This window comes from Marivirga arenosa (genome assembly GCF_030503895.2).
GTDB classification, from domain to species: domain Bacteria; phylum Bacteroidota; class Bacteroidia; order Cytophagales; family Cyclobacteriaceae; genus Marivirga; species Marivirga arenosa.
This window is the reverse complement of the sequence record NZ_CP129970.2, coordinates 2,962,401-3,077,743: the sequence shown is the minus strand read 5'-3', so window position 1 is coordinate 3,077,743 and position 115,343 is coordinate 2,962,401. Positions and strand designations below refer to the sequence as shown.

Genomic DNA, 115,343 nt, shown 5'->3' with positions numbered 1-115,343 from the left:
CTAGATATAAACGAGGGTATACTTAGACTCGAATTATTAGGTGCTTGCGGAAATTGCCCGATGTCAACAATGACATTAAAAGCTGGAGTTGAGGAAGCTGTTAAAAAAGCAGTACCCGAAATCATATCAGTGGAAGCGATAAATATTACATCAGCTGATGATCCAAATGCAGAGTTACCCCAAACAATGAAATAAATTCGTATTGTTTAACATATGCCAGAAGTATAAAATTAGTTTTTTACTTCTGGCATTATTCTTGGTTTTAAATATCAGTCTATTTAATTTAGAGCAAACTATTTAAACCAAATGCAAAGAAAAAACCTCTCTTATATTGATTTCATTTTTAGGAGTGGTTTATACATTCTCATCACAACATTACCTCTTTTTAGCATTTCGGCTCAAGAAAGATGTGCCGTACCAAAAATACTCGAAGAAAGAGCTCGTAATAACCCTAATTTAAGTACCCAACAATTTGAAAATTGGCTTTCTAGTCAACAAATATTACAGAAAGTTTTATCCCCTCTCAGAACACGGAAAGAAAAAGTTACAGTACCCGTTGTTTTTCACATCATTCATAATGGAGAAGCAATAGGAACAGGAGGTAACTTATCAAAAGAACGTATAGACAGACAGCTGGAAATATTGAATGAAGATTTCAATAGACTTAATGCCGATACAACGGAAACTTTAGATGAATTTAAAGCTTTGGCATCTTCTTTCGATATTGAATTCATTTACGCCAAACAAGACCCTGATGGCTTTGAAACATCCGGAATTGTAAGAATACCAGGAAGCCTAGTTGATTATAGTTATCAAGAAAGATCTATACTAACAGCAGAGAGCTATTGGCCAGCAGAGGATTATTTAAATATATGGGTAGCTGATCTAGCGGGAGGTAGTTTAGGATGGGCTGAATTTCCAATTTCTAATCTTGAAGGTTTGGAGGAAGCCAGTAATAATCGATTAATTGATGGAGTTACCATTGATTATGTATTTTTTGGAGAAAACCCTGATAGCCCAACCTTTGAAAGTAAAGGAAGAACCCTGACACATGAAATGGGACATTTTTTTGGATTAAGGCATATTTGGGGTGATGGCGGCTGTTCTGTAGATGACTTTTGTGAAGATACGCCTACCGCTAGAAATTCAAGCACAGGTTGTAATCTTGGAAAAATTACTTGTGAAAGTTTAGATATGGTACAAAACTTCATGGATTATACTAATGATGCCTGCATGAATATCTTTACTGAAGATCAAAAATCTAGAGTTAGAACGGTTGTAGAAAATAGCCCTAGAAGGTTGAGTCTGACAAGCTCACCTGCATTAGAAGCACCTCCAGTATATGATGTAGATTTAGGCTTATCCGAAGTAAATTCAAGATATACAGGAAGTTGCAGTGGAAATTTCAACCCTCAAATAACGGTAAAGAATCAAGGATTGCTTCCTATTGGCAATTATAGTGTTCAATTATTTGTTAATGATATCTTAGAAGAATCAATTATAGTAGAGGACACACTCAATAGCGGAGAAGAAAAAACCATTTATTTTTCACTATTGAATTTTAATGAAATGGGCGAATATTCAATTTTTTACAATGTTGATTTAATAGGAAGTTTTCTGGATGAAAGAACCGATAACAACCAAAAAATAGAATATTATCAAAGAATACAACAAGCAAGTCTGCCATATGAAAAGTCTTTCAATAACATTACTCCATGGATTATTCGTAATCCAGATGAAGAAGAAAGCTGGCAGATATTTGATGTGGGTCTCGGAGTTCCTTTCTATGGTAATAGACAAAATTTTGGCGAAAGAGAAGATATTATTTCTCCGATCTTTGATTTTACAACTATAAATGTCCCCGAATTAAGTTTCGTATTTTCACAAGTTGGTGATTCTATTCCTAATAATATAAAAATTTATGCTTCCTACGATTGCGGAAGAACGTTTAATGATTTAATTTTTTCCAATTCAATTACCGATTTATCTACAGCCTATCCTACAGATACTGTATTTATACCCGAGCATAGATTAGATTGGGATACCGTAAAAATCGATTTAAATAGATTGAAAGATGAACCCTCAGTTTGCTTTAGCATAGTGGCTGAAAACCGCCTGTCTAACAACTTTTACATTAATGAATTCCGTGTACAGGAATCAAGTAAAAAAAATAGAGAAATTGATATTATAAGATGGGAAGATGTAAACCCTTTAGTCTGTAATGAAACTCTTGAAGGAGTAATAACAGTTAAAAATGTAGGTAGAGAAAATATTGATAGTTATGAGATTCAAATTTTAGAAAACGACAATCTCGTAAATGAATTCACCATGAATAATGAAGTTCTCGTTCCCGGGCAGGAAACCCAAATTAACTTAATCATACCAGTTCCAAGTTCAAATATTAATGAATATGAAATTCAGGTAATTACTCCTTCAAATGATGCAGATATTGTGAATTCACTTTATTTACCATTCTCAAATGACTGTGTTGAGGAATTACCTCCTTTACGCTTAAGTTTAAACGAAAATGGGAGAGATAATTGGTATGAATTCAATCCTGATAAAGATGCAGGCTGGACTTTTAATCCCAATCTGTTAGCAGTAAACAGTAATTCTTCTCAAATTAATACAAAGGGTTCTGAGGATTGGTTAATTAGCCCATTACTTGACGTGAGTAGGGTAAATTATTTAGGATTGATTTTTGATATTTCTTATCGCAAGCCTTTTAGGCAATCAGAAACCTTTGAAATATATATTTCAGATGAAGGAGGTAAATATTTTAAGTCATTAATCTATAGCAAATCCGGAGATTCATTAGCCACCTCTTTAGGTAATGATATAAAGGAGCAACTCATATGGAGAAATGAGTTTGTTGATTTATCTCCCTATGTATTCCGAAATAAAATTAGATTAGCGTTTAAAATAAAACATGATAATGGGCAAGATGTAAATTTAAAAAACATTACATTTTTTGTAGGTCAATCTCCGCCTCCAGCCTATCCGAATACTCTTGAGCCATTTGTTATCTACCCAAATCCAGTACAAAATGAAATTAATTTACATCTGAATCTAGAAATAGCAGAAGAGGCATTTTTTCAAATATTGGATTTAAACGGTAAAGTGATGTTGGAATTCATTGAACCTAAAATTCTCAATCAGTTTATAAGCTTTGATGTATCTCAATTAGCTGCAGGTGTTTACATTCTTAGATTAAATACTGATAGAATATCTGCAACAGAAAGGTTTATCGTAATAAAGTAATCTGAATTCTTCAGTAGATTAATACATTCTGAATTTCATTGGTAAAATTCTTAATAGATATGCTATTTTTACAATTCGAATTTTGATAAACCTGTAGAGTTATCATCAAGTAATATTTTTGAATACAATTGAAAAGTACTAAATGAAGATTGGAATATTTTTCGGAGGACAATCTAGGGAAAGAGAAATCTCCTTTGCGGGTGGAAGAACAGTATATGATAACCTCAATAAATCGATATTTGAAGCAGTGCCCATTTTTGTGGATAGTAAAGGCCATTTCATTTTATTAGATTGGCAATATATTTATAAAGGTACAATTCGAGATTTTTATCCTCCAGTAAAATATTTACCACAATCAGATCTTCCGGTTCAGATATATGCTGAATCATTAGAAAACTTATCCGAAAACGAATGGGGTAAACTAATCAGTGAAGTAGGTAAAAAGTTAGAACCATCTGAATTTAAAGAATATATAGATTTTGCTTTCCTAGCCATGCATGGACCATATGGTGAAGATGGAAATATTCAAGGCATGTTAGAATGGTATGGAATCCCTTATAGTGGTGCAGGAATATTACCATCTTCAATTGGAATAAGTAAAATAGCGCAAAGACAATTATTACAACAAGCTAATTTTGAAAGCCCCAAAAGCATAACATTAAATAAAGCAGATTGGAAAAGCCACGATCATTCTAATATATTTGAGAGCATCAAGAAAGAACTAGGATTACCACTAGTCATAAAAGCTCCGCATCAAGGGTCTTCTATAGGAGTTAGTATTTTAAATGAAGACAATCTTGAGGATTTTGAGAAGCTTATTCAAAAAAGCTTTTTCGAACTTGAAATTCATCATTCCGAATGGTCAAGCTATACTGAAGATGAAAAGATAAAATTCATTGCCAAATTAGTTGATATTAGAGAAGGAATAGGATTGCCAGTAATTCATAATGAATCCATCATTTATACTCCGGATGATTTATTAAATACTTTGAATCAAAAACTTTCTTCAAATTCAGAAAGCATCAAACTTCAAGCTATCGATTCGGAAGATTCTCTTTTGATCGAATCCTTTATAGAAGGAAAAGAATTCTCTTGTATTGTAATTCAAGATGAAAACGGAAAACCTATAGCACTTCCCCCTACTGAAATCAGAAAAGGAAAAGATGTATTTGATTATAGATCGAAATATTTGCCTGGCATAAGTAGGAAAATCACTCCTATCAATGCTCCTCAAGATATTATTGAGAAAATAAGAACTAAATGCGCTAATCTATTTAATGCATTACAGATCGATGTATATGCCAGAATAGATGGATTTATTACTGAAGAAGGTAAAGTATTCTTAAATGATCCGAACACCACTTCAGGTATGTTACCCTCTTCCTTCTTCTTTCATCAAGCTGCGGAAATAGGATTGAATCCTTCTCAATTTTTAAGCTATATTATCAGAACATCTTTAAAAGCTCGATTAAAAACTGGCAAACATCATTTTGAACTTCAGAAGATGGTGAAAAAGCTTGATACTAAATTAGAAGGACTAAAGAATGAAGCTCAGCAGAAAATCAATGTAGGTGTTATTATGGGAGGTTTTTCAACTGAAAGGCATATATCGGTTGAAAGTGGTAGAAATATTTACGAAAAACTAGCTTCTTCAGAAAAGTATTTACCCATTCCTATTTTCTTGAGTGGGGATGAATCCAAGCATATTCTACACATCCTACCCATCAACATTATGTTAAAGGATAATGCTGATGACATAAAAGATAAAATTCAACATTATGAAGTTCACCCTATTATTTCTCAAATAAAATTTGAGTGTCAAGATATAACCGATAAATATGTCTCAGATGGAACAAATGAACTTAAAAAGATTGAATACAGTGATTTAAACAACCTTATTGATGTTGCTTTTATCGCATTACATGGCAGACCAGGTGAAGATGGTGCTGTTCAATCGGAATTAGAGAAATTAAATATCCCATATAATGGATCCGATGTTGAAAGTTCAAAAATCACGATAAATAAATATGATACAAATGAAATTTTGAAGAAAGCAGGAATTTCAGTTGCTGATCATAGATTAGTTTTTGAAGATAAATGGCAATCCAATAAAGAGGCTGAATTAAGTGCTATTGAAGGGCAATTAAACTATCCACTTATTGCGAAACCTGCTGATGATGGTTGTAGCTCTGCAGTGAAGAAAATAAAAAATAGAGCTGAACTAGAAGCTTTTGCTGGCATGATGTTTAGACCTCAAGCTGAATTCATCGAAAGTTTAGCCAAAACATTAAATCTTAAGAAGAACGAGGAATTCCCTCAAAAGAATTTCTTCCTTTTAGAAGAATTAATAGAAAAGAAAGATGCTAAATACTTCCTTGAGATTACAGGAGGCTTATTAACACATTTAAATCATGATGGCTCAGTTAGATATGAAATATTTGAACCATCAGAAGCGTTAGCTGGTGGTGAAGTGTTAAGCCTTGAAGAGAAATTTTTAGCTGGAGAAGGACAAAATATAACTCCTGCTAGGTATACTCCAAAAAGTGAAGAGTATGATAAAGTAGCTGAACAAGTGAAAAACACATTAAAGAAAACCGCTGAAGTGTTAAATATTACGGGTTATGCTCGAATAGATGCTTTTGTTAGAGTTTTTGATGATTTAACAGCAGAAACCATTATTATTGAAGTTAATTCTTTACCTGGCATGACACCTGCCACATGTATTTTTCATCAAACGGCAATCAATGGTTACAAACCATATGACTTTATTGATAAAATACTTTCTTTTGGGACAGAAAAAATGAAAAATCAAACCATTGAAAAATGAAATTAAAAGCTGATTCAGTAAAAGACATATTGATTCATTTAGGAATCATAGTTACCCTAGGCTTAATCATAGTACTCACTTTCTTTTACATTTATTTACCTGTAACTACACATCATGGTGAAAGTATAACGGTACCTCAATTAGAAGGTGTTCATTTGGATGAATTAGATGAATTTCTTCTTGAAAGAGATTTAAGATTTGAGGTAACTGAAGATTCTGGCTATTCAGCTGAATATCCACCATTGACAGTATTAAGTCAAAATCCAAAAGAAGGTAAAAAAGTAAAAGAAAATAGAAAAATTTACGTTTCCTTAAATGCTACTAGTCCACCGAATGTGAAAATGCCAAAATTGGTTGACGGTTCATTAAAAAATGCTCAAATGGTTTTAGAAAGTTATGGTTTATTATTAGGAGATATTACCTATGAGCCTCATGAATTTCAAAATGCTGTTCTGAAACAAAAATTTAATGGGAAAGAAATAGAAGCAGGGTCTGATATTGCTAAAGGCTCAACCATTGATTTGGTAATAGGAAATGGTTTAGGAAGACCTTTTGCTATGCCTGAACTTGTGGGCAATAACAGAGAAGATGCCGAATTTATTATCGTAGGTAGTGGTTTACAAATTGGAAAAGTAAGAACCCGTGAAGATGATGAAAAAGCATCTGGAATCGTACTACAACAATATCCAGAAGCAGGTAGCTCGGTTAGAACTGGTAATCAGGTAGATATTTGGGTTGTAGCACCTAAAAATCAAGAACAATTGTTGACACCGGATAAAATATGAAACCATTATGGCTTCTTAAAATAAAGATTATTTTAATAATTAGTGGTTATTCCATGGTTGCAAGCGCTCAAATCATTGAAAAACCTACAAACTTTAAACGGATAAATCATACAGATTTTAGATCCATAGCTAATCCTGATACAATTACTTTACCCTTTTGGGACGATTTCTCATATGATTTATCGGCTCCAGACAGTTCATTATGGCAATTTGGAGAAAATGTATTTGTCAATAATAGCTATACTTATCTTCCCCCATCATATAATGTCGCAACCTTAGACGGTTTTAATGGTCAGGGCGTAGCTTATGCTGACGATGCTGGTAATAATGGAATTGGTGACAGCCTAGTATCGCAACCCATTGACTTATCAGCTTATTCTGTCAATTCTAATATCAATTTAAGTTTCTTTTGGCAGCAAGGATATGGGGGGTTTGCCCCTGACAATCAGGATTCATTAAAATTAAGCTTTAAAAATGAAGCAGGTGATTGGATTCAAGTAAATGGCTTTGGCGGAACAGGTAATGTAGAACCTACAAAATTCTCACAGCATTTTGAACGAGTGAATGATCAAAGCTTTTTACACTCAGGTTTCCAATTTAAGTTCGAGGTTTCTGGAAATTTAGCAGGTGATTTCGATGTCTGGAATATCGATTATATTTATTTAAACGAAGGAAACACCCCTGTAAGTACTCAGAATAATGCTTATGATTCTTATGAAGACAGGACATTCTCGAGAAAAGCAGAAACCATTTTTAAAGATTATTATGCAATTCCACTACATCATTTAAATAGAAACTGGTTGGAAGAGAACTTAAAACCCTCAAATTTTATCTATAACAATCTATGGGGAGGAAATTCGACTAACTTTTCTTTTGGTACAGAATTTTTCAGCATTGTTTATGATACTCTCAAACCTTTAAACATAATTGATTCACTTGATGTAACTGGAAATTTCATAACTGACCTACAAGATACTGCCTTATTTAATTATGATTTATCAAATAAAGCTGCTTTCATAGATTATTTATTAGCCGAAAAAGAACAAGAGGATTCTATTTATCTTAATTTTCAATTCAACCTGGGAACCAATGACAGCCTATTTTTTGAAACCATTAATGGAGTAGCTAATTATTATCCAAATTTAAGTTTTAGACAAAACGATACAATATCAACCATCATCCCATTAGATGATTTTTATGCTTATGATGATGGCACCGCTGAATCTAGAGTTCAGCTAAATTCTAGAAATTATTTATTAGCTCAAGGCTTTGAGATGATCGGAGAGCAATACCTTACTGGAATAGAAGTTTATGTGCCCAATATTACCCAAAATTCATCTAATCAAAATATAACTTTATTGGTTTGGAGTGACTTAACTGCAAATACTGATGATATTTTAAGGGCTAAAAATGTATTGATTAGTAAAGAAACCGAAATTAATGAATTCCAAAGATTCTCTTTTGATAGACCAGTTTTACTAAGTGGAGAATTTTATATCGGATATAGAGAAGAAAATGACCAGCCTATTTCAATTGGATTTGATAAAAATACTAACAATGCTAATAGGCTTTATTACAACCAAAGTGGGACTTGGGAACCCAATATCATATTAGAAGGAAGTGTGATGATAAGACCAGTTTTTGAAGAGGAACGCATCACTTTATCTACCCGAAATCCATTTAATGAAAACTGGAATATGAGAGTTTATCCGAATCCGAATAGTGGGCTATTAAAGTTTACTGATAATTGGGATACTATCTCTATTTATGATTTACAAGGAAAAATAAAATATCAATCTGATAATAATGAGTATAAAAATGAGTTAAATATCAGTTTCCTTGATAAAGGTTTATACTTTATAAAAATCAGAAAAGGGGATTTAATTTCAACTCAAAAGATACTTCTGAAATAATCTTAAGCAATAAAAAAGGCCTGAACTCAGGCCTTTCAAATTACTATATTTAGTTACATTTTATTCACCAACAGTTTCATCACTACCCATTAAATAGGCTTTAATGAAATCATTCAGATCACCATCTAGAACATTTTGAACATCAGTTCTTTCAACTCCAGTTCTAGCATCTTTTATCAATTTATAGGGATGAAGTACATAGTTTCTGATCTGAGATCCAAAATCAATTTTCTTCTTACCAGCCTCAATTTCACTTCTTTCGGCATTTCTTTTCTCTACCTCAATTTGATATAATTGAGATTTCAACATCTTCATTGCCTCTTCTCTGTTTCCTAATTGAGTTCTATTGGCCTGACATACCACAACAATTCCTGTTGGCTTATGGGTTAATTGTACTTTAGTCTCAACCTTGTTCACATTCTGACCTCCAGCACCTCCAGATCTTGATGTTTGCATTTCAATATCATTAGGATGAATGTCAATTTCAATTGTATCATCCACTACTGGATAGACATAAACTGAAGCAAAAGATGTATGTCTTCTTCCACCACTATCAAATGGCGAAATTCTTACTAATCTATGAACCCCATTCTCAGATTTCAGAAATCCATATGCCTGAGGCCCGTCAAATTCCAAAGTAACAGATTTCACTCCGGCAACATCACCTTCCTGAAAATCTACTTCCTTTACCTTATAACCATTTGATTCACCCCACATGATATACATCCTCATGAGAATGCCAGCCCAGTCATTACTTTCTGTACCACCAGCTCCGGGAGTGATTTGAAGCATAGCTGAGAACTGATCTTCTTCTGAAGATAGCATTTTCTTCAATTCTAAATCTTCAGTTTTCGCTAAAGCTTTTTCATAGGCTTTTTGTACTTCTTCCTCACTAGATTCACCGATTTCTAAAAACTCATGATACGTTTCAGTTTCACCATATAGTTCATTCAGCTCATCAAAATGTTTGGTCCATTCTTTAAGACCTTGAATTTTCTTCATGGTCTTCTCTGCTTCATCTGAATCATTCCAAAAGTCAGGTTGAGCAGAGACTAATTCTAATTCTTTTATTTCTTCTACTTTCTTATCGTAGTCAAAGATACCCCCGAAGTGCTTCCACTCGGGCTTTTAAATCTTTCAAATCGTCAGTAGTCATAAAGACAGATTATTTAATTTTTTAAAATAAAAAATGCCGTATAATTCACATCATACGGCAAGTTCAATATAATTATGTTGCTTTAAAGCTTAAAAATCCAGTCATGCTTATCTTCAGCTTCACCTAATTTTATAGCATCAAGCGCTTTCAATACTTTATTTGAGAACTTTCTTTCTTCGATCGGAGGCAAAGTATAATCTACTCCATCATGGCCGATAAGTGCAATATGTGCGATTGTAGCCGCTGTTCCCGCTCCGAAAGCATCTTGTAGCGTACCATTCTTGGCCGCCTCAATCACTTCATCAACACTAACTCTTCTCTCTTCCACTTTCATTCCCCAATCTCTTGCCACTGTGAGAACAGAATCTCTGGTGATACCTCTAAGGATAGTTGAACTTGCTTCTGGCGTAATTAAAGTATCATTAATCACGAACATGATATTCATGGTACCTGATTCCTCTATGTAGGCATGCTCTTTTGCATCGGTCCAGATTAATTGATGATACCCCTGTTTCTGAGCTAATTTTGCAGGATATAAAGAACCTGCATAATTACCAGCAGCTTTTGCATATCCTGTTCCACCTTTAGCAGCTCTAGTAAACTCAGTTTCAATCTTAACTTTTACAGGTTCACTATAGTAAGCTCCAACAGGGCATGTAATAATCATAAATCTGTACTTCTCAGAAGGCTTAATTCCTATATAATCATCCATTGCAAAAACGAATGGTCTGATGTATAAGGCAGTGTTTTCCTTATTAGGAATCCAATCCTTATCAAGATTTAACAATTCCGTCATAGCTGTTATGAAAAGCTCTTCAGGAACTTCCGGAATGCACATTCTTTCAGCTGATTTGTTCAATCTTTTAGCATTGGCTTCAGGTCGAAACACCACTGCTTCTCCTTTATTGTTTTTGTAAGCTTTTAAACCTTCAAAAACAGATTGACCATAGTGAATAACACTTGACGCTGGTGCTAGAGAAAGATTCTCATAAGGCACTATACGTAAATCACTCCATTGACCATCTTCATAGTCCGCAATGAACATATGGTCAGAATAAACTTTTCCGAAAGGAATATTGTCAAAATCAACCTCATTGATGCGTGAATTTTGAACTTTTTGAATGGAAATATCTAAAGTATCTATCATGATGGTCGGTTTAAATTAAAATTGCACGAAAATACAAAAAAAAGGTCAAATTTCCAATTACTTTTTAGGTACCCATGGTACTTCATCTACCTTTAATTCTTGGGTTAATTTCCGTGATAACATGAATAAATAATCTGACAATCTATTTAAATATGTGATTATCAAATCATTGACTTCTTCATGCTCCTTGAGAGTTACTATTCCCCTTTCTGCTCTTCTACAAACCGTTCTGGCAATGTGGGCGTAAGATACTAACTGATGTCCACCTGGTAAGATGAAATTTTTCATTGGTGGCAACTGATCGTTCATTTCATCAATTACTTTTTCAAGTCTATCTACATCGCTCTCAGAAATATCTGGAATGGGAAATTTGCTTTCTCCTGGTTCCTTTGCAAGTTGAGAACCAATAGTAAATAATCTATCTTGAATTTCAATTAACAAAAGATTTCGAGATACATTCTCTTTATGATCTCTCAATAAACCAATCCAAGAATTTAGTTCATCTACATTGCCATAAGCATCAATTCTTATATGCGCTTTTGATACTCTGGAACCTCCCAATAATGATGTTTTACCTTTATCTCCTCCTTTAGTATATATCTTCATAGAAATGATTCATTAGTCGAAGTGCAAATATAGAACAATTCATAAGAAGAAATTACTTCTTAAAAGGATTCAAAATACTATTAAGATTAAAATGATCGAATAGCTCTTACATTTCTTGGGACTTGTTTTCCAAAACCTAATTGAACCCCTGCATTAAACTGCATAGCTTCAGCATTATTTGCATTAATTTCGGTAGAACTCCAATAAAAATCAGAAGCAAATGCATTCCCTCCTGCACTTACAGCTGAGGAATTAATTAGCTCTTTATTATTATACATAATGCCTAATTCAACCATTGAAGGAAGATACCAGTCTCCGTAATCAACCCCATTTTCTGTGACAACTAATTCATTACATATTCTTGCTGCATAAGTTTCACCATCATCTCCTATTGCTACATGTGAACTTATCGCAATAGCAGTATTTGATTTTCCCGCATAAATGCCATCACCTTTTGCTTGAGTACTGCCTTTTGTTCCAGCATGCCATCTAATACCAGCACTCTGATCAGATATTGCGCAAACTAAGCCATGTGTTCCGGTAGCATCGACCCAAAAAACAACTCCTCCCTGCGCTAAATCCCCTACTTCGTAAATATTGTCTGTTGCTGTAGTTGCAAAACCCATATTTGCAATGGCTGTTGAATCAAGTTGTGGACCAGCCACATATCCATAATTAGCAATATCAGTTGAGTCTGTGTGAGGTCCTGTAACAAATCCAAATTCAGCAATTTCATCACTAGTTAATTTAGTATCCTCAGTATGAGTATTCCAAAATGCAGTATCCGCTTCTGTAATTCCAGATGCCAATGAGGATTGAAAAATAGGATCTGATTCTTCGGTCACAACATTAAAAGTCAATTCATCTGCGGTATTGGCATGAAGCGCGTAAGGCACACTTAATAGTTGACTAGTACTTACTATGGTATAGTTACTTCCACCTTGTGGATCTGTTTCACTTTTAATAAAATAAGGCCCTTCACTCCAATCTATAACAGAAAAATCACCTGATACAACTTCCCCCTCTCCTATTATTATGCTTAATAATCCATTTGCATTAGTATTTGATCTGTGTGTCTCAGAATAAACAGCACCTCCATTTACAGAGTTTTGAATAATACTAATTTGCATTGCCACATTTTGTTGATTAAGCACTTTACCATCGGCATTTCTAATTACAGCTTGGTAACTAAATTTTTCAGGACTCTGTGCGTATGACGTTAGCGCGATGAAAAATATTGATTGAATTAATAATAACTTTTTCATAATATATTTCCCTTCCTCTTTTCTTTTATTGCTTTAATACTTTAAATGATTTAAGAACTTTACCTTTACTGTTAACATTAATAAAATAAATAGCTGCAGGAAGCTCTCGTATATCAATCACAGTTTCCGGTGTTTCTACTATATGTGATTTTAGGATATTTCCATTTGCATCAAATAATTGGTATAAATAACTGCCAATGCCTTTTACTTCCAATTTCAATTCATTTGAGGTTGGGTTTGGGTAAATTTTTGATTCTATCTTGATATTTTGATTTCTTAACCCAGAAACAACTTCTGTAATTACAGGCTGTTGCACTCCAGAAGATAGGATTCCATGAGAAGAACTTACTGAAGTATATATCACTTGGCCGATAGAGGCGCTAACTGAACCTCCACTCCCTACAGCTTCAAAAGCTGCAGTGTTTACACTTTCCTGTGCTTTTAAATTTGAACAGCTTATAACAGCTATAATCAGGGCAATTATTAAACCTTTGAATGTCATACGATTCATATTGAAGAATTGAAAATTAGACTCAGCCCCTATTATATTTTAAATCTAAATTTCAACGAGAATTAACTAAATCAAAATCATGAATGCTTAATTAGGATAAGTGATTTCAGGTTTTGATTTCTATACACCAAATTTATATATTAAATATTTGTTTTAGACATCTAATTCTTTCAGTTCATCGAAATATGAAAAAACAGTACATCAATATTTTATAAATTTTAAAAGTAAAGTGCAAAATGAAGTAACTATTAGGGTATTAGAGAAGGGTTTTAAATAACATATAGTAAGATTTAGTAACAATTATCAAAAAGGGAAATAAAAGTATTTTAATAAAATATTACCTCAGAATAATCAACTTGGAGGGTTTAGCTTAGTAAAAGATACCTAATGTTTCTTCTTGTGTTCCGCAAACCATTTGGGCGCTGGAATATCATTATCATGTATATACTCTACTATAGCCTTTATTTCACCTTCTGACAATGCAGTTTTTGGCATTAAACCAAATCGTTTTACTGGCCCTTTCATTACAGCTTTGTCTTTTGAAGGATTATAAGCAAAAGAAGTCATTTTATTTATAAAATCATCTCTATCAGCTGAAGCTTTCAAATACCTTTCTTTAATTCCTGCAAGTGGTGGTGCTATTATTTCTTCATGTGAATTACTATTTGGATTATGACATACATAACAATTACTGCTTATTAATTGGGCACCATTTTGAGAAATGATTGAGTTAGAGGCCAAATCAGTTTTTTGAGATTCAGTAGAACTATTTGACTTATTATTTTGACAGCCAAAAAATGTTAAAGCAATTGTTAGTGGTAATATTCCGCTTAATATTATTCTATTATTCATATTTTTATCTATTCTTAAAATAAATTTATTATTAGTTTTCCTTTTCGGAATTTATAATCGAATTATATAATTCTTGGCTTAAGTATTCCGGATTATAAATTATGCCTCGATTTGACAAATTCTTAACAAAAGCACGAAGGTGATTTCTAGATCCTTTTAATAAATTCTCATAAACATAATTAATATCTTGATTGTCGATAGAAGTATCCAAATCATTTTGAATATCTATAATATCAATTTCTTCAATTACAGCCCCTACCTTTAATGCTTCTATAATATTATCAGAACCTTGAGAGATTAAATCATCGTAAAGCTGTTGTAGTTCAGCATTTTGAAACTCTCCGAAATGGGTATCTTCAGCAGGATCACTCAAATCATATCTATTGATTAACTGTAAAACTGCATCCATGTGACTTTGCTCGCTTTCAGAAATATTATTGAATACTATAACAGAATACTTATCATATAAAAAACCATAGACATCTCTGGCTAGTTTTTCTTCCTCTCTCATAAAGTAAATGGAAGAAATTTCTTGTTCACTTAATGGCTCTAGAGGAAAACTACTTATCATAGTCAATTTATTGTCCAATTTAGGGCTAATATTATCATTCAACGGATCACAAGACAATATGATAAAGGGTGAAAAAATTAGAATGATTAAAGCTGATGTTTTCATGACTTTTTAAGTTTATTCCTATAAAAATAGCCATTTATTCTATCAGCTGAGGTAACACTTGTTACAGCGAAAGGATATATTTGATCGACTTAATTAGATAAAAAAAGAAAAGCCGGGTCACTACTCCCGGCTTTCTAACCTAAACCAAAACTACTCACTATGAAAAACTAAAATCTATTTATCAACCGCTAGTTTGTAACTAGGGTCTTCTATAACATTAACATCTATAATTTTATCTGCATTTTGAAGAAGTCTTCTACAATCAGGGCTTAAATGCTTAAGGTGAACCTTCTTTCCAACCTTTAAATATCTTTCAGTAATTTTATTTAAAGCCTCAATTGCAGACATATCTACCACTCTACTTTCCGCAAAGTCAATAATCACTTCTTCAGGATCATTCATCACATCAAATTTCTCATTGAATGCGGCTGTAGATCCGAAAAATAATGGGCCATAAATCTCATAATGCTTTATACCCTCTTGATCTATACTTTTTCTAGCTCTAATTCTTTTGGCATTATCCCAGGCAAAAACTAATGCAGCAATGATCACTCCCACTATTACGGCTAGTGCCAAATTATGCAATACAATCGTCACAAGAGTTACCAATACCATTACCAAAATATCTGACTTTGGCATCTTATTAATGGTTTTCAAACTTGCCCATTCGAAAGTACCAATAGAAACCATGATCATAAGCCCTGTTAAGGCTGCCATGGGTACAAGTTCAATATAAGATGAACCAAACATGATAAACACCAATAGCATAATTGCAGCAACGATTCCTGATAATCTAGCCCTTGCACCGTTCGAAATATTAATAAGGCTTTGTCCTAACATGGCACATCCTCCCATACCTGAAAACAAGCCAGATAAGATATTAGCTGTACCTTGAGCTACTGCTTCTTTATTTCCTCTACCTCTACTTTCAGTAATCTCATCTACAATATTGAGGGTAAGCAAACTTTCAATTAAACCTACCGCTGCCATAATTGCTGAGTATGGTAAGATAATCATTAAAGTTTCCCATTTAAGAGGGACGCTAGGGATATGAAATGGCGGAAAAGTACCTTTAATTGAAGCAACATCCCCTACAGTTCTCGTATCTATATCGAAAAAGAAAACTACTCCAAAAATCACTAAAATAGCAGCTAATGAAGAAGGAATCGCTTTTGTTATTTTAGGTAAGCCCCAAACGATTAACATTGTTGCCAAAACTAAAGCCAATAATATATAAAGAGGCTCTCCACTTAACCAATTACCGGACCCATCCTTAAATTGAGCCAATTGAGACGTGAAAATAATAACTGCTAAACCATTCACAAATCCGAATATTACTGGATGAGGCACTAAGCGCATAAATTTACCTAGCTTTAGCACACCAGCCAGTACTTGAATTAATCCAGATAAAATCACTGCTGCCAACACATATTCAACACCATGTTGTTGAGCCAATGAAACTATGACTACTGCAATTGCACCAGTTGCACCTGATATCATTCCTGGCCTACCACCTAAAATAGCAGTAACCAAGCCCATAACAAATGCAGCATATAAACCAGTAAGAGGGGAAAGACCTGCTACGAAAGCAAAAGCAACTGCTTCTGGGACTAGTGCCATAGCTACTGTCAATCCTGAGAGCACTTCTGTTTTGTAATCTACTCTTTGTGTAAGATCAAATAATTTAAAATATTGCTTCATTTGCTTATTTTTGGCTGTTTTTCAATTATTTATCTTTAGCCGTCTTCCAAATAAGCGCGCAAAGGTAAGAGTTATATTTTAAAAATAAAACTATGGAAAGAAAAAGCCTAGATTTATAAACATAAACCTAGGCTATGCAAATTATACTTGTGCTAATGCTTGTTCAATATCCCAAATTAAATCTTTAGCATCTTCCACACCTACTGAAATTCTTACAAGGCTTGAAGTAATGCCAATTTTATTTCTCAAATCCTCATCCACATCAGAATGCGTCATGGTTGCCGGATGTTCCGCTAATGATTCGGTGCTTCCTAAACTAACTGCAAGTTTTATCAACTTAACATTATTTAGGAATTTAAAAGCTTCTTTCTCACCACCTTGAATATCAAACGCTAACATAGCACCGTTTGAAGTACATTGCTTTTTAAATATATCATACTGGCGACCGTCCTCAGGTTTAAGATTACCCAGATAATGTACTTTTTCAACTTTAGGATGTGAATTCAGAAAAGCAGCTACTTCTTGAGCGTTTTGCGCTTGCTTCTCCATTCTAACTTTTAAAGTCTCTAAACTTCTCATCAACAACCAGCCAGTGTGAGGTCCGGCCATGTTACCCATGAAGGTTCTAAAACCCTTAACTCTTTTTATTAAATCAGCTGAACCCAGACAAGCTCCTGCTACTAAATCACTATGCCCTCCAATATATTTAGTAGCAGAATAAATGACCATATCTGCACCTAATTTTAATGGATGCTGCCATATTGGGCCCATATAAGTATTATCAACCCCTATATAGATTGGCTCTTCCTGAGTATTGATTGAATCTGCGATTTCTCGGAACATACCGATATCAACCAGCGCATTAGTGGGATTTGCAGGAGTTTCAAGATATACAAAGCGGATTTTATCTTTCATACCACTCTCTTCAATTTCTTTCATGACATCTTCCTTATCTTGATATGGATTAACACCAATTGAATGAATGCCCCATTTCGGTAAAACATGATTAATAAAATGATCAGTTCCACCGTAAACTGGTACAGAATGTAATAAAACATCTCCAGGATTAAGGAATTCCATTAGCATACTGCTAATTGCTCCCATTCCACTTTCGAAAATAGCAGCGTCTTCTGCTCCATCCCATAAACACAGTCTATCTTCTGTGATTTGTAGGTTTGGATTATTTAATCTGCTGTATATCAGACCTAACTCTTCCTCATCAGTCTTCTCCCTTTTTCCGTAAGCCACCTCAAAAAATGCCTTACCATCTTCCGCTTTCTTAAAGGCGAAAGTTGAAGTTTGAAAAATTGGACACTTGATTGCTCCTTCAGACAATTCAGGTTTATAGCCGAATGACATCATCTGACTTTCTGGTGAAAAAGAATGTTCGTTCATAATTTCTAATATTTTTTATAAATTTAGAAAATAGTTCTTGTGATTCATATAATGAAGAAAATAAAACTACTTTTTACATTTAATAAGAAATATCATCTATTTAGCAATCTTTTAATCTCAATAAATGGAAAATAATTCTACACTAAGACTGGATCGAACAGATATAGAAATTTTAAAACTGCTTCAACAGAATGCAAGAATGACCAATAAGGAACTTGCTGCTAAACTAGACTTAACTATCACTCCTATTTATGAGCGAGTTAAAAGATTAGAGAAAACGAAGGTTATAAGGCAATATGTAGCATTAATAGATGCAGATAAAACTGGTAAAGGGCTGATGGCATTATGTATGCTGCGTTTAGAAAAACACACTAAAGACAAGCTAGCTCAATTTGAAGATCATATCTCTAAAATCCCCGAAGTTACAGAATGTTACCACTTAGCAGGTCAATACGATTATCACCTTAAAATTCTAGTAAAAGATATGAACGCTTTTCAGGATTTCATTGTCAATAAACTATCCACAAATCAGAACTTAACGAATATTCAAAGTTCTTTTGTTATGAAGAAAATCACAGATACCACTGCTATTCCATTATAATGAAATGAGTTTCATCCCGTCTCTTTTCATAAAGTAGGTTTTTAACTAGATTTACAATTCTAAACCAAAATCCCTTCAAAATATGCCTCAACAGAAACTAACTGAACTCGCAAATCTAGCCGTTAAATATGTCAATACTACTAATAGATTAATATTTCTAACTGGTAAAGCAGGTAGCGGTAAAACCACATTATTAAGGCATATTATAAAAAATACCTACAAAAATGTTGCAGTAGCAGCCCCAACCGGTATTGCTGCAATAAATGCAAAAGGAGTCACATTACACTCTTTATTACAGTTACCATTTGGTACTTTTATTCCAGATGATAATGCAGTTGATTTCGGCAGTGCTAGTGAGCAAATTCATACTCCACGGACATTTCTACAACAATTTAAAATGTATGGCAATAAAAGACAGATTATTAGAAATCTGGAATTATTGATTATAGATGAAGTCAGTATGTTAAGAGCTGACATTTTAGATTGCATGGATTTAGTATTAAGAACTGTTCGTAAAAATCCTAGTCCCTTTGGAGGATTACAAATCATGTTTATTGGAGATTTAAATCAGCTTCCTCCAGTTATTAAACAATATGAATGGCAGTATTTGAATCATTTCTATAATACTGGATACTTTTTTGAAGCCTTAGCTATTCAAAAATCAGAAATGGTTTACATTGAACTTGATAAAATATTTCGCCAATCAGATCCGGAATTTACTTCAATATTAAACCGATTAAGGGACAATCATTTAACACAGCAAGATCTGAAAAAATTAAATGAGCATTATGTAGAAGATGCAGAAGAATCTACAAAGAATGGTTACATCCATATTACCACTCACAATAACAAAGCTGATCTTATAAATGAAAAGGCGTTAAAATCATTAAGTGAGGATGCAACTAACTATACGGCCGAAATAGAAGGAGATTTTCCTGAAAACATGTACCCAATACCTGCGCAATTAAATTTCAAACTAGGCGCACAAGTAATGTTTATTAAAAATGACTCAAGTGGTGATGCACGATATTTTAATGGTAAAATCGGAGAAATATCAGAGCTCAATGAGGACACTATAAAAGTAAAACTGAAAGATCCGGAAGATGAGGTTACGGTGGAAAGATACGAATGGCTGAACCAACGTTATAGTTTGGATAAAGCCACTAATGAATTAGAAGAGAAGTGGCTGGGTACTTTTAAGCAATTCCCTTTAAAATTAGCTTGGGCCATTACAGTACACAAATCACAAGGTTTAACTTTTGAAAAAGCAATATTAGACTTGTCCGATAGTTTTGCGCCTGGTCAAATGTATGTTGCTTTATCTAGACTCACAAGTTTAGATGGCTTGATACTCTCAAAACCTGTCCATAATATTTCCTTAAACTTAGCAGATACTTTAAAGAATTTTGAACAAAAAAAGGTAGATTCCTCTGAGCTGAAAAAAAATCTAGCTTCCGATCAAAAAAGATTCTTATTTGAGCATGTTCGAGAAGCTTATAATTTTCAAGAATTAAAAAATGAGCTTAGTCACCATTTCAAAAGTTTTAATAAAAATGAGAACCGCTCATTAAAACAACAGTATGCAAAGTGGACGCACGAAAAACTAGAAAGCCTAAATGAAATCAATAAAATCGGTTTAAAATTCCAAAGCTCACTAGCTCATTATGAGGCAAAATCAGAATATCTTCAGGAATTAGAAGACAGAGTGCATAGTGCTGAATCCTATTTTAAACCTAAGCTAAAGGACCTATATGATGCATTTAAAGCTCATTTGATTGAGACTTCTAAACAGGATAAAGTAAAAAGTTATTTAAAAGAAATAGAATCAATCACTGAATTACTTAAGTCTAAAATTTTACAAATAAGTAAAACTGGTCTACTGGTTAATTCAGCTGTTGACAATCGTGTTTTAACTAAATCGGATTTAAATCAATCTGCGGAATATGCTGATGCGAAAAAGAATTCAAAAAAATCAAAGCCAAAAAAGGATAAAACTCCCACAGCTGAGATTTCATTTAACTTGTATAAAGAGGGAAATAGCATTGATCAAATTGCAAGCAAAAGAGGTTTTGTAGAAGGTACTATTTTAGGACATTTATCTAAATATATTGAGAGTGGGGATATAGATGCAACAGAATTAATTGATCCTGTCAAATTAGACCAAATTTGTCAAGTTATGGCTTTAGATGAAGTAAAAGGCAGCGCAGATGTGAAAGCAAGATTGGGAGATGAATTTACCTATGATGATATAAAAATTGCTTGGGGTCATTTTAGGAAAAATCAAGCTCAAAATGCAGAAAATTAAATTTTGTTAAGGGAGTTCTTTATATACTCACGAATAAAATTTTCATCAATGGGTGAAAACCATTTAAACTCGGTATCTTTTTTAAACCAAGTCATTTGCCTTTTTGCATATCTACGGCTATTTCGTTTTAACAATCTTATCGCTTCCTCTTTATCATAATCCCCATCCAAATATCCAAATATCTCTGAATAGCCTACTGTTTGCAATGCATTCAAATTTTTAAACGGATAAAGTTTGTTTGCCTCTTCAAATAAACCAGCTGCAATCATTTGGTCCATTCTTAAATTTATTCTTTGGTATAATTCTTCCCTTGGTCTTTCTAAACCAATTTTTATGATATTAAAAGGCCGTTCTATTTTACTGGTTTGGGCTCTGTAATAGGTCATATTCTTGCCCGTAGCTCTAAAAAGTTCTAGGGCTCTAATCAATCTTTGAGGGTTTTGCTGATCCACAATGGAATAATATTCTGGATCAACTGCTTGAAGCTCATTTTGAAGGTATTCCAAACCAAACTTTAGATATTCATCATTTAATTGAGCTCTTAGTTCTTGAGGGATCTTGGGCATTTCATCAATACCTTCACAAAGTGCTTTAACATATAAGCCTGAGCCCCCTACCACAAAAACAACATCATGTTTTAAAAACAGCTCACTTAATAAAGTTAAACTATCCTTCTCAAAATCACCAACATTATATTCATCATGAATACTGTGCGAATTAATAAAATGGTGAACTATTCCATCCATTTCACGCTTTGAAGGTTTAGCAGTACCTAATTCCATTTCTCGATAAAACTGCCGTGAATCAGCCGAAATGATTTCCGTATTAAATTGTTTAGCTAATTCAATTGACAAAGAGGTTTTTCCTACTGCAGTAGGCCCCGCTAAAATCACGATAGTTTTAGAATATTTAGTCAAATTAGATATAGAATTTGAGCTGAAAAGATTAAATTGAGCTATTAAAATAAATGTTTTGGAGCTACAAAATTACGATAAAGATCAACTTATAAAAGAGGTAGAAAGATTACGTTTAGCTATCTATCAAAAAAAGTACCTTCTAAAGAACTCAAGAAGTTTCGAGAGTACTAAATTCTTAGAAGAAGGTATTGATTTGAGCATGGAATTTACCGAAGATGGTAAAATTCTGAAAACGAATAAAAACTGGCGTAAAACTCTTGGGTATTCCACAATTGATCTTAAACACATTTTCATTCGAGATATAATATATTCCGATGACTGGCATAAATTCAAGGAAGCTTGCTCTAATGCAAAAGCAAGTAAAGTTCAAGAATTATTAGAAGTCAGACTTAGCTCTAAAAACAATGATAAAATCTACGTTACTGGTATTATTCTGATAAGTATAAACAGTCAAAATTTTATCGCTAACTTCCAAGATATTACTGATCAAATACATGCTCAAAAAGCACAAAACCTGTTTTATGAGATTACAAATCTTACTTTAAAGAGTACGGATTTAGATGGGCTTTTTAGAGGTATCCATGATAAGCTGAATGAGGCAATGGATGCAAAAAACTTCTTCATAGCCCAATTTAAATTTGATCAACAAGAATTATATTTTCCTTACATAAATGATGAGATAATTTCTGGTGCTCCAAGATCCATGATATTCAAATACAAAAAGGGGCTTTGTGAGTACATATACCATCAGAAGAAATCTGTTTTACTAAAGGAGTCAGAAATCATGGATTTGATTTTACAAGGCAAAATCCACCAGTACGGTACTATTCCTAAGGTTTTTATGGGGGTTCCGTTTCAAACTGAAAAAGGAATTCCAGGAGTTATTGGTGTTCAAAGTTATAATGATGAAAACGCTTTTAAAAACAGAGACCTTAAGCTTTTAAACTTCATATCGAATCAAGTTTTGCTTTCCGTTGAACGCAAATTCATTGAAGAAAAAATTAGCAATCAAGCGGCTCGTTTGCAATCAATATTTAATAGTAGCAATCATATTATATGGTCAATAGATAAGGACTATTTACTCACCTCATTTAATGAGAACTTTGAGTATGAATTTTTGAAATATTTCAATTTTAAACCTAAAGTTGATATTGATTTGAGAGGAAAAGCTATATCGGAGTTTTTCTCTAAAGATGCCTTTAAATTTTGGGGACAAAAATTTGAAAATTGTTTAGATGGAAATGCTTTGAATTTTGAAATTGAATTTCAAAACCCATTAGATAACTCAACAGTATGGAAAGAAATATTCCTCAACCCAATTTATACTGAAGGTGGAGAAATCACAGGACTATCTGGAATTGCCCATGATATTACAGAAAAGAAGATTAATGCCTTAAATATTCAAAAAAGTGAATGGCGATTTAGAAATATATTCGAATCTTTCCAGGATATTTATTTTAACTGTAGATTCAACGGTGAAATCATATTAATTAGTCCGTCTGTTAAAGAGAATATTGGCTACAAACAAGATGAAGTGACTGGTAACAATATCACGAATTATTATTTATACACTAAAAAAACCAAGGATTTACTTAAAAAACTGGTTTCAAGAAGAAGAGTTCAAAACTTTGAGGCCACGCTCATTACTAGGGATGGACGATTAATAAACTGTATTTGTAACGTCCGATTGGTGCGCGATAAAGATAGCAGAGAAGTTACCATAGAAGGTGTAGCCCGTGACATTACCAAACTTAAGCAAGCCAATAGAGAATTATTACATGCTAAAAATGTAGCCGAAAACTCCTTAAAGGTAAAAGAGCAATTTCTTGCTAATATGAGTCATGAGATCAGAACCCCCATGAATGGAGTAATAGGAATGGTGGATCTTTTATCACAAACTCAGTTAAATCCTGAGCAGCAAAATTTTGTTCAAACCATTAAACGCTCATCCGAAACGCTATTAACTATATTAAATGATATACTTGATTTAAGTAAAATAGAAGCAGGTAAGATGAAAATTCAACCTCATGTTTCTGAGGTGAAAAGTGTTTTTGAAAAAGCTTTAAATCTATTCAGCCAACAGGCAAAAAGCAAAGCAATCGACTTAAATTTCAAAATAGATAATGATGTTCCTACCTACCTAAAAATTGATGAAACAAGAATCATCCAAATCGTATCGAATTTAACTTCTAATGCTTTAAAATTCACTGAAAAAGGTGGAAAAGTGTTGCTTCATATATCAAAGGAAATTAAAGAAGACTTATATCGCATAGCTGTAGAAGATACTGGAATTGGTATTTCTGAGAATGATCAACATCACTTATTTAAGTTATTCACTCAAGTTGATAATTCGAGCACAAAAGCCTATAGTGGGACTGGATTAGGTTTAGCCATTTCAAAGCAACTAAGTAGTTTAATGGGTGGCCAAATAGGGGTAAGTTCTGAGCCAGATGAAGGTAGCGTTTTCTGGTTCACACTAATTGGTGAACAACCTACTCAAGATGAAATTGAAGAATTCAATAAGAACAAAAAGAAATTAGCAGAACCTAAGGAATTCCACATTAGCAATGAAAACCCGCCACATATTTTAATTGTGGATGACAATACAATAAATCGCCAAGTTGCGAGTCAAATATTATTAAAATCAGGATTTAAAACAGATCTTGCCTTTAGTGGAGCTGCTGCAATTGAAAAGGTTAGTCAAAATGATTATGATTTAATCTTGATGGATATTCAAATGCCCACCATGGATGGGGTTACAGCTACTCAAGAAATCAGAAAACTCAATAAAAACATACCTCCTATTATTGCTATGACGGCTTATTCCATGAAAGAAGACCGTCAAAAGTTTTTAGATAAAGGAATGGATGATTACTTATCCAAACCCATTGTTTCTAATCTATTATTGGAAGTAATTCAAAAGAATCTTCCTGAACATAAAAAAAGTGCGAGGAATATCAGTAAAAGCTCAACTGCTCAACCTGCAAAGCATAATCTCGAATCAGAATTAATCGATAAAACCACTTTAAAACAATTAAGCAAATACGCTGATAAACCGACTATAAAATCATTCTTTGAAGAGTTTGAAATTGAAGCAAAAAGTTTGATATTGGAAAGTATTAATGCTGAAAAAACTTCAGATTTAGATAAAATCAAAAGTAATTTACATACTTTAAAAGGAAACGCAGGAACGCTGGGAATTCGATCATTAGAAAATCAAGCAAAAAAGATAGAGGAAAATTTAAAAAATCAAAAAACTGAAAAGCTTATAAAAGACTTGAATCATTTATTAGATAATTTTAATAAATTTACAGACAATTACCAGTCAATATTGAAGTAAAATGGCAGAAAACAAAAAAGTACTTATAGCAGAAGATAGTTCAGTAATACAGAACTTGACCAAAAAGATTTTAATGATGCAAAACTATAGCATTCATTCAGCTAAAAATGGAGAGCAGGTTTTAAAAGCGTTAGAAAAAGAATCTTTCGATATCATTTTAATGGATATCAACATGCCTAAAATGGATGGCATGGAATGCACAAGAGCTATAAGAGCATTAGATGATGAACAAAAATCATCTATTCCGATTATTGCCATTACCGGTAATGCGAAAAATTATACTAATGAAGAATTTAAAGAAGCTGGCATAAACGAATACTTGCAAAAGCCTTTAAACTTTGATCAATTAGTTGAAACTGTAAAAAAGTTAACCAACTAATTTTCTTTTAATTTTCAGCATCTGAAAACATTTTACTTTAATTATCATTACTAAATAGTGATGATATAATTTAAAATAATCATTATGCAGATAAAATACACTAAATCATTCCTCAACAAATTGGAAGACGTATTCGCAGAATCAGAATATGTATTACGGTATGAAAAAGGAAATTTCAAATCAGGATATTGTGTATTAAAAGATCAGGGTATTGTAATCATAAATAAATTCTTCGATACGGAAGGAAAAATCAACTGCTTAGTAGATATCTTAAAAAATGTAGAATTAGATACCAAAACACTAAGCGATAAAAACAAATCATTCTTTTTAGAACTTCAACAAACCGAATTGGCACTTTGAAGGTAACATTTCTAGGAACAGGCACATCTCAAGGAGTACCCGTAATAGCATGCGACTGTGAAGTTTGCAGCTCTTTGGACTATAGAGATAATAGAACTAGAACTAGCATCCATCTAGAAATAGAAGGGAAAAGTATTGTAATTGATACAGGTCCTGATTTTCGGGAACAAATGCTAAGGGAAAGAATCAATCATTTGGATGCTGTGATTTATACACATGAGCATAAAGATCATACAGCAGGCTTGGATGATGTGAGATCCTACAACTTTAAGCAGGATATGGATATGCCAGTATATGGTAGAAAATCTGTGCTAGAACAAATACAAAGGGAGTTTGCTTACATTTTTGCAGCCAATAAATATCCAGGGATACCAAAAGTTGAACTGAACGAAATAGAAAATAAGCCATTCAAAATTGATGAGATAGAGATTACTCCTATCAATGTACTACATTATAAACTACCAGTTTTTGGTTATCGATTTGGTGATTTTACCTATATCACCGATGTAAACCATATTCCTGAGGAAGAAAAACATAAAATTAGAGGGAGTAAAGTATTAGTATTAAGCGCCTTACAAAAATTCTCTCATCTATCACATTTCAATTTGGAACAAGCCATGGAGGTAGTTAAAGAATTAGAAATTCCTCAAGCTTATTTTATTCATATGGGACATAAAATGGGACTTCATCGAGATATTGAAGAAGAACTTCCTGAGGGTATGAATTTAGCCTATGATGGACTACAAATAGAAATTTAAGATGCATAATAACTATTATGTATTCAGGCAATTATCTCAAGAATTAGAGAGCAAGATTTTAGGCTTTGAACTATTAGAATGTTTTAGCCAGAGTAAGGATGAATTAATTTTAGGATTTGGGCTTCAAAAAGAAGAATTCTACATCAAAGCTTCTTTAAAACCTGAGTTTTCATGTTTAAGCTTTCCTAATCAATTCGCAAGGACTAAAAGCAATAGTATTGATTTATTCACAGAGTATATAAATCAAAAAGTAACTTCAATTCAACAATATGAAAATGAAAGATGCTTTACTATTCATTTTGAAAATGATTTGAGTTTACTGTTTAAAATGCATGGTAATCGATCCAATATTATTGGTTACAAAAATCAAAAAGCTACAAAACTATTCAGAAATAGTTTCCCTCAAGATATTGAATTAGAATTAGACTCTCTAGATCGTACTTTAGATCAATCTAAAGAAGCCTTTTTTAAATATGATGGAAATTATCAAAAGCTATTCCCAACATTCGGTAAGCTTATCAAGCAATATTTTAAAAGCATACATCTTCAGGAAAAAAACTTAGAAGAACAATGGGAAATCATTTCAATCTTAGCTGAAGATATAAGCTCTCCTAAGAGCTTTTACACTATTATTTGGAATGAAGAAATTCACTTTTCATTAATTCCTATTGGAGAAGTCATTAAAGAAGAAAAAAGTTGTTTAGAGGGAATTACTCAGTTTTTCTACACCTATGCCAAAGAAAACTTTATTAGGAAAGAGAAAAAAAGACTTAGCAAACAGCTTGAAAAACAAAGAAACCAAACCATCAATTACATCAAGAAATCTAATCAAAAGCTAGAAGAAGTAATTGAAAAACCAGGTTACAACCAATTAGCCGATATTTTAATGGCAAATATGCATCAAATCCCACCACACGCTAAGGAAGTTGATTTGATGAATTTCTATACTAACGAAATGGTAAAAATACCTCTAAAATCAAATTTGAGTCCGCAGAAGAATGCTGAAAATTTGTATAGAAAATCAAAAAACCAAAAGATTGAATTACAACAATTAGAAGCTTCTATCAAGCAAAAAGAGCAGGAATTAGAGGAAATAGAGCACAAACTTGCTGAAGTAAACAATACTGAAGATATAAAATCTCTTAAAAAGTTAATTAAGCAAAACCCTAAACAGGAACGAGCACAGGTAGAATTAAAAGTACCTTATAAAAAATTTGAATACGGTGGCTTCATTATTTTAGTTGGAAAAGGTGCTAGAGAGAATGATGAGCTTACGCTTAAATATGCAAAAAAGAATGATTTATGGTTACATGCAAAAGATGTAACTGGCTCACATGTCGTATTAAAACAACAAAGTAATAAACCGTTTCCACAAGATGTAATCGAGCATGCAGCACAGACAGCAGCCTTTTATTCAAAACGTAAATCAGACAGTTTGAGCCCCGTAATCGTGACGCCTAAAAAGTATGTCCGCAAACCTAAGGGATTACCTCCAGGCATGGTTCATGTAGATAAAGAAGATACTATTTTGGTAAAACCAGAAGCATGGTGGATCGCTAGCAATCCCTCTTGATTTTACAAAATTCTCAGCTTCGCAAAAGTTAAAAGCAAAGTCTTTTCCCCAAAGTTTTCAAATTCAATAGTTGCTTTTCTGTTTGCTCCTTGAATGTCCATCTTTTTCACCTCTCCAAAACCAAATTTAGGATGCTCTACTCGCATTCCAGTATCCAAGTCTCGAGTATCGCTTGGAGCAAAATCAGGCGAAGGAGTATGTAGTTTTTTACCTGGAGGAACTGCTTTTCTTTCTGTCTTTCGTTGTGCCACAAGGTTTTTAGCATAAATGCTATTGGAAGTACCATTGTTTAAAGCTCCCATAGGCTCAGATCTATTAAACTTCCTATCTACTTTAATGAAAGCTGGGTCTATTTCTTCAATAAACCTGCTTGGTTCACAATTCTTAAGTCTACCAAACCTATAACGAGTAAGGGCATAACTTAGAGTTACTTTTTCCATGGCTCTAGTTATAGCTACATAAAAAAGCCTTCTCTCCTCTTCTAAATCCGCTCTACTGTTTAGCATCATTTGAGAGGGGAATAAATCCTCCTCAAGTCCTACTATGTAAACATGCTTAAACTCTAATCCTTTAGCAGAGTGAATCGTCATAAGGTTTACATAATCGGTATTTTCAACATCCTCATTATCAGCATCTGTCAATAAAGCCACATCAGCAATAAAAGCTTCTAAAGATTTATCTTCTTGTTGCTCATCATCAACAAACTCTTTAATCGCATTTAGTAATTCCTGAACGTTTTCATATCGGTTGAGTCCTTCAATAGTTTTATCATCATAAAGCTCTTTTAATAACCCACTTTGCTTTGCAATAAAAGCTGCAGTTTCATAGGCATCTGCCTGATCTAATCTTATTTTGAAAGACTTGATCATAGTCACGAAATTATCAACCGCATTAGCCGCTCTGCTTGGCAATACTCTTTGACTTTTCTGCAATACTTCCCAAATCCCCAAATCATTTTCAAAGGCAGTTACCACCAATTTATCAACTGAAGAAGCTCCTATACCTCTTTTAGGTAAGTTGATTATTCTCCTAAAGGATTGCTCATCATTATGATTTATGGTAAACCTTAGATAAGCTAATAAGTCCTTGATTTCTTTACGTTGATAGAATGACAGCCCACCAAAAATGCGATATGGAATATTGCTTTTCCTAAGCGCTTCCTCCATCGCACGAGACTGGCTATTGGTTCTATAAAGAATTGCAAAATCCTTATTCTCTAACTTTTTATTATTCTTATCTTCAAAAATTGAAGAAGCCACTAATCGTCCTTCTTCATTATCTGATGTAGACTTAATAAGATGTATTAATTCACCATCATCATTTTGAGTCCAAACATTCTTTTTTAGCTGAGCAGAATTCTTTAGAATTACGGAATTAGCAGCATTTACTATATTTTGAGTACTTCTATAATTTTGCTCTAATTTAATTACTCTTAAATCAGGATAATCCTTCTCAAAATTTAATATGTTTTGAATATTAGCCCCTCTAAATGCGTAAATACTTTGCGCATCATCACCTACTACACAAATATTTTGATGAACTGCTGATAAGCGTTTTGTTATTAGATACTGAGAGATATTAGTATCCTGAAACTCATCTATCATCACATATTTAAAGCGCTGCTGGTATTTATTTAAAACATCTAAATGATCTCTAAACAAAACATTGGTATTAAATAACAAGTCATCAAAATCCATTGCACCAGAACGGAAACAACGCTGAACATATTCTTTATAGATAGCGCCCATTTTCGGCTTTTGGGCTTGTTCATCATCCGAAATGTAAACTGGATTATTGATATAATTTTGCCAAGAAACAAGATTGTTTTTAGCCCCGGAAATTCGGTTGTATACCACATTTTGTTTGTACACCTTATCATCAAGCCCCATTTCTCTTACAATGGTTCTGATCAGAGATTTAGAATCTTCAGTGTCGTAGATAGTAAAGTTACTTGGGTAACCTAATTTATCTGCCTCAGCTCTTAGAATTCTAGCAAATACAGAGTGAAAGGTTCCCATCCATAAATTTCTTGCATCAGTGCCTACAACTCGCTCAATTCTTTCACGCATTTCTTTAGCCGCTTTATTAGTAAAAGTTAAAGCTAAAATGCTGAAAGGATCTACATTTTTAGAAGTGATTAAATGAGCAATTCTATAGGTAAGTACTCTTGTTTTTCCAGAACCTGCACCAGCGATAATCATCGTTGGCCCCTCTAAATTCTCAACGCCTTCTCTCTGTGGGGGATTTAAATGACTTAAATAATCCATAAAGCAAATTTATAATCTAATTGCCATTTGCCATTAGAAAGTAGGTGGAAATATTAAAGAAAGTTTAATTAACCTAAATCTTTATGATTTCATTCATATTGAAGATTAAAATTATTCATAATCAATCTTCAATCTTACATGATGTAGAATCCTCACTCATCGGAACAATTGCTTTAATTTAGATTTATTTAATATATTAGTTTAAACATATAAATTTTTGAAAAAATTATATCAATACAATTTATTCTTACTGTGGTTCAAAAAACCAAAAACTGAGGAAAAATTCAACTTAAGCTGTTTTAAAGAAGACCTTTATTCCTTGCGCTTTGTTATCATTCTGGGAACAGCACTTAGTATCATATTTATATTTGTTGATATCATCCGTTATGAACCAGATTTCATTTCCATTTTATTCAGAGGTGGGATGGGAATTGTTTTATTAATGCTTGGAGGTCTTACGTTTTTATTCAAACCTGAAAGATACAAGCTCACTCAGTATATGGGAATATTGATCGCTCTTTTCGTGTCTTCTTTATTCTTTTTACACTATCATTTTAACGATGATCCTACTTTTGATATTTTCTTGTCCAACATATTAATGGTTCTTATTTTTATTATTTCAACCATAATGGGAATGAGATTTAGATATGCCTTATTGGTGAATTCGATCAACTTTTTAGGCTATATCCTATATATAGAGAATTTTAATTATTCCATGATTGCGGAAAGACAAATATCGCAGCTTTTTGTTGTGTACATGGTAGGTATTTTAGCTTCATACATTTTGGAACGCCAAAAAATGTTATCCTTCATTAATAAGAATGAATTAGATCTTGAAGTTAAAAAAGTAGAATCCCTCAATACTGTTAAAAACAAACTATTTTCTATCATTAGTCATGATTTGAGGGCGCCTATAGTATCATTAAAAGGGATATTAAATTTATACCAAAGTAATTCACTCACTGAGAATGAATTTAAATCGATTACTAAAGATTTAGAAGAAAATTTAAATAATTCCTCCATTTTATTAGACAATTTATTAGCATGGTCAAAAAGTCAGCTTCAAGGCTTAGAAATTAAAAAAACTGAGATTAATCTATTTAAGAAGTTTGAGAACTTAAAGAAACTGTTCAAAAATCAACTTAAATCAAAAAACTTATTCATTAGTATTGACATTAATGAAAATGACAAAGTTTTTGCTGACCGGGAAACTATTCAAATTGCCTTTAGAAATATTATATCCAATGCTATAAAATTCACTCCACATGGAGGTGAAATCACAGTAAAGTCAAAGCCAGAAGCTGAAGACAAAATATCTATTTGCATAAAAGACACAGGGATGGGGATGAGCCCTAAGAAGTTGAAAAACCTTTTTCACATCAATAATGAAACATTAATTGGTACTTCAGATGCCAGTGGAGCAGGAATAGGATTATTATTAGTAAAAGAATTTATAGAATTGAATGATGGTGAAGTTTCAGTAGAAAGCACCTTAGGAGAAGGCACTACATTTAAAATAGTATTACCACTCATTAAGTTATAACTATGCCTTTCATTAGAAGCTTTTTAATAAAAGCAAAAAGAATCTCAAAATCATCAAGCTTCTATTAGAGTCAATTCCACGAAATCAATTAATTTTGTAATATGATATTAGTAGGAAATACTGTCATCTCTGATGACATTAAAGAAAAGAACTTCGTTTGTAATATTGAGAAATGCAAGGGTGCTTGTTGTGTAGAAGGTGATTTAGGAGCACCTCTAACGGATGAGGAATTACCCATCATGAAAAAAATATATCCTAAGGTAAAACCTTACCTATCAAAAGAAGGCATTAAAGCCATTGAAGAACAAGGAGAATACATTGAAGACTGGGAAGGGGATTACAGCACTACTACTATAAATGAAAAAGAATGTGCCTATGCTATCTATGATGAAAAGGGAATTTTAAAATGTGGAATTGAGCAAGCCTACAACGATGGTGAAATTGATTTTATCAAGCCAGTTTCTTGTCATTTATATCCTATTCGTATTACAAAATACGATGATTATGATGCTCTAAATTATGACAGATGGCACATATGTGATCCAGCTTGTGAATTAGGTGATAAGCTAGGAACTCCAATCTATAAATTCACTAAGGACGCCCTTATTAGAAATTACAGTAAAGAGTGGTATGAAGAATTAGTTAGAGAAATCGAGTCTGATAATGCGTAATGTATCATCAGAAAACTAGGCAATTACTTAGCTAAATTTGGTAAAACAACCGTGAACTTTGTCCCTTCTTTTGGAATAGATTCAACCTTTATCTCACCTTTCATTTTCTGAAGAGTTTCTTTCACAATGTAAAGACCAATTCCTGTACCCTTACTGTGATTTGATGCTCGATAAAACATTTCAAATATCTTATCAAGGTATTGTTCCTCAATTCCTAAGCCATTATCAGATATCTCTATGACAGCCCTCTTTTTATCAGCCTTAATTTTAATATTCACATATGGATTAAACAAATATGGATTATAGTATCGAATTGCATTTGATACTAAATTATTAAAAATGACTTTCAACCTTCTTTTATCAGAATAAAAGTCAACATCACACTTTACCTCAATTTTTCGCTCAATTTTACTAAAATTATCTAGGTATTGATAGTTGTCAAAAGTATCCTGAACCAGTTCTTCAAAATTGAGAACCTCTGATTTAATTGTCTGTCTTGCATTTCTTGATAAATCAACAATATCACGAATGAAGTCATCTAACTTATCAATACTTTTATCCGCTAGTTGCAGATAATGAGCTAATTGATCTTTATTTGATTCGGTCTTCGCTAAGTTAATTAATCCCTTTACCGAACTAAGCGGTGCTTTTAAATCGTGAGAAGCACTGTAAACAAAGCTATCCAATTCAGTATTCAGCTTTTTCAACTCCCGGTTCTGCCTTTTTAACTTTTCCTGTACATTCTTTAAAGCGGTAACATCACGAATGGCTCCGTCAAAGTATCTTATCCCGTTTTCATCTTCACTGACCATACTACTTAATAGCCCGGTAAATACTTCACCATTCTTTTTCCTGAACTGGACTTCAATATTGGTCATTTCTTTTGACTCTATTAAAAGCTTTCCTAGTCTCTCTCGATCCTCTGGGTTTGCATAAATATTTTGAAGTTGGTTATTCTCATATAACTCTTCTTTTGATTCGAAACCAAACATTTTTACAAAAGCTTGATTTATAAAAATCAATCCTTTTTCGTGTGAACTTCTATAAATGGCTTCTGAAATATTTTTATTAACAGAGGCAATTATTCTTTCGTTGCTTTTAATTTTTTCTTCTGCCTCAAAGCTTTCTGTAATGTCTTTTGTAAGACAAGCCACACCAAATATCTTTTCATTTAATACTACAGGGAAGATTTTTGAATCTACTACCTTTACAATCTGCTCTCCGTCTCTATAAAAATCTATATAGCTTTCTTCCTTACCATCAAGAGCCTTACTAATTCTTTCATATGTTTTATCATAAGTCTCTTTTAGCTCCTTGTAATCAAGTACATTCATCCCAATTTCAGGAGTAATACCATACATTGTTTTTAAATGATGATAAAACTTATTATTAAAAGCCATTAGGTTAAAGTCAGCATCCACCATCCAAATAATTGAGTCTAAACTATCAAATATTGACCTTAGACTTGCTTCTTGATGCATGACTTCACCTACTTGAAACTTTAACTTATTATAAAATTCATCTTGCAGGCTAGTATGTTCTTTATGTAGCTCTTTAAAATCAAAAATAATCGAGTTTAGCAATCCACAAATTGCTTTTAACTCTTCACCTCCTTTAGGCTCTATATATTGCGTTTTCTCTTTCTCCCAAGCTAAATTGCTAATGGATTGTACTAAATCACTAATTTCAGGCGTACTTGAATTTTCTTTTGATTTTCTTAGCCTTCTAACTTCTGCAATTAATTCTTCCTTAGAAAGACTTTCTAAATCATCATCCTTTACAGTGCTTCGAAAACCTTCTAAAACATATTTAACTGCTTCTTTTGGTTCATTTACCCGAGTTATGCCCTCTACATGTTCTGGCTTGTGAAGTTCATACATATCAATAATTAGCTTACCTATACCTTGATTTATAAAAAGAATGTCGGACCAATATTTCCTAAGTGATAAGTTAAAATAATTCACTTCCTTTCTTGTTGAAGAAGGTATATTGCTTAATTGAGTAGTATCTAAAATAATACTTAATTTTTGACCATTGCCCAAACCAGACGCTTGATGTAAATTTTTAAAGAATTGCTGAGATTTATCACCATCAGTTTCACCAATAGGCATTACATACAGTATTTTATTCTCTATAAGGAGATAAAAACACTTATAATTGGCATATCTGGTTATGTTTAAATCATCTAATAACTGGTATTGATACTTTTGATTATTCAAAAGCCCAGTTATTTCATTAAGATATTCGGTATTCAACCCTGTTAATATTTAAAATATTTTGAATATTTTAAAATTAACTAAAATTAATATTATAAAATGCTCTCTTTATAAGTTTTATATATGATGTAGGATAAACCAAAAATCTATGATTATACTGTATTAAAAACGGAGTGTAGTTATTGAAATAATTAAGAAACAAAAAAGCCCAATTCATAAATTAATTGGGCTTTTGATATTTTGAATGTTTACTAATTCTGAAAACCTCTTAACTTAATTTCGGTTAATTTTCGCTTTGTATCCATTGGAAAATCGCCTTTCATCATCCAATCATAATAGCCAGACTCCTTTTTCAATACATTTTCAACCGCTTGGCCTTTATGCTTTCCGAAATTGAATACTTCTATACCGTCATCATTAAACACAAATCGACCCGCCAAATCAACCATATTATCATTTGTTATTTGATGTAAGGTTTCTACATTATTCTCAATTGTGCCCAAAACCTTACCTTTTAAGTCTTTCAAACTTTCACCTTCATATCTTTTAATCTGCGCATCTAATACCTCCAAAGTAGCTAGAGTATCCGCTTCTGCAGAGTGAGCATTTACTAATTCTTTATCACAATAAAATTTATAGGCTGCTGACAAAGTTCTCTTTTCCATCATATGGAAGATTTTTTGAGCATCTAGTAGCTTTCGCTTCGAGATATCAAAGTCAACGTCTGCTCGCAAAAATTCTTCTACCAATACTGGAACATCAAATTTCAATATGTTAAAGCCTGCTAAATCACACCCATGAAGAAATGATGATAACTCTTTAGCTACTTGCTTAAATGTGGGCTTTTCTTTCACATCTTTATCATAAATTCCATGAATTAGACTACTTTCTACTGGAATTGGCCTTTCAGGATTTACCTTATCAGTATTTTTAATGGTTGAACCATCAGGCATTACTTTAACGAACGAGTATTCTACGATCCTATCATTCACAACATTTGTACCTGTAGTCTCTAAATCGAATATTACGAGTGGATTTTTAAGCTTTAAAAACATAAATAAATTAAAAAAATTAAATGGGTGTTAAGATGGTTTTTCAAATGGATATTTAAGAAACTATTTCTTTTGCTAACTGCTCAAGATCTAATCGTCCAAAATGGCCAGAACTTAAAAAAGTAAAAGTTGACGCTTTTCCTTTTTGAGCTAATATAGCTTCTTTCAATTTTTCATCATCATTGAAAAATCTCAATTCAGAATCATTAAATGCATTTTTGAGTAAATCTTCATTTATGTCTGCGCCTCCATCAATTTTTAGATTATCAGGATTAATATATAAAAAAGAAATATCTGAATGCTTTAGAGAATCTTTATACTCCTTTAGAAAGTCTTTATCAAGACTACTAAAAGTATGAAGCTCATAAGCAACACACAATTTCTTATCAGGAAATTGATAATGTAATGCATTTACAGTTGCTCTTAGTTTTGAAGGTGCATGTGCATAATCCTTATATACTTTTACTTCAGAGGTTTCAGCAATTAATTCTAGTCTATTTTTAGCTCCTTTAAATGACTTTATGGCCTCATAAAATTTATCAGAAGGCACACCTAAAATTGAACATACTTCTTGGGCTGCTTTAATATTTTGAAGATTGTGTTTTCCAAAAACAGCTACTTCCACTTTACCATGATCCTTTGTTTTCAAAAAGGTTTTCCCATTGACTACTTCAGCATCATGCGCTGCATAAGCCACCTTACGTACATCTTCTCTATCTTTAGCCCCTACAATATTTGCTAAGTTATCTTCTTCACAATAAACAAGAGATCCAGCTTTAGGAGTTTTATCGGCAAAAAGATCAAACTGTTTTGTATAATCTTCAAGATTAGGAAATACATTTTTATGGTCCCATTTAATCCCTGAAATCACTCCTATATGATGATCATATTTTAAAAACTTAGGAGTAAGGTCTAGTTTAGATGATAAATACTCATCACCTTCTATAATGATGATGGGGGCATCAGAAAGCTGAACTGTTAAATCAAAACCTTCCAATTCAGCCCCAACCAAATAATCAAATGGCTTCCCGATAGATTTTAGAACATGCATAATCATGGCAGTAATTGTACTCTTTCCATGACTACCGCCTATTACAATTCTTTGTTTATTGCTAGAAACTTCCCTGATGAATTCTGGAAACGAATAGATTTTTAATCCTAACTCTTTAGCTTTCTTTAATTCAGGATTATCTTCCTTAGCATGCATTCCCAAAATCACTGCATCTAAATCAGAAGTAATACAACTATCATCCCAACCAATAGAAGGAGTTAAACCAGCAGCTTTTAATTTACCTTTTGCAGGTTCGTAAATTTCATCATCAGAACCTGTAACATGAATATTTTTTTTATGAAGGGCGATAGCTAAATTATGCATCACACTTCCACCTATTGCTATAAAATGTATTTTATTTATTTGATCTAAATTCATTTGGTTTTTGTTAGTTAGTCAAAAATAGAATAAAGTTTAGCGCGTGGCAAATTATCTTTTATTTTTAGCTGTTGATAAGCTGTTGATAAGTTGTCGGAAACTTGGTCGGTTTTCGTTAAAGATAACGAAAATAATAATTTAGTTTTGTTAGCTTTTGAAATTTCAAAATTAAGTAGGGGAACATATGGAACAAAGGAAATCATCCGCATTGAGAATTGGTCAGAAAAACAAAAAAGTCGATTTAAGCGACAATATGGGCAAAATACCACCTCAAGCGGTTGAATTAGAAGAGGTTGTTTTGGGAGCATTAATGCTTGAAAAAGATGCATTAACGAATGTTATTGATATTTTAAAACCAGAAAGCTTCTACAGAGAAGCACATGAAGAAATATATAAAGCCATCATCCAACTTTTCAACAATTCGGAACCAGTTGACCTTATGACGGTTACGAATCAGTTAAGAAAAAACGGGAAATTAGAATTAGTTGGCGGTTCATATTATATCACATCCTTAACATCTAGAGTTAACTCAGCTGCCAATATTGAGTACCATGCAAGAATCATTGCAGAACAAGCAATTAAAAGACAACTGATTAAAATTTCAAGAGAAATTCAGGAGGATGCTTATGAAGACACTACTGATGTTTTTGATTTATTAGACAAAACAGAACAAGAACTTTTTGATGTAACCAACTCAAACATCAAAAAGAATTATGCTGATATGTCCTCTTTAATGAAACAAGCCTTTGTTGAGTTAGAAGAGCGTAAAAATCATACTGATGGATTAACGGGTGTACCAACTGGTTTTTCTGCATTAGATAGAGTTACGTCTGGCTGGCAAAAATCAGATATGGTGATTATTGCAGCCCGACCTGGTATGGGTAAAACAGCATTCGTGGTTTCTGCATTGAGAAATGCCGCTGTTGATTTCAAGCAGCCTGTTGCGATTTTCTCACTAGAGATGAGTTCAGTACAGCTGGTAAACAGATTGATATCGGCAGAAGCAGAATTGGATTCAGAAAAAATCAAAAAGGGAGATTTGAAGGATTATGAATGGCAGCAGCTAGTACATAAAACTGCTGCATTAACAGAAGCCCCTATCTTCATTGATGACACTCCTGCCCTTTCGATATTAGAATTACGAGCAAAGTGTAGAAGGTTAAAACAGCAGCATGATATTCAATTAGTGGTAATTGATTATTTGCAGTTAATGTCAGGTGATAGCACAAAATCAGGAGGTGGATCAGGAAACCGTGAGCAGGAAATCGCTTCTATATCAAGGGCATTGAAGAATATTGCAAAAGAATTGAATGTACCAGTAATTGCCCTTTCTCAGTTAAGTCGTGCTGTTGAAACACGGGGTGGAGATAAAAGACCTCAACTTTCCGATTTGAGGGAGTCAGGATCAATTGAGCAAGATGCCGATATGGTAATGTTCCTTTACCGACCGGAATATTATGGAATAACTGAAGATGAAAACGGCATGCCAACCTCAAATGTAGGTGAAGTTATTATAGCCAAGCACAGAAATGGTTCTTTAGAAACTGTACCTCTTAAATTTATCGGTAGATTTACCAAATTCTCTGACTTGGATGCACCCGGCACAGGAGGAGAAGCGGTTCCGTATGGAAGTACATTCCCATCTCAAGCAGGTGTACCTTCTGATTTTGACACCCCTAGTGCAGTAACTATGCCTAGTAAGGCTACCGGTAATGATACTTCTCAGGATTCTGACGAAGCTCCATTTTAACGTAATTATTCATATTTAGCTTTGGTATTATGTATTTGTCCAATTAGATTTAAATTTTACTAAGCTACTATTAAAAAATCTCGGATTAATGAAAGCACTTGTAATAGCAGATAATCACAAATTAGAATTTAGAGAAAAAGAAACTCCTGCATTAAAAGAAAACCAAGTACTTATTAAAATTCAGGCAGTCGCCCTTAATCATAGAGATCAATTTATAAGAGAAGGCAAATACCCTGGAATAAAAATTGGAACTACTTTAGGTTCTGATGCATGCGGACGGGTTATTGAAACAGGAGAAAAAGTTGATGAAGTATGGAAAGGAATGGATGTATTAATCAATCCTAATGTGGGATGGGGTGAAAACCCTAACGTACAAGCTCCAGATTACCATATATTAGGAACCCCAACCGATGGTTTGTTCTGTGAATATGTCGCTATAGATGTCAATAAAATAGCTGAAAAACCTACACACCTTGATGCTGAGATCGCAGCAGCATTACCTTTAGGCGGTATGACAGCCTATAGAGCATTATTTCATCATGGGAAATGTGAAGCAGGAAGTAAAGTTTTAATTTCTGGTGTTGGCGGTGGTGTAGCTCAATTTGCTTTTCAGTTCGCCTTAGCAAAAGGGGCTGAAGTCTTCGTAACTTCAAGTGATGAAAATAAAAGATCTAAAGCCATAGAACTTGGTGCATCAGCAGCATTTAATTACAAAGATGAGAATTGGACAAAAGAAGCAAAAGAGAAATCAGGAGGTTTTGATATAGTGATTGACAGTGCAGTTGGAGATGGTTTGAATGACCTTATTAAATTAATGAACCCAGCAGGACGGATCGTTTTTTATGGGGCTACCAATGGGAAGCCAAAAGATATAGATGTTTTCAGAATGTTTTGGAACCAGATAACCCTTCAGGGAAGCACAATGGCTAATGATGATGAATTCAAAGCTATGCTTACTTTTGTCAAGAAAAACAGAATTGAACCTATAATTGATTCCATTAGACCTTTTGAAAATATAGTAGAAGCCTTCGATAAAATGAAAGAAGGTAAACAGTTTGGGAAATTAGTAGCTAAATTTTAACAACACTCCTAAACTCTATCATTTACTGCTTCAATAACATTGTTATTGTTTTTTAACCATCATTTATTGATATTACACAATGATAGAATGGATGGAGTTCATTTATGATTATTTCTCTCGAGCATTTTGGAATATCTCTTATCGATACTTCATAACTGCCAGCATAGCTTTTGTTAGCTTTTATATCATATTCAGAAAGTTAGTTGCAAGTCGAAAAATTCAAGATAAGTTTCCAAAATTGAATGACTACGGACGTGATATTGGATATTCAACACTTACCATTTTCATTTTTACAGTAATTGCAGTTCTCAGCTTAAAAACCTTTGCAGAATACTCTTTGATTTACGATTCCATTTCGGATATGCCAAAATGGTACTATTTCACTTCTTTAGGCCTAATGTTTATCCTTCATGATTTCTATTTTTATTGGATGCATAGAATTATGCACCATCCAAAACTGTATAGATACATTCACAAAGTTCACCACACCTCTACAAACCCTTCACCTTGGACAGCTTATGCTTTTCATCCCTTAGAGGCAATTATTGAAGCAGGTATTATTACTTTAATCGCTTTTACAATTCCAGCTCATAGAAGTGCAATTGCTATATTTTTCATTTTTCAGATAATTTATAACGTATATGGACATACCGGCTATGAATTGTGGCCAAAAAACTTCCACAAGACTTGGATCGGGAGATTCGTAAATACTTCAGTAGCCCATAATATGCATCATAAAAAATTTCATGGAAACTACGGATTATATACACTACTTTGGGATAGAGTTTTCGGTACAATCCGAAAGGATTATAACACTGATTATGAGAACCTTTTTCTTAAAAATAAACATCAAAATCAGTGATTTCTTAACGAATCAATAAGTTCCTTTTTATTCATTTTAGATCGCCCTTCGATTCCTACTTTTTGAGCCTGATCTTTTAATTCATCAACTGTCCATTCCTCATAAGCAGCAGACTTCCCTCCTTTTTTACCAGAATCAGGGGTATTTGCTATCCGAGCAGCCTTCTCTTTACTCATACCTTTATCTCGTAAAGCTTCGTATTGTTCTTCGTTTTTTATACTTGGTATATTATCTTTTCCCATTTCTAAAAATACTTTTGCTTATTGAACCGTTTAGAAAAGGTATTGTTACGTTAGGTCTTGGTAGATTAGCTTATTTCCGTATCAAGATACTCTATCAATATCGTTACTAGATTTAGTTTAAATACTATTAACTTAAGGAAGGTATTACTCAAATTTACCCAAGGAAAATTGAGCAGTTAATAAAAACTGTCTTGGTCTCATTTGAAATTGGTTAAGCACATAATTATTAGCATCTGCAAATACTGAAATATAATCTTGATTATTCATTAGATTCCTACAGTCTAAAGTTAAATCGAGCCCTAACTTGCTAAAAATGTAATTGTATGACAAATTCAAAAATTGATTAAAGCCTGTATTCTCACCCGAAATAAAATTATTATTGGCTTGAAATTGAACTCCAAAATATTGACTATCATTTAATGAAAAGTCCAATAGAAGCTCGTGCTTATCTCTTCTTAAAAAATTGACTCCAACTTCGTTAATTTCATTAGATAAGAAGTCTTGTCGAAAAGCATAATCATATTCTATAAAAGAAGTCACTACTCCCCTTGCTCCTAAACTATAATTGAAGTTTTTATTTTCTATATCTGACAAACTACCATTCAAAATTCTCGGACTCAGCATTTGCATGGCAGTAGAATTAACGAAAAAAGTTGTTTTAATGACGTTGAAATACTTGCTTATGTCCATGGATAGCATCTGCCGAGTCGAATTGATCTCCTCTTCTACTGTATTGACAATGGAAGCTCCTTGCTGAGAATAACTATAACTCTCTTGAATATTAGAAGTCATCAGGCCATATTTGTAGCGTAAAGTCCAGAAAAATGCTTTAATAGGATTTCTATATTGAATATTTCCGCCAATTGATTTTGATTGGATTTCTTCCAAGGGCGTTTCAAATCTCAGTAGATTTCGATAAGATCTTAAAATATAGCCATTGTGAATTCTGTTAACATTGCCAAATTCATTTTTGATTTCTGCATTAAAATTCGCTTTCCAAAAGTTGTTGACTTTATAGTGCGCATTGAATTCAGGCTCGAGGTTTAAACGGGTAAAATTATTTTCTTGAGTAGCCATACCATTGTCTTTCATCCAGAAGTTCCTGTAAAACAAAGGGAGGTTAAAAGTCGCAATCCATTTTTTATATGCATATTCTGACTTAATATTTAAATAGGGAGAAAGATTAATTAAGCTCAAATCATTAGATCTTAAGGAATCTGAAGACCCTTCATTTTCGGGGTTAATTTCCGAAATTAAGTCCTCTGATAATAGGTTAAATCCCATTTCAGGATTCACTAACACCCTCCCGAACTTTTTGGACATGCTTATTTTATTTTGCGTATCCAGTATATTTTTATTTAGATGCTGAATTGCGTTTCCAGTATTCCCAATTGCATTTGAAAAAACGGGGGGAGTTATGCTAAGTAATTCATTGTTCCTAATATAATTGGAACTAGATTTAAAAGTGATCAAGGAATTGAAAATCTTTTTAATCGCTAAAATTTCATTTTGAGCCCAAAAATGAGACTGATCTATATCCTGATTAAAATCGGACTGATTCGAAAGATTTAAGGCTCCTACTTTATTATCTAGGGTAGAATTAATAGAAATGCTCTGTTTATAATAACTGTCAATAATATTTTTCTCTAAAAAGAGCTCCCCTTTTATCACGTTTGAATTAATTTCATTTCGCTTAATCTCTGATAATTGAATGCTATCATTCGGTATAAAAATTTGAGTCTCTGTGCTCCCATTGAGCACTTTTCCTGCATCCAAATAATTAATATTTCCTTTTATCTGCCATTTTTCATTGACTTTTCTTAAATAATTAATGCTTCCTAAATGCGACTGATTATCTAGCCAAAATTTTTCATTAAATGGAGGTTGATTAATAGATTGGACTTCAAGTAAATAATCTTTTCTACCAAAGTTAAAATTTGAAGAACGAAAGGATTGCAATTCTCTTTCTAGATTATTGCCCGTATTATTGGATTGAAAAGAAGCAATCAGTTGTTGCTTCTTATTGAAGAGCATCGGACTAATGTTAGCTTCCCATAATCCCGGACTAAAACCTCCGCCCAATTTTCCACTTCCGGTAATTGTGACATTTTTATTCAGCTTAATATTTAATGAAGTTTTATTAGAAAAAACCAGGCTATCATAAATTCTGATCGGTTGATGATTCTCCAATATTTGCACATCAGTAACTGCTCCTGCCGGTAAATTATTGTTGGCCAAATTATATCTTCCTTCTAAAAGGTCGAGCCCATCGATATAGTATTTTTCAATAGGTTCGCCCATGTAGCTTACTCGACCATCACCATCCACAGAAATACCAGGCAATTTCCTTAGCACGTCAGCAATTACTCTATCCTGCTGACTTTTAAACGCATTGACAGAATAATTAATGGTATCTCCAAAATCAATGATGGGAGGTGCTTTTAGTTTGACCTCATCTAATTCCACCACATCTTCTGTCATTTCAAAATTGAGCTCTCTTGAAGCATCAACAAAAATAGACTTTTTGATCTTTTTATATCCGATATAAGAAACTTCTATTATTAAACTATCCTTCTCATTTATAGAGAGTTGATACTTACCATCCTTGTCTGAAATACTAAAATCTAAAATTTTAGCGCTATTATTTTTTAAAACCACAGATGCCCCAATGAGCAGCTCTTCTTTACTATTTTTAACTTTACCAAAAATTTTAAATTGCGCATATGCATTGCATAATCCGAGATTGAATAAAAAAAATAATATGGCAAGGCATATTCTCATTCTAGCTCAATGGGATTATTGGCTGTGGATTTCTTTGGCTTTTTATTACCGTCCATTTGTGAAAATACTCTTTCAGCCATCGCTTCTGCATTGGCTTTATAATTTGCTCTCATTTGTTTGTATTCGTCTTCTGTTATTAATTGATAATCCTCATTTAGTAGATTTCTCTTGATTTCATAATTCCCTTTTTCCAAACCGACCAAATCAAATTTATAGTGCTCCTTAGTATCATAAATTGAAATAATTAAACCCGGTAAACCATAGAATTTATATGGTCCGTCACTTATAGGAATTTCAGCATCATACCAAGCAATGTAATTTCTGCCAGCGTATGAGGTGGTAGCTTTTTGACAACTATATCCATTAATATTTTTAGTTTCATTGCTTAGCGTCCAATCCATCAATTTTAACGGCTGATAATAACTATACAATTCGGTTGTAATCTGATGCAAATTTTCAATTCTAGATTCCTGAAAAATCTTATTAATTTTAACATAAAACTTTGTTCTAGGTCTATTCATTGTTTGCTCTACTATTTCTTCAGTAGTCATATTACCTTTTTTGATTTCCAGCCTAATTGAATCTCTCAAAGCATTGTTGTAACTCAAAAACTGAGATAAATCATTATTAACATACAGCAAAAAAATTTCTGATTCTATATTTTTATCATTGGTAGAATCGGCTTGAAAGTTTAATTCATAAGTTGCTTTGAAGCCACTTTGAGCATCAGCTTTGAAACTTAAAAATGATATTATAAGTAAATTTATGGAAAGTATATATTTCATTTATTTAAAATTAGGTGTTAAGAAAAAAAACATACTGATAAAACTTTATCAGTATGTTTGAACATATTACAATAAAGATTGTCTCCCTCCATTACACCAATAATCAATTGCCCAATCAAGATTTCTTTCAAAATTGGCTTGATTTTCACCACACAAATCACCGGAAACACCGCATTCCAAAGTAACATGAGCACAGACTCTTCTAAAGTCTTCACTTTTTAAATCTGAGGTAGGTGTTGCAATTGAAGATGATATTGTGAAAATTAATGATAGGGCACCTATAGTACCGAAAAATAATTTTTTCATAATCTTTAAATTTTAAGGTTTTAAATAAATTAAATTTCAACCCGAATATCACTAAATCATGAAATCAATTCTTACTTGAACTACCAAAGGCCTAATAAGGTGGGACAAGTCAAAATTCTTCACTTTGCAGGTTTTGCTCAAAACAGCTTTTGCTAGCGGGTACTGTTTCGAATCAGGTACTACATTTTATAGTATTACTGAGTTGAATACCTGAATTAAAAAAAAAAAAATGAAAAGAAGCAGATATTATGTAATAATTTTAAAAATTATTAATTAAATCATATTTATCTTAGATTAATAACATCTGTTTGTAGGTAAGTTTTTTCTCAAATACGTTCTTTTTCTAAATATTCTTCACCAGTCATCACAGGATTTAAATTTTCTAATTCTTCCATGGTGAAAATGCGAGATCGGATTATAAAACGAATGCCCATTGGGATTTCCAACGAAAAGCTTGAGCCTCTTCCTTCTGTTACATCCAGGGTTAAATGGGTATGCTTCCAATATTCGAATTGGTCTTTGCTCATGAAGAAATCGCAACCGTATACTTGACCTAACCATACATCTCCACCTCCTACTTTGAAGTCTCCTTTTTCAAAACACATGGGAGAAGAACCATCACAGCATCCTCCACTCTGATGAAACATTAATTCTCCAAAGCGATCTCTTAATTCATCTATTGTTTCTATTGCTCTGTCAGTAATTGATACTCTTTCCATAATTTACTGCTGTTCTAGTATTGAAAAACCTGTCAGGTTTTCTAAAATTTAGATGATAAAAATGACCTAATTTTGTAGTGATCAAGTAGTTTAAACCTGACAGGTTTGTTTTCTTAATGATAGTATAAAAGAATAGGTTGTAAATGAATCTCCTTACTTAAAACCTATAACTTTCTACTTAAAAGAATCTACTAAAAGAATCCTAATTTATTTTTATCATATGAGATCAACATATTCTTAGTCTGGCGATAGTGATTTAACATCATTTTATGCGTTTCTCTACCAAATCCAGATTTTTTATAGCCTCCGAATGGAGCATGCGCAGGATAAGCGTGGTAACAATTTACCCATACACGACCCGCTTTAATCGCTCTAGGTACTTGATATAACTCATGAGCATCTCTACTCCATAATCCCGCACCTAATCCATACATAGTATCATTTGCTATTTCAATAGCTTCATCTACATCTTTAAATGTAGTTGCTGATGTAACAGGGCCAAAGATTTCTTCCTGGAATACTCTCATCTTATTATGGCCTTTAAAAATAGTAGGTTCAATATAATAACCATTTTCTAAGCCTGAGTTTAAACCTGCTTTCACTCCTCCACATAATACTTCAGCACCTTCTTGTTTACCAATTTCAAGGTAAGATAATATTTTCTCAAATTGATCATTCGAAGCTTGAGCACCCATCATAGTATCTTCAGCAAGCGGATGTCCCATTTTAATAGCTTTAGTTCTTTCAACCACTCTTTTTAAGAAGTCATCGGCTATATCCTCATGAACTAATATTCTGGATGGACAAGTACACACCTCACCCTGATTTAATGCGAACATTACGGCACCTTCAATACATTTATCTAAAAATTCATCGTCTTTATCCATTACAGATTTCATAAAAACATTTGGAGATTTACCCCCTAATTCCATCGTCACTGGTATCAAGTTTTCAGAAGCATACTGCATAATCAATCTACCTGTGGTAGTTTCACCCGTAAAGGCAACCTTTGCTACTCTGTCAGATTGTGCTAATGGCTTACCAGCTTCGGGTCCAAAACCTGTCACTACATTTAATACTCCAGCAGGGACAACATCTTTTATTAACTCCATTAAAACCATAATGGAAGTAGGAGTTTGCTCAGCAGGTTTCACTACCGTGCAGCAGCCTGCTGCTAGTGCGGGTGCAATTTTCCAAGTTGCCATTAACAGAGGGAAGTTCCAAGGAATAATTTGTCCTACTACACCTAAAGGTTCTTGTAAGTTAATACTTACGGTATGTTCATCATGCTCAGACATGGTACTTTCATCCGCTCTAATTGCCCCAGCAAAATAACGGAAGTGATCTACGCAAAGTGGTAAGTCTGCCGCTCTTGTTTCTCTTAATGCCTTACCATTATCAATAGTCTCAACTCGCGCAAGCATTTCTAGATTCTCTTCAATAATATCAGCAATTTTTAGTAAAACGTTAGCCCTCGCAGCAGCAGGGGTTTTTGACCAGCTTTCAAAAGCCTTGTGAGCAGCATCTAAAGCCAAATTTATATCTTCTTTTGTTCCTCTTGCTGCCTTTGTAAAAGGCTTTCCATCAACAGGGCTGATATTGTCAAAGTATTCGCCTTTGGTTGGTTTTACCCATTCTCCTCCAATAAAGTGTTCGTACTGCGCCTTGAAAGTTGGACGCTCCACTGTTTTGTGAGTCATTTCTAATGTTTCCATAGTATATAGTTTTAATTTTTATATTCTCTCAATATGCATTATTATATCCCTAAATATTTTGTTATGAGTATCAATCATTTTGCTATGAATCTAATTTTCAGAATTAATTAAAATTTACTAAATTGAAAGACTGTGAAAACAAGTGAAAAATTGAGTAAATCACTGATTTATAACAGTATAAATATGGAATAGACTACAATCAAATTACTAAGTTAAATTATGAATGATTTAATAAAACCTTATCAAATACCTCTTAAAACTGAGAATTCATTATTTACTTTAGTAGAAAACAGAACAGCTTACACTTATGATAGCTGTGAACTCAATGTATTTGAGACCCATCAAAAAGCAGAGGACGTGAAATTGGTATTCAATGACTTTGTTTTCACTTCCATGTTGAGAGGAAAAAAAATAATGCACTTAGAAAATAAAGAGTCATTTGAATATTTACCTGGTGAATCTGTTATAGTGGGCCCGAATGAAATCATGGAAATTGATTTTCCTGAAGCTAAAGAAGATCAACCGACACAATGCATAGCTCTGGCTATTTCACAACATCTAATTGACTTCACTTTAGAAATGTTAAATGAAAAACACCCTAAAGTTTTAGATCAAGAAAAGTGGGAAATTGACCCTAGTATTCACCATATAATTAATAATCAAGAATTAATTAATACAGTCAATAGAATTATTAAGATTTCAAAATCTGAAAACAGCGTTACTAAAGATTTATATATAGATCTGGCAATGAAAGAAATGATTATTAGGTTGATGCAAACTCAGGCTCGTCATGTTTTTACTTCCTCTACGCAGACTTTATCAAATCATCATCCTTTGGCCTACGCTATTGAAATTATACATAGTAAAATCACCGAAAAAATAGATTTCGATAAATTAGCTAATGCTGCATGCATGAGTAGAGCATCATTCTTTAAAAAATTTAAAGAAACTTTTGGTTACACTCCAGGTCAATATGTATTATCTGAAAGGATTAAATTAGCAAAACAATGGTTAAAAAAATCAAATTGCAGTATAACCGAAGCTTGTTTTAATTCAGGTTTTGAAAACCTATCGCACTTTACTAGTACTTTCAAAAAAGAAACTGGTTTATCTCCATCTTCTTTTCAAAAACAGTTTAGATTACATGCCAATTAAGATTTAGTTCTTTTGATTTAAGATTATTGTATCTTGACCAGTTAATTACCGTTGGCATAGAAAAACTTTAATTTGAAAGACTACAATAGATTATTAGACGATATATTAAACACAGTAAATTCTGTAAAACATCCTGGTTCGGTTGCTTCCTATATACCAGAATTAGCTAAAATAGATCCTGATAAATTTGGTATATCCTTACAATTTGTGAACGGGGAAACCTATAATGCTGGTGATTATAATGAAAGGTTCTCTATTCAAAGTATTTCAAAAGTATTTACTCTGAGTATGGCTATCCAATCCATTGGGGACAAAGTATGGGATAGAGTGGATGTGGAACCTTCAGGTGATCCCTTTAACTCTTTAGTGCAGTTAGAACATGAAGAAGGTATTCCGAGAAATCCATTTATCAACTCAGGGGCCATTGTGATATGTGATATTTTATTATCGGAATTAGATAATCCGAAAGAGGAATATTTAAAATTTATCCATGAGCTAAATGGATCCGATAAAATTAAGTACAATGAGTTGATCTACAAATCTGAAAAAAGTAAAGGATATCGAAATATTGCAATGGCCAACTTTATCAAAAGTTTTAAAAATTTAGATAATGACCCTGAAGATGTTTTGGATTTCTATTTTTACACTTGCTCGATCGATATGAGTTGTGTAGAGCTAGCCTGGTGTTTTCAATTGTTTGCCCAACATGGGAAACAAGCTGCAGATGGCACTTTATTTCTTGATCCTAATCAGATCAAAAGAATAAATGCCATAATGCTTACTTGTGGTTTTTATGATGAATCGGGTGAATTTGCTTTCCGCGTTGGCTTACCCGGTAAAAGTGGTGTTGGAGGTGGAATTGTCGCTGTTCATCCAGGAGAATATAGCATAGCTGTATGGAGTCCCAAACTAAACGAGAAAGGGAACTCCGCTAAAGGAATGCATGCTTTAGAGCTTTTTACCACGCATATAGAGAAATCTATCTTTTAGACTTCTTTATCACACTTTTTTTAATCGATAGCTTAAAACGATTGCTCCCACTAATAAGCTCATAAAAAATAAAATCTGTGCTGGAAGACCGAAATACTCAGCAACTAAACCAAAACCTGCAGCAATCAGAGTAAATAAACCTATAAATGTATTCGCTACAGAAACATAAGTAGCTTTGTTTTCGCTTGGGGCATAATCTACCAAATACGTTTTTCTGCTAAGTCGTGCCCCACTGTATGCTATTCCGTTAATAAAGAATACTGGAATAAAATAATAAAAACCCAAATTCCAATCCGATACGAAGTAGAAGAGCAGAGCGTAAATTCCACCTGCTATGGCTATGACAGAAGAAATTCTCATCAATCGAGTGGATGATTGATCTGCAATTTTTCCCCAGAAGGGACTACTAAGTACGTTAGCTAAACCATTTACAATAATCAAATATCCAAGCAGACTCCAAGTGGTATCATCTATATCTTTCGCAACCAATACATAAAAGGGTTGTAACAAAGGCACCGCCATTAGGAGCGCTCTAGTAAAAAGAAAATTTCTAAAATCCTTTTCATCCTTAATTAAACTCACACCTTCTTTTATTTCCTGAAAAGGATTCCTACCTCCTTCAGTAGCTCCCTTTTCTTCTTTAATGTTAAAAAACAACAAAGATGCAATCAGCCATAAGATAGAGGCAAACAGAAACATAAATCCATAAATCGTTTTATCTGCGTTCTCTTGAATGAAGAACACTAATAAAACTCCGGCAATCAAGCTTAAAACCCCACCAAAGGTAGATCTGTAGCTTAACATTTGGCCTCGGGTGTTTTTAGGAATCGTTTTACCAATCACATCTTTATAGGCAACAGATGCTACTCCACTTGCTATACTAAATACAGCCAATAAAATAAGAATAATTAGAGGTACAGTATCCTGATTTCCAAAAAATATATGACCTGCTGCCGCTAGCCAGCAAAATGCTTGGACTAAACCACTTATAACCCAAAAGTTCTTTCGAATAGAATATGATCTTATTTTTCCTGAAACAGCCAGTTGAGGTAATAGTGAACCGGCATCCTTTATGGGTACCAAAGCTCCTACCATCGCTGATGAAGCTCCAAAAAAATGCATAATCCAAGCCAAAGTAAGATTAGGACTAATGATTTTTTCAGCCAGCTTGGTCAAGGTACCATTTGCAATGTTTAAAGTGAAATTTTTGGGAACATTGGTGCAAGCATCATCAGGAATCGCTCTACAGGCTCTAGGTTCATCTTCTTCGATTAAATAATCGTAAAATCTTTCATTTAATTCTGCCATACAAAAAATAGAACTTAATTTTGAAAAAATATTTTAATTATGCGCGTAATAGGAGAACTACCAAACAACTATTGTAAAACTACCTTGTTTCAATGGAATGAAAAATATTTAGTAAAGTTTGAATTAGGTTTGTACGAACAAACTTATAAAATTGACGAATACGAGGTAGCCGATGTGGAAGAACTTAAAAGCTTAATTTCTGATGAATTTATAAAAAAAGTAATGGTTAGATTTGATGAAATGCATAAAGATTGGGGATCTATTGCGTTGGATTGAAATCTGTTTGCTTTCTTTCTAAACTTATCTTATTGAAGCCATTAACTAATACAATAGTACCCCCTATGCCTATTGCTCCGCCTGTGTATAGCAAAGCTTCTCCCAGCTGGGGATTTGTACCCAAAAGTTGTCCGCCAATTATTGTTACAGTATAACCTAAAGTAGCGACAAAAATTCCAGTTTTAAGTGTTTTTTTCGCATTATTCAAATTTAACTGGATCGTATTTACTTCATTCTGTATATTAAAAATATGAGATTTTATAGAATCTAATTCTTGTTTAGAAAATTCTTGCGCAAAAGAAAGTGAATTAAAACTAAGTAGAATCGTTAAAATTGTAAAAAAGTACTTCATGCTTATCCTTTTATTGATTAATCCAGTCTTTAAAGTGTCCCACTCGTTCTCTAGCTACTATTAAATCCATATCATCAGATGATTGAACGATTAGTTTCAATCTACCATTATGGTAACTCTTCATTTCAATTAGCGCCTCTAAGTTAATAATGACGGATCTGTTAATCCTATAAAAAATTGAAGGATCTAAAAGTTGATTTTCTAATTCCTCTAAACTGAAATTAACTATGTATTTTTTTGAGGATCCAATTTCTTTAAGATAAACAATTTTATCTTCAGCATAGAAATAAGCAATTTCATCTACCTCTTTAAATAGCATTTTATTGCCTACTTTAGTAAGAAATCGCTTCTTAAACTTTTTACCATTCAACTTTTCGATAACCTGATTAAGAAGTGCATTTTCATTACTCTTGCCTTCTTGACTAACGCATAATTCTTCAAATTTTTCAAATGCATCAATCAACCTCTTTTCCTGAAGTGGTTTTAAAACGTAGTCAATACAGTAATGATCAAATGATTGTAAGGCATGTTGATCATAAGCTGTTAAAAAAATAATGGGTATTTTTCTATTTTGATTTTCAAATACATCAAAGCAATTACCATCTGCCAAATGAATGTCGCTGATAATTAAATCTATACTTTGATTATTCTGCAGTAATAGTCTTGAATCTTTTATACTCTGTGATGTGCCTACTATTTCCCAATTTGGCCGAAATTTATCAATAATTTGTTTTATTCTCTCTTGAGCTAATGGCTCGTCTTCAAAAATTAAAATTTTCATTTTATATTGATTAATGGAACTGATACCTCAAAAAATTCTTCAGTTTTATTTATCGAGATTTGTTCTCCTAAAAACCTATATCTCTCAGAAATGTTTTTTAATCCTATCCCAATAGAATCTATATCTTCTTTTTTTAATTGGATAGTATTTTTAATGAATAGATGACCATTTTCGCCAGTTATATCTACCTTAACGGGTGCCTCTTGTGTAAAATAGTTATGCTTTACTACATTTTCAATTAGTAATTGAAGAACTACGGGAGGAATAAATAATTTAGATAAATCAGGATTAATATTTAATGAAATGATAAGTGAGTTTTTAAATCTGATTTCAAGAAGTGAAATATAATCTTTAAGAAAATTTAATTCTTGTTCAACTGGAACCAATTCTTCATTTACGTTCAAAGATATATACCTATACATCGAGGATAGTTTTTGCAGAAAAATATCTGCTTTTTCTAAATCAGTGTGCATCAATGAAGATAATGCATTAAGATTATTAAAAAGAAAATGCGGATTTAGCTGGTGGTTTAATCTTTCATATTGACTACCAATTGTTGCATTTTTCAATTTCTCAGTTTCCAATTCTTTTTCTCTGAATTTCTTATTGAAAAAATAAATTGCATTGACAGTATTTAAGAATAGGTTTATTCTGGAAGTAAATCCAAATGTCAACATAAAATTTTTCTGAGTCAGAGTAAAGGGGTCCCCTAATGTTAAAGAAGTCAATTCAACCGATAACAGACTAATCAAAACAGTAGCTATTATACTTATCAAAAACTGCTGTAAAAGCGGATGAATACTTTTTATACTCTTGATTAAATAATTCTGAATAAAAAGATTGGCCATCCATACTGAAAAAGATAAACCAAAAATCGTAATGAATAGCAGATGGTAGGGTAGAGCAGCTTGGTATAATCGGTCTCCTTCCAGCACTATAATATTCACGAATGAATATATTGCAAGTAGCGTAATAAAGAGAAACTTTCTTTTGTGCTGAAACATGGCCTTGTAATTAAGAATCTTAAGAGCGTTGTGAATATACTAAAAAAGGGTGAATATGAGTTCACCCTTTTAACAGTATCAATAATTATAAAGTTGGTAATAAAACTCCATCAATTACATGTACTACACCGTTTTCAATTGCTACATCAGCGGTGGTTACATTGAAAGTGTTATTATTAACATCTGTTACCGTTACTCCATCTTCCGAAACATTAACCGTTAAGCTTTCTCCCTGAAGAGTTTCAAATGTATCACCATCTGTTAAATCGTGAGAAAATGCTACCGCAGGAACTACATGAAATTGTAAAACAGCTGCAACTGCTTCAGCTCCTAACTTAGCAATTAAACCATCTAAATCATCTACTTCCTGAGCTGCTAATAAATCAGCAAAAGCAGCGTTGGTTGGAGCAAAAACAGTAATCGCTTCAGCATTGGAAACATCATCATCCAATTCAGCTGCTACCAATGCATCTATCAAAGTAGACAATCCTGCATCAGTTGCAGCATCAACAACAGACGGTAAAGTGATTTCTGGCAATAATACACCATCAATTACATGAACAACACCATTATCTATTGCTACATCAGCAGTAACTACATTATAAACAGTACCATTGAAATCTGTAACGGTTACACCATTTTCCGTAACATTAACAGTTAAAGTACCTCCTTGAAGTGTCTCAAAAGTTGCACCATCTTCTAAATCATGAGAGAATGCAACAGCAGGTACAACATGGAAACCTAACACTGCTTCCAAATTATCAACACCTCCTAATTCAGCTACTAATTGATCTAATGTGCTTACACCATATGCTTCAAGTGCATCACCAAATGCTTCGTTTGTTGGTGCAAATACTGTAATGGCATCTGAATCTAATAAGGTTTGATCTAAACCTTCTACTGCTCCTATTGCATCAAGTAAGGTGGTAAGTTCTGCAGAAGTTGCTGCTTCAACAACTGTCGGTAATTCAATCTCAGGTAATAGAACACCATCTATAACATGAACCACTCCATTATCAATTGCTACATCAGCTGTAATTACATTAAATGTATTGCCAGCGGCATCCGTCACCGTAACATTAGTACCTGTTCTTGTTACTGTTAAATCCTGCCCTGCTAGAGTAGAGAAGCTTTGTTCTCCTTCTGCTAAATCCTCAGCAAAAGCAGTTGCAGGTACTACATGAAAACCTAATACAGTTTCTAGATTATCGACCCCGCCTAATTCTGCTACTAATTCGTTGAGGGAATTTACACCGTATGCTTCCAATGCATTTCCAAAAGCTTCATTAGTTGGTGCAAATACAGTAATTGCCTCCGCTGCTAGTAGGTTGTCTGCTAATCCATTAACAGCGCCAACTGCGTCTAAAAGCGTTGTTAAACCAGCTTCAGTAGCTGCATCAACTAAATTTGGAAGTTCTTCCTCTGGTTCTTCTGTTTCAGGTAATGTAGGAAGTAAAACTCCATCGATTACATGAACAACTCCATTTTCGATTTCTACATCGGCAGTCTGAACATTTACTGTATTACCAGCTGCATCAGTAATGGTTACTGCACCACCTGATAAATTCACTAAGAGTTCCTGATTAGCTAAAGTAGTGAAAGTATTCTCTCCTTCATTCAAATCTTCAGCAAAAGCAACCGCAGGAACTACATGAAATCCTAGGACAATCTCAAGGTTTCCTATCCCGCCTATTGCCGCAACCAATTCATTTAAATCCGCTGCATTAAATGCTTCTAATGCCGCAGCAAAGGCAGCGTTTGAAGGTGCAAAGACAGTAATTGCCTCAGCATTCAATAATGTTTGATCCAAACCATCAACAGCGCCAACTGCGTCCAATAATGTAGTTAACCCTGCATCTTGTGCTGCTTCAACTAAAGTTGGTGCTGGCGTCATATCATCCTCATCCATCTCATCCTCACATGCGAACCCGATAAACATCAAGGGTATCAAAACGAATAATCTCCATAAATTTCTCATAGTATAATTTTTTTTGTTTGCTTCATAAACAGAAAAAATTATTTGTAGGTACACCCTTTTAGGTTGAATCAGCCTTTATAAAAGATGAAATGTAGAATTAAAAGGACGAAATGTAGAGTACTTATTAATATTGATTATCTTAAATCGATAAAGCCATCAGCATAATTATCACCGATTAAATCTGCTTCATTATTAAATTGGAAATCACTCAGGATTTCAAAATCTATTGTGTTAGGTCCTTTAAACAGTTCTAGCAAATCCAATTCAAAATTTAACTTTGATGTATTTTGGTTTAAAACTAAAGGAGTGTTAAAGGTAAACTCTTGTTTTTTAAGATTCTTTTCAGTTCCAATATGAACTACAACCCCTCTCCTATTTCCTGCTTTATCTTTAAATTCACCATCAATTCTAATAAATTTATAACCAGTAGTCCAGTTCCAGGCCATATTGTTCGAAGGATCCAGATCACCAATTGCCGTACCCGATAGATTTTCCTCACCCTTTACCCCTAAGTAAAACTGGATTGAATTATAAGTGGCCGATGGAATATTTTTTAAGTTTAAAGTGTACTTATTATCGTTTTGAGGCTCAATAAGATGGTAACTTTCTGGAACAGCATAAACTTCTCCATTTGAATTGATCAGTTCAATTTTGCTGATGTACGTTCTCCATAAACGTACTGAAAACTCATTTCCGGCTTCATTTTGGTATAATGATTCATAATTAAAACTCTCTTCATCAGCCATATGGATGAATTCTAAATCTAAATCAGCGGTACTTTCTTCATTTCCACCACAAGCAAAAATGAATAGAGGCAAAATATAAAATAGATAGTTAATTATTTTCATTTTCGAATGGATTAGAAAAGTCAGGATTTGAAATAAAGTCTTCGTCAGTTAGCATATGAAGAAATGCAATTATATCTTCCTTTTCCTGTTCTGTTAAAAACAGTCGTGGTCTTTCACCAGCGTCTTGATTTTCATTGCTTCCTTCAATTATCAAAATATCTAAAGTAGAAGATTGATGGATTCCATTATCGTAATGCTCTATTACCTCTTCAAGCGTTTCAAATCTACCATCATGCATATAAGGAGCTGTTAAAGCAATATTTCGAAGGCTAGGAGTCTTGAAACGACCTTTATCTTTAGGATCACCAGTTACCGCCATTAAGCCTTCATCTATATTTTCATCTGTATCAAGGCCATTATTATGAAAGCCCTGAAAACCATCAATAGCACCAGAAGTTAAGGGCCCCAAATGGCAATCTCCACAGTTCCCTCCTCTCAATTGACCAGGAATAGGATGTGTAAAAAATAATCTTTCACCTCTTTTCTCTGAGGGTGAAGGTTCATACTCTCCCCTCAAATATTGATCGTATTTTGAATTGGAGGAAATTAAAGAACGCTGAAATTGCGCTAAGGCTTTCCCTATTAAATCTTCAGTGATCTCTTCAGCATTAAAAGCTTCCTGAAATAATGTGGTATACCCTTCTTCCTCTAGTTCTTGAATTGCGTGATCAAACGATTCATGCATTTCAATTGGGTTTCGAATAGGCTCAATGGATTGAGATTCTATTTGCTCAAATTTACCATTCCAAGTAAAATGCTCTGCCCACATTAAATTTACCAAGGACATGCTGCTCACTTTTCCATTAACACCATCTATACCAGGACTAGTAGCTAATCCATCGGTAAACGCTTTCTTCTGTTGATGACAGCTGGCACATGACATACTATTATCGCCTGATAACTTCTTTTCATAAAAAAGCATTCTACCTAATTCAAATCCTTTTCGGGTAATAGGGTTATCATCAGGTATTCGATTGCTATAACTCCCAAAATACTCAGGTGGATTTAATTCCCTTTCAGAATTAGGGTCAATATTAGTTTCTTTAGGATTGCAGCCGATTAACAAACCCGTTATAACAATCAAATAAAATATTTTAGTCATTTGGCAATCATGTAATTAAACAATTAGTAAACGTTAATTCGGAGCAAAATAGTTTAAAAAATATAACTAATTGCAAAATTGCTTCTCTTCATCGAAACCCATAACCACTGAAATAAATTCTTTTAAAAAAGCCATTTTTATTCATTAGCTTTCAAAAAAAATAGTACGCATGAAAATTATATTATCAATATTTCTAATTGTAATTACAAGCCAAAGTACAATTGCACAAAATCGACCACAAGATTTCTTATCCAGTGAATTTCATGAAGAAAGACGGGAAGTATTAAGAGAAAAAATGCCTAAAAATTCTGTTGCTGTTTTCTTTTCTAACCCCATAAGGAACAGAGCGAATGATGTAAATTTCAAATACCATCAAGATCCAAACTTTTATTATTTAACCGGTCATAAACAACCTCATGCCTTATTGATGATATTTAAGGAAGAACAAAATATTAACAATACTTCCTTTGATGAAATCATGTTTGTAAGAGGAAGGAATGCCTTGGCAGAATTGTATGATGGAGGTAGGATTAGTACTGCTGAAGCTGTAAATCAATTGAAATTAACTGCTTCTTTGGAAACACCAGAATTTAAAAACTTCCCAATTGATTTTTCAAAATTTGACCAAGTATTATTTTATGATTTTAAGAATGATGTAAGACAAACTAATGAAGAAGGAGATCTCTATGATTTGATTGAACAGTTTAAGGAAAAAGTCAATTATCCAGATCAAAATAATTTAGACATTACACCTGAACCTCAAGAAAACAACTTAAACACTAAGTTGCTAGAAGAATTGCTAAGACCAATGCGCGGTATAAAAACTGAAGAAGAACTTGAATTACTTGAAAAAGCAGTAAAAATCTCTGCACTTGGTCAAGCTGAAGTAATGAAAGCAATTAAACCCGGCATGTCCGAATTAGAGGTTCAAGGCATGCATGAATTTATATTCAAGAAATACAAGGCAGAATATGAAGGATATCCTAGTATTGTAGGCGCAGGACATAATGGTTGTGTTTTGCATTATATTGAAAATTACAAACCAGAAATTGAAGATGGAGAATTAATCCTTATGGACCTAGGTGCAGAATACCATGGTTATACTGCTGATGTTACCAGAACTATACCTGTAAATGGAAAATTCACAAAAGAACAAAAGGCAATATATGATTTGGTTTATGAGGCTCAAGAAGCTGCCGCTTCAATTGCAAAAGCTGGAGTTCCGTTTTCAGATTTGTATGATACCACTTTGACCATTATCAATAAAGGACTATTAGAACTAGGTATAGTAAAAAGTTTAAAGGAAGAAGATTTAATCGATCCCACTACTGGCAGACATCGCTATTACCCTCACGGCTGCTGCCACCACATCGGTTTGGATGTTCATGATTTAGGAGAATACGGAAAATTAGAAGAAAATATGGTCATAACGATTGAACCAGGAATTTACATACCAGAAGGTAGCCCATGTGATGAAAAATGGTGGGATATTCCGGTTAGAATTGAAGATGATTATCTCATCAAAAAAGAAAGTGCCGAATTATTATCTGATGATGCTCCAAGAAAAAGTGATGAAATTGAAAAACTTATGAAAGAAACTAGTGCCTTTGAGCAGTTTAATTTACCAGAATTGGAAAACAAGTAATCTAATAAACTATTATATACTATTAAGAATTGAATTTATGTATTTTCTTTGTCATTAAATTAAACTTAAAAATCATTTAAATGTACAATATTTTAAAACACGCGCATTCAGGCATAGCCTATTTACTATTATTAGCTTTGGTCATTGCTCTTGTCTATAATATAATTGGATGGGCAGGAAATAAAGCTTTCACAAAAGGTAATAAAATTGCTGCTTTAATCGGCTTCATTTCAAGTCATCTTCAATTACTATTAGGTTTAATATTATATTTTGTTTCACCTTTAGGTCTATCAAATTTAAGTGGTGAAACCATGAGTGATTCTATGTCAAGACTTTATGCTCTTGAACACCCTCTTACTATGATAATAGCAATTGTTTTAATAACAATCGGGTACTCTAAATCGAAACGAGCTGAGGATGATAAGAGCAAATACAAAAAAATCGTTTTGTTTTATGCAATTGGCTTAATCTTAATATTATCTAGAATACCTTGGTCTGTATGGCCAGCGTAATTAAAACTTTTGCATCCTACTAAATTAACTTTGTAGTCATGCAAGCATTTCAAATTAAAAAGGCTGGGTTTCTAGCCTTTTTTTGATTCATTTTTTAAAGGACTGTATAAGAATCGATATTAATAGCATTTCCTGAAATACTTTAATCAAAACGAATAGATATTTAATTATTCAAATATTTTATATTATTTTTCAATACATATCGTAAATTATTTAAGATTAATGAAACTTCAACATTAAACAAAACTTTAAAATAATTGAATCAATGATCTGAAGTAATGAGTAGAACTTTACCACTTTTCCCATTAAATTTGGTAGCGTTTCCTTTTCAAAATTTAAACTTGCACATCTTTGAGCCCCGCTACAAGGAATTGATTGCAGATTGTATTGAAAATAACAGCACATTTGCTATCCCTTCTTATGTTAAAAACAAGGTTGAGTATGGGACTGAAATGGAAATTCGGGAAGTAAGCAAGAAATATGATGATGGTAGGTTTGATATCAAAACTAGAGGAATTAGGATTATAAAAGTCCTAAAAATGGATAACCCCTTTAAGGATAAAAAATATGCCGTTGGATCAATAGAAGAAATATCAAATAAAAATAATCCTGATATAATCATGAAAGAAGAAATATTTGAGGCTGTACAAGAAATGTATGATTTAGTTGAGGTTGACGAAAGAAAACTTTCAATGGATTTTCAAATATATGATATTGCACATCAAATTGGCCTTTCAAAAGATGCTGAATATGAATTGATTCAAATTAATGAGGAGCGACAAAGACAACGTTTCGTTCTAGATCATTTAAAGGTCTTATTACCTAAATTAAGAGATTTGCAAAGATCTAAGGAGTTGATAAAGATGAATGGCCATTTTAGAAAATACAATCCTCCTCAAGAGTTTTAAGCCAAGTACTGCCACTTGGCTTTATTTTTTTATAAATTTCTTTAACACAATTTCATTTTCATTGAGTAAAATTAATTTATAAACACCAATCTCAAGTTTAGATATATCTACTCTACTTTTAAATTTCCCCTTTAGAACTTCTTTACCTTCTATATTTAAAATTTTATAAGCTTGATATTTGTCCGACCTATCCTCTATAATTAAATATGAATTAGCAGGATTAGGATAAACTTTCAAATTATTAGCTGAAGATCGATCATTTGAAGTAATTAAAGTCTCCACTCCCATTAAATTAATAATCTGTTTTTGATCTTTTGAAGAATGAATAATTTGACCAAGAATTTTACCTTGATTGCCGCTTTCTGGTGCGAATCGAACATATACTTTTATTCTAGGTAGGTTACCATATATATCTACAGGTAATTGTATGCTCTTATCATAATTTGATTTCTCAAACAAACTGACTTGAAAATTATCAGTACATTCAATTAATAAATCACTGCTTACGTTTTCAACTTTTAAAGCATAAAATTGAGGTTCGGAATAATCATAAATTTGAACCGATTCAAATTCAATACTGTCAGTTGATTCTATTATTATTTTAGATTCTCTTTTAAGTTCAATTAGATCATTTTCAAATTCAGGGTATAGATACAGTTGCCTATCTAAGTGCATTAATAATCCTTGGAAATCGAAGTACCCGTAAGGAATTAATTCACTTATCAATCCCAGTTTATTAGATAAAACAAGTTTTAATGTATCCCCAGACTTCGCTAATACTTCATAACTTTTATTTTTAAATAATCCTTCTTCTATAAAATTCAAGCTATCAAGCTTGATTCTCATGAATTCAAATTGTAGAAAATCCTTCTCATGTATATCAATTGCAGCTATTGACGAAGAATCCTGAGAAAGTATGTTAATTGGCTCTTCAATAGTAATTGTGGCTCCATATTTACTTTTAATAAGCGTCCCCACTAATTGAACACTATCACCAAAGGCCAATTGGGATACTTCATCTCCCTGAATTAAAATACCATCAGTGCTATCCTGAACTGCTCTCAAAAAATCAAAATGACTGGCTCCTCCAATGACTCTAGCATTAAACTTAACTCTACTCCCCAAATCATAATTTTTAATATTTTTTATAGATTCTGTTTCTAAGGTGGCTTCTTCAGCACTTAAAATTAAATACAACTGATCTGCTCCCTTAGTACTAATTTTCAATGAATCCAGAATCTGATCACCTATGGCGCTCTCAGGAGAAAATCGGACTAAGATTTCTTGATCCTCAATCAAATAATCTGAAAAAAAGATAGTATCGAATGCCTGAGTAAATTCTTCATTTAGAGATAACTCAAAATGTGGTGGGGATATGATTAAAAGACTATCCTGTAAATTTTGTGCACTTAATGTAAATGAACTGGCATTTGAATTATTGGGATAATAAATTAGACCAAAATCATTATTAAAATCAGAGCTATCAATTTCTATAGTTGTCTCTTTAAATTCAATAATGTAATCAGATGACAATACACCATCAGTAAATGTTATAGTAATTTCCTCTTCTTGATTATACTTCAGATTTGATAATAATAGTTTACCATCAATAAGTTCCACATTTGATGGAATAGATAATGTACCACTTCCACCATGACTGATAGTGATAGTTCTATCCATAACATCTAAATTCTCAAAACTATCGAGTGCTGAAATTCCTATACTAAAAGTATCATTTACGTAGTAATGATCGGTAGTTGATTCAATTAATAATTGATCTGCTTGAACATCTAATTGAAAGGAATTTGAAAGTATTTGATTTGAAAGTGTATCTAATAAAAAACTACCTGTTGAATAGACTTCAAATGAGTGAAAATTAGGAATTGAAAAATCCATTAATAATTCATCCTCAAATATTTCTTCTATCCAAACACTAAGTACTATTTCAGCAGTATCTCCATCAGCAATTTCAAGTTGCTGATTTTCAAAATTGAATAGTAAACTATCTTCATATATAACAGTTTGAATGGTCTCTATTTCAGTTCCATCATTAATCAGCTTAGCACTTTTTATAATTTCTGACCAATCCAAAACAGTATTTTCAGGTCCTTTCTCAATTACCATCTTTTCAATTGTAGTAGGTAATCCATCTCCACTTCCAAAATCTATAATATTAAACTTAAATACATCTATAGAACTGCTTTCTGATGAATTATTAATAGTGATAATTCCTGATTCTAATGGTTGTTCAGGGTTTTGAATATCACTATCAGAATTGATATTTATATTTGTGTTAACAACTAAAACTTCATCTATTAATGAATAGCAATAAGTATCATCAAAATATTCAAATATTGAAAAGTGATACTCCGTATTAGAATTTAAACCACTAAGATTTACAAAATCTCCTGTCCCACTATATACCACATAATTCCCATTACCAATTTCATCCGCTAATTCATTGCTTAAATCTGCATCTGCATTATATGTTACACCATTTTCTGGAATCGCATCTACTGGTTGGGATTCTTTTAGTAATACTAATACCGCATCCCCATTTCCCCTTTGCCAATTTAACTGAATTTGATTTTCACTAATATCTTCTTCCTCAACAGTTAAGAAAATTGCTTGCTCATCCGGTGCATTGCAAGGCAACATAAAGCTTTGACCCACATTTACTTGCCCCATAGTTGCGCTATTTGGCTCCAGCCATGAAAAATCACTATATTCTACACCATCACCAGTCAATTGTAAAGATTGATTCAATAATGTTGAAGAATTACTCTCTGAAACTCCAACATCAATTGATTCAATATTGTCAGCAGGACCTCCTACCCCTAAAAATGAACCTTCATAGCTTATAAATTGAAGTAATGAGCCATCATATTCCAAAGCAAAGCCATCTGGCCCATTTTGAATTCCTGATATCTCTAAATAAAAAATTGAAAAGCCATTTTCTACATCAACAGGTGTAAATTCAGTTAAATTATAAGTATTTCCATATGTTTCACCATTGGAACCATTAAAAAGATAAAACTGGAATAAACTCAAATCATAAGAAGACACATCTTTAATCACTATTTCTACAAATTCATTAACATCGGATCCTTCATTATCATAATGAAACTCATTAATCCATGCTGTTTGAGCTAATAAAATCGATTGAAAAAGAAGGAATAAAAGAATGCTTAAAAGGCTAGTTTTGGGGAGTAATTTCATTTAGGTTTTGGTAGTTCTGTACTAAAATCTAAAATTTCATTCTAAATTCATAAAATATCTTGAAATATTTAAGATGTAGATTCAACTGAAAATTCTACTTGTAAAAATTGGGCATAAAAAAAGCATCTGCTAATAACAGATGCTTTTAAATAATTTATAAATAATAATTAAAGAAGACCGTTAGTTTTTCTTACAGCTTCCGCACTTTCATTTAATTTCGCTTTTTCTGCGTCATCTAATTCAATTTCAACAATCTCTTCAATTCCGTTTTTACCAATTATAGCAGGAACACCTATAGAAATATCATTCAATCCATATTCACCTTCTAATAAGCAAGAACAAGGGAACATTTTCTTAGAATCGCAAGCAATAGCTTGAACCATAGCTGAAACTGCAGCACCTGGTGCATACCAAGCAGAAGTACCTAATAATTTCGTTAATGTAGCTCCACCTACTTTAGTTTCCTCTCTTACATAATCCATTTTTTCTTCAGAAATGAATTTTGAAACAGGTACACTATTTCTTGTAGCTAATCTTGTTAATGGAATCATACCTGTATCGCTATGACCACCTATAACCATACCATCAACATCTGATGCAGGACATCCTAAAGCTTCTGCTAATCTATATTTGAAACGAGCTGAATCTAATGCTCCACCCATTCCAATAATTCTATTTTTAGGTAAGTTAGTCGCTTTGTGAGCTAAGTAAGTCATAGTATCCATTGGGTTAGATACTACAATGATTGTTACATTAGGTGAATTTTTAATTAAATTCTCTGCAACCTGCTTAACAATTCCTGCATTAGTTGAGATTAATTCCTCTCTTGTCATACCAGGTTTTCTAGGAATACCTGATGTAATTACTGCAACATCACTATCAGCTGTTTTACTGTAATCGTTGGTAACACCAGTGATTTTAGTGTCAAAACCATTTAAAGAAGCAGTCTGCATCAAATCCATAGCTTTACCTTCAGCAAAACCTTCTTTAATGTCAACTAATACTACTTCTTCAGCAAAATCTTTAATGGCAATGTATTCAGCACAACTTGCACCTACTGCACCAGCTCCTACTACGGTAACTTTCATTTTATTTATTTTAAAGGTTAAACAATCTTGAATTCGATTACAAAACTACAAAAAATAATATTATTCTGCTTTGATACTTATAGGTTCAATAATTCAGAATTTAAATATTATTATTATACACATGACCTAAATCAAAAAAACCAAAATTTGTTTTATATGTTGAAAACAAACGGGCCATATAGTCATTTTGTTGCTGTGTGTAGGACTCTAAAACTTTTGCTTTTATTTTCGGATAGTGATCAAATATCTCAAATATATTAATTTGCGGAATTACATAGATTTGAGCCTTCTCTGACTGAACAACCGCATTATAAATTCTCCTTGCTTCAGGGATTAATGCATTATCTCCAAAAGACATATTTTCAGATAGCTTGCCTAAGCTTTCAAATCTATCTTCTATATCAATGGTTAAAGAAATCTCACCTCTTTGAGTTAAATACAACGCGTGGCTTGGATCATCTCTAAAAAACACTACCTCATTCTTTTTATATACTCTCATATGCATAAAAGGAAGAAAATGAGATAATTGCTCAAAACTCAGTTGCTCGAATATTTTTATTTCTTTCAAAAACCGAAATAAGACCAGCTGTTTATGGTCATAAGATTTTTTGAAGGGATTAAGAATTTTCATAATGTTCTATTCGTAATACTTTTTTAGTACTGTCTTTAACCTTAAATAAATCTGAAAATTTATGTCCTACCAACCAAACTACCTCTCCTTCAGATTTTAAAACCAATTTATTTTCCTTTTGATGCAAAGGTACTTTTTGATCTATCAATATATCACTAATTTTTTTCTTACCCTTCATTCCTAAGGGTTGAATTTTGTCGCCCTCCTGCCAATAATCCAGTTCAAGGGTACCATTTATGGATTCCAAATCTATAAAAACTAGCTTTTGATTCTTTGCAAAATCAACTTCTTCTTTATCAAGAATATTAATTTTAAACTTTCCGATAGAAGTATGAATCAACTTAGACTCTATTTTCAATTCCTGCGGAAATTCTTGCTTAGTTTTTTCACCCCTAATATTTACGAAAATAAATTTTCTATCTACAATTAGCATATGAGAATTGGAATATAACTGAGCCCCAACCCTATCGAAATCAAAAGATTGCAATTGATTTAAACTGAAATCAAAATCACTAAGCAAATCTGATAAATAAACGATTGGGAAATCTATGTCTAAAATTGATCTTTTGATTTTCACCTCACCATCAGTTAGGATAAAAAATTTCGTTTTAAGCTGGTCTAATTTATTATTATAAGCTTGCTCAGCTGCTCTCATTTTTAATGAGGTTTGTTGAAAGCCTTTAATTACATTAGGATTTAGATTTTCAAATTGTGGAATTATGTGATGCCTAATTTTATTTCTATTATAATGATCGGTTTCATTTGAAGCATCCTCCCTCCAGTCAATTTCTTCATTTTCAGCATATTCTATAATCTCCTTTTTACTGGCAAAAAGTAATGGTCGTGCAATTTTATTTTGAAGGGGTAACATTCCTCTAAAACCCTTTATTCCACTCCCTCTACTTAAATTAAATAATACAGTTTCAAATTGATCATTTGCATGATGAGCCGTTAATAATTTATCATATGAATGACAAAGCATCAATTCCTCAAACCATTTATACCTTAAATTTCTAGCTTGTAATTGGGTAGAACCTTTTTCTTTTTGGATCTCAACTTTTTTTACGTGAATAGGAACTCCCAATTCAGAAGCTAATGATTCAACATATTCTTGATCTTTGTCAGATTCTTCTCCTCTGAGTTGAAAATTCATATGCGCCAAAGAAAAATGAAACCCAATGTGTCTTAGAAGGTGAGCTAGTACCACTGAATCTACTCCGCCACTGATTGCTAAAAGCAAATGTTCATTTCTTTCAAAAAGAGATTCCTTCTTTATATAATCTAAAAATGATTCGCTTAACATATTTCTTTATGAAATTACTTAGATTTGCACAGAATTTGCTTATCGAAGCTATCAAAAGTAAATGTATGAACTTCCAACGAATTATAATCCTTAGTTTTCTTCTAATCTTATCTATTGGGGTAAAAGCTCAAAGAAATGGGGTGAGATATGGATCAAAAGGATATTCTGAAACTATTAACAAAGGTAAAGACAGCTTTACACGACTAGTAGAAAAGGTTTGGTTTGAGATAAAAAAAGAGAACATCTATATAAAAGGAGATTCTGCCCTTTACTACGATAAACAAGGAATCATGATAGTTTTTGGAGATGTAACCATCACCAAAAACGACTCTATTGATATTACTTCTAAGCGTTTAAATTATTATGTAACTGAAAATAAAGCTGAGTTAAGAAATAATGTAGTATATGATGATGGTGATATGAGAATGACTACTAATTATCTTGATTACTATATGAATTCTGAAGATGGCCACTTTTTCAATGGAGGTAAATTAGTAGATGGGGAAACCACTTTAATAGCAGAGGAAGGTTATGTGGTTAATGCAGAAGATCTAATAAAGTTTTACGAAGATGTTGATTTGACAAATCCAGAATATCAATTATTAACGGATACTTTATTTTATCATAGAACCACTAAAATAGCCACAACTTACGGTCCAACTAAAACCATTATGAAAAATGGTGAAGTCGTGGATGCTGACAAAGGAGGTAAATTCTACACAGATAAAAAGAATGCCCAATATACCGCTGGGAAAATTACAACAGAGTCCTATGAAATCTTTGGAGATAATTTATTTTTCGATGATTTAAGACAAGAATCCAGAGCACAGGGAAATGTTAAAGTTATTTCAGAGGAAAACAATATTATCATTTTAGGTAATGAAGCTGCTACAAAAAAGGAAGAAGGTATTACCAAAATATGGGGTAATCCTGTATTGAAGCAAGCAGTTGAAAATGACACTTTGTATTTATCAGCCGATACGCTAATTTCTATCGATTCTGAATATGATTCCTTAAGTAGATTACTTGCTTTCAATAATGTTAAAATCTTCAAATCTGATATGCAAGGAGTATCAGATTCAATGGCATATATGCTTCAGGACTCCATGATTTTCTTCTATAAAGATCCTATTTTATGGAGCGAGGGCAATCAAATAGTAGCGGATACAATCTCCATGGAAATTAAAAATGGTAAAATGGATAAGCTAAATATGAGAAATAAGGCTTTTACCATTAATCAAGATACTGTTAGTAATTTCAATCAAATTAAGGGAAGGAATATGACTGCCTATTTGAAAAATGATGAGATGGATAAGATTTTAGTTGAAGGCAATGGAGAAAGTATATATTTTGCTGTGGATGAAAACACTTTAGAGCTCATTGGAATGAATAAGGTACTGTGCAGTTCTATGAAAATTCAGTTTCTAAATGGAGAAATGAATGATATTACATTTTATAAAGATCCAGAGGGAAGATTTATTCCACCACATGAAATTGAGGAACCGGAAACAAGGTTAAAAGACTTCAAATGGCATATTGAGAAAAAGCCAACTAAAATTGAGGTTTTAGGAAAACATGCAAATAAAGAACAAATATTAGAAGATGATAAAGCTGTCCTTCCTGATGATGTAAAACTCGAAACAGAGAATAAGAGACCTTAAACGCATTGCTGTATTAAATATTATTCTAGCTTCTATTTTTTTTTTAATGAATCATTAGACTTTATAATAAATAAATCCTATTTTTACTATGCATTATACTAAAGTCTAATGAAACTAGTTTTTACCATATTTTTATCCTTTTTAATCCATTCAGTTTTACTGAGTCAGGATTTTATGGTTAAAGACTTTAGAGGCGAAATTATCACAGGTTTTCAAACATCAAAAACCACCACTTTCAAGATTCAGAATTTCAGTAATAGTAGCAAATCAATCAGAATAAAGCATAGCTTAGATAAAATTCAAGGTGGCGGTAATTTTACAATTTGCTACGATGATATTTGTAATACCGATAACGAATTTTTAATCATCAATATTCCAGCGAACAGTATTACTAATGATATTGAATTAACATTGACTGGGGGTCTTTCAAACTTAAATACTATAACTTATTTAGAATTTATTGATTTACAAATTGATAATGTGATTAAAAAAGAGCTATCACTTAAAATCAATGAAGAAAAGCAAAAAGACATCTTCTTTGAAAAAGGAGACATAATAGTTAGTAGCTTTTTTCCAAACCCATCTGTTAAAAACGCCATATTAGAATACAATATTAATCCATATGAAACGGAAGCTAAAATAACCCTTCAAAATGTTTTAGGAAGTATAATTGAAACCTATGAGCTAAGTCCAGATGAAAACAAACTCAACATTAATACAGAAAATTTAAATCCTGGAGTATACTTCTATACTTTATCAATTAGAGATGAAGGTTTAGCAACAAGAAAATTAATCGTAAAAAAATAATCTTCAATCCAATCTTAATAGTATTGCTTCGTTAGCAATAAAAAATTGTTCATTCCACAAAACAAATGTATATTTGCACCCTTATGCGAAATTCGTACAGAAATTTACTTTTTACATTCATAGTTACCATCCTATTCAGCTCTTGTAGTGATTTCAGAAAACTACAAAAAAGCGATGATTGGGAAAAGAAATATGATGCTGCTATAAATTATTATGACATAGGTGAATATTATAAAGCTAATGTGCTATTAGAACAAATACTCCCTATCATAAAAGGTTCGGAGAAAGCAGAAATTGCTAATTTCTACTACGGATACACTTATTTTTATCAGGAACAGTATTTATTAGCTTCTCACTATTTTAAAGTATTTTATGATACTTTCAATAGAAGTAAGTTTGCTGAAGAAGCTAGGTTCATGTTTGGCTATTCCTTATACAAGGATTCACCAAGATATAACCTTGATCAAACAAGTTCAAAAGAAGCAATTACTGCCTTACAAGGTTTCATTAATTTATATCCAAAGTCAAAGTTTGCACAAAAGGCAGATGAAGCTTTAGTTGATTTAAGAGATAAATTAGAGAGAAAGGCATATGAAAAAGCTTTATTATATTATGATTTAAAAAAATTCATGACAGGTGAATATCTTAAAGCTGCATTAGTAGAATTTGGTAATTTTCAAGATGACTTTCCTGGCTCAAAATACACTGAGGAAATTCAATATTTAGAAATCGAAGCTATGTACAACTTAGCTGAGGTGAGTATATATTCAGTTAAAAAAGAAAGGTATTTGGAAACTATAAGTTTTTATGAGAGTTTTATAGAAAACTATGAAAACAGCAAATACCTTAAAAAAGCTGAAAAAATTTACGAAGATTGTTTAGAAAAAGTAAGAAAATTAAATTCATAAATAAATATGGCAAATCCATCAATCACTACTAGAGATACTGCTGAATTGGTAAAGGATACTGATAATATCTACCAAACAGTTGTTGTAGCATCAAAAAGAGCTCGTCAGATCTCAAGTAATATGAAAGAAGAATTGAGTAACAAGCTTGCTGAATTTGCTTCAACTGTTGATAACTTAGAGGAAATTTTTGAAAACAGAGAGCAAATTGAAATCTCAAAATTCTATGAAAGAATGCCTAAGCCAACCATTTTGGCTATGGAAGAATTCTTGGAAGGTAAAGTATATTATAGAAAAAGAGAAGAAGAGGAGGATAAATAATCCTGGAGATGCTCCAAGGTAAGAAAATAATTTTAGGCATAACGGGTAGCATTGCAGCTTACAAAACTGCAATACTTACCCGTTTGTTGGTTAAAGAGGGTGCTGAAGTTCAGGTCATCATGACGGAAGATGCCAAAGAATTTATCACACCTTTAACGCTAAGCACATTAAGCAATAATCCAGTCTTATCCATCTTTTCAAATAAAGAAACTGGTGAATGGAACAACCATGTTGACTTAGGGATATGGGCTGATTTATTATTGATTGCTCCTGCATCTGCAAATACATTAGGGAAATGTGCCAATGGAATTTGTGATAATCTCCTTTTAGCCACATATCTATCTGCAAAATGTCCTGTAGCTTTTGCCCCTGCAATGGATTTAGATATGTACAAACATCCCACCACCCTAAGTAATATCAAAAAGCTGGAATCCTTTGGTAACAAGATTATTGAAGCTGAATCAGGTGAATTAGCAAGTGGACTTGAAGGCCAAGGCAGAATGCAAGAGCCAGAAGTTTTAGTTGAGGAGATCAAAAAAATATTAGACTTAAAAAAAAAGTTTAAGGGAAAGAAAGTAGTTATTACAGCAGGCCCTACTCATGAAGCGATTGATCCAGTAAGGTTTGTTGGAAACCATTCAAGCGGTAAGATGGGTTATGCTTTAGCAGAAGAATTTGCTTCTGAAGGCGCTGAAGTAACTCTTATCTCTGGACCTTCCAGCCTAAAGGCACCTCAAAACCTATCAGAATTCATTTCTGTAAAATCTGCTCAAGATATGTATGAAAAGGCAGACCAAGCTTATACAAACTCAGATATTGCAATTTTTGCTGCTGCAGTAGCAGATTACAGACCTAAAACCGTAGCTAAAGAAAAAATTAAGAAAAAAGAAAACGGCATGACCATTGATATGGAAAAAACAGTGGACATTGCTAAATCTTTAGGACAAAAGAAAAAATCAAATCAAATCAATATTGGTTTTGCTCTTGAAACAGAAAATGAAGAACAAAACGCTCAAAAGAAATTAGAAAATAAAAACTTTGATTTAGTCGTTCTTAATAGTCTAAGAGATGAAAAAGCTGCTTTCGGTCATGATACCAATAAAGTTAAAATTTATAGTAGTGATGGATTGGTGGAAGAATCTCCATTACTATCAAAAAAAGAGGTAGCTAAAATCATTTTACATCAAGTTTATAATTTGAGCAACTAGAAATGAATCGATATTTATTCACAATTATTCTTTTCCTTTTTTCTTCATCAGCAGTATTATCTCAAGATTTATTCTTTGATGTGAAAGTTGACGCATCAACTGCAAACACCTCTGAAACCAGAGTTTTTATAAATATGGAGAATTCCTTCAAGCAATTTATTAATGAAACCAAATGGATGGATCAAAATATTGAATTGTTTGAAAGAATAAAAGGCATTATAGCCATAAACATAACTGAAATCCCGAGAACAGGAAGGTTTCAAGCTCAAATGCAGATCCAATCAATAAGACCTATATATAATAGCAACTATGAATCAGTTATGATCAATATTGCTGATAGAAACTTTAATTTCGATTATACTGAATCGCAACCTTTAATTTATACTCAGAATAGCTTCAATGATAATTTAGTGAGTATTTTAGCCTTTTATGCAAATTTTCTTTTAGCCATGGACTTCGACAGCTTTTCAGAATTAGGAGGACAAAAATACTATGATGAAGCATTGAATATAGCAAGATCTGCTCAACAGCAAGGTTTTAAACCAGGCTGGGAACAATTTGGTAACTTGGAAAGTAAATACTCCTTAATTCAATCGGCTTTAAACTCTCAATTAGAACCCGTTAGACAAAGTTTGTATTTATATTACAGAAAAGGGTTAGACTTGATGGAAGAGAACCCTGAGGCTGCTCGTGCTTCAATTCTGCAAGCTTTGGAAAATATTCAAAAAGCAAATAAACTTAATCCTAATTCACCTTTTATCACTTTACTGATTCAGAGTAAAGCGGATGAAATAGTTCAAATATTTACAGAAGGAGATCTAGCTCAGAGAAGAAAAGCCTATGAAATTATGAGAGAAATAGCTCCCTCTAATTCTGAACGATATGAAGTGATGATAGATTAGAAATTACTGCTTTTCAACAAATCAAGCTATTTTGAATAAGAAGAAATTATAGATTAATCAATCCGTAATTTTTAAGTAAATTAGCCCTAATTATTTAAAGATTTAGCGAATATGCTTCAAAAGCTCTTAATTAAAAACTACGCATTAATACAAGAACTAAATATTGAACCTTCTCCAAATTTAAACACTATAACAGGTGAAACGGGAGCTGGTAAATCTATTATGTTAGGTGCAGTGGGTTTATTAATTGGAAAAAGAGCTGATACTAAAGTTCTTTACTCATCAGAGAAAAAATGTATAGTTGAAGGTATATTCAATATCAAAGAATATAATCTAAAATCATTTTTTGAAAATGAGGACTTAGATTACGATGAAGAATGTGTAATAAGAAGAGAAATAAGCGCAAGTGGTAAATCAAGAGCTTTCATTAATGACACTCCAGTAACTTTAGATGTATTAAAAAACCTCGGAGCTTATTTAATGGATGTTCATTCTCAACATGAGACTCTATTATTAGGGGATCAAGATTTTCAATTACGGATTATAGATGCCTATTCAAATACTCTCGATAGCCTTTCGGAATATCAAGCATTATACAAATCATATGTTGAGGCCCATAGAAAACTAAAATCATTCAAAGAAAACTCAGCTCAGCTTCAACAAGAAAAAGAATTCAATCAATTTCAGTTTGATGAATTAGATAAGGCTAAATTAAAAGCTGACGAACAAGATGATCTAGAAAATAAGCTGGAAATATTAGAGAATGGAGAACAAATAAAACTGAAACTATCTGAAGCTTATGAGTTGGTAGATGGATCTGAATTTTCTGCTATTCAAAATTTACATCAAGCGGTTGAAAGTCTAAAAAGTATTCAGACCTATGGCAAAGATTTTCAAGAACTTTCTGATAGACTTAACAGTACTTTTATTGAAATTCAGGATATAGCTAAAGAGCTAGAAATAACCGCAAATGAATTTGAACACCAGCCAGAAGAGCTTCAATATACACAGGAAAGACTTAGCCTAATATACTCCTTACAGCAAAAGCATAAGGTTGATAAAGTAGTTGATTTAATAAAAGTTAAAGATGAGTTAGAAGATAAGCTCTTATCTGTTCAAGATGCCGAAGGAAGTGAACAGAAACTCCAGCAAGCAGTAGATCAAACTTTTGAGAATATGAATAAAAAAGCTCAAGAGATAAGTAAAAAAAGAATACAACATTTCAACAAATTAGAAAATGAGTTAATTGATCTGTTAGCTGATTTAGGAATGGAAAATGCAATTGTGAAAATTGATAACCAGCCAAAAGATCATGACAAAACAGGCATAGATGATATAAAAATTCTATTCAGTGCCAACAAAGGTATTGCTCCTCAAAACCTTAAAAATGTTGCCTCCGGTGGTGAATTTTCAAGATTAATGTTTTCAATAAAATATATTATGGCAGATAAAATTGCCATGCCAACCATTATTTTTGATGAAATAGACACAGGAATTTCAGGTGAAATTGCCATAAAAATGGTAAATATGATGCTTAAAATGTCAGAAAACCATCAAGTTATCACCATTAGTCATCTACCACAGATTGCAGCTAAAGGACATCAGCATTACTTTGTTTATAAAGACAACTCGTCAGAAAAATCAGTAAGTAAAATTAAATTACTCACTAAGGATGAAAGGTCTATGGAAATTGCAAAGATGATTGGAGGTAAAAACCCTAGTGAATCAGCAATCCAGAGTGCAAAAGAATTGTTGGCTGTCTAATTTATTGAACCATCAAATTACAACCCCTAATATCTGAATTATCAAAACGACCTAAAACCTGAAAACTACCATCCGGATTCACTTTTCCTACATCCTGAGTCTCGATAAATGCACAGCTATCAATGTTGGCAAGGTCAATCACATTAATACCTCCAGTTCGAGTAGCATATTCTTTAATATCAAATGGATCATTTACTTCACGGATAAGGATTTTCATAGAATTTGAGGGTTTAAAAATCCCATTTCCTGTACTATAGCTTTGTGATAATAGTTCCGTCATACCATATTCAGAATGAATTTCGTTCACTTTTAATCCTTCACATAAAATACTATGTAACTCCTCCCTTACTATCTCTTTCCTGCGTCCTTTCATCCCTCCTGTTTCCATGATGATACAATCTGAAAAATCACACTTATAATTTTCAGCTAAATCTAAAAGTGCAAAGCTTACCCCCCAGATGATAATCTTTTTTCTTGTATTCTCACTTTTCAACTGTTTTACTTTATTAACTAAGCTGTTCAAATCATTTAAATAAAAGCCTGAATGTGGTGATTCAGTCTTTTTAATAAAATCATCAACCATGACTACCAATGAAGAACCTGTTCTTTCTAAATAGGATGGCAATAAGGCTAAAATAATATAATCATGAAGCTCCCCATATTCTTGCTGAAAAATCTTTTCAGCATTTTTAATATAATGATTTAAGGAAGGTAAATAATGCTTACTAGTTGTACCAGAACCCGTACCACTACTCTCAAAAACAGCCTCAAAATTTACAGTTGCTTCAGAAGTAGTTACAACTTGATGCCTTTTAAAAAAATCAATGGGTAGAAATGGAATATCTGATATATTCTCGATAACTAAAGGATCAATTTTAAGAGCTTTTATGAATTTTTTATACAGTAAATTATATTTACTTTGATATCTGAAAAGAGATAAAGCAAATTCCGTAAAATTTTCAACATTTAGGGCATCAAATTGCTTTATTAAGCGTTCTCTATCTGACATTAGTTTTAAATTATGCAATACAATATTAAAAATAAGGCATCGCATCTCATATTAAATTCCTTCTTAATTATTGGAATATTAGTTTTTTTAACCGGATGTCCTACTCCGCCAGAATTTCCAGATGAACCTACTATAGAATTTGAAGATATTCAGTTTCGTCAAGAAACAGAACAATCCCCTAGTGGCCAACCTTTAAACCAAGATGTAATCAGTGTTACCATAAATTTTGAAGACGGTGATGGGGATTTAGGTTTACGATCAAGTGAGATTGAACCTCCTTATCAGAATTTTGACATCCCTTTAGATGAAAATGGAGATCTTATCTTTTTTGGCGACTCTCCTGATTTACCACCATATAATTTTTATGATTATTTAATAGTATCTGATTCTTTAACAATAAATGGTACAGTACTGTCAAATGATACATTATATGTTAGATTTAATGAGAGGCATTTTAATATCTATATATCATTTTTCTATAAGAGACCAGGGGATTCTGATTATCGTCAGTTTGATTGGGAAAGAGAACCAAGATTTTATCAATCATTTCATGGTAGATTTCCTATTCTGAATACGGAAAGCTATGAAAGACCGCTGAACGGATCTTTAACCTATGAAATGAGAAGTGCTGGTTTTCGATCAATATTTCGTGATTATCCAATGTATTTACAAGTCTATATTTTAGATAGAGCAGGAAATAAAAGTAATACCATCACCACTGACCCCATTAGATTAATAGGCTCACAATAAAAAAGCACATGATTAAGAACCATGTGCTTATGAATCGTTTAAACTGAATTAATTTAATTACCAATCTTCATTTTCATCTGAGTTTTTGTGTTAGTCTTATTAGTTGATGAAGTTGAAACATTTTCTAAATTAGGAATTGGATCATTTCCTGCTTTTCTACTTCTAGCATAATATTTCTTAGCTTCGGGTAACAATTTCTTTAAATCATTTATTCTTGTATCACTACTTGGGTGGGTACTTAAAAATTCAGGCGGAGCACCCGCTGATTTAGCTTTCATTCTTTTCCAAAATTCAGGAGCTTCTGCAGGATCATAACCCGCTAATGCCATGAATTTAATGCCAAGTTCGTCAGCTTCAGATTCATGAAGTCTACTAAATGGCAACATAGCTCCTACTGTACTTACTCCGGTATAAGCTGTCATAGCAAGAGCTTGAGCTTTTTCTGGTTGCTCTCTCATTAAAACACTTAATAGAACCCCTCCTCCTTGTTGAGCTAAGGCCTGACTCATTCTTTCTCCACCGTGCTTTGCCACTGCATGGGCCACTTCATGTCCCATTACTACTGCAATTCCAGCTTCGTTTTCACAAACTGGAAGTATCCCTTCATAAAAAGCAACTTTACCACCTGGCATACACCACGCATTCACAATATTTTCTGCAATCAGGTTAAACTCCCATTCAAAACCCTCAGTAGCACTTGACAAGTCGTTTTCCTTTAAATACTCTTCTACAGCATTCTTAATTCTATTTCCTACCTTTTTAACCATAGCAGTTTGTGCAGCATTAGAAGAAAGCTGACTTTCTTTTAGCACCTGATTATATGAACTAAAGCTTGATGCATTTAATTGACTATTAGGGATTGCATTAAACTGCCTTCTATCCGTTAAAGGCACCTTTTTACATGCAATTACAATTAATAACAATAAGAATAGACTTAATAACTTTTTCATATTTCAATGTTTAAATACAAATGGTAAAATTACAGTTTAAAATCGCTTAAGTACCATTGAAAAGAAATCTTTTATAATTTAACGAAACTTTCATTTTTATAGTTAAAAGAAACTATATTTTTGCATAAAATTTCATCTCATGAAGATACTGGCAATTGGAAGAAATTATGGAGATCACATTAAAGAGCTTAAGAACGAGCGACCTGATGAGCCTGTAATTTTCACAAAACCCGATACTGCCATTCTTAAAAATAATGATCCTTTTTATTACCCGCCTTATTCAAATGATATTCATCATGAAGTAGAATTAGTGGTCAGAATTTGTAAAGAAGGTAAATTTGTAAAGGAGGAACATTCACATAAATATTACGATAAGATAGGTTTAGGTATTGATTTCACTGCTCGTGATCTTCAAACTAAAGCAAAAGAAAAAGGATTACCATGGGCGATTGCTAAGGGCTTTAATGGTTCAGCTCCTATTTCAGACTGGATAGAGAAAGGAGAATTTGAGGATATTCAAAATATCAATTTTTCACTTAAAGTTAACGGAGAATTAAAGCAATCTGGTAATTCGGAATTGATGCTTTTTTCAATTGATTATATTATTTCTTATTTATCAAAGTTTTTTACTTTAAAAACTGGAGACATAATATTCACTGGTACTCCGAAAGGTGTAGGTCCTATTAACATTGGAGATAGACTTGAAGGTTATATTGAAGATAAAAAATTACTTGATTTTGAAATTAAATAATTATAAAATAACATTTACCCTTTTCATCCTAAGCTTAGCTTTCACGCTTAAAGCACAAAATTCTGACCCCTACACTTTCCCAATACGTCCAAATAAAACAAATTTCTTATCCGGTACAATGGGAGAATTACGTTCCTCTCACTTTCATGCTGGTATAGATATTAAAACGGGTGGAAAAATTGGAGAAGCTGTTCATGCAACTAAACGAGGATATATAACCCGAATAAAGGTTTCTACTGCAGGATATGGAAATGCATTGTATATGCTTCATCCTGATGGTAACACTTCAGTTTATGCTCATTTACATGAGTTTGATGAGGAGATCCAGAAATACGTAAAAGAAGAACAATACAAACAACAAACATTTGAAATCGAATTATTTCCTGAACCTTATCAATTTTCCTATAAAACTCAGGAAGTGATAGGTGTTTCTGGTAATACAGGAGGTTCAATGGGGCCTCATTTGCATTTTGAAATTAGAGATTCTCAACAAAGAGTTTTAAACCCACTACATTACGGTTTTAAAGAAATTAGAGATAATATCCCTCCTATTTTACAAGGTTTTGTCATTAGGCCAATGAATGAAGATTCAAAAGTTGAAAATGAATTCAAAAGGCAAAATATACCCTACAATAGAACGGGTTTTAATTATACAGTAGAAGATACAATTAGTGCAATAGGTAAAATTGGATTAGAACTATGGGGCCATGATAAATTAAATGGATCCGCAAATAAAAATGGAATTAGCATAATTGAAGTGAATGTAAATAATGAACTTCAATACAGACAGAATATTGATGTGATGAGCTTTGGCTTACAACGCCATATTTTGGTTCATTACCCATATGATGTAAAAGTAACATCAGGGGCACGGTATCATAAGCTTTATGTTGATGATGGAAATAGCCTAAAATATTATGATACCAAAAATGAAAACGGCACGCTAAATATTAAAAATGGAGAGGTGTATAATATTAGCATAAAAATGTTAGACCCGTATGGAAATACTAGTAAGCTTGAAATGGTAATCAAAGGAGAGCAAGCTAGGAGCCGATTAGATAAATCGATTGATTTTGAATTAGATGAGTTGGAATACATGGTAGATGATGATTATCTAAAAATTTATGCTCAGTCCAATTGTAATGATGATGCAGAAGAATTGAATCTCAACTTCGATAAAAAAATCAAAAGCATAAACCCTTCTTATTATTTAGATAGCGTGGCAGTTTATATTTGGAGTTTAAAAAAAGGTATACCTACCTCAATTTTAAATTGTGAAAAAGGAATGTCAATCAATCCAATTAAACAAATTGTTCCATATAGCGAAACTTCCATTTCAGAATCAAATATGGATATTAGCTTCAGTAAATACTCATTATTTGATACCATTTACTTTCAAACAGATTATGAAATCATAACTAAGGACTCACTAGAAATATTTTCATTGAATCCTAGAACTTCACCTTTAAAGAGTTATATAGAAATAGAATTGAGTCCTCAATTAAATCACTATGATGAAGAGAAAAGTCATGTTTACAAAACAGATGATACTGGGAACTTCTCATTTGAAGGCGGAGAATGGAATAATGGTAAATTAAAGTTTAGTACAAGAGAATTAGCGAATTATACCATTTTATCTGACACTGCTCTACCTACTATTAAACCAAATGGAAATCTTAGTTATATTATTATAGATAATTTATCAGGAATAGCATCTTATGAAGCTCATTTAAATGGAGAATGGATTCTTATGAAATATGAGCCAAAAGATGATTTAATATGGGTTGAATGGCCAGACACACCGATTGAAAAAAACGGTGAATTTGTGTTAAAGGTCATTGATAATGCTGGAAACGAAACAGAATATATCACTAAATTATAAATACTATGGACTTAAATATAGGAGATAAAGCACCTGATTTCAATGCCAAGGATCAGGATGGAAATGAAGTTAAATTAAGTGATTTCAAAGGTAAAAAAGTAGTTTTATACTTTTACCCTAAAGACAATACACCGGGTTGCACGGCTCAAGCTTGTAATTTGAGAGATAATTATGAAGCCTTACAGGAAAAAGGTTATGTAGTTCTAGGTGTAAGTCAAGATTCTGAGAAATCACATCAAAAATTTATAGAAAAGCAAAACTTGCCTTTTCCGTTAATTTCAGATGGAGATCACACAGTGCATAATTTATATGGTACTTGGGGCGAGAAAAAAATGTATGGTAAAACCTATATGGGTACATTAAGAACCACTTTCATTATTGATGAAGAAGGTAATATTGAAGACATCATTAATAAAGTAAAAACAAAAGAACACACAGCACAAATTTTAAAATAATAATCAATGGCAAGTCAGGCAAACATTCCAGAACTGGAAAAAATAGCTTCTCAGGTTAGAAGAGACATCGTTAGAATGGTACACGCAGTTAATTCAGGTCATCCTGGAGGATCTTTGGGATGTACTGATTTTTTTGTGGCTTTATATTTCCACATATTAAAGCACAATAAAGACTTTAATATGGACGGAATTAATGAAGACATTTTCTTTTTGTCTAATGGTCACATTTCACCGGTATGGTACAGTGTTTTAGCAAGAAGTGGTTACTTTGAAGTTTCAGAATTAAGCACCTTCAGAAAAATTAACAGCAGACTTCAAGGCCACCCTACAACAGAAGAAAAACTTCCAGGAGTTAGAATTGCATCTGGATCATTAGGCCAAGGATTATCTGCTGCATTGGGCGCTGCTCAGACCAAAAAGCTCAATAATGATGATCAATTAGTTTATGTATTAATGGGTGATGGAGAGGTACAAGAAGGGCAAATCTGGGAAGCTGCCATGTATGGAGCCCATCATAAAGTGGATAATATAATTGCTACCATTGATTATAATGGACAGCAAATTGATGGCCCTATATCAGAGGTAATGGACTTAAAAGACCTGAAAGCAAAATGGCAAGCTTTTGGATGGGAAGTTATTGAAAGTGAAGGTAATGACATGTCTGAAATCATTAAATCATTAGAACATGCTAAAAGCCTTACCGGAAAAGGTAAGCCTATTCTAAATCTAATGAAAACCGAAATGGGTTATGGTGTAGATTTCATGCAAGGCACACACAAATGGCATGGTGTTGCTCCAAATGATGAACAACTTACTGATGCACTATCTCAATTAGAAGAAACATTAGGAGACTATTAAAATATAAAATTATGCGTTAGGAAAATTTCCTAACGCATCTTTTAATGAAAATTAAATATACCATATCGTTCATATTTTTACTCTTTGTGATCCATTTTGCAAAAGCACAGAGAGTAGAGCAGAGTATTCCTGAAAAAACAAGAATATTATTTCTTTTTGATGCATCAGGTAGTATGTTGGCTCCTTGGGGAAATGAACTACGTATCGATGCTGCAAAAAGAGTATTAACAGACTTAGTAGATTCTCTTAGAGTAAATGATAAGGTAGAATTAGCTCTTAGGCCATATGGCCATTTAACACCTGCCAAAGAAAGAAATTGTAAAGATACTAAACTGGAAATCCCTTTTGGCCCAGATAATAATGATGATATAATTAATCGATTAAAATACATCTATCCTAGGGGAACCACTCCTATTGCCTATTCATTAGAGCAATCAGCCACAGACTTTCCACAAGATGATAATTATAGGAACATCATCATAATTATAACAGACGGTATAGAATCATGTGATGGTGATCCTTGTGCTGTTTCATTAGCACTACAAAAGAAAGCCATATTCCTTAGGCCCTTCGTCATTGGTTTAGGAATGGAAGAAAAATTTGAAGCCGAATTTGATTGTTTAGGTGAGTATTTTAACGCTAAAAATATTAATGCCTTTAGAAGTGTTTTAAATGGAATCTTAAACCAATCCTTAAGTAAAACTACTGCAAGTGTTGAGCTATTAGATGAAAAGAATAGGCCGGTAGAAAAAGATGTAAATGTCTCTTTTATTAATACTTTTACTGGTATATCTGAATTTGACTTTATTCACTTTAGAGATAAAAATGGTAAACCTGATACCGTGGAAGTTGATCCAGTTTTGAGTTATGATGTAGTGGTGAACACTGTTCCTCCTGTTGTAAAACGAAATGTATATTTAAAAGGCGGTACACACAATGTAATTAGAATAAAAAGCCCCCAAGGATCCTTAAGAGTAAACCAAGATAATTCTTTTGAATACGATAAAGACGTTCAAGTAATTATTAAAAGATCTTCCGGAAGCGAAATCGTTAATACTCAAGCTATAAAGGCAGAAGAGAAATATTTAATCGGGAATTATGACATCGAAATATTAACCTTGCCAAGAATTAACATTAAAAACATCAACATTAGTCAAGGTAAAAAAAGGAATATCAACATTCCAGCACCAGGTAGAATCAATATCATTTATAGTAGTAAAGGTAAAGGAAGCTTATATTCAGTAGATGAAGACGGAAGGCAAACCTGGATTAAAAAATTAGATTTAGATGGAGGAAAAACCAGTTTTGGTATACAGCCAGGAAGATATAAATATGTTTACCGCTCAGATAGAGCTATGGGAAGTAAATACACTCAAATAAAAGAATTTGTAGTAAAATCAGGACAAACCCTTAATATTAAAATATACTAATAAGAGTAAAATGGCAGAAACTAAATTTACGTTTACAGAAAAAAAAGATACTCGCTCTGGTTTTGGTGATGGTCTTTTAGAAGCAGGCAAGAAAAATGATAAGGTTGTTGGCTTATGTGCAGATTTAATTGGATCTCTGAAAATGGGAGCATTTCAAAAGGAATTTCCTGACAGATTTTTCCAAACAGGTATTGCAGAAGCTAACATGATGGGGCTTGCGGCTGGAATGACAATTGGAGGGAAAATTCCTTTTACCGGAACATTTGCCAATTTCTCTACAGGAAGAGTATATGATCAGATTCGTCAATCTATCGCTTATTCTGAAAAGGATGTGAAAATATGTGCATCTCATGCAGGAGTAACTCTTGGGGAGGATGGAGCAACTCACCAAATTTTGGAGGATGTAGGAATGATGAGAATGCTTCCTAATATGACTGTTATAAATCCGTGCGACTACAATCAAACTAAAGCGGCTACTTTAGCTATAACAGATCATGAGGGACCTGTATACTTAAGATTTGGTAGACCTAAAGTTCCTGTATTCACTCCTGCAGATCAAAAATTTGAGATTGGAAAAGCAATAAAAATGATTGAGGGTTCAGATGTTACTATTTTTGCTACCGGTCATTTAGTATGGGAAGCTGTTGAAGCTGAAGCAATTCTAAGAGAAAAAGGTATTAGTGTTGAACTAATTAATATCCATACAATAAAGCCTCTAGATGTGAAAGCTATTTTAGAATCTGTTAAAAAGACTGGCTGCGTGGTTACCGCTGAAGAGCATCAGAAAAACGGTGGTTTAGGGGATGCTGTAGCGCAAGTATTAACAGAACAATTACCAAGCCCACAAGAATATGTTGCTGTGAATGATAAGTTTGGAGAAAGTGGAACTCCTGCTGAATTAATGAAAAAATATGGCTTAGATGCTGAACATATTGTTTCAGCAGTAGAAAAAGTTATAAAAAGGAAATAATACCGATAATCAAAGCCTGTTATATGAAAAATATAGCAGGCTTTTTAATTTCTAATTATGGTAATCAGAATTGTTAAAATGACCTTTAAAGAAGGAAAAGTTGATGATTTTCTTGAAATATTCAATAAATACAAATCAGCAATTCGCAATCAGAAAGGTTGTAATCATTTAGAGCTTTGGAGAGATAAAAATAATACCAATACCTTCAGTACTTACAGTATATGGGACTCAGAAGAATATTTGAACAATTATAGAGGTTCAGAAATATTCGGTTTGGTATGGCCAGCTACAAAGGCACTGTTTTCTGAAAAACCACAAGCTAGTACTCACATTCAAGAATATAAATTAGATTAGATTATTTTTTCCTCTCAATCGTATACTGTACTAAATCCATTAATGATTTACGATAGTTCGAATCTGGAAAGTCTTTAATGATTTTCATCGCTTCATCATAATAGTTATGCATTACCTCAGTTGCATAGTCTATCCCATTTTTTTCCTTAACAAAAGACACCACCGTTTTTACAGTGGAATTCTTCTCACTCTTATTCTTGATTAACTTAAGAATTTGTTTTTGTTCGGATTTATCAGAATTGTTTAAAGCGTAAATCAAAGGCAGAGTCATCTTCTTTTCTTTGATATCAATTCCTAATGGTTTCCCTATTTCATTAGTACCATAATCAAATAAGTCATCTTTAATTTGAAAAGCCATACCCACCTTCTCACCAAAGAGTTTCATTTTCTCACTTACTTCATCATCCTTAATTACAGAACGACTTCCAACTGCACAGCATGAAGCAATTAAAGATGCCGTTTTTTGTCTAATAATATCATAATAAATATCCTCTGTAATATTAAGCTTTCTAGCCTTTTCAATTTGAAGTAACTCTCCCTCACTCATTTCTCTCACGGCCTCGGAAACAATTTTAAGCAAATCATAATCCTCATTATCTACAGATAATAGTAATCCACGAGACAAAAGATAATCACCCACCAGAATAGCGATCTTATTTTTCCATAATGCATTGATTGAGAAAAATCCTCTACGATAATTAGCATCATCCACAACATCATCATGAACAAGAGTAGCCGTATGCAATAATTCAATAAGGGCAGCACCTCTATAGGTAGCCTCATTTATTTCACCATGTACGCCTGCAGAAAGAAAAACAAACATAGGACGCATCTGTTTTCCTTTCCTCTTTACAATATAACCCATGATTTTATCAAGCAAATAAACCTTACTTTTCATGAACTGACGGAATTTTATTTCAAATTCAGCCATTTCATTTTTTATGGGTGATTGTATTTCTCTAATTTTACTACTCATGAGTGTGCAATATTACTACCAAATGAATATCTAAGCAATGCAATCAAACAAAATGATTCAAGAAAATATAATTATTAATAGTTCGCTTCACGAAAAGCCAATTACTGCAGATATTAAATATATTCCTTCTAAGGATAAGAAACCGTTAATACTTTTTGTTCACGGTTTTAAAGGATTTAAAGATTGGGGAGTATTCAATCTTTTTGCTAATGAAATGGCTAATAGAGGATTTATTTTTATGAAAATAAATTTAAGTCATAATGGAACTACTCCGGAAAATTTATCAGATTTTAAAGATCTGGAAGCCTTTGGAAATAATAACTTCACTATTGAATTACATGATCTAAAAGATAGTATAGATTATTTATATTCTGAGAATAATATAATCCCAAATGACGAAATTGATTATAATCAATTAAACCTGGCTGGGCATAGCAGAGGTGGTGGACTGGTTATATTAAAAGCCAGAGAGGACGATAGAATCAAAAAAGTAATAACTTTAGCAGCTATTAGTGATTTAAGCAAAAGATGGCCTGAGAGCTTCTTAAAAGAATGGAGAGACAAAGGAGTTCAATACATAGAAAATAAGAGAACAAATCAGCTTATGCCACTTTATGTTCAATTATATGATGACGTTTTAGAGAATCCTGATAGATTATCAATCCCCAATGCTATCAAAGAAATGAAACAGCCTCTTTTAGCTTTTCATGGAACAAAGGATGAGACACTACCAATTGAAATGGCTTATCAAATAAAAGAGATGAAACCAGATACAGAATTAATAATATACGAAAATGAGAATCATGTGTTTGGAGCAGCTCATCCATGGAAGGAGAATAAACTTCCACAAACTTTCGAAAATATTTTGAACGAAATAGAGAGATTTTTAAAGTAAAAAAAGCTGCTCAGTTTTGAGCAGCTTTTTTATTTGATTTCTTACCTGTTTTAACATCAATTATTGAAGTATAATCTTCTATGGTTTCAGAATCATTTTTAAGTATTCCTGGTGGCCTGACTACTTCAATTTCATAAGTAGAAACCCATTTTACCTTTCCGTTTGCAATCGATTCTTTCAGGACAATTTCATTTGAAGCCTTATTAATTACAGCATACTTCAATATATCATTTCCTGACTTATCGCCTACATTATCATTGAACACCGCCAAAATGAACTCTTCATTTTCATTTAAAATAAGTTCATCTGCTTCATGCTCAAAATACTCTTGCGCTAATTCCTTATAGGAATCATCTGATTGAGATGCCATATTTTTATTGGTACAAGCAAATGCCAATAATACAAATGCTATACTGTAAATATATTTCATTATTGTTTTATAATTCTTCTTGTGAATAATTTACCCTTTGCATCAGACATTTGGAATAAATATATACCCTGTTTTAAATCTGAAACATCAATTTGGTTCAAATCAGAAATATTTATTTGTTTAACCAAAACACCTTTTGAGCTGTAAATCTTTAATGAACTAATATTATTAGCTTTTGATATATTAATAATATCATTTACTGGGTTAGGATAGATATTAAATTCAGCATTTATCTGCTCAGCATTTGAAGTAATGAGTCTTTCTTCAGCTGTGGATGTAAATACCTGATTATTAATATATGAATTTATCTTTAAGTCATTTATTCCTGCTTGATCATAATCAAATTCAATAATTCTATTACCATCTTCTTCAGTAAAAGTTCTATCATCCGTATAGACTACTTCAGAATTAAATAGAACTTCCACCTTATCAAATGGCTCATTATTTTCGATTTCAATAGAAACAGGATATACATTTCCATTAACTGAAGATTCAAAATTATAAATCTCAGGAGTTACATCAATAGATTTTATATTAAATCTTGTTGAATTATATTCCGTTCCATCAACTAAGCCAGTAATTTTAAAATACGCTCCATCAAAAGTTACGAAATTCGTCAATGAAATAGTATTGTTCCCTACAGTTGGGTTATCAATTTTTGCTATTTCAAAATCATTTACTAGAATCCTAACTTCATCATAAGCAACTGGAAGATCCAAACTTAATTCTGCCTTACCATATCCCAAATAATCAAATTGACTTATTTTTAATGTAGTGGCAGCTAACTCACCTAATTTGGCAGACCATATCCCTCTTCCGTGAGTCCCCAGTACAACCTCATCATCAACAAGCTTCATTGACCAAATAGAAACAGAAGGTATCTCATTCCTAATATTCCAGCTTTGTCCACCATCTAAAGATTCATAAAGACCAATTTCAGTACCTACCCAAATAATATCTGTATTGAAAGGCATGACTAACAAACTATGAACAAAAACATCTGGAAACCCTCTATCACTTTCACCATTATTACCTTCGAATCCGGATATATCATTCCATGTAGCGCCCAAGTCTGTAGTTTTTAAAATCTTTGGAAATCCAGCGATACTAAAAAGTGCATAGGCAGTATTTTCATCAGTTGGATGGGTATATATTCCAGTATAAAAAGCACTTGGATCATTTTCATAATTATTTACAGGATTGTAAGTTTCTCCTCCATCTGTTGATACAAATAAATTTAATACGCCTTCTGCCATACCAGCACCTGCCCATACAATTTGATCATTTGCTAGTGATACCTCAACATCACTGGCACTAGCTGTACCTCCCCATAAATCGCTATCGATAGTTTTCATCGTCCATGATTGACCAAAATTTGTACTTTTATAAACTCCAGCCTCACCAATTGCATAAATCACATCAGGATCTGTTGTTGAACCTGCAAGACGAGTAATAAAAGGGCCATCAGTAACTCCTGTGTTAGCAGGTGAAAATGATACGCCACCATTAGTAGATCTTCTTAATCCATTAAATTGAGATCCACCTATAACCTTGTTTGGATCAGTCGCATGCCATATTACTTCAAAACCATCTCCTCCTATTTTAAAATCATATTCATTTGTCTCATCTACATCGGATCCACTTGATATATAAGTTCCGTTATCTTGCATCCCACCAATATACTGTTCTTCTCCTGGTTTTTTATCAGCTCCATAAAATTGAGAAGTAACATAACCAGATTCTTTTTCTACAAATGTTTCACCATTATCTGTCGAAAATCCAAATCCACCATCATTACCGTTAATAATCATGAAAGTTTCATTTTCATCATCGGTTTTTATAAAAGTGAGATTATGATGATCTGGATGTAGATTATTAGTATTTTGGTTTTCCCAGTTTCCATAAGCATCATAAACTGCTGAAGTTGTAGATAGTGCTAAATCTTGTTGACCATAGTTTAATCTGATAGTGGAGTTCGGTATATTGGAAGGCTCCCATGTTGCTTCTTCTGATAGTACAGGCCAGAAATAATACATATTTGCATACTCTACTCCGCCATTAATACCTATATTTTGATTTGGAGAATTTGCATCATAAGTAATATCATGTATGTAAAAATATTCACGAGCATTGCTTAAAGCATCATCTGATTCACTTCTTTTATTCAAATTAAAAACACCATTGTTCTCCTGATCTCTAAAAGAGACCATCAGTTGTCTTTGATTCTCAGTATCCCAAACTTCAAAAGGAACATCTACATAATCTTGATATGTATAATCAGAAATAGGTACTCCTGAGGTTTCACCTTCTGGAATAGTAAATCTATGTGCTTTCTGTGTATTATCTCCTCCAAACCTTATTTCAACAGTTACAGGATTATTTGATGGGCTATTTGAACCACTTGAAACGTCTATTGTACCTGCATTGAATTCAGCACCAAATGAAACAAAGGCAACTAAATCAGCCCCCTCAATGTCTACCCCTTTAAATGTACTCTCACTTGATAAAGCTGGATCTATATTAAATTTTCCAATACTAACTCCCCCAACGAAAACCTCATTTTCGTCATATGGGTTTACTGCAATACTGTTATCATACCAACCCTGGTTACCGAGGAAAGAATCATCATAACCTTCCTGAGACCTTACTCTGTACCAATTCTCACCTTTATCTCTACTTAAATAAAGAACTGTTGCAGGTGTTTCAGACCCTGCTATGCTTTGATAAGTAGAAGTATAAATAAAATTAGGATTGGACGGAGATATAGCTATTTCAAACCTTGCACCACCATTTATTCCATTTGATGACAAGTTCCAAGTATCACCAGCATCAACTGATTTAACAATCCCAAGACTATTAACTGCTGCATATTGGATATTAAAATCTAACGGGTCTACCTGAAGGTCTTGCACTGACCTTGTATTATTGCCAATTTGAGAAGTATATTTCTCCACCCAAGTTTCACCCCCATCTAATGATTTAAAAATTCCCTCATTCGTAGCTATGACAACAATATCTGAATTTGAAGGGTCAATTTTAATTCTATTTACAGACTCAAAGTCATTATTATTAACAGTCGAAGGCAACAAAAACCAATTCTCCCCCCTGTCCTCAGATTTGTAGATACCATCACCTCTTACAAATGTTGAATTACCAGCAAACACCTCTCCAGTACCAACGTAAAGAATATCTGGATTTGAAGGAGATTGAGCAATTGAATTAGTTGATAAGTTTGGAATATCAGGAGATAAATTAGTCCAACTGTCACCACAGTCAGTAGTTTTCCAAATGCCTCCACTAGCTGCTCCAGCGATCCAAGTACAGTTGGAATTATCTTCTGGATCTACAGCTATTGCTCTAGTTCTTCCTCCAACATTACCGGGGCCTCTAGATATAAATTCTGCATCTAAGGATCTGATTCTTTTACTTCTTAGGTCAGCCTTTGATTTTTCTAATTCTTGATACCTATATCCTTTTGTATAAGATGATGACTCTTCATTTATTCTTTTTGATATTGAATTATAATATTCAATAAATCCATCTGGTTTCATGTATTCATCTTTTCCAGATTTTATTTTAGTCTTTTTTACTGACCACAATGATTCACTATCATAATTAGAAATTTGGTCTAGTTTAGAAGAATGTTGGATATAAACAAATAAAACTCCTAACGATAAGAGTAAGATAATGGGGGTTAGATAATTATTTCTCATTAAGATTATGTTTTTTACAAAACTACTACAAAATATTACATCATAAAATTCCCGATGAATTAAATTCTTAGCTAAACAAAAAAATCAAATTAAATCTCATTAACCTGTTAAATTATCAAATTACAAATTCTATTACGCTACAGATGTATGAATTTTCTACTAAATGGATAAAATATCCAGTTATCAATTGATCTAAACAAAGAAATAGAATAACGTAACCCATGGAAAGTAAATTAGAAAAATATACTATTAAGTATTAGGTATAATTATTAAGTATTTTACATGAGGTTAACATTATAAACTATTACTAAATGATGTAATTAAACTTAACAGTATGTCTTTCTAATAAGATAAAGAAAAAAATAATTATGACTTTATATGTCAATCTGATATAGCTCCAAAATATGCAAATTTGATAAACTATCTTTCCACTTAACACATAGAATTCAAGACAAGATTAGGATAAAACCGAATTCCATAACTTTTAGTACTGTTATTAATAAAAGTAGAACTACAATTGAAAATTGAATCAAAGAAAAAAGTTATGGCTCTAAGAATGCAAAAAAGATTTTACATACTTTTAAATGATTAAAGAATCAATTAATAATCAAAAGATTTAAAAAAACCTGTGAAGAAAACTCCACAGGTTTTTTAAATATATTTAAACGCTCTAAACTTAATTTGCCTGAGTTAATTAAAGCAAATTTTGTTTGCCAGTTTGCTACTCTGTAGGTCCAGCAATTACTTTAAATGAAGTAAGAGAACCTAATAATACTTCTTCATCACCAGAAGTAATTGAAGTCAATTCTACATTTAATTCAGTAGGTGTAGCGCCTTCTTCAATCCAAGCTTCGTCAATATCTAAAACAATTTCACTAGAAGTTTCACCTTCAAATATTTGAAGAACACCTCCAGTTTTATCTGCTAAAGGAATTGGAGTACCATTAGCATCTGTAACAGAATAACCAATAGTTACATCATCTTCAGCAGCAGCTGTTAAATCAACATCTATAAAGAAATTTCCAGCACTACTAATTTCTACTTCTTCACCTTCAACTGTTAAATTAGCCTGCTTTGTATTATCTGATATATATATAACAGACTGACCTAATTCTAGTGAATCAGGAGCTAACTCTACAGCTGCAGATTTAGTACCAGTAGTCAGAATGTTATTTAATGTAATAGAAAAGTCTCTAACACCATCTAAAGATGTATTATCATTTAACAAAATTTGTACAAAGGCTTGAGTTTCACCAGCTGGAAAAGTTAATACATTAGTTGGATTTAATACCTCAAAGTCAGTACCTTCTACAGCTGTTCCATTCACTACATTAAAGTCAGCAGTTGTTTCAAAAATATTTCTTTCGGAAATATTTATAGGCAAAAACAAAGTATCTCCTCCAGAAACATATTGATTTTCAGTTAACCTTAAAGTGTCTTGACCAACACCTAAAAACTCATTAACTGTTTCTACTGAGAAAGTAACTGATCCTTCTAGTCCAACATCATTTGAAACTTGAACTGTATAAGTTCCCTCGTCTTCAGCTACAATCGATACAAATTCACCCCCTCTACCAGCAACTTCTTGTAAAGTAGCGTTTCCGTCACCAGAAACTGACCAGCTATAAGATTCGTCTATCGTATAACCTTCTACATTGAATGTTCCTGCTTCATAAGTTAAAATTGATCCTGGACCAGAAATCAAAAGATTCTCTCCAGGTTTGAAACTAATCTGCTCCTCTTCTGAATCACAAGAAACAAAGCCAAGTGATAAAAAGAATAAAGCAATAAAGAATATATTATTTAATTTTTTCATAAATTTCTAATTAATCTAAGTCCCAAAATAAGTTAGTGTCATAAGCATCTGAACCAATATTACTTGCTGCATTTTGATAATTAGCACCGTTCAGATTTTGTTCATCTTGAGGATATAGCCTACGATTCAAAATGTTTGAAACGTCAACAAAATTCACAGCAGGATCAATCTCAACTAAGTTGGCAGCAGGCAAACTTTCTAAATCCAATCTCCTAATCTCAGCCCATGATTGCCATCCCTCGTAATACATAGCTATGTATTTCTGAACCTTTAAATTATCTTCTGTGTATGGATTAGCAGCAATGTAATCACCAATAGCATTCCCATCAGTAATATTCCAATAATTCATACTTGCTGTGATTGCTTGAGCATAATAATCAGCAGCTGAACCACCAATCCATCCATTTGATGCAGCTTCAGCCAAAATAAAAGATGTTTCAACAAACCCCATTAAAGTACCTGGGAAATCGGCAGCATATACTTGAGGATTTAATTGTGAAACAGCATCTCTACTGATACCTGCAGCAACTGCACTTGTAACTCCATAAGGAAGCCCCTCAAAAGTACCTGTATTTGCTGCTGGAACGAAATATTCTCCAATACGAGGATCCCCTAATCCATTCAATAATTCAATAAAGTTCTCTGTAGCACAATAATCTTGACGACCGTTTACCACATAAGAAACATATAATGGATTAACATTAGGTTGTGCAGTTATATATTGAATAGCTGCGTTATCAGCATTCGATTTCATTGCACCTTCCGCTGCAGCAGAAATAGTTTGTTCAGCTAAAGATGGATTTACATCTGACAATCTAATTCCAATTCTTAATAATAATGAATTACCAAATTTTTGCCATTTAGACAAATCCCCATCAAAAATTACATCTCCACCAGGGAAGCCAGGAGCAGACGGATCAATAGCAGCAACTGCGCTTGAAACAGAATCAATCAATGCAGAATAAATTAATTCCTGATCTGAATAAGCTGGAGAAGGTATATCAACACCTTGCAAGGCTTCTTCAAATGGAATATCACCATAAATATCAACCATTGAATGATACGCCCAAGACTGTAATATTGTAGCGACTGCATTTTGATTTATGCCTTGTTGGCCTTTATCAATTGTTGTATTTACTTTTTTTATCTCCTGCAAGTCATTAATTGCAGTGTAAAAATCAGACCAAAATGTATTATTTGTGTTGGCTCTGAATTGATATCTTGTTTCATCAGAGTACTCGTTTTGTGCCCAATACTGTGATACTGTCATACCAAAAGCTACATTATCGAAGCCTCCGTATAATCGATTACCTAATTGACGTTCTGCTGAAGTTAAAAGGTATTCAACAGGTACCTCAGTAGGTCTATTAGGATCTTCATTAATCTCTGTAAGATCTTCGCAAGATGTAGCGAATACTAATACAGCGAATAATAAGATATATAGTTTATTTAAATTCTTCATGTTTCGACTTTTTAATTATTAAAATCCTAAACTTACTTTAAAACCATAAGATCTTAAACTTGGAAGTGCACCACCTTCAAGTCCTTGAATATTACCTGAATTAGTAACATTTTCTGGATCAAGGTGTGGTATTTTTTTAGAAATAATTGCTAAATTTCTTCCTTCCACAGCAAGATTAATTTTAGTAAACGGAGTATTCCCAATGATGCTGTTTGGTAATGAATAGCTTAATACAACTTCTCTCAATTTGACAAAACTTGCATCATACACATGAGCCCCTCCTAATCCAAAATGGCCTTGGAAAAATGAAATAGGGTCTATAACTGTAGTATTTTCCTCGCCTCCTTCGGTTACACCATCTGCTATTAATCCAACCTGTCTTATGTTTCCTTCCACAGTTTCTTGTGTCATTCCTGAGTATTTTGCAAATAGATTTGTTACTGAATGCAATGCTCCTCCCTTCTGAAAATCAACTAAAAAGCTAAGATTAACTCCTTTATAATTAAAGCTATTTCTTACTCCTCCTGTAAAATCAGCTAATACAGAGCCTAATGCTACTGGGCTACTAGTGGCTAAATAATTACCATTTGAACCAATAACTTTTCTTCCATTATCATCTCTTAGGAAATCATTTCCGTAGATTGTTCCATATCTTTCTCCCACTCTAGCATCTAAACTCACTACGCCAAATAGTTCATTAGCTAAACGGTAATTATCAATCCCTTCTGCTAATTCTTCCACTCGGTTATCATTTTTAGCCCAGTTAACTAAGACATTCCATTGAAAGTCATCGGCTTGAATAACTGCTCCTGAAAGGCTTATCTCTGCTCCTTGATTTACCATTCTACCTGCATTAATAATTTGTGCATTATAACCAGAGGCAGCTGAAACATCTACTTCGAAAATTTGATCAGTTGAAACATTATTATAATAGGTTGCATCAAAAGTTAGCCTATCATTTAAAAACCTTAACTCAGTTCCAATTTCATAACTGTTTGTTTGTTCTGGTCTTAAATTTGGATTATTTAAAGTCCCTGGCAATGAATACGCTGGATTAACACCAAAATTTTGACCTGGAGCATATACAGTTGATATTCTATATGGATCTGTGTCATTACCTACTTGTGCAACACTACCTCTCAACTTACCAAATGTGAAAATATCTCCACCGTTTAAGGCATCTAGCTCTGAGAAAATAAAGGTACCACTAACAGAGGGATAGAAATATGAGTTATCTCCATCTGGTAAAGTAGAGGAAACATCATTTCTTAAGGTAGCATCTAGGAATACTAAATCTTCGTATCCCATAGTTAAGGAAGCAAACCAACTATTTATTTGTCTTTCAGAAGTGAAATCTGAAAGTACATTTCTATCAATAGAATTTTCTAAATTGTAGAAACCTGGAACACTTAAGCCTCCTTGTGTTTGCCCGTAGTTTCTATTATACTTATCCATTCTGATGTTACCTCCAATGAATGTAGATAAAGAAATTTGATCATTTATTTCACCATCATATTTTAACATCATATCCATATTCGTTTCTGAAACTTGACGAACATCTTCACTGTAGAAAGACTGTCCTACAGATCCTTCTGCAACTCTTCCTTCTCTTCTATCAGTATAAAAATCGGTTAGCACTCTACCTGATAATGATAAATTTTCAGTGAAATCATAATTTAAACCTATATTACCAAATATTCTGTCTCTCCCATCATTTTGGAAATTTTCATTTCTAATCCAGTAAGGGTTATCGGCATAAAGTGGAAATGCTGTACTTTCACTTATTCTATTCCAAGACCTTTGTGCTCCTGTAGCTTCAACTTTATAATTTTTTAATTCATCAAAATCAAGCTGTCTCTGACCAAAGTGGTTAAATTGTACAATTAAATCACCATATCCCTGTTGCGGTCTTCCTAAAGCTCTTGATTGTACATAATTTACATTTGCATTCGCACTCAATTTATCTGTCAAAAAGTATGAACCATTAAAATTAACTGTGTTACGAGTCATTTCACTATTCGGCATAATACCTTTTTGATCTAAATTAGTAAAGGACATTCTGAATGAACCATTGTCATTTGCACCAGAAAAAGAAACATTGTTATTTAAAGTTACTTGAGTTTGATAGAAGTTTTTAATGTTATCTGGATGTGCTTCCCAAGGTGTTTCTTCTCCAAAATTTGGATGATCCTCATAATAACTATACCATTGACGAACAGGTCTTCCATCTAATTTAGGTCCCCAACTCTGATCAACAGCAAAACTAACTACATCTTGACCATTGCTATTCGTTGCAAATGGACCAAATCCACCACCATATTCATTCTGATATTCAGGTAGCACTAAAGGTGTAGCGAATGTGACTCCAGAGTTCACGCTAACACCAATACCTTTACCTTTTTTACCCTTTTTGGTAGTGATTATAATTACACCGTTAGATGCCCTGTTTCCATACAAAGCAGCAGCACTAGCACCTTTCAATACTGACATGCTCTCAATATCTTCTGGGTTAATATCCTGTGCAGCGTTACCATAATCATAACCACTAGCACCTCTTGATTGACCAGTAGTATTAAAGTTAGAATTATCAATTGGGGTTCCATCAACTACAAATAGTGGCTGATTATTACCTGCAATTGAATTTGCACCTCTAATTAAGATTCTAGATGATCCACCTAAAGCACCCGAGTTACCTCCAATTTGAACCCCAGCAATCTTACCTTGCAATGAGTTTACAATGTTAGTCTCTCCAGCTTTTATGATTTCATCTCCGCCAACTTCTTGAACAGAATATCCTAAAGACTTTTGTTCTCTTTCAATCCCTAAAGCTGTAACAACCACTTCACCTAGTTGTTGAACATCTGGCACCATTGTTACGTTGATTTGGGATTTAGATCCAATTGTCACTTCGGTTTTCTCATATCCAATATAGGTAAATACAAGTACCTCGGCATTTGATGGTAAAGGTAGTTTGTAATTACCATCAAGATCTGTAGTGATACCATTAGTAGTACCTTTCACAATTACATTTACTCCTGGTAATGGACCATTTTCATCCGTTACCGTACCCGATACTATTCTATCCTGAGCCCATGAATGTGAGGCAATCAGGAAGAAACTTAGCATAAGTAATAGTCTCTTCATCATATTATGTTTAGGTTATAAATTAGTTAGAACACTAATATATGTTTTATAAAAAGGAATAGACAAGAAATCTGGAGACAATTATTCAACCAAACGGTTATTGTTACAATTCTTCAACTAAATATTTAAAAGATCATATCAGTTTTTAGCATCTTCAACTAAAATATTAACATTAGGGTAATAAAATATTAATATTACCCCTGTTTTAATACTATTCATAGAGTTTACCTACTTAAGTATATAGCAATACTACTCAGTAAATAAGGTTAATTATTAAGTGAAAAATATAATGAATAATAAAGAAGGGCAATAGTATTATTTCAATTCCTCCTCTGTTTCTGGATTTACGAAGATAAAGCCACGAGCATCATTGCCTTCATGGAAGCGGACTTCCATTCCTATAATATACATTACATGTCCTTTATCTATATAGATAGGAATACCTTCAATTTCAAAAGTTTTATCTGATTCCTTAGCTTTATCAAATCCTAGCATGTAATTCATACCAGCAGCACTGCAACCTCCTCCTCCACGAACACCAACTCTTAATCCATAGCCTTCAGGAATATTTTTATTTTCCATTATATTCTTTACTTCCTTTAATGCCTCTTCTGATATTTTAACTGGAATCATAAAACTTATTTTTCTGAATTAACGGTTGAATAAAAGCAAAAGTTTGAATGATTTTATTGCTTTTATTTGACGCGAATTTAACTAAATTTGAAAATCAAAAAAGAAAATTTATGGAACCGATTTGGGACTTAATAAAAATCATCATCCCTGCTGGCATAGTCTTGTATGCAATGTATTTAACAGTTAAAACAATGCTTCAAAAGCAGAATGAAGCTAAGATCATAGAAATAAAAGCAAAAAATAAGGAAATCGTTCTACCTATAAGACTACAAGCTTATGAAAGAATGAGTCTATTCTTAGAAAGAATTTCACCAGATCAGCTTATAAAGAGAGTTCAGCAAAATAATCAAAATGTAGCTGAATTGCAGTATTTATTATTAAACGAAATTAGAGAAGAATTTAACCATAACCTATCGCAACAAGTTTATATGAGTGATGATGCTTGGAAAATTATTAGAAATGCGAAAGAGGAATTAATTATGCTTGTTAACCAATCAGCAAAAAGTTTGGATCCTGAAGCTAAAAGCATTGAGTTAGTTAAAAAGATTTACGAAGAATCTTTAGACAAAAATATTGACAGCATTGAGTATGGATTAAGCTTCCTAAAAAATGAAATCCATCAAGAATTTTAAGTTATTCTTCCTCAATTAATTCTATAAATTTCTGGATTTTATCGTTATCAATCGTTACTGATAGATCATAAAGTGCTATTTTCCATCCTTCGTTTGTCAATTCTAAAACTGCTGTACCTTTACATACTCCCATCCAAGTATCAAGCTTTTCATTAAGCCAAGCTACTTTTCCGTTTTCATAAAAATAAATATCTCTACTAGTGGCTGTAAATGACCATGCTGATTCTCTTTCAAAATACTCTTTAGCCCATACTGCCATTTCATCTCTAGTCCATTTCTCAGTTTTATCAGTTCCTAAATAAACCCCATCTTTAGTCATACTACCAAAAAACACCTCTTCATCAGCAGTAGCTGCTGCTTTATGCCAACTATCCATAAATTGATTTACTTCCGTTGTTTTCGTTTGACCAAACGAATCAACTGAGAAAAAAATAAAGATTAAAAGCAAAGTATATTTCATGTGATTTTTATCTTATTAAATTTTTAATTCAAGATAGATAAATCTTTATAATTTAATTGAATCAATTTAATTTTATTGTTGCCGCAAAAAAAGGAATACCAATTGGTACGAATCTGGCGATTTCGGTATTATAAATCAATCCTAGGTCGTATGATCCAAAATCGGTTAGCAATCGTCCCCCATATAATAAAAAAGTATATCTATCATTAAATTCGGTTGTAACATAAAATCCTTCTGACAAAACCATTAAACGTTTAGATATTCTTGCCATAGCTGACAAAGAATAAAACGGATTAATTCTTTCAACATCAGAAATAGTACCGAAATAAGCCGTTCCTGTCACGTTTAAATCGGGAATACCTACCGTAAAACCTGTATTAACAAAAGCACCTGCAGCCCCATCAAAAGAATCAACTAAGGTTACTGCAAATGCATCTACTCCAATTTTGTAATGTACATATTCGCCTAATTGTACTGTATATTTTGGATTTAAGTAAATTAAAGGAGCTCCTATAACCATTGTAAAAAAACTTGTCCCTACTCCTATTGAAAAATTTTCTGTTAATCCCCTGTGAAAAGTAAATGGATTATTTCTTATATAATTGACACCTTTTTCATAATTGAAAGCACTAGTTCCTATCATATATCTCATACTATTTAAATTACTATATGACTTTTCTGATAGGCCAAAATCACCACTATCCTCACCTAAAGACTCTACTTTTTTAATTCTTTGTGTTGGTACTCTCTTCGTATTACCCTCAAGAGTCTCAATTGTTAAAAAATCTTTATTTTGAGATAAAAAGTATCCTACTATCTCTTCTCCAGTTTTAGTATAAACTTTTATTCTTGATCTAGAAACTTCTTTATTATTTTCGATTTTTGGATCTTCTATTTGAGCATTAGACAGATTGGCTAATAACAATAAAAGTGAAAAAATAAGGTTGAGTTTTTTCATCTAAAAAATGATTAATAGTTCAATTATTGTAATTTTAACAAACGTTTAAATAATACAAGTATTATGGATAATCCACATAGAAACAGTCAAATTAAAGCAAATAATATTAGACTTTGGGTAGGTGTAATTAGTTTAATTGTTGCTTGGTCGCTTTTTATATATAAGAACTTATTACACGATTTATACTTAATTCTTATTGGAGCATTTACCTTATACACTCTTTTTGCGTATATACTAGTACCAATTCAAAAAAACAAAAAGTTGAGAGATTCGGATAATGAGTAAAAAAACGAATTATAAACAAGCTTTTAATAGAGCTATCAAAGTCTTAAATGATAGAAGACTTAGTAGTAAATTAGTTGATGAGGCTAAATCAACCTTAACTAGTAGAGCTGATAGATCAGAAAAAATAGCTAAGCTAAAAGGTAAATTTCAAACTCTCATTAGGCTTGTAAAAGAATACACAAAAGGAAATTACAGACAGATCTCAAAAAAAAGCATGCTTTACACCGTTGGTGTGTTAATATATTTTATTACCCCAACAGATGTAATTCCTGATTTCATTCCTGTATCAGGCTTTGTTGATGATGCTTCATTATTGATTTGGCTTTACAATCATTTAGGTAAGGAATTGAAACAATTTACAGCTTGGGAGAGTAAGCAAGAGAAAGCACATTAAAATGACAGAAACGATACAGGAAGAGAAAGAAAAAGTATTCTCTCAAGCATTGAATTACACTGAGTACAGAGCATTAATAAAATCATTACTAGCGGATAACAAAACTACCGGAGCCAATCATTCAGACGCCATGATAGGTTATACCTTAATGAATGATAAAAGAATGGATAGGCTTGACAAAACATTAAGCTTAGCAGATGAAATCATTCAGAAAGTAAAAAAATTAGACCGCATGAATTGGCTAGTTATAACTGAAGCATGGTGTGGAGATGCAGCTCAGAATATACCTTTAATTGCAAAATTGGCTGATTTAAATGATAATATCGATTTAAGATTTATCATGAGAGATGAGAATCCTCAAATTATGGATCAATATTTAACTAATGGATCAAGATCAATTCCCATAATTGTTTTTATGGATCAACATTATCGAGATCTTTCTACCTGGGGACCAAGACCTCAGCCTGTTCAAAATATGATCATGGATGCTAAAAACAATCATGATACAGAACAAGCTAAAGTGATTGAAAAACTGCATAAATGGTATGCGGTAGATAAATGTAAAACATTAATGGAAGAGTATAATAACATTATAAATAACTTTTAATATGTCGAAAACAGCACTAATTGCAGGAGCTACAGGATTAGTAGGAGGTCATTTATTAGATCAAATCTTAGAAGATGAGCAATATTCAAAAGTTATTGTATTAAGTAGAAGAAGCTTAGGCGGTGATGACGGAAAACTTAAAGAGTGCATTATAAAAGATTTTGACAAGTTAGAGGATCATATTAGTGAGCTTCAAGCTGATGATTACTTCTGTTGTTTGGGCACTACCATGAAAAAAGCCGGTAGTAAGGCAGCTTTTAAAAAAGTAGATTTTGAATATCCTGTAAGCCTAGCTGCAATTGCCAGAGAAAATAATGCTTCTTCTTTTCATCTTATTTCTGCAATGGGAGCTGATTCAAATTCATTTATATTCTATAATAAGGTAAAAGGTGAAACTGAGGATGCGATTAAATCAATGAAGCTAAATAAAGCATTTATCTACAGGCCTTCATTTATTGCAGGCGAAAGAACCGAAAAAAGAACTGCTGAAAAAGCTGCCCTTTGGTTTGCTGATAAACTTGACTTTATATTCTCAGGGCCATTGAAAAAATATGCTGCAGTTGATGCTTCAAAAATTGCAAGTAGTATGATAAAAATGGCTCACTCCAATAATTCGACTTTCAAAGTATTGTTGTCTGATGAAATCAATGAAATTGGATAAAAATGATTGCAGTAATACAAAGAGTTTCTGAAGCTTCTGTAAAAATTGAAAATGAAATCAAGGGAAATATTAACTATGGCCTAATGATTTTATTAGGAATTGAAGAAGACGATAATCAAGAAGATATAGAGTGGCTTACTCGAAAAATTATTAATATGAGGATATTTAATGATGATAATGGGGTCATGAATAAAAGTTTATTAGATGTAAATGGTGAGATTTTATTAATTAGTCAATTCACCTTGCATGCTAGTACAAAAAAAGGAAATCGCCCTTCTTACATCAAAGCCGCAAAGCCTGATATTGCTATTCCCTTGTATGAAAAAATGTTGAATGAATTAGACCAACAAATTACTACTGAAATTCAAAGTGGTGAATTTGGAGCAGATATGAAAGTGAGCTTAGTTAATGATGGACCAGTAACCATTATTTTGGATAGTAAGAATAAGGTTTGATTAACTGATTCATTTTAACAAAACAGGCAAAAGAATAAGGTCTGTTAAAACAGCGGTTAGCATACCAAAAGATAAAAAGAGCCCCAAATAAAAAGTAGTGGCAAATGATGAGAAAGTGAATAAAACAAAGCCTCCAATAATTAAGATTGAGGTGATTAAGATTGCTAAGCCAGCTGATCTTAAGGTTTTTATGATTCGCCAAATGGGTGAGCGTGCAGTTTGCTTTTTATAACTACCTAAAAAGTGAATAGTATCATCAACGGCTATACCAAAAGACACTACAAAAATAATAGCTGTTGTTAACTTTAAAGGCACTTCCATGAATCCCATCAGTCCTGCAGTTAATATTAGAGGAATTACATTAGGTATAAGACTAATCAATAGCATTTTAAAAGATTTGAAATAGATAGCGATAAACAATGCTATTATAAAAATTGCAAACACTAATCCCTTAATTAATTCAATGGATAAGTTCTCATTACTTTTATCAATTAAATAGGTGGTCCCTGTTAATTTAGTGTCTAATACCTTAGAATCAATATTGGATTTAATAAATTCTCTTAGCTTTTCATTCCGCTTTTGAGTAGCATTTGAACCCCATTCAGGAATAAATCCAGTGAACCTACCATATTTTAAGCTTGAATCTACAACATTATTTGCTATACCCTTCTGTAATAGAAATTTACTAGTGGATTTTTGCTTATCATAGTTTAATTCATTGGGTAATTTGTATTGATTGAATACTCCTCCATTTTCAATTTGATTAGCATATTTTACTAGCTCAAGAGGAGATACAACATTTTCAATTTTAAAGGAATCTTTTAAGTACTGTTCAATTTTTAACAACTCAACTAATACATCATAATTGAATATTGTTTCATTTTTATCAGCTGGATAAATAGCCATTTCCCATGGTTTTGAACCCCCGTAAAATCTATCCATGAAGGTAAAATCATCTCGAACCTGAGAATTTTTAGGTAAATCCTTCAATAGATATGCATCAGTTTTCAGTTTAAAAACCCCAAAAAATGATACTACTACAATCAATAAATAAACTAGAATAATAGCTCTTCGATTTTTTAAAATTTTAACGGTCCATTTTCTAAAGGGTAATTTAATTTGTTGATTTCGATAGTTCTTTCTAATTAATAAAGGACCGATTGCAAAATTGACAACAAAAGCTATTAAAACTCCGATACCGGCAAATAGTCCCAATTCATTTATAGGTTCAGTTGGTAAAACCAGTAAGCTAAAGAAACCCACTGCGGTGGTAATAGAGGTTAAAAGCGTAGCTGAAAACACTTTTTTAATAGATAACTTTAAACGTCTTATAAAATCCTGCTCTGGATTTTGTCGGTAAGCATTTATTAAATGAATGGCATCTGAGGTTGAAACAAACAATATAATAGGTGGAATCAATACGCTTAAAATACTGAGCTCCACTTGAAACATTGCCATAAATCCTAAAAGATAAATTAATGATGAAATGCTCATCATTAATGGTAGAAGCATAATGTTAAAAGAACGATAAATAAGTAAAAGTAAGAGGATAGTAACTCCTATCCCTGCAGCTAAGAAAATACTAAAATCCGATTTTATATGATCAACAAAACTCTGCTGAGCTACTAACTTCCCAACTATTCTATAATTGCTTAGATTATTTTCTTGAAGAGATACTTTCAATTTATTGAAGAATTGAAATTCTTCTTTGGGAGTAGTAAAATGTCTATGATTGAGCTGAATTATAGTGGATTGAGCATCATTGGAAATAAATTTAGAATATAAATCATGAGAAGATATTCTTATACTATCTCCCTTAAGACGTTTCTCATCATCAACATGGAGTAACGGAATTGCATTATAACCAAAGGGAGCTTTAATAATATGTTTTAGTTCAAAAAGAGATCGAGCGCTTTGAATCCCTTCAATGGAATCTATGGAATTCGTCCAATGTTCTAGTTTTTGCAAAAAAGATGATTGAAATATTGAAGGTGAATTTTGAATTGCTACTAGCAAGTAATCATTATCATATCCAAATTTTTCAACATGCTGCTCAAAAAATACTCTGTCCTCATTTCCCTCAGCAAAGAATTTTTCAAATTCAAAACTTACACTCAATTTAGGAAATTGCGAAATAAAAAATGCTAAACTGATAATCCATACCGCATATAGCATCACCCTAAATTCTTTATCCTTAAAATTATTATAGTAGTTGCTGATTATTTTTTTCAAAAAATTAAGGTTTTTGACTGATGCATTTAATAACGAGAAAAAGTGCAGAAACAGATTTAAAAATTATGGATTTCTATTTTCTACTGTATGTTTAGCTAATATTCTTTTAGATTCCTTTTTAACTAATGGATCTTTCCTCATATCCCAGATTACTGTTCTTGCTTTCTTCCCTGCTTCTTCAAGATCAACAATAGGTTGAGGATAATCTTTTCCGATCTCAATGTTAAGATCCTTCTGTTCAATGTAGCTTAATTTCCATGGTTCATGAATAAAGTTTTTGGGAACATCTTTTAACTCCGGAATCCATGATTTTATAAAATCACCATCAGGATCATGATCAATTGATTGTTTTACAGGATTATACATTCTGATAGTATTAATACCGGTAACCCCTGATTGCATTTGAAATTGCGGATAATGTATTCCAGGTTCGAAATCTAAAAACATCCTACCTAAATGCATAGCCCCTCTTTTCCAAGGTTGCCATAAATGGTAAGATAAAAAAGAAACCAGCATAGCACGCATTCGGAAGTTAAGATAACCCGTTGAGTTCACACATCTCATACAAGCATCTATTAGAGGAAACCCAGTTTCGCCCTCTTCCCAGGAAGTATATAAAATATCATTTTCATCCGTTCTAATTGAGTTGTATCCTCTATTAATATTTTCAAATTCATAGCGGTCTTCCATTTCAAATTTCTGTATGAAATGACAATGCCATCTTAATCGAGAAGCAAAATTATTTAAAGCACTTTTATTTCCATTCTCCTTGGCCTTCTTCATAGACTGGTATACCAATCTCATACTGACATTACCATATGCTAGATAAGGTGATAAACGGCTGCAAGAAGTTCTAGCAGCTGAAGGCTTACTAATATTTTTACTGTACTGAAAATGACGCTCTGAAAGAAACCCATTTAAATATCGTTTTGAATTTATGCTTCCACCTTTCTGAGTAACTCCAGCTTCTTTTTTAATTCCTAAATCCTTGGACGAATTAACTATTGGAACTTTTGATAAATCACTTATGTGAAGTGGATTAATTTCAGCAATTTGATTCTTAATTAAACCGCTTTCCATGAAAGCATACCATGCTTTAGACCAATTATCTCGATTTCTTCTACCCCTCTGTACACCAAATTGAGGAAACTCTTTCCAAACAATATTATGTTGGTTACAAAATTTCTTCACTTCTACATCTCGGTGGAAAGTCAGTTCTATCCCAGTCTCTTCATGGGATAGTAGATATTTGATATGATATTTCTCACTAATCTCATTTAAAAAATCTGTAGGTTTTCCATGAATTTGAATTAAATGAATATCATAGGTTTTTAGCTGATCGCTTAATTCAGCTAAAGATTCGGAAATAAATTGCCAATGCCGATTACTGTAATCCTGAGCAAATAACAATTCTGGTTCCCATGCATAAAAAATTAAAGTAGGTAATTGCAGTTCAGCTGCTTTTTGAAGAGGAGCATGATCTTCTAAACGTAAATCTCTTTTGAGCCAGACTATGGAAATGGGTTGCTTCATTAAAAATACCGAGGATATAACTGGAAAACTTTAATGAATAAGCTTTGTTTTAACTTTTAAAACAAAAAAAACCGGAATAGCACATAATATGCTAAACCGGTTTTAACCGTAAATAAAACTAGATTTATTTTCTTAAAAAGTCTCTGAGTACATATTGAAGAATCCCTTTATTCTTATAGTATTCAACCTCAATTTGAGAATCCAATCTTGCTAAGACTTCAAATTTGATTTCAGTTCCGTCAGATTTCATAGCTTTAGCAGATAACTTTTTAGATGGAGTTAGTCCTTTTGATATGCCAGTTATTGAAATTTTTTCAGAACCATCCAAACCTAGACTCTCTGCTGATTCACCCTCGCTATACTGTAATGGTAAAACTCCCATTCCAACCAGATTACTTCTGTGAATTCTTTCATAGCTTTCAGCTATAACTGCTTTTACTCCTAATAAATAGGTTCCTTTAGCGGCCCAGTCTCTTGAGGAACCACTACCATATTCTTTCCCACCTAAAACAACAAGAGGGATATTATTCTCTTTATATTTTTGGGCTGCATCAAAGACTGTCATCTCCTCTCCTGTTGGGATATACTGAGTATAACCTCCTTCTTTTTCAGCTAACTGATTCTTGATTCTAACATTTGCAAATGTTCCTCGAGTCATAATTTCATCATTACCTCTTCTAGAACCATATGAGTTAAAGTCTTTCCTCTCAACTCCTCTCCCTTTTAAATATTTACCCGCAGGGCTATCCTCTGCAAATGCACCAGCTGGAGATATATGGTCTGTAGTAATCGAATCTCCGAGTTTTAATAAAACATTCGCATCTTTTATGTCCTCAAAATCTTCAGCCTCCTCTGTTATATCTTTAAAAAATGGCGCCTCCTTTATATAGGTTGATGCATCATCCCATTCGTAATCTTTAGAATCTGGAGCTTTCATAGACTTCCATTGTTCATTTCCATCGAAAATCTCGCCATAGTTCTTTTTGTAAGAATCAGGAGAAAGAACCTTTCGCATCACTTCAAAGATCTCATCCTGACTAGGCCAGATATCTTTTAAATAAACGGGTTCCCCATTTACATCATAACTTAATGGATCATTGTTGAGATCAATATCAACTCTACCTGCTATAGCATATGCCACAACTAACATTGGTGACATCAAGAAATTCATTTTTACATCTGGATGAACCCTAGCTTCAAAGTTTCTATTTCCTGATAATACTGAAGAAACCACTAAATCATTTTCCTTAACTGCTTTTGCAATATGAGGTGGAAGTGGTCCTGAATTCCCTATACATGAAGTACAACCGTACCCTACAACGTGGAATTTTAATGCTTCCAAATCATCTAATAATCCTGCAGCTTCTAAATAATCGGTTACCACTTTTGAACCAGGGGCTAAACTTGTTTTAACCCATGGTTTTACATCTATCCCTCTTTCAATTGCTTTCTGTGCTACTAGGCCAGCTCCTAACATTACGCTTGGATTAGAAGTATTCGTACAACTAGTAATGGCAGCAATCACGATTGATCCGTCACTTAAGCTAAACTCATCATTATGGGTCTTAATTTTAACAGTTTTTAAACCATTTTCCTGTTCCGTTTCTATTGCTACATCATCAGCAATTGGTTGTTGAACTGGTTGTGATCCTCCTTCAGAATACCATCTGCTGACTGGTCTCTCGTACATTCCTAGGTAATCTCTACCATGTTCGGTTTTAAGAAGGTCTTTGAATTTATCTTCAAACTCTCTTACTAAAATTTTATCTTGAGGTCTCTTAGGCCCAGAAACTGTAGGTTCTACAGTACTTAAGTCTAATTCTAATACAGTAGAATAATTGATTTTATCTTCATTTTCCCTCCATAGCATATTTGATTTTGTGTATTGTTCCACCAAATCTATTTGATCTTTTGAACGATTAGTTTTGTCCATGTAAGACAAAGTTTGATCATCTATTGGGAAATAGGTAACCGTACAGCCAAATTCAGGCGACATATTTGAAATTGTAGCTCTATCAGGAATGGTTAGCTTATCTAATCCAGGACCGAATACCTCCACAAACTTGCCTACTACTCCATGACTTCTGAGTAAATGTGTAATGGTTAAAACTAAATCAGTTGCGGTAGTTCCTAATGGTAATTCACCATTCAGTTTTAAACCAATCACTTCTGGCATGATGAAATAAATAGGCTGGCCTAATATTGCCGCTTCTGCTTCAATTCCACCTACACCCCAGCCTACAACTCCGATTCCATTTACCATAGGGGTATGTGAATCTGTTCCTACTAAAGTATCAGGAAAAACGTACCCATCTCTAGCGATTGCCCCTTGAGCTAAATACTCTAAGTTAACTTGGTGGCAAATCCCCATACCAGGAGGCACAACAGAAAAATTGTTAAATGCCTTTTGAGCCCATTTTAAGAACTGATAGCGTTCACCATTTCTTTCATATTCTTTATCTACATTTTTAGCATAAGAATAATTGGTACCAAAATAATCTACTTGAACAGAATGGTCAATTACTAAATCAACAGGAATGAGAGGATTTATCTTTTGCGGGTCTTTACCCTTTCTTACTGCCTCTGCTCTTAAAGAAGCTATATCAACTACTGCTGGTACTCCAGTAAAGTCTTGCATTAAAACCCTAGCTGGCTTATAAGGTATATCCTTATCAGAAGCTTCTGGCTTCCAGTTTAATAGGGTTTCTATATTTTCTTTAGTTATCGCAAAATCATCATAATTTCTTAAGGCATTTTCAAGAAGGATTCTTATTGAGAAAGGTAGTTTATCAATATCATAACCTTGATTTTGAAGTTCTTGTAAACTGTAGTATTTAAGCTTACCCTTCTGACTATCAAGTTCTTTAACAATTTTAAATGGGTCTTTATGCATAGTGAAAAAGTTTTAGTTTAAAAGTTGATAATAAAAAAGGAGGTTATAACTCTTCATAACCTCCTTTATTAACCCATTTTATTACAAAATGTTACTCAAGGCTTATAACCAGATCATCTTGTTCCACCATATCACCTGCTTTAAGATGAACAGATTTTACAACTCCGGCCATAGGGGCTGTAATGGAAGATTCCATTTTCATTGCCTCGATTACAAACAATGCCGTGTTCTCTGTCACCTCATCTCCAGGTTTTACTTTTATAGAAGCAAGCTTTCCTTGTAAAGGAGCCCCTACTTCATTTTCATTCGATACTTTCTGATTCGTAACCTTATCTACTTTTGCAGAATTATCTTTGATTTTCACTCTTCGGGTTTGACCGTTTAATTCAAAGGAAACGGTTCTTAATCCTTCATCATTAGGTTCAGAAATATAAAGAAGCTTTATGATAATTGTTTTACCCTCAGAAATTTCAACCAAAATTTCCTCACCATTTTTCATTCCATAGAAAAAGGCTAAAGTTGGAATGTAGCCTACTTCACCAAATTTTTGCTGATGCTTATAAAACTCTTCGTATACCTTTGGATAAAGTAAATAAGCTATTAAATCAAGTTCATCATCATGCCCATCAAATTTCTTTTTGAATTCTTCTAATTCATGGTCAAAATCAACAGGAGTTAAATGTTTATTTGGTCTGTCCGTGAAAGGCTTTTCACCTTTTAAAATTATTTTACTTAAATCTTGAGGAAAACCTCCAGCTGGCTGTCCTAATTCTCCTCTAAATAAATCCACTACTGAATCTGGGAATGATAAAGTATGTCCTTTTTCGAAAATGTCATTAGGAGTTAAATTATTTGAGGTCATATATAAAGCCATATCCCCCACTACTTTAGAAGATGGCGTTACTTTAACCAAGTCTCCAAACATTTTATTTACCAGCGCATAATTATGTTTGATAGTCTCAAATTTATCCCCTAATCCTAATGCCTCAGCCTGCGGACGCAAGTTAGAATATTGACCACCTGGAATTTCATTATCATAAATTTCAGCAGTACCAGCTTTTAATCCTGACTCAAATGGATAATAATATTCGCGGACATACTCCCAATATGTAGAATAATCATTTAATGATTTTATATTGATCTTTTGTTCTCTTTCATGCCCTTGCATATAACTAGCAACAGAATTAAAGTTAGGCTGCGAGGTTAAACCCGACATGCTACCTAAAGCAACATCCACCACATCCACCCCTGCTTCAATGGCTTGTAAATAAGTAGCGGATTGAACAGAAGATGTATCGTGCGTATGTAAGTGAATTGGGAGATTTATTTCTGATTTTAAAGCTGAAATCAGCTCTTTTGCTGCATAAGGTTTAAGTAATCCTGCCATATCTTTAATTGCAATGATATGAGCCCCTTCATTTTCCAATTGCTTAGCAAAATCAACATAATATTCTAAAGTGTATTTGTCCTGATTTGGATCCAAAATATCCCCTGTATAACACACCGATGCTTCGGCAATTGAATTGGTCCTTTCGCGAACGGTTTTAATACTCACTTTCATAGCCTCAAGCCAGTTCAGAGAGTCAAAAATTCTGAATACGTCAATTCCAGTTTCAGCAGATTTTTCAATAAACTTCTCAATCAAATTATCAGGATAAGCTTTATACCCTACAGCATTAGAACCTCTTAGTAACATTTGTAGAAGAATATTAGGCATAGCTCTTCTGAACTTAGCTAATCTCTCCCATGGGTTCTCATGTAAAAACCGCATACAAACGTCAAAGGTAGCTCCTCCCCAAACCTCCATAGAGAATATCTCAGGATTATTTTTTGCGTAGCCTTCTGCAACTTTCATCATATCAATACCTCTCATTCGAGTGGCAAGCAATGACTGATGCGCATCTCTGAAAGTAGTATCCGTATAATGGATTGCCTTTTCCTTTTTAAGCCATTCTGAAAATTTTTCAGGGCCTAATTCTGTCAATAAATTTTTAGTGCCCTTTGGAAAAGTCCCGTACTTATCATAATCAGGGATCACGGGATGCCTAAATTTCTTATTTTCATCCTTAAATTTCACATCAGGATGACCATTTACACTTACATCTGCTATAAAGCGTAAGGTCTTGGTTCCTCTATCGAATTTCTGAGTGATTTTAAATAAATCAGGATTCTCATCAATAAATTTCACATTACACTCACCATTATAAAATGTTGGATGAGAAATTACGTTTTCAAGGAACCCAATATTGGTTTTCACCCCTCTAATTCTGAATTCTCGTAAAGCACGGTGAAGTCTTTGAGCTGCACCTCTCAAAGTTCGGCCATGAGAAGACACTTTCACTAACATGGAATCAAAGAAAGGTGAAATATTTACACCCGCATAAGAACTTCCTTCGTCAATTCTTATTCCAAAACCACCCGCATTTCTATACGCTATAATAGTACCATAATCAGGTTTAAATCCATTTTCAGGGTCTTCAGTGGTAATTCTACATTGAATGGCATAGCCATTACAATGCACATCAGATTGATCTTTTATATATATTCTTGGATCTTTTAAAGCATGTCCCTTGGCAATCAAAATCTGAGAACGGACAATATCAACTCCCGTAATTTCTTCTGTAATGGTATGCTCAACTTGAATTCTAGGATTTACTTCAATAAAGAATATATTTTCATCCTTATCAACTAGGAATTCAACCGTACCAACATTATTGTAGTTTACTTCTCTAGTTATGGCTAATGCATATTCATAGAGTTTATCTTTGGTTTCCTGAGATAAGTTAGCAGATGGTGCTACCTCCACCACTTTTTGAAATCGCCTTTGAACTGAGCAGTCACGTTCAAATAAATGGACAATATTTCCATAATTATCACCCATTATCTGCACCTCAATATGCTTAGGGTGATCAATATATCTTTCTAAGAAAATGGTATCATCTCCAAAGGCATTTCCTGCTTCACTTTTGGAGTCAATAAAAGCAGTTTTTAATTGTGATTCATTTTGAACGACTCTCATCCCTCTTCCACCACCTCCGGCAGCAGCTTTCACCATGATAGGATAACCAATTCTATTGGCTTCTTTAACTGCAGTTTCAGTATCTATTAATTCAATCTTACTATCCTCAATAATTGGAACATTTGCTTTTATGGCAATGTCTTTTGCACGAACCTTATCTCCCAGGGCATTCATCACTTCAGGTTCAGGGCCAACAAAAATAATCCCCTCTTCTCTACATCTTCTTGCTAACTTTACATTCTCTGATAAAAAGCCATAACCTGGATGAATTGCATCCACTCCTTTATTTTTAGCCAGACTTATAATTTCTTCTATATCAAGATAAGGTTTTAAAGGATCATCATCTTTACCAATTTGATAAGCCTCATCAGCTTTATAACGATGCAACGAATATCGATCCTCATAAGTGTAAACTGCTACAGTACGGATCCTGAGCTCTGATGCGGCTCTTAAAACACGTATAGCAATTTCTCCTCTATTAGCTACAAGTAGTTTATTAATTTCAAAAAGTTTCGTTGTCATATTGATGTTTTATAATAAATTAGATCAGTTTTTTTAGGATGCTGAATTTAAAAAGCTAAGACGAGAAAGGGAAGAAAAAGCACCATTAATTAAGAAATAGGTACTTATTAATTTTTATTAAAGACAATAATTCAGAGCGAGAAATAATGTGGTTTGTATAAGTTCTTTATTTTGGTTGAAATTACTGATAGTAATAAATCAACAGTACGAGAACATTTAAGAAGCAGAAAATTCTTTATATAGAATATAATGATTAAAGAAAAATACTGTCTTTATTCTATTTATCTCCAATATATTTTCAGCACTTTCCATTTTTACAATTTTTTATCCCAGCCTATCCCCAATTTTGTAAAAAGCACAAAGTATGAAAATTAAATTTTTAGTTCTACTTACAGTTACAAATATTGTTTTAGTGGGGTGTGATTCAATTAAAAAGCAATCAAATTTATCTCTAAAAGGTCAAGAGCAAGGTTTTGAATTACTAAATCAATATATGACTGCACTGACTCAACTAAAGCAGTTTAACGGTGTACTTTTAGTTGAAGACAGTGCAGGCCATGTTTTCTCAAAGGCATACAATATAGAAGCGGAAATTCCTACTTTAAAAATAAGTGTGCAGCATCAATTTGACCTTCGATCTATAGCAAAACTATTTGCAAAAGCTTCCCTAGTAAAACTAGAACATGAAGGAAAATTAGCATTTGATCAAAAGCTTTCTGACTTTTTTCCGGACTTTCCTAGAGGGGATGAAATTACAATAAGTCATTTGATGCATCATCAGTCAGGTTTAGGTCGAGAACTCTCCAATTTCGATGGAAATACTGCTGAATTATCTCCAGAAGAAGTTGTGGAATTAATTAAGCAAGAAAAATTAGAATTTGAACCTGGCACTGATACCCGATATTCAAATTCAGGCTTTCAACTTCTATATAAGATTATTGGTGACGTAAATGGGGGAACCTACGCAGACTATTTAAGAAATAATTTTTTCGATCCTCTTAAAATGAAAAATTCCGGCAGCCATTATTTAGATCCCAAAGGTCAATTAAATAAATATGCTTTTGGACATACTGAAAAGAATGATTCTATTCAATTTGTAGGGGAAAATGAATCTGATATGCAACAAGGACATACTTTTTCAACGGTGGAAGACATGAAAAAATTTCTTGACTTCATTACAGAACATAGGCTCTATAATGAGTTAGCTGAAGATAACATCATCACTCATGCCGGAGGAACCAAAGGTAAAAGAGCATGGGTTTATACAGATTTACAAAAAGGATATAAAATTATATTCTTAGCCAATTATGACAACATTCCTTTTTCAAGACTTACGAAAGATCTGATCGCAATAATGAATGGAGATGAAGTGGAAATACCAAAGGAAGTGAACAGAAAAGCTATTGAAGTTCCATCATCAATATTAGAAAAATATGTAGGCACTTATGATTTCATAGATGCGGGTCATATCGTTATAGAAGTAAAATTGGAAGAAGATCAACTGAATGGCTATCAAAAAGGAAATTTTGCAGGCGAACTAATTCCTGAAAATGATTCTACTTTTTTCTGGGATCCGAAAAGTAAAGAGTCGTTTGTTTTCACTACTGATGCAAATGGTAATCCTATTGCCCTGATGGATTTTCAAGGGGTAAGATGGGAAGGCGTTTTAGTTGATTAATAGTTTATACCTTATGCCTTTTAAAAAAAGCTCCATTGAGATTAAAGAACTTTTTGGGTGACATTCCTGCCACCTTCTGAAAATCTCTAACAAAATGAGCTTGGTCATAATATCCCACTTCATAGGCTAATTTCGTCATGGAAATCTTAGGATTGTGAAGTTGGGTTTTTACTGCATTCATTACTCTAACCATTCCAATGAAATGCTTAATGGAGTATTGAACTTCTTCTTTAAATAATTTATTTAAATACTGTCTGCTTAGATCAAATCTTTTTTCTATATCATTTACTTTTAATTGCCCTGAGTGCTGATAGATTAATTCAATAATTTGCTTTAATAATCTCAGTTTATCGCTCAAATTAAAGGTCTTAATATAATCTTTTAGCTTCAGCTGCATTACTTCAAATGGATCGTCCATTTCAAAAAATTCACTAGCATCGTTTGTTTTAAAAATCGGCTTAAAGTGTTGAGAAACATCATTTATTCCAGGTTTCCATTTTCCACCAAAAAACAATTTATTACACCATGGCTGGAATTTTACGGTAATAAAATTTAAAGATTTAGGAAACTCAATTGAAAAGGGAGGAGAAATATTAGAAATGCTAAATATGTGATGATTGATATCTATGCCTTCTGTAAATTCAGCACAATATAAACGAGCGTCTGCTTCTCTAAAAAGCACCAAATCGTGACAACAATCATCCAAAACAGGTATTCTATCTTCATTTGTGAAGGAAGCATGATAAATCTCTTTTATGTAAAGCGATAGTGGTTCTTCTGGACAAATTCTGCCTATTCCCAATTTTGACTTTTGATTTAGATATAGTAAATATAGTAGGTAAAAATAAACCAAATTAATAAGTTGAAATATAGTTCTCCTTATATTCTTCCTATATTTGCAGCAAAATTATCGTAATGCAAAAACTTAATAATAGATATACTGTAACTGCGGCCTTACCCTATGCGAATGGCCCTCTACATATTGGCCATATAGCGGGTGCATATTTACCTTCAGACATTTTTGTACGGTATTTAAAATTGAGAAATAAGGATGTTGTTTACATATGTGGTAGCGATGAACATGGTGCAGCTATAACAATAAGAGCAAAGAAAGAGGGGATTACGCCTAATGAAATCATAGATAAATATCATGAGCTCAATAAAAATACCTTTAAAAAATTAGGTATTAACTTTGATATGTATCACCGTACCTCAGCGGAAAATCATCACAAGCTTTCTCAAGAATTTTTCTTAAAACTCTATGAAAATGGTGAGTTTGTAGAAAAAGAAAGTGAGCAATATTATGATGAAGATTTCAAACAGTTTTTAGCAGACCGATATATAACTGGAACATGCCCAAAATGTGGTAATGATGGAGCCTACGGTGATCAATGTGAAAAATGTGGAAGCTCTTTAAATCCAACTGACTTAATAAATCCCATATCTACCTTAAGTGGTAAGACTCCAGAATTAAAAACTACTAAACATTGGTTTTTACCACTTGACAAATACCAGGAATGGATGGAAAAATGGTTGATTGAGGGTAAAAAAGGAAAATGGAAACCTAATGTTTATGGTCAATGCAGTTCATGGTTGAAAGAAGGTTTGAGGCCAAGAGCAATGACCAGAGATTTAGATTGGGGTGTTGATGTTCCCTTAAAAGGTGCTGAAGGTAAAAAGCTATATGTTTGGTTGGATGCTCCAATAGGATATATTTCTTCAACACAACAGTGGGCAGAAGAAAATGGAACTGATTGGGAGAAATACTGGAAAAAACAGGAAAACCCAGAAGACAATTCTACTTTAATCCATTTCATAGGAAAAGATAATATTGTATTCCATTGTATAATATTTCCAGTCATTCTACATGCGCACGGAGACTATATTCTTCCTGAAAATGTCCCTGCGAATGAATTCTTAAATCTCGAAGGAGATAAACTTTCAACTAGTAGAAACTGGGCGGTTTGGCTTCATGAATACATTGAAGAATTCCCGGGCAAGGAAGATGTTTTACGTTATGCATTAGCCGCAACACTACCAGAAACCAAAGACAATGAATTCACTTGGAAAGATTTCCAAACAAGAAATAACAGTGAGCTAGTAGGGATTTTTGGAAACTTC

Annotated in this window: 94 protein-coding genes (2 of these 94 cut by a window edge); 47 read left to right on the top strand and 47 right to left on the bottom strand. The window is 32.9% G+C overall.

Features of this window, described 5'->3' with window-relative positions:
* From QYS48_RS13385 to QYS48_RS13365, 5 genes are all read left to right on the top strand, one after another.
* Positions 1-195, top strand: the 3' portion of a protein-coding gene (locus QYS48_RS13385; RefSeq protein WP_302124383.1) for a NifU family protein. The gene continues 81 nt to the left of window position 1, outside the view; only the last 195 of its 276 coding nucleotides appear in the window; its start codon lies off the left edge, out of view; its stop codon occupies positions 193-195.
* A 111-nt stretch (positions 196-306) separates the two neighbouring features.
* The gene (locus QYS48_RS13380) at positions 307-3,261 is read left to right on the top strand and encodes a M43 family zinc metalloprotease (protein ID WP_308356350.1); all 2,955 of its coding nucleotides are present in this window, start codon (positions 307-309) and stop codon (positions 3,259-3,261) included.
* 142 nt (positions 3,262-3,403) lie between these two features.
* A complete protein-coding gene (locus tag QYS48_RS13375) occupies positions 3,404-6,088 on the top strand; it encodes a D-alanine--D-alanine ligase (protein WP_308356349.1) in 2,685 nt (894 codons plus the stop codon).
* Positions 6,085-6,873 carry a PASTA domain-containing protein gene (locus tag QYS48_RS13370; protein ID WP_302101228.1) on the top strand — a complete coding sequence of 263 codons (789 nt, stop codon included), beginning with the start codon at positions 6,085-6,087 and terminating at the stop codon, positions 6,871-6,873. The genes QYS48_RS13375 and QYS48_RS13370 overlap by 4 nt, the downstream gene beginning before the upstream one ends.
* Positions 6,870-8,786: a T9SS type A sorting domain-containing protein gene (locus tag QYS48_RS13365; RefSeq protein ID WP_308356347.1), complete on the top strand. Its 1,917-nt coding sequence runs from the start codon at positions 6,870-6,872 to the stop codon at positions 8,784-8,786. Before QYS48_RS13370 ends, QYS48_RS13365 begins: the two co-directional genes overlap by 4 nt.
* 60 nt (positions 8,787-8,846) lie before the next feature.
* On the opposite strand, the gene prfB is transcribed toward QYS48_RS13365, so the two are convergent.
* The 9 genes from prfB to QYS48_RS13320 form a co-directional block, all read right to left on the bottom strand.
* Positions 8,847-9,942, bottom strand: a protein-coding gene (gene prfB, locus QYS48_RS13360) for a peptide chain release factor 2 (RefSeq protein WP_308356346.1) whose coding sequence is annotated in 2 segments (ribosomal slippage) — positions 8,847-9,881 and positions 9,883-9,942 — 1,095 coding nt in all. Because the reading frame shifts where the segments join, the coding sequence is not laid out codon by codon here.
* A gap of 82 nt (positions 9,943-10,024) precedes the next feature.
* Complete coding sequence (locus QYS48_RS13355) at positions 10,025-11,089, bottom strand: branched-chain amino acid aminotransferase (protein WP_308356345.1); 1,065 nt, start codon at positions 11,087-11,089, stop codon at positions 10,025-10,027.
* A 57-nt stretch (positions 11,090-11,146) separates the two neighbouring features.
* Positions 11,147-11,695 (bottom strand): cob(I)yrinic acid a,c-diamide adenosyltransferase, encoded by a 549-nt coding sequence (locus tag QYS48_RS13350; protein ID WP_308356344.1) that lies wholly within the window; start codon positions 11,693-11,695, stop codon positions 11,147-11,149.
* A gap of 86 nt (positions 11,696-11,781) precedes the next feature.
* Complete coding sequence (locus tag QYS48_RS13345) at positions 11,782-12,960, bottom strand: hypothetical protein (RefSeq protein ID WP_308356343.1); 1,179 nt, start codon at positions 12,958-12,960, stop codon at positions 11,782-11,784.
* 25 nt (positions 12,961-12,985) lie between these two features.
* Positions 12,986-13,462, bottom strand: coding sequence for a T9SS type A sorting domain-containing protein (locus QYS48_RS13340; RefSeq protein ID WP_308356342.1), 477 nt, complete (start codon positions 13,460-13,462; stop codon positions 12,986-12,988).
* 393 nt (positions 13,463-13,855) lie between these two features.
* Positions 13,856-14,323, bottom strand: coding sequence for a cytochrome c (locus tag QYS48_RS13335; protein WP_308356341.1), 468 nt, complete (start codon positions 14,321-14,323; stop codon positions 13,856-13,858).
* Positions 14,324-14,354: 31 nt separating this feature from the next.
* Positions 14,355-14,999 (bottom strand): DUF2202 domain-containing protein, encoded by a 645-nt coding sequence (locus QYS48_RS13330; RefSeq protein WP_302101236.1) that lies wholly within the window; start codon positions 14,997-14,999, stop codon positions 14,355-14,357.
* Positions 15,000-15,173: 174 nt separating this feature from the next.
* The gene (locus QYS48_RS13325; RefSeq protein ID WP_308356340.1) at positions 15,174-16,700 is read right to left on the bottom strand and encodes a SulP family inorganic anion transporter; all 1,527 of its coding nucleotides are present in this window, start codon (positions 16,698-16,700) and stop codon (positions 15,174-15,176) included.
* Positions 16,701-16,841: 141 nt separating this feature from the next.
* Positions 16,842-18,095: a cystathionine gamma-synthase family protein gene (locus QYS48_RS13320; protein ID WP_308356339.1), complete on the bottom strand. Its 1,254-nt coding sequence runs from the start codon at positions 18,093-18,095 to the stop codon at positions 16,842-16,844.
* A gap of 124 nt (positions 18,096-18,219) precedes the next feature.
* Between QYS48_RS13320 and QYS48_RS13315 the strand changes: the two genes are divergently transcribed.
* Positions 18,220-18,696: an Lrp/AsnC family transcriptional regulator gene (locus QYS48_RS13315; protein WP_308356338.1), complete on the top strand. Its 477-nt coding sequence runs from the start codon at positions 18,220-18,222 to the stop codon at positions 18,694-18,696.
* Between the two features lie 82 nt (positions 18,697-18,778).
* A complete protein-coding gene (locus QYS48_RS13310) occupies positions 18,779-21,001 on the top strand; it encodes a helix-turn-helix domain-containing protein (protein ID WP_308356337.1) in 2,223 nt (740 codons plus the stop codon).
* Here QYS48_RS13310 and miaA read toward each other — a convergent pair.
* Entirely contained in the window at positions 20,998-21,918 is a 921-nt protein-coding gene (miaA, locus tag QYS48_RS13305) for a tRNA (adenosine(37)-N6)-dimethylallyltransferase MiaA (protein ID WP_308356336.1), read from the bottom strand. The two genes, QYS48_RS13310 and miaA, sit on opposite strands and share 4 nt — an antisense overlap.
* A gap of 55 nt (positions 21,919-21,973) precedes the next feature.
* Between miaA and QYS48_RS13300 the strand changes: the two genes are divergently transcribed.
* The 5 genes from QYS48_RS13300 (at position 21,974) to QYS48_RS13280 (ending at position 28,328) form a co-directional block, all read left to right on the top strand.
* Positions 21,974-25,258, top strand: coding sequence for a PAS domain S-box protein (locus tag QYS48_RS13300; protein ID WP_308356335.1), 3,285 nt, complete (start codon positions 21,974-21,976; stop codon positions 25,256-25,258).
* A gap of 1 nt (position 25,259) precedes the next feature.
* On the top strand, positions 25,260-25,637 hold the full coding sequence (locus tag QYS48_RS13295; RefSeq protein ID WP_302101246.1) for a response regulator: 378 nt from the start codon (positions 25,260-25,262) through the stop codon (positions 25,635-25,637).
* An 84-nt stretch (positions 25,638-25,721) separates the two neighbouring features.
* On the top strand, positions 25,722-25,997 hold the full coding sequence (locus QYS48_RS13290) for a hypothetical protein (RefSeq protein WP_308356334.1): 276 nt from the start codon (positions 25,722-25,724) through the stop codon (positions 25,995-25,997).
* Positions 25,994-26,755, top strand: coding sequence for an MBL fold metallo-hydrolase (locus QYS48_RS13285; RefSeq protein ID WP_302124360.1), 762 nt, complete (start codon positions 25,994-25,996; stop codon positions 26,753-26,755). Before QYS48_RS13290 ends, QYS48_RS13285 begins: the two co-directional genes overlap by 4 nt.
* A 1-nt stretch (position 26,756) precedes the next feature.
* Positions 26,757-28,328: an NFACT RNA binding domain-containing protein gene (locus tag QYS48_RS13280; protein ID WP_308356333.1), complete on the top strand. Its 1,572-nt coding sequence runs from the start codon at positions 26,757-26,759 to the stop codon at positions 28,326-28,328.
* Positions 28,329-28,330: 2 nt separating this feature from the next.
* On the opposite strand, the gene QYS48_RS13275 is transcribed toward QYS48_RS13280, so the two are convergent.
* Positions 28,331-30,595, bottom strand: coding sequence for a UvrD-helicase domain-containing protein (locus tag QYS48_RS13275; protein ID WP_308356332.1), 2,265 nt, complete (start codon positions 30,593-30,595; stop codon positions 28,331-28,333).
* A 217-nt stretch (positions 30,596-30,812) separates the two neighbouring features.
* Between QYS48_RS13275 and QYS48_RS13270 the strand changes: the two genes are divergently transcribed.
* Positions 30,813-32,138 carry a HAMP domain-containing sensor histidine kinase gene (locus tag QYS48_RS13270; protein WP_308356331.1) on the top strand — a complete coding sequence of 442 codons (1,326 nt, stop codon included), beginning with the start codon at positions 30,813-30,815 and terminating at the stop codon, positions 32,136-32,138.
* 101 nt (positions 32,139-32,239) lie between these two features.
* Positions 32,240-32,809, top strand: a complete 570-nt coding sequence (locus tag QYS48_RS13265) for a DUF3109 family protein (protein WP_302124355.1) — start codon at positions 32,240-32,242, stop codon at positions 32,807-32,809.
* A 23-nt stretch (positions 32,810-32,832) separates the two neighbouring features.
* Here the strand turns inward: QYS48_RS13265 and QYS48_RS13260 are convergent, their stop codons facing one another.
* The 3 genes from QYS48_RS13260 to murC all read right to left on the bottom strand — a co-directional run bounded on the left by QYS48_RS13260 (position 32,833) and on the right by murC (position 37,506).
* Positions 32,833-35,064: a PAS domain-containing sensor histidine kinase gene (locus QYS48_RS13260; RefSeq protein WP_308356330.1), complete on the bottom strand. Its 2,232-nt coding sequence runs from the start codon at positions 35,062-35,064 to the stop codon at positions 32,833-32,835.
* 212 nt (positions 35,065-35,276) lie between these two features.
* Positions 35,277-36,080: a 3'-5' exonuclease gene (locus QYS48_RS13255; RefSeq protein WP_302101253.1), complete on the bottom strand. Its 804-nt coding sequence runs from the start codon at positions 36,078-36,080 to the stop codon at positions 35,277-35,279.
* Positions 36,081-36,132: 52 nt separating this feature from the next.
* Positions 36,133-37,506, bottom strand: coding sequence for a Mur ligase family protein (gene murC, locus QYS48_RS13250; protein WP_308356329.1), 1,374 nt, complete (start codon positions 37,504-37,506; stop codon positions 36,133-36,135).
* Positions 37,507-37,690: 184 nt separating this feature from the next.
* On the opposite strand from murC, the gene dnaB reads away from it, so the two are divergent.
* From dnaB to QYS48_RS13235, 3 genes are all read left to right on the top strand, one after another.
* The gene (gene dnaB / locus QYS48_RS13245; RefSeq protein WP_308356328.1) at positions 37,691-39,256 is read left to right on the top strand and encodes a replicative DNA helicase; all 1,566 of its coding nucleotides are present in this window, start codon (positions 37,691-37,693) and stop codon (positions 39,254-39,256) included.
* Positions 39,257-39,344: 88 nt separating this feature from the next.
* Entirely contained in the window at positions 39,345-40,337 is a 993-nt protein-coding gene (locus QYS48_RS13240) for a zinc-binding dehydrogenase (protein WP_308356327.1), read from the top strand.
* 91 nt (positions 40,338-40,428) lie between these two features.
* A complete protein-coding gene (locus QYS48_RS13235; protein ID WP_302124350.1) occupies positions 40,429-41,199 on the top strand; it encodes a sterol desaturase family protein in 771 nt (256 codons plus the stop codon).
* Here QYS48_RS13235 and QYS48_RS13230 read toward each other — a convergent pair.
* From QYS48_RS13230 to QYS48_RS13205, 6 genes are all read right to left on the bottom strand, one after another.
* The gene (locus QYS48_RS13230; RefSeq protein ID WP_302101254.1) at positions 41,193-41,441 is read right to left on the bottom strand and encodes a Rho termination factor N-terminal domain-containing protein; all 249 of its coding nucleotides are present in this window, start codon (positions 41,439-41,441) and stop codon (positions 41,193-41,195) included. The two genes, QYS48_RS13235 and QYS48_RS13230, sit on opposite strands and share 7 nt — an antisense overlap.
* A 144-nt stretch (positions 41,442-41,585) precedes the next feature.
* Positions 41,586-44,222 (bottom strand): carboxypeptidase-like regulatory domain-containing protein, encoded by a 2,637-nt coding sequence (locus QYS48_RS13225; protein ID WP_308356326.1) that lies wholly within the window; start codon positions 44,220-44,222, stop codon positions 41,586-41,588.
* Positions 44,219-45,007 carry a GLPGLI family protein gene (locus tag QYS48_RS13220; protein ID WP_308356325.1) on the bottom strand — a complete coding sequence of 263 codons (789 nt, stop codon included), beginning with the start codon at positions 45,005-45,007 and terminating at the stop codon, positions 44,219-44,221. Before QYS48_RS13220 ends, QYS48_RS13225 begins: the two co-directional genes overlap by 4 nt.
* Positions 45,008-45,073: 66 nt before the next feature.
* Complete coding sequence (locus QYS48_RS13215) at positions 45,074-45,313, bottom strand: hypothetical protein (protein ID WP_308356324.1); 240 nt, start codon at positions 45,311-45,313, stop codon at positions 45,074-45,076.
* A gap of 326 nt (positions 45,314-45,639) precedes the next feature.
* On the bottom strand, positions 45,640-46,032 hold the full coding sequence (locus tag QYS48_RS13210) for a DUF779 domain-containing protein (RefSeq protein ID WP_308356323.1): 393 nt from the start codon (positions 46,030-46,032) through the stop codon (positions 45,640-45,642).
* Positions 46,033-46,223: 191 nt separating this feature from the next.
* Positions 46,224-47,747 carry an aldehyde dehydrogenase family protein gene (locus QYS48_RS13205; RefSeq protein WP_308356322.1) on the bottom strand — a complete coding sequence of 508 codons (1,524 nt, stop codon included), beginning with the start codon at positions 47,745-47,747 and terminating at the stop codon, positions 46,224-46,226.
* A 219-nt stretch (positions 47,748-47,966) separates the two neighbouring features.
* Between QYS48_RS13205 and QYS48_RS13200 the strand changes: the two genes are divergently transcribed.
* Complete coding sequence (locus QYS48_RS13200; RefSeq protein ID WP_308356320.1) at positions 47,967-48,902, top strand: AraC family transcriptional regulator; 936 nt, start codon at positions 47,967-47,969, stop codon at positions 48,900-48,902.
* 72 nt (positions 48,903-48,974) lie between these two features.
* Complete coding sequence (locus QYS48_RS13195; protein ID WP_308356319.1) at positions 48,975-49,892, top strand: glutaminase; 918 nt, start codon at positions 48,975-48,977, stop codon at positions 49,890-49,892.
* Between the two features lie 9 nt (positions 49,893-49,901).
* Here QYS48_RS13195 and QYS48_RS13190 read toward each other — a convergent pair whose 3' ends face one another.
* Positions 49,902-51,200 carry an MFS transporter gene (locus QYS48_RS13190; protein ID WP_308356318.1) on the bottom strand — a complete coding sequence of 433 codons (1,299 nt, stop codon included), beginning with the start codon at positions 51,198-51,200 and terminating at the stop codon, positions 49,902-49,904.
* 39 nt (positions 51,201-51,239) lie between these two features.
* On the opposite strand from QYS48_RS13190, the gene QYS48_RS13185 reads away from it, so the two are divergent.
* Positions 51,240-51,476 (top strand): hypothetical protein, encoded by a 237-nt coding sequence (locus QYS48_RS13185; RefSeq protein ID WP_308356317.1) that lies wholly within the window; start codon positions 51,240-51,242, stop codon positions 51,474-51,476.
* Here QYS48_RS13185 and QYS48_RS13180 read toward each other — a convergent pair.
* The 6 genes from QYS48_RS13180 to QYS48_RS13155 all read right to left on the bottom strand — a co-directional run bounded on the left by QYS48_RS13180 (position 51,460) and on the right by QYS48_RS13155 (position 57,541).
* On the bottom strand, positions 51,460-51,828 hold the full coding sequence (locus tag QYS48_RS13180) for a hypothetical protein (protein WP_302101263.1): 369 nt from the start codon (positions 51,826-51,828) through the stop codon (positions 51,460-51,462). The genes QYS48_RS13185 and QYS48_RS13180 overlap by 17 nt on opposite strands.
* Before the next feature lie 10 nt (positions 51,829-51,838).
* Positions 51,839-52,609 carry a LytTR family DNA-binding domain-containing protein gene (locus QYS48_RS13175; protein ID WP_308356316.1) on the bottom strand — a complete coding sequence of 257 codons (771 nt, stop codon included), beginning with the start codon at positions 52,607-52,609 and terminating at the stop codon, positions 51,839-51,841.
* Positions 52,606-53,613, bottom strand: a complete 1,008-nt coding sequence (locus QYS48_RS13170; RefSeq protein WP_308356315.1) for a histidine kinase — start codon at positions 53,611-53,613, stop codon at positions 52,606-52,608. The genes QYS48_RS13175 and QYS48_RS13170 overlap by 4 nt, the downstream gene beginning before the upstream one ends.
* 85 nt (positions 53,614-53,698) lie before the next feature.
* Positions 53,699-55,591, bottom strand: a complete 1,893-nt coding sequence (locus QYS48_RS13165) for a fasciclin domain-containing protein (RefSeq protein ID WP_308356314.1) — start codon at positions 55,589-55,591, stop codon at positions 53,699-53,701.
* A gap of 134 nt (positions 55,592-55,725) precedes the next feature.
* Positions 55,726-56,439, bottom strand: a complete 714-nt coding sequence (locus tag QYS48_RS13160; RefSeq protein ID WP_302101269.1) for an MbnP family protein — start codon at positions 56,437-56,439, stop codon at positions 55,726-55,728.
* A complete protein-coding gene (locus QYS48_RS13155) occupies positions 56,426-57,541 on the bottom strand; it encodes a cytochrome c peroxidase (RefSeq protein WP_308356313.1) in 1,116 nt (371 codons plus the stop codon). The genes QYS48_RS13160 and QYS48_RS13155 overlap by 14 nt, the downstream gene beginning before the upstream one ends.
* Before the next feature lie 169 nt (positions 57,542-57,710).
* Here QYS48_RS13155 and QYS48_RS13150 point away from each other — a divergent pair, with 169 nt between their 5' ends.
* The 3 genes from QYS48_RS13150 to QYS48_RS13140 all read left to right on the top strand — a co-directional run bounded on the left by QYS48_RS13150 (position 57,711) and on the right by QYS48_RS13140 (position 60,606).
* Entirely contained in the window at positions 57,711-59,186 is a 1,476-nt protein-coding gene (locus QYS48_RS13150; RefSeq protein WP_308356312.1) for an aminopeptidase P family protein, read from the top strand.
* A gap of 80 nt (positions 59,187-59,266) precedes the next feature.
* Positions 59,267-59,698 (top strand): hypothetical protein, encoded by a 432-nt coding sequence (locus QYS48_RS13145; RefSeq protein WP_302101274.1) that lies wholly within the window; start codon positions 59,267-59,269, stop codon positions 59,696-59,698.
* A 278-nt stretch (positions 59,699-59,976) separates the two neighbouring features.
* Entirely contained in the window at positions 59,977-60,606 is a 630-nt protein-coding gene (locus QYS48_RS13140; protein WP_302101275.1) for an LON peptidase substrate-binding domain-containing protein, read from the top strand.
* Between the two features lie 21 nt (positions 60,607-60,627).
* Here QYS48_RS13140 and QYS48_RS13135 read toward each other — a convergent pair whose 3' ends face one another.
* The 4 genes from QYS48_RS13135 to tilS all read right to left on the bottom strand — a co-directional run bounded on the left by QYS48_RS13135 (position 60,628) and on the right by tilS (position 66,847).
* The gene (locus QYS48_RS13135; RefSeq protein ID WP_308356311.1) at positions 60,628-63,825 is read right to left on the bottom strand and encodes a T9SS type A sorting domain-containing protein; all 3,198 of its coding nucleotides are present in this window, start codon (positions 63,823-63,825) and stop codon (positions 60,628-60,630) included.
* Between the two features lie 167 nt (positions 63,826-63,992).
* Positions 63,993-64,913, bottom strand: coding sequence for a malate dehydrogenase (gene mdh / locus QYS48_RS13130; RefSeq protein ID WP_302101280.1), 921 nt, complete (start codon positions 64,911-64,913; stop codon positions 63,993-63,995).
* A gap of 100 nt (positions 64,914-65,013) precedes the next feature.
* Positions 65,014-65,481: a cyclic nucleotide-binding domain-containing protein gene (locus QYS48_RS13125; protein WP_308356310.1), complete on the bottom strand. Its 468-nt coding sequence runs from the start codon at positions 65,479-65,481 to the stop codon at positions 65,014-65,016.
* A gap of 49 nt (positions 65,482-65,530) precedes the next feature.
* Positions 65,531-66,847 (bottom strand): tRNA lysidine(34) synthetase TilS, encoded by a 1,317-nt coding sequence (tilS, locus tag QYS48_RS13120; protein WP_308356309.1) that lies wholly within the window; start codon positions 66,845-66,847, stop codon positions 65,531-65,533.
* Between the two features lie 8 nt (positions 66,848-66,855).
* On the opposite strand from tilS, the gene QYS48_RS13115 reads away from it, so the two are divergent.
* From QYS48_RS13115 to recN, 7 genes are all read left to right on the top strand, one after another.
* The gene (locus QYS48_RS13115; RefSeq protein WP_308356308.1) at positions 66,856-68,508 is read left to right on the top strand and encodes an OstA-like protein; all 1,653 of its coding nucleotides are present in this window, start codon (positions 66,856-66,858) and stop codon (positions 68,506-68,508) included.
* Between the two features lie 108 nt (positions 68,509-68,616).
* Positions 68,617-69,315: a T9SS type A sorting domain-containing protein gene (locus tag QYS48_RS13110; protein ID WP_302124320.1), complete on the top strand. Its 699-nt coding sequence runs from the start codon at positions 68,617-68,619 to the stop codon at positions 69,313-69,315.
* 83 nt (positions 69,316-69,398) lie between these two features.
* Complete coding sequence (locus tag QYS48_RS13105; protein WP_302124319.1) at positions 69,399-70,223, top strand: outer membrane protein assembly factor BamD; 825 nt, start codon at positions 69,399-69,401, stop codon at positions 70,221-70,223.
* Between the two features lie 6 nt (positions 70,224-70,229).
* A complete protein-coding gene (locus QYS48_RS13100) occupies positions 70,230-70,541 on the top strand; it encodes a DNA-directed RNA polymerase subunit omega (protein ID WP_302124318.1) in 312 nt (103 codons plus the stop codon).
* Between the two features lie 8 nt (positions 70,542-70,549).
* The gene (gene coaBC, locus QYS48_RS13095; RefSeq protein WP_308356307.1) at positions 70,550-71,749 is read left to right on the top strand and encodes a bifunctional phosphopantothenoylcysteine decarboxylase/phosphopantothenate--cysteine ligase CoaBC; all 1,200 of its coding nucleotides are present in this window, start codon (positions 70,550-70,552) and stop codon (positions 71,747-71,749) included.
* Between the two features lie 2 nt (positions 71,750-71,751).
* A complete protein-coding gene (locus QYS48_RS13090; protein WP_308356306.1) occupies positions 71,752-72,651 on the top strand; it encodes a DUF4835 family protein in 900 nt (299 codons plus the stop codon).
* A gap of 111 nt (positions 72,652-72,762) precedes the next feature.
* On the top strand, positions 72,763-74,415 hold the full coding sequence (gene recN, locus QYS48_RS13085) for a DNA repair protein RecN (protein WP_308356305.1): 1,653 nt from the start codon (positions 72,763-72,765) through the stop codon (positions 74,413-74,415).
* 1 nt (position 74,416) lies between these two features.
* On the opposite strand, the gene QYS48_RS13080 is transcribed toward recN, so the two are convergent.
* A complete protein-coding gene (locus QYS48_RS13080; protein WP_308356304.1) occupies positions 74,417-75,424 on the bottom strand; it encodes an acyl transferase in 1,008 nt (335 codons plus the stop codon).
* Positions 75,425-75,436: 12 nt separating this feature from the next.
* On the opposite strand from QYS48_RS13080, the gene QYS48_RS13075 reads away from it, so the two are divergent.
* Positions 75,437-76,174, top strand: coding sequence for a hypothetical protein (locus tag QYS48_RS13075; RefSeq protein ID WP_308356302.1), 738 nt, complete (start codon positions 75,437-75,439; stop codon positions 76,172-76,174).
* Positions 76,175-76,227: 53 nt separating this feature from the next.
* Here the strand turns inward: QYS48_RS13075 and QYS48_RS13070 are convergent, their stop codons facing one another.
* Positions 76,228-77,124: a M48 family metallopeptidase gene (locus QYS48_RS13070; protein WP_308356301.1), complete on the bottom strand. Its 897-nt coding sequence runs from the start codon at positions 77,122-77,124 to the stop codon at positions 76,228-76,230.
* A gap of 139 nt (positions 77,125-77,263) precedes the next feature.
* Here QYS48_RS13070 and QYS48_RS13065 point away from each other — a divergent pair, with 139 nt between their 5' ends.
* Genes QYS48_RS13065 through QYS48_RS13035 form a run of 7 tightly spaced genes read left to right on the top strand, consistent with a single transcriptional unit; the run spans position 77,264 to position 83,824 of the window.
* Positions 77,264-77,875, top strand: coding sequence for a fumarylacetoacetate hydrolase family protein (locus tag QYS48_RS13065; protein WP_308356300.1), 612 nt, complete (start codon positions 77,264-77,266; stop codon positions 77,873-77,875).
* Positions 77,862-79,757: a M23 family metallopeptidase gene (locus QYS48_RS13060; RefSeq protein WP_308356299.1), complete on the top strand. Its 1,896-nt coding sequence runs from the start codon at positions 77,862-77,864 to the stop codon at positions 79,755-79,757. Before QYS48_RS13065 ends, QYS48_RS13060 begins: the two co-directional genes overlap by 14 nt.
* 5 nt (positions 79,758-79,762) lie before the next feature.
* Positions 79,763-80,212 carry a thioredoxin-dependent thiol peroxidase gene (gene bcp, locus QYS48_RS13055; protein WP_308356298.1) on the top strand — a complete coding sequence of 150 codons (450 nt, stop codon included), beginning with the start codon at positions 79,763-79,765 and terminating at the stop codon, positions 80,210-80,212.
* Between the two features lie 6 nt (positions 80,213-80,218).
* Positions 80,219-81,070: a transketolase gene (locus QYS48_RS13050; protein WP_308356297.1), complete on the top strand. Its 852-nt coding sequence runs from the start codon at positions 80,219-80,221 to the stop codon at positions 81,068-81,070.
* Positions 81,071-81,114: 44 nt separating this feature from the next.
* Positions 81,115-82,500: a VWA domain-containing protein gene (locus QYS48_RS13045; RefSeq protein WP_308356296.1), complete on the top strand. Its 1,386-nt coding sequence runs from the start codon at positions 81,115-81,117 to the stop codon at positions 82,498-82,500.
* Between the two features lie 10 nt (positions 82,501-82,510).
* A complete protein-coding gene (locus tag QYS48_RS13040) occupies positions 82,511-83,470 on the top strand; it encodes a transketolase family protein (protein ID WP_308356295.1) in 960 nt (319 codons plus the stop codon).
* Between the two features lie 57 nt (positions 83,471-83,527).
* Positions 83,528-83,824 (top strand): antibiotic biosynthesis monooxygenase family protein, encoded by a 297-nt coding sequence (locus QYS48_RS13035; RefSeq protein ID WP_308356294.1) that lies wholly within the window; start codon positions 83,528-83,530, stop codon positions 83,822-83,824.
* Between the two features lies 1 nt (position 83,825).
* On the opposite strand, the gene QYS48_RS13030 is transcribed toward QYS48_RS13035, so the two are convergent.
* A complete protein-coding gene (locus QYS48_RS13030; protein WP_308356293.1) occupies positions 83,826-84,800 on the bottom strand; it encodes a polyprenyl synthetase family protein in 975 nt (324 codons plus the stop codon).
* 37 nt (positions 84,801-84,837) lie between these two features.
* Here QYS48_RS13030 and QYS48_RS13025 point away from each other — a divergent pair, with 37 nt between their 5' ends.
* Positions 84,838-85,695 (top strand): prolyl oligopeptidase family serine peptidase, encoded by an 858-nt coding sequence (locus QYS48_RS13025; protein ID WP_308356292.1) that lies wholly within the window; start codon positions 84,838-84,840, stop codon positions 85,693-85,695.
* Positions 85,696-85,705: 10 nt separating this feature from the next.
* Here QYS48_RS13025 and QYS48_RS13020 read toward each other — a convergent pair whose 3' ends face one another.
* The 6 genes from QYS48_RS13020 to QYS48_RS12995 form a co-directional block, all read right to left on the bottom strand.
* The gene (locus QYS48_RS13020; protein WP_302101300.1) at positions 85,706-86,125 is read right to left on the bottom strand and encodes a hypothetical protein; all 420 of its coding nucleotides are present in this window, start codon (positions 86,123-86,125) and stop codon (positions 85,706-85,708) included.
* A complete protein-coding gene (locus tag QYS48_RS13015; RefSeq protein ID WP_308356291.1) occupies positions 86,125-89,838 on the bottom strand; it encodes a T9SS type A sorting domain-containing protein in 3,714 nt (1,237 codons plus the stop codon). The genes QYS48_RS13020 and QYS48_RS13015 overlap by 1 nt, the downstream gene beginning before the upstream one ends.
* Positions 89,839-90,559: 721 nt before the next feature.
* Positions 90,560-91,654: a hypothetical protein gene (locus QYS48_RS13010; protein ID WP_308356289.1), complete on the bottom strand. Its 1,095-nt coding sequence runs from the start codon at positions 91,652-91,654 to the stop codon at positions 90,560-90,562.
* Between the two features lie 10 nt (positions 91,655-91,664).
* A complete protein-coding gene (locus tag QYS48_RS13005; protein WP_308356287.1) occupies positions 91,665-93,116 on the bottom strand; it encodes a SusD/RagB family nutrient-binding outer membrane lipoprotein in 1,452 nt (483 codons plus the stop codon).
* An 18-nt stretch (positions 93,117-93,134) separates the two neighbouring features.
* Positions 93,135-96,263, bottom strand: coding sequence for a SusC/RagA family TonB-linked outer membrane protein (locus QYS48_RS13000; protein WP_308356286.1), 3,129 nt, complete (start codon positions 96,261-96,263; stop codon positions 93,135-93,137).
* A gap of 312 nt (positions 96,264-96,575) precedes the next feature.
* Positions 96,576-96,893, bottom strand: coding sequence for an iron-sulfur cluster assembly accessory protein (locus QYS48_RS12995; protein ID WP_308356285.1), 318 nt, complete (start codon positions 96,891-96,893; stop codon positions 96,576-96,578).
* Between the two features lie 110 nt (positions 96,894-97,003).
* Between QYS48_RS12995 and QYS48_RS12990 the strand changes: the two genes are divergently transcribed.
* Positions 97,004-97,525, top strand: a complete 522-nt coding sequence (locus QYS48_RS12990; protein WP_308356283.1) for a hypothetical protein — start codon at positions 97,004-97,006, stop codon at positions 97,523-97,525.
* A gap of 1 nt (position 97,526) precedes the next feature.
* Here QYS48_RS12990 and QYS48_RS12985 read toward each other — a convergent pair whose 3' ends face one another.
* Both QYS48_RS12985 and QYS48_RS12980 read right to left on the bottom strand, forming a co-directional pair.
* Entirely contained in the window at positions 97,527-97,985 is a 459-nt protein-coding gene (locus QYS48_RS12985; protein WP_308356282.1) for a nuclear transport factor 2 family protein, read from the bottom strand.
* Positions 97,986-98,046: 61 nt separating this feature from the next.
* The gene (locus QYS48_RS12980) at positions 98,047-98,943 is read right to left on the bottom strand and encodes a hypothetical protein (protein ID WP_308356281.1); all 897 of its coding nucleotides are present in this window, start codon (positions 98,941-98,943) and stop codon (positions 98,047-98,049) included.
* 63 nt (positions 98,944-99,006) lie between these two features.
* Between QYS48_RS12980 and QYS48_RS12975 the strand changes: the two genes are divergently transcribed.
* Genes QYS48_RS12975 through dtd form a run of 5 tightly spaced genes read left to right on the top strand, consistent with a single transcriptional unit; the run spans position 99,007 to position 101,345 of the window.
* A complete protein-coding gene (locus tag QYS48_RS12975) occupies positions 99,007-99,228 on the top strand; it encodes a hypothetical protein (RefSeq protein WP_302101321.1) in 222 nt (73 codons plus the stop codon).
* Positions 99,221-99,622, top strand: coding sequence for a YkvA family protein (locus tag QYS48_RS12970; RefSeq protein ID WP_308356279.1), 402 nt, complete (start codon positions 99,221-99,223; stop codon positions 99,620-99,622). Before QYS48_RS12975 ends, QYS48_RS12970 begins: the two co-directional genes overlap by 8 nt.
* Position 99,623: 1 nt before the next feature.
* Positions 99,624-100,229, top strand: coding sequence for a thioredoxin family protein (locus QYS48_RS12965; protein WP_308356278.1), 606 nt, complete (start codon positions 99,624-99,626; stop codon positions 100,227-100,229).
* A gap of 1 nt (position 100,230) precedes the next feature.
* Positions 100,231-100,890 carry an NAD-dependent epimerase/dehydratase family protein gene (locus QYS48_RS12960; RefSeq protein ID WP_308356277.1) on the top strand — a complete coding sequence of 220 codons (660 nt, stop codon included), beginning with the start codon at positions 100,231-100,233 and terminating at the stop codon, positions 100,888-100,890.
* 2 nt (positions 100,891-100,892) lie between these two features.
* On the top strand, positions 100,893-101,345 hold the full coding sequence (gene dtd, locus QYS48_RS12955; protein ID WP_308356276.1) for a D-aminoacyl-tRNA deacylase: 453 nt from the start codon (positions 100,893-100,895) through the stop codon (positions 101,343-101,345).
* Between the two features lie 9 nt (positions 101,346-101,354).
* On the opposite strand, the gene QYS48_RS12950 is transcribed toward dtd, so the two are convergent.
* The 4 genes from QYS48_RS12950 to QYS48_RS12935 all read right to left on the bottom strand — a co-directional run bounded on the left by QYS48_RS12950 (position 101,355) and on the right by QYS48_RS12935 (position 111,544).
* Positions 101,355-103,577, bottom strand: a complete 2,223-nt coding sequence (locus tag QYS48_RS12950) for an MMPL family transporter (protein ID WP_308356275.1) — start codon at positions 103,575-103,577, stop codon at positions 101,355-101,357.
* Positions 103,578-103,640: 63 nt separating this feature from the next.
* Entirely contained in the window at positions 103,641-105,110 is a 1,470-nt protein-coding gene (locus tag QYS48_RS12945) for a deoxyribodipyrimidine photo-lyase (RefSeq protein WP_308356274.1), read from the bottom strand.
* A gap of 124 nt (positions 105,111-105,234) precedes the next feature.
* A complete protein-coding gene (acnA, locus tag QYS48_RS12940) occupies positions 105,235-108,003 on the bottom strand; it encodes an aconitate hydratase AcnA (RefSeq protein ID WP_308356273.1) in 2,769 nt (922 codons plus the stop codon).
* 91 nt (positions 108,004-108,094) lie between these two features.
* Entirely contained in the window at positions 108,095-111,544 is a 3,450-nt protein-coding gene (locus QYS48_RS12935) for a pyruvate carboxylase (protein WP_308356272.1), read from the bottom strand.
* Positions 111,545-111,908: 364 nt separating this feature from the next.
* On the opposite strand from QYS48_RS12935, the gene QYS48_RS12930 reads away from it, so the two are divergent.
* Entirely contained in the window at positions 111,909-113,222 is a 1,314-nt protein-coding gene (locus QYS48_RS12930; RefSeq protein ID WP_308356271.1) for a serine hydrolase, read from the top strand.
* Between the two features lie 4 nt (positions 113,223-113,226).
* On the opposite strand, the gene QYS48_RS12925 is transcribed toward QYS48_RS12930, so the two are convergent.
* Positions 113,227-114,024: an AraC family transcriptional regulator gene (locus QYS48_RS12925; RefSeq protein WP_302101334.1), complete on the bottom strand. Its 798-nt coding sequence runs from the start codon at positions 114,022-114,024 to the stop codon at positions 113,227-113,229.
* Positions 114,025-114,137: 113 nt separating this feature from the next.
* Here QYS48_RS12925 and metG point away from each other — a divergent pair, with 113 nt between their 5' ends.
* Positions 114,138-115,343: the 5' portion of a methionine--tRNA ligase gene (gene metG / locus QYS48_RS12920; protein ID WP_308356270.1), read on the top strand. 867 nt of this gene lie beyond the right edge of the window; 1,206 of the gene's 2,073 nt are visible here — the first part of the coding sequence; the start codon lies at positions 114,138-114,140; the stop codon falls past the right edge of the window.

Bases quoted from the DNA above. Each gene is read 5' to 3' on its own strand.
- QYS48_RS13380 (WP_308356350.1), top strand. From the start codon at position 307: ATGCAAAGAAAAAACCTCTCTTATATTGATTTCATTTTTAGGAGTGGT.
- QYS48_RS13375 (WP_308356349.1), top strand. From the start codon at position 3,404: ATGAAGATTGGAATATTTTTCGGAGGACAATCTAGGGAAAGAGAAATC.
- QYS48_RS13370 (WP_302101228.1), top strand. From the start codon at position 6,085: ATGAAATTAAAAGCTGATTCAGTAAAAGACATATTGATTCATTTAGGA.
- QYS48_RS13365 (WP_308356347.1), top strand. From the start codon at position 6,870: ATGAAACCATTATGGCTTCTTAAAATAAAGATTATTTTAATAATTAGT.
- QYS48_RS13355 (WP_308356345.1), bottom strand. From the start codon at position 11,089: ATGATAGATACTTTAGATATTTCCATTCAAAAAGTTCAAAATTCACGC.
- QYS48_RS13350 (WP_308356344.1), bottom strand. From the start codon at position 11,695: ATGAAGATATATACTAAAGGAGGAGATAAAGGTAAAACATCATTATTG.
- QYS48_RS13345 (WP_308356343.1), bottom strand. From the start codon at position 12,960: ATGAAAAAGTTATTATTAATTCAATCAATATTTTTCATCGCGCTAACG.
- QYS48_RS13340 (WP_308356342.1), bottom strand. From the start codon at position 13,462: ATGACATTCAAAGGTTTAATAATTGCCCTGATTATAGCTGTTATAAGC.
- QYS48_RS13335 (WP_308356341.1), bottom strand. From the start codon at position 14,323: ATGAATAATAGAATAATATTAAGCGGAATATTACCACTAACAATTGCT.
- QYS48_RS13330 (WP_302101236.1), bottom strand. From the start codon at position 14,999: ATGAAAACATCAGCTTTAATCATTCTAATTTTTTCACCCTTTATCATA.
- QYS48_RS13325 (WP_308356340.1), bottom strand. From the start codon at position 16,700: ATGAAGCAATATTTTAAATTATTTGATCTTACACAAAGAGTAGATTAC.
- QYS48_RS13320 (WP_308356339.1), bottom strand. From the start codon at position 18,095: ATGAACGAACATTCTTTTTCACCAGAAAGTCAGATGATGTCATTCGGC.
- QYS48_RS13315 (WP_308356338.1), top strand. From the start codon at position 18,220: ATGGAAAATAATTCTACACTAAGACTGGATCGAACAGATATAGAAATT.
- QYS48_RS13310 (WP_308356337.1), top strand. From the start codon at position 18,779: ATGCCTCAACAGAAACTAACTGAACTCGCAAATCTAGCCGTTAAATAT.
- QYS48_RS13295 (WP_302101246.1), top strand. From the start codon at position 25,260: ATGGCAGAAAACAAAAAAGTACTTATAGCAGAAGATAGTTCAGTAATA.
- QYS48_RS13290 (WP_308356334.1), top strand. From the start codon at position 25,722: ATGCAGATAAAATACACTAAATCATTCCTCAACAAATTGGAAGACGTA.
- QYS48_RS13280 (WP_308356333.1), top strand. From the start codon at position 26,757: ATGCATAATAACTATTATGTATTCAGGCAATTATCTCAAGAATTAGAG.
- QYS48_RS13275 (WP_308356332.1), bottom strand. From the start codon at position 30,595: ATGGATTATTTAAGTCATTTAAATCCCCCACAGAGAGAAGGCGTTGAG.
- QYS48_RS13265 (WP_302124355.1), top strand. From the start codon at position 32,240: ATGATATTAGTAGGAAATACTGTCATCTCTGATGACATTAAAGAAAAG.
- QYS48_RS13255 (WP_302101253.1), bottom strand. From the start codon at position 36,080: ATGTTTTTAAAGCTTAAAAATCCACTCGTAATATTCGATTTAGAGACT.
- murC (WP_308356329.1), bottom strand. From the start codon at position 37,506: ATGAATTTAGATCAAATAAATAAAATACATTTTATAGCAATAGGTGGA.
- dnaB (WP_308356328.1), top strand. From the start codon at position 37,691: ATGGAACAAAGGAAATCATCCGCATTGAGAATTGGTCAGAAAAACAAA.
- QYS48_RS13240 (WP_308356327.1), top strand. From the start codon at position 39,345: ATGAAAGCACTTGTAATAGCAGATAATCACAAATTAGAATTTAGAGAA.
- QYS48_RS13235 (WP_302124350.1), top strand. From the start codon at position 40,429: ATGGAGTTCATTTATGATTATTTCTCTCGAGCATTTTGGAATATCTCT.
- QYS48_RS13230 (WP_302101254.1), bottom strand. From the start codon at position 41,441: ATGGGAAAAGATAATATACCAAGTATAAAAAACGAAGAACAATACGAA.
- QYS48_RS13225 (WP_308356326.1), bottom strand. From the start codon at position 44,222: ATGAGAATATGCCTTGCCATATTATTTTTTTTATTCAATCTCGGATTA.
- QYS48_RS13220 (WP_308356325.1), bottom strand. From the start codon at position 45,007: ATGAAATATATACTTTCCATAAATTTACTTATAATATCATTTTTAAGT.
- QYS48_RS13215 (WP_308356324.1), bottom strand. From the start codon at position 45,313: ATGAAAAAATTATTTTTCGGTACTATAGGTGCCCTATCATTAATTTTC.
- QYS48_RS13210 (WP_308356323.1), bottom strand. From the start codon at position 46,032: ATGGAAAGAGTATCAATTACTGACAGAGCAATAGAAACAATAGATGAA.
- QYS48_RS13205 (WP_308356322.1), bottom strand. From the start codon at position 47,747: ATGGAAACATTAGAAATGACTCACAAAACAGTGGAGCGTCCAACTTTC.
- QYS48_RS13200 (WP_308356320.1), top strand. From the start codon at position 47,967: ATGAATGATTTAATAAAACCTTATCAAATACCTCTTAAAACTGAGAAT.
- QYS48_RS13190 (WP_308356318.1), bottom strand. From the start codon at position 51,200: ATGGCAGAATTAAATGAAAGATTTTACGATTATTTAATCGAAGAAGAT.
- QYS48_RS13185 (WP_308356317.1), top strand. From the start codon at position 51,240: ATGCGCGTAATAGGAGAACTACCAAACAACTATTGTAAAACTACCTTG.
- QYS48_RS13180 (WP_302101263.1), bottom strand. From the start codon at position 51,828: ATGAAGTACTTTTTTACAATTTTAACGATTCTACTTAGTTTTAATTCA.
- QYS48_RS13175 (WP_308356316.1), bottom strand. From the start codon at position 52,609: ATGAAAATTTTAATTTTTGAAGACGAGCCATTAGCTCAAGAGAGAATA.
- QYS48_RS13170 (WP_308356315.1), bottom strand. From the start codon at position 53,613: ATGTTTCAGCACAAAAGAAAGTTTCTCTTTATTACGCTACTTGCAATA.
- QYS48_RS13165 (WP_308356314.1), bottom strand. From the start codon at position 55,591: ATGAGAAATTTATGGAGATTATTCGTTTTGATACCCTTGATGTTTATC.
- QYS48_RS13160 (WP_302101269.1), bottom strand. From the start codon at position 56,439: ATGAAAATAATTAACTATCTATTTTATATTTTGCCTCTATTCATTTTT.
- QYS48_RS13155 (WP_308356313.1), bottom strand. From the start codon at position 57,541: ATGACTAAAATATTTTATTTGATTGTTATAACGGGTTTGTTAATCGGC.
- QYS48_RS13150 (WP_308356312.1), top strand. From the start codon at position 57,711: ATGAAAATTATATTATCAATATTTCTAATTGTAATTACAAGCCAAAGT.
- QYS48_RS13145 (WP_302101274.1), top strand. From the start codon at position 59,267: ATGTACAATATTTTAAAACACGCGCATTCAGGCATAGCCTATTTACTA.
- QYS48_RS13140 (WP_302101275.1), top strand. From the start codon at position 59,977: ATGAGTAGAACTTTACCACTTTTCCCATTAAATTTGGTAGCGTTTCCT.
- QYS48_RS13135 (WP_308356311.1), bottom strand. From the start codon at position 63,825: ATGAAATTACTCCCCAAAACTAGCCTTTTAAGCATTCTTTTATTCCTT.
- mdh (WP_302101280.1), bottom strand. From the start codon at position 64,913: ATGAAAGTTACCGTAGTAGGAGCTGGTGCAGTAGGTGCAAGTTGTGCT.
- tilS (WP_308356309.1), bottom strand. From the start codon at position 66,847: ATGTTAAGCGAATCATTTTTAGATTATATAAAGAAGGAATCTCTTTTT.
- QYS48_RS13115 (WP_308356308.1), top strand. From the start codon at position 66,856: ATGAAATTACTTAGATTTGCACAGAATTTGCTTATCGAAGCTATCAAA.
- QYS48_RS13110 (WP_302124320.1), top strand. From the start codon at position 68,617: ATGAAACTAGTTTTTACCATATTTTTATCCTTTTTAATCCATTCAGTT.
- QYS48_RS13105 (WP_302124319.1), top strand. From the start codon at position 69,399: ATGCGAAATTCGTACAGAAATTTACTTTTTACATTCATAGTTACCATC.
- QYS48_RS13100 (WP_302124318.1), top strand. From the start codon at position 70,230: ATGGCAAATCCATCAATCACTACTAGAGATACTGCTGAATTGGTAAAG.
- coaBC (WP_308356307.1), top strand. From the start codon at position 70,550: ATGCTCCAAGGTAAGAAAATAATTTTAGGCATAACGGGTAGCATTGCA.
- QYS48_RS13090 (WP_308356306.1), top strand. From the start codon at position 71,752: ATGAATCGATATTTATTCACAATTATTCTTTTCCTTTTTTCTTCATCA.
- recN (WP_308356305.1), top strand. From the start codon at position 72,763: ATGCTTCAAAAGCTCTTAATTAAAAACTACGCATTAATACAAGAACTA.
- QYS48_RS13080 (WP_308356304.1), bottom strand. From the start codon at position 75,424: ATGTCAGATAGAGAACGCTTAATAAAGCAATTTGATGCCCTAAATGTT.
- QYS48_RS13075 (WP_308356302.1), top strand. From the start codon at position 75,437: ATGCAATACAATATTAAAAATAAGGCATCGCATCTCATATTAAATTCC.
- QYS48_RS13070 (WP_308356301.1), bottom strand. From the start codon at position 77,124: ATGAAAAAGTTATTAAGTCTATTCTTATTGTTATTAATTGTAATTGCA.
- QYS48_RS13065 (WP_308356300.1), top strand. From the start codon at position 77,264: ATGAAGATACTGGCAATTGGAAGAAATTATGGAGATCACATTAAAGAG.
- bcp (WP_308356298.1), top strand. From the start codon at position 79,763: ATGGACTTAAATATAGGAGATAAAGCACCTGATTTCAATGCCAAGGAT.
- QYS48_RS13050 (WP_308356297.1), top strand. From the start codon at position 80,219: ATGGCAAGTCAGGCAAACATTCCAGAACTGGAAAAAATAGCTTCTCAG.
- QYS48_RS13045 (WP_308356296.1), top strand. From the start codon at position 81,115: ATGAAAATTAAATATACCATATCGTTCATATTTTTACTCTTTGTGATC.
- QYS48_RS13040 (WP_308356295.1), top strand. From the start codon at position 82,511: ATGGCAGAAACTAAATTTACGTTTACAGAAAAAAAAGATACTCGCTCT.
- QYS48_RS13035 (WP_308356294.1), top strand. From the start codon at position 83,528: ATGGTAATCAGAATTGTTAAAATGACCTTTAAAGAAGGAAAAGTTGAT.
- QYS48_RS13030 (WP_308356293.1), bottom strand. From the start codon at position 84,800: ATGAGTAGTAAAATTAGAGAAATACAATCACCCATAAAAAATGAAATG.
- QYS48_RS13025 (WP_308356292.1), top strand. From the start codon at position 84,838: ATGCAATCAAACAAAATGATTCAAGAAAATATAATTATTAATAGTTCG.
- QYS48_RS13020 (WP_302101300.1), bottom strand. From the start codon at position 86,125: ATGAAATATATTTACAGTATAGCATTTGTATTATTGGCATTTGCTTGT.
- QYS48_RS13015 (WP_308356291.1), bottom strand. From the start codon at position 89,838: ATGAGAAATAATTATCTAACCCCCATTATCTTACTCTTATCGTTAGGA.
- QYS48_RS13010 (WP_308356289.1), bottom strand. From the start codon at position 91,654: ATGAAAAAATTAAATAATATATTCTTTATTGCTTTATTCTTTTTATCA.
- QYS48_RS13005 (WP_308356287.1), bottom strand. From the start codon at position 93,116: ATGAAGAATTTAAATAAACTATATATCTTATTATTCGCTGTATTAGTA.
- QYS48_RS13000 (WP_308356286.1), bottom strand. From the start codon at position 96,263: ATGATGAAGAGACTATTACTTATGCTAAGTTTCTTCCTGATTGCCTCA.
- QYS48_RS12995 (WP_308356285.1), bottom strand. From the start codon at position 96,893: ATGATTCCAGTTAAAATATCAGAAGAGGCATTAAAGGAAGTAAAGAAT.
- QYS48_RS12990 (WP_308356283.1), top strand. From the start codon at position 97,004: ATGGAACCGATTTGGGACTTAATAAAAATCATCATCCCTGCTGGCATA.
- QYS48_RS12985 (WP_308356282.1), bottom strand. From the start codon at position 97,985: ATGAAATATACTTTGCTTTTAATCTTTATTTTTTTCTCAGTTGATTCG.
- QYS48_RS12980 (WP_308356281.1), bottom strand. From the start codon at position 98,943: ATGAAAAAACTCAACCTTATTTTTTCACTTTTATTGTTATTAGCCAAT.
- QYS48_RS12975 (WP_302101321.1), top strand. From the start codon at position 99,007: ATGGATAATCCACATAGAAACAGTCAAATTAAAGCAAATAATATTAGA.
- QYS48_RS12970 (WP_308356279.1), top strand. From the start codon at position 99,221: ATGAGTAAAAAAACGAATTATAAACAAGCTTTTAATAGAGCTATCAAA.
- QYS48_RS12965 (WP_308356278.1), top strand. From the start codon at position 99,624: ATGACAGAAACGATACAGGAAGAGAAAGAAAAAGTATTCTCTCAAGCA.
- QYS48_RS12960 (WP_308356277.1), top strand. From the start codon at position 100,231: ATGTCGAAAACAGCACTAATTGCAGGAGCTACAGGATTAGTAGGAGGT.
- dtd (WP_308356276.1), top strand. From the start codon at position 100,893: ATGATTGCAGTAATACAAAGAGTTTCTGAAGCTTCTGTAAAAATTGAA.
- QYS48_RS12945 (WP_308356274.1), bottom strand. From the start codon at position 105,110: ATGAAGCAACCCATTTCCATAGTCTGGCTCAAAAGAGATTTACGTTTA.
- acnA (WP_308356273.1), bottom strand. From the start codon at position 108,003: ATGCATAAAGACCCATTTAAAATTGTTAAAGAACTTGATAGTCAGAAG.
- QYS48_RS12935 (WP_308356272.1), bottom strand. From the start codon at position 111,544: ATGACAACGAAACTTTTTGAAATTAATAAACTACTTGTAGCTAATAGA.
- QYS48_RS12930 (WP_308356271.1), top strand. From the start codon at position 111,909: ATGAAAATTAAATTTTTAGTTCTACTTACAGTTACAAATATTGTTTTA.